Source organism: Faecalibacterium sp. BIOML-A4, from assembly GCF_009679665.1.
GTDB lineage: Bacteria > Bacillota > Clostridia > Oscillospirales > Ruminococcaceae > Faecalibacterium > Faecalibacterium taiwanense.
This window is the reverse complement of record NZ_WKZG01000001.1, coordinates 56,344-171,686: the sequence shown is the minus strand read 5'-3', so window position 1 is coordinate 171,686 and position 115,343 is coordinate 56,344. Positions and strand designations below refer to the sequence as shown.

General features: G+C 58.8%; 101 protein-coding genes, 1 tRNA gene and 1 other RNA gene (2 of these 103 only partly in view). 29 read left to right on the top strand and 74 right to left on the bottom strand.

Annotation, left to right across the window (positions count from 1 at the left end; translation table 11 throughout):
- The 20 genes from GKG34_RS00820 to GKG34_RS00725 form a co-directional block, all read right to left on the bottom strand.
- Positions 1-160, bottom strand: partial view of a septum formation initiator family protein gene (locus GKG34_RS00820; protein ID WP_005940137.1) — the 5' portion only. Its footprint begins 146 nt before the window's first position; only the first 160 of its 306 coding nucleotides appear in the window; it begins with the start codon at positions 158-160; the stop codon falls past the left edge of the window.
- A 30-nt stretch (positions 161-190) separates the two neighbouring features.
- Positions 191-631, bottom strand: coding sequence for a hypothetical protein (locus GKG34_RS00815; protein WP_005940134.1), 441 nt, complete (start codon positions 629-631; stop codon positions 191-193).
- A complete protein-coding gene (locus GKG34_RS00810) occupies positions 628-912 on the bottom strand; it encodes a YabP/YqfC family sporulation protein (RefSeq protein WP_005940132.1) in 285 nt (94 codons plus the stop codon). The genes GKG34_RS00815 and GKG34_RS00810 overlap by 4 nt, the downstream gene beginning before the upstream one ends.
- Positions 913-960: 48 nt before the next feature.
- Positions 961-1,218, bottom strand: coding sequence for an RNA-binding S4 domain-containing protein (locus tag GKG34_RS00805; RefSeq protein ID WP_005940129.1), 258 nt, complete (start codon positions 1,216-1,218; stop codon positions 961-963).
- 70 nt (positions 1,219-1,288) lie between these two features.
- Entirely contained in the window at positions 1,289-1,558 is a 270-nt protein-coding gene (locus GKG34_RS00800) for an HU family DNA-binding protein (protein WP_005940126.1), read from the bottom strand.
- A gap of 54 nt (positions 1,559-1,612) precedes the next feature.
- A complete protein-coding gene (locus GKG34_RS00795; protein WP_044953479.1) occupies positions 1,613-2,323 on the bottom strand; it encodes a MazG family protein in 711 nt (236 codons plus the stop codon).
- Positions 2,324-2,484: 161 nt separating this feature from the next.
- Positions 2,485-2,892: a zinc ribbon domain-containing protein gene (locus tag GKG34_RS00790; protein ID WP_097774820.1), complete on the bottom strand. Its 408-nt coding sequence runs from the start codon at positions 2,890-2,892 to the stop codon at positions 2,485-2,487.
- A 169-nt stretch (positions 2,893-3,061) separates the two neighbouring features.
- Positions 3,062-4,024, bottom strand: coding sequence for a nucleoside kinase (locus tag GKG34_RS00785; RefSeq protein ID WP_154255379.1), 963 nt, complete (start codon positions 4,022-4,024; stop codon positions 3,062-3,064).
- Positions 3,990-5,459, bottom strand: a complete 1,470-nt coding sequence (gene hemZ, locus GKG34_RS00780) for a coproporphyrinogen dehydrogenase HemZ (protein ID WP_154255378.1) — start codon at positions 5,457-5,459, stop codon at positions 3,990-3,992. Before hemZ ends, GKG34_RS00785 begins: the two co-directional genes overlap by 35 nt.
- Positions 5,460-5,471: 12 nt before the next feature.
- Positions 5,472-6,089 carry an MBL fold metallo-hydrolase gene (locus tag GKG34_RS00775; protein WP_154255377.1) on the bottom strand — a complete coding sequence of 206 codons (618 nt, stop codon included), beginning with the start codon at positions 6,087-6,089 and terminating at the stop codon, positions 5,472-5,474.
- A 5-nt stretch (positions 6,090-6,094) separates the two neighbouring features.
- Entirely contained in the window at positions 6,095-6,556 is a 462-nt protein-coding gene (gene dtd, locus GKG34_RS00770; protein ID WP_005940113.1) for a D-aminoacyl-tRNA deacylase, read from the bottom strand.
- 3 nt (positions 6,557-6,559) lie between these two features.
- A complete protein-coding gene (locus GKG34_RS00765; protein WP_154255376.1) occupies positions 6,560-8,899 on the bottom strand; it encodes a bifunctional (p)ppGpp synthetase/guanosine-3',5'-bis(diphosphate) 3'-pyrophosphohydrolase in 2,340 nt (779 codons plus the stop codon).
- Position 8,900: 1 nt separating this feature from the next.
- Positions 8,901-11,033: a single-stranded-DNA-specific exonuclease RecJ gene (recJ, locus tag GKG34_RS00760; protein WP_154255375.1), complete on the bottom strand. Its 2,133-nt coding sequence runs from the start codon at positions 11,031-11,033 to the stop codon at positions 8,901-8,903.
- On the bottom strand, positions 11,030-12,382 hold the full coding sequence (locus tag GKG34_RS00755) for a 5-bromo-4-chloroindolyl phosphate hydrolysis family protein (RefSeq protein WP_243139182.1): 1,353 nt from the start codon (positions 12,380-12,382) through the stop codon (positions 11,030-11,032). Before GKG34_RS00755 ends, recJ begins: the two co-directional genes overlap by 4 nt.
- Positions 12,383-12,392: 10 nt before the next feature.
- Complete coding sequence (locus tag GKG34_RS00750; RefSeq protein ID WP_154255373.1) at positions 12,393-13,988, bottom strand: FAD-dependent oxidoreductase; 1,596 nt, start codon at positions 13,986-13,988, stop codon at positions 12,393-12,395.
- Between the two features lie 23 nt (positions 13,989-14,011).
- Entirely contained in the window at positions 14,012-15,316 is a 1,305-nt protein-coding gene (locus tag GKG34_RS00745) for a CdaR family protein (protein ID WP_154255372.1), read from the bottom strand.
- A complete protein-coding gene (gene cdaA, locus GKG34_RS00740; RefSeq protein WP_005940107.1) occupies positions 15,313-16,212 on the bottom strand; it encodes a diadenylate cyclase CdaA in 900 nt (299 codons plus the stop codon). The genes GKG34_RS00745 and cdaA overlap by 4 nt, the downstream gene beginning before the upstream one ends.
- Positions 16,213-16,228: 16 nt before the next feature.
- Positions 16,229-17,395, bottom strand: a complete 1,167-nt coding sequence (gene ispF / locus GKG34_RS00735; RefSeq protein ID WP_154255371.1) for a 2-C-methyl-D-erythritol 2,4-cyclodiphosphate synthase — start codon at positions 17,393-17,395, stop codon at positions 16,229-16,231.
- A gap of 136 nt (positions 17,396-17,531) precedes the next feature.
- Complete coding sequence (locus GKG34_RS00730) at positions 17,532-19,214, bottom strand: phospho-sugar mutase (RefSeq protein ID WP_154255370.1); 1,683 nt, start codon at positions 19,212-19,214, stop codon at positions 17,532-17,534.
- 122 nt (positions 19,215-19,336) lie between these two features.
- The gene (locus GKG34_RS00725; protein ID WP_179859701.1) at positions 19,337-19,693 is read right to left on the bottom strand and encodes a hypothetical protein; all 357 of its coding nucleotides are present in this window, start codon (positions 19,691-19,693) and stop codon (positions 19,337-19,339) included.
- A gap of 160 nt (positions 19,694-19,853) precedes the next feature.
- Between GKG34_RS00725 and GKG34_RS00720 the strand changes: the two genes are divergently transcribed.
- Positions 19,854-21,392, top strand: coding sequence for a YifB family Mg chelatase-like AAA ATPase (locus GKG34_RS00720; protein WP_154255369.1), 1,539 nt, complete (start codon positions 19,854-19,856; stop codon positions 21,390-21,392).
- A 148-nt stretch (positions 21,393-21,540) separates the two neighbouring features.
- Here GKG34_RS00720 and GKG34_RS00715 read toward each other — a convergent pair whose 3' ends face one another.
- The 11 genes from GKG34_RS00715 to GKG34_RS00665 all read right to left on the bottom strand — a co-directional run bounded on the left by GKG34_RS00715 (position 21,541) and on the right by GKG34_RS00665 (position 35,693).
- Positions 21,541-22,980 (bottom strand): TrkH family potassium uptake protein, encoded by a 1,440-nt coding sequence (locus GKG34_RS00715; RefSeq protein ID WP_154255368.1) that lies wholly within the window; start codon positions 22,978-22,980, stop codon positions 21,541-21,543.
- Positions 22,981-22,992: 12 nt separating this feature from the next.
- Positions 22,993-24,363 (bottom strand): Trk system potassium transporter TrkA, encoded by a 1,371-nt coding sequence (gene trkA, locus GKG34_RS00710; RefSeq protein WP_005940088.1) that lies wholly within the window; start codon positions 24,361-24,363, stop codon positions 22,993-22,995.
- A 168-nt stretch (positions 24,364-24,531) separates the two neighbouring features.
- Positions 24,532-25,851 (bottom strand): thymidine phosphorylase, encoded by a 1,320-nt coding sequence (locus tag GKG34_RS00705; protein WP_154255367.1) that lies wholly within the window; start codon positions 25,849-25,851, stop codon positions 24,532-24,534.
- Between the two features lie 171 nt (positions 25,852-26,022).
- Positions 26,023-26,940 (bottom strand): ABC transporter permease, encoded by a 918-nt coding sequence (locus GKG34_RS00700; RefSeq protein WP_154255366.1) that lies wholly within the window; start codon positions 26,938-26,940, stop codon positions 26,023-26,025.
- A gap of 1 nt (position 26,941) precedes the next feature.
- Positions 26,942-28,111 (bottom strand): ABC transporter permease, encoded by a 1,170-nt coding sequence (locus tag GKG34_RS00695; RefSeq protein WP_005940077.1) that lies wholly within the window; start codon positions 28,109-28,111, stop codon positions 26,942-26,944.
- Between the two features lie 3 nt (positions 28,112-28,114).
- The gene (locus GKG34_RS00690; protein ID WP_097782087.1) at positions 28,115-29,629 is read right to left on the bottom strand and encodes an ABC transporter ATP-binding protein; all 1,515 of its coding nucleotides are present in this window, start codon (positions 29,627-29,629) and stop codon (positions 28,115-28,117) included.
- 295 nt (positions 29,630-29,924) lie between these two features.
- Positions 29,925-31,100: a BMP family ABC transporter substrate-binding protein gene (locus GKG34_RS00685; protein ID WP_005940071.1), complete on the bottom strand. Its 1,176-nt coding sequence runs from the start codon at positions 31,098-31,100 to the stop codon at positions 29,925-29,927.
- Positions 31,101-31,373: 273 nt separating this feature from the next.
- Positions 31,374-31,820 carry a cytidine deaminase gene (locus tag GKG34_RS00680; protein ID WP_005940064.1) on the bottom strand — a complete coding sequence of 149 codons (447 nt, stop codon included), beginning with the start codon at positions 31,818-31,820 and terminating at the stop codon, positions 31,374-31,376.
- 90 nt (positions 31,821-31,910) lie between these two features.
- A complete protein-coding gene (gene deoD, locus GKG34_RS00675) occupies positions 31,911-32,630 on the bottom strand; it encodes a purine-nucleoside phosphorylase (RefSeq protein ID WP_005940061.1) in 720 nt (239 codons plus the stop codon).
- A 78-nt stretch (positions 32,631-32,708) separates the two neighbouring features.
- Positions 32,709-34,592 (bottom strand): M23 family metallopeptidase, encoded by a 1,884-nt coding sequence (locus GKG34_RS00670; RefSeq protein WP_243139181.1) that lies wholly within the window; start codon positions 34,590-34,592, stop codon positions 32,709-32,711.
- 174 nt (positions 34,593-34,766) lie between these two features.
- Positions 34,767-35,693, bottom strand: a complete 927-nt coding sequence (locus tag GKG34_RS00665; RefSeq protein ID WP_154255365.1) for an RluA family pseudouridine synthase — start codon at positions 35,691-35,693, stop codon at positions 34,767-34,769.
- A gap of 109 nt (positions 35,694-35,802) precedes the next feature.
- Here GKG34_RS00665 and rnpB point away from each other — a divergent pair.
- The 4 genes from rnpB to GKG34_RS00645 all read left to right on the top strand — a co-directional run bounded on the left by rnpB (position 35,803) and on the right by GKG34_RS00645 (position 40,371).
- Positions 35,803-36,140: RNase P RNA component class A (gene rnpB, locus GKG34_RS00660), an RNA gene on the top strand.
- A gap of 216 nt (positions 36,141-36,356) precedes the next feature.
- Complete coding sequence (locus tag GKG34_RS00655; RefSeq protein WP_154255364.1) at positions 36,357-38,282, top strand: NAD(+) synthase; 1,926 nt, start codon at positions 36,357-36,359, stop codon at positions 38,280-38,282.
- A 3-nt stretch (positions 38,283-38,285) separates the two neighbouring features.
- Positions 38,286-38,639 carry a NusG domain II-containing protein gene (locus GKG34_RS00650; RefSeq protein ID WP_154255363.1) on the top strand — a complete coding sequence of 118 codons (354 nt, stop codon included), beginning with the start codon at positions 38,286-38,288 and terminating at the stop codon, positions 38,637-38,639.
- Between the two features lie 19 nt (positions 38,640-38,658).
- Positions 38,659-40,371 carry an LCP family protein gene (locus GKG34_RS00645; protein ID WP_005940045.1) on the top strand — a complete coding sequence of 571 codons (1,713 nt, stop codon included), beginning with the start codon at positions 38,659-38,661 and terminating at the stop codon, positions 40,369-40,371.
- Between the two features lie 189 nt (positions 40,372-40,560).
- On the opposite strand, the gene GKG34_RS00640 is transcribed toward GKG34_RS00645, so the two are convergent.
- The gene (locus GKG34_RS00640; RefSeq protein WP_005940039.1) at positions 40,561-41,739 is read right to left on the bottom strand and encodes a phosphopentomutase; all 1,179 of its coding nucleotides are present in this window, start codon (positions 41,737-41,739) and stop codon (positions 40,561-40,563) included.
- Positions 41,740-42,176: 437 nt separating this feature from the next.
- Between GKG34_RS00640 and pyk the strand changes: the two genes are divergently transcribed.
- Positions 42,177-43,931, top strand: a complete 1,755-nt coding sequence (gene pyk / locus GKG34_RS00635; RefSeq protein WP_154255362.1) for a pyruvate kinase — start codon at positions 42,177-42,179, stop codon at positions 43,929-43,931.
- A gap of 16 nt (positions 43,932-43,947) precedes the next feature.
- Positions 43,948-44,400: an S-ribosylhomocysteine lyase gene (locus GKG34_RS00630; protein WP_154255361.1), complete on the top strand. Its 453-nt coding sequence runs from the start codon at positions 43,948-43,950 to the stop codon at positions 44,398-44,400.
- A 77-nt stretch (positions 44,401-44,477) separates the two neighbouring features.
- Here the strand turns inward: GKG34_RS00630 and GKG34_RS00625 are convergent, their stop codons facing one another.
- From GKG34_RS00625 to GKG34_RS00565, 13 genes are all read right to left on the bottom strand, one after another.
- Positions 44,478-45,254 (bottom strand): copper homeostasis protein CutC, encoded by a 777-nt coding sequence (locus GKG34_RS00625; protein WP_097778172.1) that lies wholly within the window; start codon positions 45,252-45,254, stop codon positions 44,478-44,480.
- Between the two features lie 138 nt (positions 45,255-45,392).
- The gene (locus GKG34_RS00620; RefSeq protein ID WP_223387859.1) at positions 45,393-46,259 is read right to left on the bottom strand and encodes an HAD family hydrolase; all 867 of its coding nucleotides are present in this window, start codon (positions 46,257-46,259) and stop codon (positions 45,393-45,395) included.
- Positions 46,259-47,248 carry a LacI family DNA-binding transcriptional regulator gene (locus GKG34_RS00615; RefSeq protein ID WP_097781943.1) on the bottom strand — a complete coding sequence of 330 codons (990 nt, stop codon included), beginning with the start codon at positions 47,246-47,248 and terminating at the stop codon, positions 46,259-46,261. The genes GKG34_RS00620 and GKG34_RS00615 overlap by 1 nt, the downstream gene beginning before the upstream one ends.
- A gap of 182 nt (positions 47,249-47,430) precedes the next feature.
- A complete protein-coding gene (locus tag GKG34_RS00610) occupies positions 47,431-48,231 on the bottom strand; it encodes a hypothetical protein (protein ID WP_165852546.1) in 801 nt (266 codons plus the stop codon).
- A gap of 70 nt (positions 48,232-48,301) precedes the next feature.
- The gene (locus GKG34_RS00605; RefSeq protein WP_243139180.1) at positions 48,302-49,336 is read right to left on the bottom strand and encodes a hypothetical protein; all 1,035 of its coding nucleotides are present in this window, start codon (positions 49,334-49,336) and stop codon (positions 48,302-48,304) included.
- Between the two features lie 29 nt (positions 49,337-49,365).
- Positions 49,366-51,537, bottom strand: coding sequence for an ATP-dependent zinc metalloprotease FtsH (gene ftsH / locus GKG34_RS00600; protein WP_154255360.1), 2,172 nt, complete (start codon positions 51,535-51,537; stop codon positions 49,366-49,368).
- A 33-nt stretch (positions 51,538-51,570) separates the two neighbouring features.
- A complete protein-coding gene (gene hpt, locus GKG34_RS00595) occupies positions 51,571-52,119 on the bottom strand; it encodes a hypoxanthine phosphoribosyltransferase (RefSeq protein WP_005940003.1) in 549 nt (182 codons plus the stop codon).
- Entirely contained in the window at positions 52,116-53,573 is a 1,458-nt protein-coding gene (gene tilS / locus GKG34_RS00590) for a tRNA lysidine(34) synthetase TilS (RefSeq protein WP_154255359.1), read from the bottom strand. Before tilS ends, hpt begins: the two co-directional genes overlap by 4 nt.
- Positions 53,573-54,973, bottom strand: a complete 1,401-nt coding sequence (dnaB, locus tag GKG34_RS00585; RefSeq protein ID WP_005939997.1) for a replicative DNA helicase — start codon at positions 54,971-54,973, stop codon at positions 53,573-53,575. Before dnaB ends, tilS begins: the two co-directional genes overlap by 1 nt.
- A gap of 80 nt (positions 54,974-55,053) precedes the next feature.
- A complete protein-coding gene (rplI, locus tag GKG34_RS00580; protein WP_005939994.1) occupies positions 55,054-55,509 on the bottom strand; it encodes a 50S ribosomal protein L9 in 456 nt (151 codons plus the stop codon).
- A gap of 296 nt (positions 55,510-55,805) precedes the next feature.
- On the bottom strand, positions 55,806-56,909 hold the full coding sequence (gene glf, locus GKG34_RS00575; protein WP_120079471.1) for a UDP-galactopyranose mutase: 1,104 nt from the start codon (positions 56,907-56,909) through the stop codon (positions 55,806-55,808).
- 23 nt (positions 56,910-56,932) lie between these two features.
- Positions 56,933-58,912: a DHH family phosphoesterase gene (locus GKG34_RS00570; RefSeq protein ID WP_242959357.1), complete on the bottom strand. Its 1,980-nt coding sequence runs from the start codon at positions 58,910-58,912 to the stop codon at positions 56,933-56,935.
- A 46-nt stretch (positions 58,913-58,958) separates the two neighbouring features.
- Positions 58,959-60,785 carry a ribonuclease J gene (locus tag GKG34_RS00565; RefSeq protein WP_154255358.1) on the bottom strand — a complete coding sequence of 609 codons (1,827 nt, stop codon included), beginning with the start codon at positions 60,783-60,785 and terminating at the stop codon, positions 58,959-58,961.
- A gap of 399 nt (positions 60,786-61,184) precedes the next feature.
- Between GKG34_RS00565 and rnhA the strand changes: the two genes are divergently transcribed.
- Positions 61,185-61,649: a ribonuclease HI gene (gene rnhA / locus GKG34_RS00560; RefSeq protein WP_005939979.1), complete on the top strand. Its 465-nt coding sequence runs from the start codon at positions 61,185-61,187 to the stop codon at positions 61,647-61,649.
- On the top strand, positions 61,646-62,176 hold the full coding sequence (locus tag GKG34_RS00555) for a hypothetical protein (protein ID WP_154255357.1): 531 nt from the start codon (positions 61,646-61,648) through the stop codon (positions 62,174-62,176). Before rnhA ends, GKG34_RS00555 begins: the two co-directional genes overlap by 4 nt.
- A 318-nt stretch (positions 62,177-62,494) precedes the next feature.
- Here the strand turns inward: GKG34_RS00555 and mgsA are convergent, their stop codons facing one another.
- The 9 genes from mgsA to GKG34_RS00510 form a co-directional block, all read right to left on the bottom strand.
- Entirely contained in the window at positions 62,495-62,899 is a 405-nt protein-coding gene (mgsA, locus tag GKG34_RS00550) for a methylglyoxal synthase (protein WP_005939970.1), read from the bottom strand.
- A 193-nt stretch (positions 62,900-63,092) separates the two neighbouring features.
- Entirely contained in the window at positions 63,093-65,396 is a 2,304-nt protein-coding gene (locus tag GKG34_RS00545; RefSeq protein ID WP_154255356.1) for a penicillin-binding transpeptidase domain-containing protein, read from the bottom strand.
- Positions 65,397-65,415: 19 nt separating this feature from the next.
- Positions 65,416-65,949 (bottom strand): rod shape-determining protein MreD, encoded by a 534-nt coding sequence (gene mreD / locus GKG34_RS00540; protein ID WP_097781950.1) that lies wholly within the window; start codon positions 65,947-65,949, stop codon positions 65,416-65,418.
- Positions 65,950-65,963: 14 nt separating this feature from the next.
- Entirely contained in the window at positions 65,964-66,794 is an 831-nt protein-coding gene (gene mreC / locus GKG34_RS00535; protein WP_101956484.1) for a rod shape-determining protein MreC, read from the bottom strand.
- Positions 66,795-66,943: 149 nt separating this feature from the next.
- A complete protein-coding gene (locus GKG34_RS00530; RefSeq protein ID WP_005939954.1) occupies positions 66,944-67,966 on the bottom strand; it encodes a rod shape-determining protein in 1,023 nt (340 codons plus the stop codon).
- A gap of 160 nt (positions 67,967-68,126) precedes the next feature.
- Complete coding sequence (locus GKG34_RS00525) at positions 68,127-68,681, bottom strand: Maf family protein (RefSeq protein ID WP_154255355.1); 555 nt, start codon at positions 68,679-68,681, stop codon at positions 68,127-68,129.
- Positions 68,682-68,690: 9 nt separating this feature from the next.
- Complete coding sequence (dut, locus tag GKG34_RS00520; protein WP_005939948.1) at positions 68,691-69,137, bottom strand: dUTP diphosphatase; 447 nt, start codon at positions 69,135-69,137, stop codon at positions 68,691-68,693.
- 101 nt (positions 69,138-69,238) lie between these two features.
- Positions 69,239-71,314: a U32 family peptidase gene (locus GKG34_RS00515; protein WP_154255354.1), complete on the bottom strand. Its 2,076-nt coding sequence runs from the start codon at positions 71,312-71,314 to the stop codon at positions 69,239-69,241.
- A gap of 25 nt (positions 71,315-71,339) precedes the next feature.
- Positions 71,340-71,771, bottom strand: a complete 432-nt coding sequence (locus GKG34_RS00510) for a cell division protein ZapA (protein WP_120079461.1) — start codon at positions 71,769-71,771, stop codon at positions 71,340-71,342.
- Between the two features lie 426 nt (positions 71,772-72,197).
- Here GKG34_RS00510 and GKG34_RS00505 point away from each other — a divergent pair, with 426 nt between their 5' ends.
- The 6 genes from GKG34_RS00505 to GKG34_RS00480 all read left to right on the top strand — a co-directional run bounded on the left by GKG34_RS00505 (position 72,198) and on the right by GKG34_RS00480 (position 79,013).
- Complete coding sequence (locus GKG34_RS00505; RefSeq protein ID WP_154255353.1) at positions 72,198-74,603, top strand: glycogen/starch/alpha-glucan phosphorylase; 2,406 nt, start codon at positions 72,198-72,200, stop codon at positions 74,601-74,603.
- Between the two features lie 75 nt (positions 74,604-74,678).
- Entirely contained in the window at positions 74,679-76,535 is a 1,857-nt protein-coding gene (locus tag GKG34_RS00500) for a glycoside hydrolase family 13 protein (RefSeq protein ID WP_154255352.1), read from the top strand.
- 257 nt (positions 76,536-76,792) lie between these two features.
- Positions 76,793-77,242, top strand: coding sequence for an NfeD family protein (locus GKG34_RS00495; RefSeq protein ID WP_154255351.1), 450 nt, complete (start codon positions 76,793-76,795; stop codon positions 77,240-77,242).
- A 50-nt stretch (positions 77,243-77,292) separates the two neighbouring features.
- Complete coding sequence (locus GKG34_RS00490) at positions 77,293-78,198, top strand: SPFH domain-containing protein (protein ID WP_005939926.1); 906 nt, start codon at positions 77,293-77,295, stop codon at positions 78,196-78,198.
- A 76-nt stretch (positions 78,199-78,274) separates the two neighbouring features.
- Complete coding sequence (locus tag GKG34_RS00485; RefSeq protein ID WP_005939922.1) at positions 78,275-78,754, top strand: YhcH/YjgK/YiaL family protein; 480 nt, start codon at positions 78,275-78,277, stop codon at positions 78,752-78,754.
- Between the two features lie 19 nt (positions 78,755-78,773).
- Positions 78,774-79,013 carry a hypothetical protein gene (locus GKG34_RS00480; RefSeq protein WP_154255350.1) on the top strand — a complete coding sequence of 80 codons (240 nt, stop codon included), beginning with the start codon at positions 78,774-78,776 and terminating at the stop codon, positions 79,011-79,013.
- A 59-nt stretch (positions 79,014-79,072) separates the two neighbouring features.
- Here the strand turns inward: GKG34_RS00480 and GKG34_RS15600 are convergent, their stop codons facing one another.
- The 6 genes from GKG34_RS15600 to dapF form a co-directional block, all read right to left on the bottom strand.
- The gene (locus GKG34_RS15600; RefSeq protein WP_005939916.1) at positions 79,073-79,231 is read right to left on the bottom strand and encodes a hypothetical protein; all 159 of its coding nucleotides are present in this window, start codon (positions 79,229-79,231) and stop codon (positions 79,073-79,075) included.
- A 1-nt stretch (position 79,232) separates the two neighbouring features.
- Positions 79,233-79,877 (bottom strand): ABC-2 transporter permease, encoded by a 645-nt coding sequence (locus tag GKG34_RS00475; RefSeq protein WP_154255349.1) that lies wholly within the window; start codon positions 79,875-79,877, stop codon positions 79,233-79,235.
- The gene (locus tag GKG34_RS00470) at positions 79,874-80,719 is read right to left on the bottom strand and encodes an ABC transporter ATP-binding protein (protein WP_154255348.1); all 846 of its coding nucleotides are present in this window, start codon (positions 80,717-80,719) and stop codon (positions 79,874-79,876) included. The genes GKG34_RS00475 and GKG34_RS00470 overlap by 4 nt, the downstream gene beginning before the upstream one ends.
- A gap of 2 nt (positions 80,720-80,721) precedes the next feature.
- Complete coding sequence (locus tag GKG34_RS00465; protein WP_343214684.1) at positions 80,722-81,141, bottom strand: GntR family transcriptional regulator; 420 nt, start codon at positions 81,139-81,141, stop codon at positions 80,722-80,724.
- Between the two features lie 83 nt (positions 81,142-81,224).
- Positions 81,225-82,412, bottom strand: a complete 1,188-nt coding sequence (locus GKG34_RS00460) for an LL-diaminopimelate aminotransferase (protein ID WP_154255347.1) — start codon at positions 82,410-82,412, stop codon at positions 81,225-81,227.
- 182 nt (positions 82,413-82,594) lie between these two features.
- On the bottom strand, positions 82,595-83,434 hold the full coding sequence (dapF, locus tag GKG34_RS00455) for a diaminopimelate epimerase (protein WP_097781960.1): 840 nt from the start codon (positions 83,432-83,434) through the stop codon (positions 82,595-82,597).
- Between the two features lie 299 nt (positions 83,435-83,733).
- Here dapF and acpP point away from each other — a divergent pair, with 299 nt between their 5' ends.
- Positions 83,734-83,970 (top strand): acyl carrier protein, encoded by a 237-nt coding sequence (gene acpP, locus GKG34_RS00450; RefSeq protein WP_044953468.1) that lies wholly within the window; start codon positions 83,734-83,736, stop codon positions 83,968-83,970.
- Between the two features lie 122 nt (positions 83,971-84,092).
- The gene (gene proS, locus GKG34_RS00445; RefSeq protein ID WP_005939895.1) at positions 84,093-85,532 is read left to right on the top strand and encodes a proline--tRNA ligase; all 1,440 of its coding nucleotides are present in this window, start codon (positions 84,093-84,095) and stop codon (positions 85,530-85,532) included.
- A 186-nt stretch (positions 85,533-85,718) separates the two neighbouring features.
- Here the strand turns inward: proS and GKG34_RS00440 are convergent, their stop codons facing one another.
- From GKG34_RS00440 to GKG34_RS00430, 3 genes are all read right to left on the bottom strand, one after another.
- Entirely contained in the window at positions 85,719-86,600 is an 882-nt protein-coding gene (locus GKG34_RS00440) for an aldose 1-epimerase family protein (protein ID WP_154255346.1), read from the bottom strand.
- 90 nt (positions 86,601-86,690) lie between these two features.
- A complete protein-coding gene (locus GKG34_RS00435) occupies positions 86,691-87,839 on the bottom strand; it encodes a HAMP domain-containing sensor histidine kinase (RefSeq protein ID WP_005939889.1) in 1,149 nt (382 codons plus the stop codon).
- Positions 87,836-88,513 carry a response regulator transcription factor gene (locus tag GKG34_RS00430; RefSeq protein WP_044953424.1) on the bottom strand — a complete coding sequence of 226 codons (678 nt, stop codon included), beginning with the start codon at positions 88,511-88,513 and terminating at the stop codon, positions 87,836-87,838. The genes GKG34_RS00435 and GKG34_RS00430 overlap by 4 nt, the downstream gene beginning before the upstream one ends.
- Before the next feature lie 151 nt (positions 88,514-88,664).
- Here GKG34_RS00430 and GKG34_RS00425 point away from each other — a divergent pair, with 151 nt between their 5' ends.
- From GKG34_RS00425 to GKG34_RS00400, 6 genes are all read left to right on the top strand, one after another.
- Positions 88,665-88,808: a CD1871A family CXXC motif-containing protein gene (locus tag GKG34_RS00425; protein WP_337678835.1), complete on the top strand. Its 144-nt coding sequence runs from the start codon at positions 88,665-88,667 to the stop codon at positions 88,806-88,808.
- Positions 88,801-89,691 (top strand): 4Fe-4S binding protein, encoded by an 891-nt coding sequence (locus tag GKG34_RS00420; RefSeq protein WP_005939881.1) that lies wholly within the window; start codon positions 88,801-88,803, stop codon positions 89,689-89,691. The genes GKG34_RS00425 and GKG34_RS00420 overlap by 8 nt, the downstream gene beginning before the upstream one ends.
- A 4-nt stretch (positions 89,692-89,695) precedes the next feature.
- The gene (locus tag GKG34_RS00415; protein WP_005939879.1) at positions 89,696-90,577 is read left to right on the top strand and encodes a TlpA disulfide reductase family protein; all 882 of its coding nucleotides are present in this window, start codon (positions 89,696-89,698) and stop codon (positions 90,575-90,577) included.
- 129 nt (positions 90,578-90,706) lie between these two features.
- Complete coding sequence (locus GKG34_RS00410) at positions 90,707-93,310, top strand: peptidoglycan-binding protein (protein WP_005939876.1); 2,604 nt, start codon at positions 90,707-90,709, stop codon at positions 93,308-93,310.
- Positions 93,311-93,313: 3 nt separating this feature from the next.
- Positions 93,314-94,006, top strand: coding sequence for a peptidoglycan-binding domain-containing protein (locus GKG34_RS00405; RefSeq protein ID WP_118528088.1), 693 nt, complete (start codon positions 93,314-93,316; stop codon positions 94,004-94,006).
- 289 nt (positions 94,007-94,295) lie between these two features.
- Positions 94,296-95,459, top strand: a complete 1,164-nt coding sequence (locus GKG34_RS00400) for an aminotransferase class I/II-fold pyridoxal phosphate-dependent enzyme (RefSeq protein ID WP_120079431.1) — start codon at positions 94,296-94,298, stop codon at positions 95,457-95,459.
- 37 nt (positions 95,460-95,496) lie between these two features.
- On the opposite strand, the gene GKG34_RS00395 is transcribed toward GKG34_RS00400, so the two are convergent.
- From GKG34_RS00395 to GKG34_RS00385, 3 genes are all read right to left on the bottom strand, one after another.
- Positions 95,497-96,459, bottom strand: coding sequence for a D-2-hydroxyacid dehydrogenase (locus GKG34_RS00395; protein WP_154255345.1), 963 nt, complete (start codon positions 96,457-96,459; stop codon positions 95,497-95,499).
- Between the two features lie 21 nt (positions 96,460-96,480).
- Positions 96,481-97,119, bottom strand: a complete 639-nt coding sequence (locus tag GKG34_RS00390; RefSeq protein ID WP_154255344.1) for a hypothetical protein — start codon at positions 97,117-97,119, stop codon at positions 96,481-96,483.
- A gap of 87 nt (positions 97,120-97,206) precedes the next feature.
- Entirely contained in the window at positions 97,207-97,932 is a 726-nt protein-coding gene (locus GKG34_RS00385; protein ID WP_097774769.1) for an NAD-dependent protein deacylase, read from the bottom strand.
- Positions 97,933-98,019: 87 nt separating this feature from the next.
- On the opposite strand from GKG34_RS00385, the gene GKG34_RS00380 reads away from it, so the two are divergent.
- On the top strand, positions 98,020-98,493 hold the full coding sequence (locus GKG34_RS00380; RefSeq protein WP_097781971.1) for a methylated-DNA--[protein]-cysteine S-methyltransferase: 474 nt from the start codon (positions 98,020-98,022) through the stop codon (positions 98,491-98,493).
- 198 nt (positions 98,494-98,691) lie between these two features.
- On the opposite strand, the gene GKG34_RS00375 is transcribed toward GKG34_RS00380, so the two are convergent.
- Entirely contained in the window at positions 98,692-99,699 is a 1,008-nt protein-coding gene (locus GKG34_RS00375) for a GDSL-type esterase/lipase family protein (RefSeq protein WP_154255343.1), read from the bottom strand.
- Between the two features lie 345 nt (positions 99,700-100,044).
- On the opposite strand from GKG34_RS00375, the gene GKG34_RS00370 reads away from it, so the two are divergent.
- Positions 100,045-101,268: a 6-phosphofructokinase gene (locus GKG34_RS00370; RefSeq protein WP_005939849.1), complete on the top strand. Its 1,224-nt coding sequence runs from the start codon at positions 100,045-100,047 to the stop codon at positions 101,266-101,268.
- Positions 101,269-101,351: 83 nt separating this feature from the next.
- Positions 101,352-102,584 (top strand): 6-phosphofructokinase, encoded by a 1,233-nt coding sequence (locus GKG34_RS00365; RefSeq protein ID WP_097781973.1) that lies wholly within the window; start codon positions 101,352-101,354, stop codon positions 102,582-102,584.
- Between the two features lie 99 nt (positions 102,585-102,683).
- Here the strand turns inward: GKG34_RS00365 and GKG34_RS16010 are convergent, their stop codons facing one another.
- From GKG34_RS16010 to GKG34_RS00335, 6 genes are all read right to left on the bottom strand, one after another.
- On the bottom strand, positions 102,684-104,000 hold the full coding sequence (locus GKG34_RS16010; protein WP_154255342.1) for a 2-hydroxyacyl-CoA dehydratase: 1,317 nt from the start codon (positions 103,998-104,000) through the stop codon (positions 102,684-102,686).
- A gap of 50 nt (positions 104,001-104,050) precedes the next feature.
- Positions 104,051-106,990, bottom strand: a complete 2,940-nt coding sequence (locus tag GKG34_RS00355; RefSeq protein WP_347563406.1) for an acyl-CoA dehydratase activase — start codon at positions 106,988-106,990, stop codon at positions 104,051-104,053.
- 353 nt (positions 106,991-107,343) lie between these two features.
- Positions 107,344-108,189 (bottom strand): HAMP domain-containing sensor histidine kinase, encoded by an 846-nt coding sequence (locus GKG34_RS00350; protein WP_097774765.1) that lies wholly within the window; start codon positions 108,187-108,189, stop codon positions 107,344-107,346.
- Between the two features lie 26 nt (positions 108,190-108,215).
- Complete coding sequence (locus tag GKG34_RS00345; protein ID WP_005939839.1) at positions 108,216-108,953, bottom strand: response regulator; 738 nt, start codon at positions 108,951-108,953, stop codon at positions 108,216-108,218.
- A complete protein-coding gene (locus tag GKG34_RS00340; protein ID WP_101956483.1) occupies positions 108,943-109,248 on the bottom strand; it encodes a hypothetical protein in 306 nt (101 codons plus the stop codon). The genes GKG34_RS00345 and GKG34_RS00340 overlap by 11 nt, the downstream gene beginning before the upstream one ends.
- A gap of 68 nt (positions 109,249-109,316) precedes the next feature.
- Positions 109,317-109,544, bottom strand: coding sequence for a hypothetical protein (locus tag GKG34_RS00335; protein WP_154255340.1), 228 nt, complete (start codon positions 109,542-109,544; stop codon positions 109,317-109,319).
- A 223-nt stretch (positions 109,545-109,767) separates the two neighbouring features.
- Between GKG34_RS00335 and GKG34_RS00330 the strand changes: the two genes are divergently transcribed.
- A complete protein-coding gene (locus tag GKG34_RS00330; RefSeq protein WP_005939823.1) occupies positions 109,768-113,070 on the top strand; it encodes an ATP-binding cassette domain-containing protein in 3,303 nt (1,100 codons plus the stop codon).
- 68 nt (positions 113,071-113,138) lie between these two features.
- Here the strand turns inward: GKG34_RS00330 and GKG34_RS00325 are convergent, their stop codons facing one another.
- The gene (locus tag GKG34_RS00325) at positions 113,139-113,939 is read right to left on the bottom strand and encodes a YoaK family protein (protein ID WP_005939821.1); all 801 of its coding nucleotides are present in this window, start codon (positions 113,937-113,939) and stop codon (positions 113,139-113,141) included.
- Positions 113,940-114,139: 200 nt separating this feature from the next.
- On the opposite strand from GKG34_RS00325, the gene GKG34_RS00320 reads away from it, so the two are divergent.
- Positions 114,140-114,967, top strand: coding sequence for an RNA methyltransferase (locus GKG34_RS00320; protein WP_005939817.1), 828 nt, complete (start codon positions 114,140-114,142; stop codon positions 114,965-114,967).
- 306 nt (positions 114,968-115,273) lie between these two features.
- Positions 115,274-115,343: transfer RNA gene (locus GKG34_RS00315), tRNA-Ala, on the top strand (it continues 6 nt past the right edge of the window).

Genomic DNA, 115,343 nt, shown 5'->3' with positions numbered 1-115,343 from the left:
GCTCGTTCAGCGTGTCCAGCTCCGCACGTTTGGAGCTGATGGTGACCTGATTGGAAATGTATGCTGCCAGCATACTCAGCAGCAGCAGGACAAAAAACACCCGTACAAGCGTTTTAACGACCACTTTCTTCTTGCGTTTTCTGCGGTCCGGTGCTGCCATGATCTCTTCTGCCCCCGTTGCATTTGACTCTTACTTTAACACATATGAATTATACATCATGCGGCGCTGGTTTGGCAAGTTCTTTTTGCGCTTTTTTGCAGTTCTTTTTGCGCTGCGGCGTAGTTTGTGCACCTTTCTCCGCCGGGCGCGCCGCCGCTCTGCCGGCCGGAGCACCCGGCGCTGTAAAACGCCTCCCGCTGCACGCAGCGGTGCACCCAGCACAAAGGCTGCTGCACCGGCACCGGCAAAGGCTGCCGCAGCCATGTACCAGCGCAGAACACCGGCACTGCTCTGCCCTGCTGCGTAGCTCTGCACAGCAGCCAGCACAGCACCCATCCACACCAGATCCGGCACAAAAGCTGCACGCCCTCTGGCCGGGAATACAGCCCGCAGTGCGCCGATACTGGCTCCCAGCACCGTGCAGGCAGCGATCTCCTGCCCAAGGGCTGCAGGCGGCAGTACCGGGATCATCGCAGCAGGCGGCGCAGGAAACCGCCCGCCGGTGCGCTGGCCGTATATTCCAGCGTGTCGATGCGGCCGGTGAACTTCGCCTCCCCGGTCTCCAGATCCAGCGCCGCCATGTTCAGCTGCGCCCCGGTCAGGTGCAGCGTGCCCTTGCCCGTTTCCATGGCAGCGCTGTCGGCATTGCAGTGCAGTACCTTCTGCACACCGGTCACCGTCAGGCGGGCGCGGCTTTCCAAGATCAGATCGTGCGGCGCGGGCTGCGGATCTCTGGGTGTTTTTTCCGGCATGGTTCGTCTCCCCTTTTCTGGTGCATCCTATGCACCGGACCGGGGCTTTTATGCCTGCTCGCCCTCTGCAATGATCTCGTACATCTCGCGGGCCACATCCTTGGTGCGCGGCTCCACATCCGAGAGCACCTTTACCTTGATGGGCCGGTTGCCGAAGGTCACCTCGATGATGTCGCCCGCCTTGACGGCCTGACTGGCCTTGGCGATCTTGCCGTTGATGAGGATGCGGCCTGCATCGGCCACCTCGTTTGCCACGGTGCGGCGCTTGATCAGACGCGAAACTTTCAAATATTTATCCAGACGCATGGTTCTTCCTCCTGTCACAAAAAAAGCCGCCGCACCCTCTTGCAGGCAGCGGCGGCAAAGCAGATACAGCTTACAGGGTGTCCTTCAGGGACTTGCCGGGCTTGAACACGATGCTGCGGGAAGCGGCAATGGTGATCGGCTCACGGGTGCGGGGGTTGATGCCCTGACGCTCGGCGCGCTCACGCATCTCAAAGGTGCCAAAACCGGAAATGGTGATCTTTTCGCCCTCAGACATGGCCTTGCTCAGTGCTTCAAACACAGCATTGACAGCCTGCTCAGCGCTCTTCTTGCTCATCTCAGTGTTCGCAGCAACCTGTGCGATCAGATCGGTCTTCGTCATAAAAATACCCTCCAGATTTGTTACTTGGTGTTCTTTTTTCTCTATCGGAGCAGGTCACTCGACCTGAGTACCGCTTTGTTCTTTCTGCGCCAGCAGTTCTGCACAATAGCGCTTGGATGCAAAGGTCAGCGCTTCCTCCGCGTCCACACCAGCCAGCCGCATGGCATTGGCCGCAGCAAACAGCAGTTCTCCCGCCGCCTGTGCGTCCTGTTCCCGGTTCCAGCCGTCCAGCGCTGCCTGCAAAGCCTGCCGTGCCGTTTCCGGCGCAGACTGCTCTGCCCCGCAGCGGTCGGCACGCTTCTGCAGCTTCTGGGCACGCATCAAAGCAGGCAGCGTAACCGGCACTGTGCCCAGCTCATCAGCCAGAGTGGTGCGGCCCTTTTCCTTATTTTTGAGCGCATCCCAGCCGTTTATACCCGCATTTTGTGCCGCCGAGGACGCAAAGATGTTCGGATGCCGGAACACCAGCTTCTCGCACACCTCACGGCAGACATCCTCAAAAGTAAAGCGCCCGCGCTCTTCTTCGATCACCGCGTGGAACGCCACCTGCATCAGCACATCGCCCAGCTCTTCCTGCATCAACTGCGGATCGTCAGCATCAATGGCCTCCAGCGCTTCGCAGGTCTCTTCCAGAAAGTTCTTCCGGATGGAAGCATGGGTCTGTACCTTATCCCACGGACAGCCGTTCTCCGGGTCCCGCAGGATACGCAGAATTTCCAGCAGCTGCTCTGCCGTATAGGGTGCCTTTGGCTGCCAGTCCAGCACAGCGCTCACCTGCCTTGTAAAAGATACTGTATATTGTATCGCATCTCATGCAGTTTTGCAAGACAAAGTGCGCAAATTTCCCGCATTTCGCCTGCATTTTCCGCTCGCAAAAACAGGACGGTGCCCTGTGGGGAGCGCCGCCCTGTTGCTGAACCGTTTTATTACAGCTGTGCACCGCACTTGTTGCAGAACAGTGCATCGTCCGAGACGGGAGCACCGCACTGCGGGCAGGCTTTGTGCTCTTCCGGTTGGTCAGCAGGAACTTCCTCGTGCACCACATATTCCGCCTCGGCAGCTTCCGCCGGGGTCAGGGATGCTTTCAGGCGGGCGATCTCCTGCTCGATGTTATCGATCATCTCGATATACTTATCCACCAGCGGCTGGTTTTCTTCCTTGCCCTTGGCCAGACTGTACACCAGTGCGCCCAACTGGCGCTGTGCCTTGAGCAGCTTGCCCTGCTCATTTACGATCAAAGCCTGAGTCTTGCCCTTTTCGGCCAGGTCCAGCGCAGCGTTCTTGCCTTTTTCGGCATATTCCAGACCCATTTCCTTGATCTTGTTGAAATCCATAAAAGACACCTCTCTTACTATCGGCCTGTTTATCGTGGGCCATGTGCGGATGTTATCTCCATTATAGCGCACAGGCCGCTCGTTTGCAATGAACGGACCGCATTTTTTACAGTTTGGTGCCGGTTTGGAAACAATTTTTTCGCATTCGGCCTAAATTCACACGATAATTTCACACATCGGCATTCTGTGCCCTGCGGTCGGCTGCACCGCCGTAGAATTCCCGCAGCATGCTGTCCTCCGGCAGCAGCTCCAGCTCCAGCGGTGCCACATGCTCAAAGCGGCGGGCTGTCTCGTCCCACAGCTCCGCATTGTGGCCTTCCAGCGTGAACTGACGGCGCACCACGCCCAGCAGTTTGGAGATCAGGCCCAGCTCGTAGGTAAAGGAGGTATCCAGCAAAAAGTCTGCCGTGGTTTTGAAGCCCTTGATATACCGCGTCTCGCCGTCCAGCACGCGGTCCCACATGGCAAGGGTCTTTTCCGGGCTGCGGCCGCGCGCTGCAGCGTCCCGCAAGGTGCGGCGGCACAGGCGGATATCCTGCGTGTTGATGACGCGGCGGCCATCGATGCAGTATTCCTCCCGCAGGCCTGCATAGATGCGGTAGATGTCGTCGCCCTTTACAAGGCCGGTCAGCTCCGGGTTCAGCGCATGGATGCCCTCCACGATGCATACACCGCCCTGCAGGTCGATGGGCTCCACCTCTGCCGAGCGCTTTTCGGCAGAGAAATCGTAGATGGGCAGCACGGTCTTGCCCGTCTCGCTCAGCTCCCGCAGGCACTGCTTGATGAGAGGCAGATCCAGCGTATCGGGGTTCTCGTAGTCCAGCGTGCCGTCCGGCAGGCGCGGATAGAACTCTGCGCCTTTGAAGAAATTATCCAGACTGACCACCTGCGCCGGGGTCCCGCGCTTTTGCAGAGCTTTTGCCAGACAGTGGGCGCTGGTGGTCTTGCCGCTGGCCGACGGGCCGGTGAGCATGACGATCTTTGCGCCGGAAAGCTGCACTTTCTGGGCGGCGTAATCTATCCTTTGGGCATAGCTCTGCTCACTCAGGTCGGCAAGTGCCTGTGGGCTGCGGGCTGCCACATTGTACAGATCGATCTCAACCAGACGTTTGGGTACCCAAATCGTGATCATAAAAATCAGCCACTCCTTTTTTGCGTTCCAGCACCTCCGCAAAACGCTGGATATATTCGTTCGGATACTTAAAATTGAAAATGCGCTGCATCCGTTTTCCGCCGTCGGCCACCAGCTTGGTGCTGCCGCCTGCACCGGCGGAGAGGATGGTCTGGACTTCCTCCATGATATAGATGTTGTAATATCCCTCGTGGCCCGGCTTGCACCAGCCCACGTTTTCCAGGTTCTGCAGAGTATTCTTCTGGCGGTAGAGGTAGTAGGGCCGGTAACCCGCCTCGGCCAGCAGGTTGCACTTTTCCAGCATGGCGGCGACATCGGCGTAGTCGTTCTCCTTCTGGTCCTCAATGACGATGCGGGAAGCGCGCTTGAGGGTGAGGGTGTGCACGGTGATGTTCTCCGGGTCCAGCGCGATGGCCTGCCGCAGGCTGCGCTCAAAACTTTCCACCGTGTCGCCGGGCAGGCCGGCGATCAGGTCCATGTTGATATCATCATGACCGGCCTTGCGCGCTTCGGCATAGCAGTCCAGAATGTCCTGCGCCGAGTGCTTGCGCCCAATGCCCGCCAGCACCTCGTCCGAGAAGGTCTGCGGATTGATGGAGATGCGGGTAGCGCCGTATTCCTTGATGACCGCCAGCTTTTCGGCATCCGTGCAGTCCGGACGGCCTGCCTCCACCGTATATTCCACGACCTTCGAGAGGTCAAAATTCGCCCGGACCGTGCCCATCAGCTGCCGCAGCTGGTCGGCAGACAGGCTGGTGGGCGTGCCGCCGCCGATGTAGATGCTGCAAAGGGTAAGCCCCGCCTTGTCAGCCTGAATGCGGATCTCTTCCACCTCTTTGCACAGGCAGTCCACATAAGGCTGCACCATCTTGCGGTCGCGGTCCAGATTGCAGCTGACAAAGCTGCAGTAGCTGCACCGGGACGGGCAGAACGGGATGCCGATGTACAGGCTGTAGGTCCCGGGTTCATTGCCCACTTTCAAAATTGGCTCCTGCAGGTCGGCAATGGCCTTGGCCATCTGGTATTTCTGCTGGGAGCAGTCGAACCGGTCCAGGAAAAAGTGGTCGATCTCCGCTTCCGTCCAGCCTGCGGCGCGCTTGTCGTGGATGAGCCGCACCGGGCGCACACCGGTCATTTTGCCCCATGGCGGGCGGATGCCGGTCCAATCCCGCAGCAGATCATAGGTCAGGCTGGCAAGGCTGAATTCCGGGGTCTCGCCGCCCTGTTCCACAGGCGCGGGCAGCGGTGCGTGTCGTTCAGCACTTCTGCCGTCCTGACGCACCAGTGCATGCAGGCCGTCCGGCGTTTTTTCTGCCCAGACGCAGTCCTCGGCGTTCTCCGGTGGGGTGAGGGTGAGCGGTGCCATGGGGTAAAACAAACGCACCAGATGCTCCACTTCGTAGCCGGAAGGCAGGCCGGTAATATAAATCTTCATGTTGTTCACTCTTTAAAATAAATCATTGTTGCCGCGCACAGCGCTGCGGATGAAGTAATTGTTGTCCAGTTCATCGCCAAAGGTGGAGAACTCGCCATGGCCGGGCAGCACCTGCGTGCCGCGCGGGATGGGCAGCTTTGCCAGTTTACGCAGACTCTCGGCCATCTGTGCACTGCTACCGCCCTCCAGATCGGTACGGCCGATGCTGCCTGCAAACAGGGTATCGCCGCAGAAGAGATACTCGCCGCACAGCAGCACCACGCCGCCGGGCGTATGGCCGGGCGTGTGCCAGACTGTGAACTGCAGCTCGTCTACCGAGACAGTCTCCCCTTCTGCGTAGCCGCAGTCCGCTGCGCTCAGCGGATACATGCGGTCGCCTGCAAGGTCGGCAGCCTCACAGTAGAGCTTTGCGTTCCACTCGGTGCGCAAGGCTTCGGCGCTGCCCACATGGTCGTAGTGGCCGTGGGTGCACAGGATGGTGGTGAGCTGCACATTGTTTTCCTTTAAAATTTTATCGTAGGTCTGCGCATCTGCCGCCGGATCAATGACCACGGCATGGCCTGCGTCGGAAATGAGCAGGAAGGTATTGGTATACAGCGGCGCAGCGCCCGGAATATGAAAAGCCTGCATGGCGGTCACTCCTTTTTCTTCCACTCGTCGGTATCGATGATAATGGTGCAGGGTCCTTCGTTCACAAGAGCCACCTGCATGTCCGCGCCAAACTCGCCGTGCTGAACATCCTTCAGGCCCTGTTTGTTCATCTCTGCAAGGAACAGCTCGTAAGCATCCACGGAGAGCGGCGGCTTTGCGGCCTTGATAAAGCTGGGCCGGTAGCCTTTTTTCGTGTCGCCGTAAAGGGTGAACTGGCTCACCACCAGAGCCGAATAGCCAAGGTCCTTTGCGCTGAGATTCAGCTTGCCCTCTGCGTCCGGAAAGATGCGCAGGCCCGCGCATTTATCGGCAAGCTTGGGCACGATGTCCAGACTGTCGGTATCCCTGACACCCAGCAGGATCATAAGGCCCGGCCCGATGGCCCGCGGCTCACCGCCGTTTACCCGCACACTGGCGGAAGACACCGCCTGAATGACTGCACGCATGTTTTAGCTCCTTGTCACCTTGAGCACGTCCTTCACCTTGGAAAGTCTTGCGACCACACGGTTGAGGTGCTCGGTATTGTTGATGCCGATGGTCAGACTGACCATGGCGCAGTTGTTTTCCACCTGACGGGCGTTCACCGCATAGATGGGCACCCGGATATCCGCCAGCGCAGCCAGCACATCCTGCAGCAGCTCGTTGCGGTTCAGCGCGATGATCTCAATGCCGGCCTTATAGCTGTCCTTGACGCTGTCGGCCCAGTACGCCTTGACCCAGCGGGGGGCGTTGGTGGGATCCTTCATGCTGGAAATGGCGTTCACGCAGCTCTGCTTGTGGATGGAAACGCCAAAGCCGCGGGTGATAAAGCCCACGATGGGGTCGCCCGGCAGCGGGCTGCAGCACTTGGCAAACTTGATGGGGGTGTTATCGAAGCCTTCCACCACCACGCCGTCGGTAGCGTGCACACGGCTCAGGTCCACCTTGGGCAGGTCTTCCCCGGCCTTTTCCTCCGAAGCTTTCAGCTTCTGCCACTCCTCCTTGAGCTTGGGCAGGCAGTTGGCAATGGTCATGCCGCCGTAGCCGATGGCGGCATAAAGCTCCTCGGCATTGTTCTGGCGCAGGCGGCGGGAACAGCTGTTGATAAAATCGTCCAGCTGGTCGTCCGGAAGGATGATCATTTCCCTGCGCAGCTCACGGGCCAGTGCATCACGTCCCTGCGTGATATTTTCCTCGCGGCGCATCTTTTTGAACCAGTTTCGGATCTTACTCTTCGCTTCGCTGGTGCGCACGATCTTGAGCCAGTCGCGGCTGGGGCCTTTGTCCGCCGGGCCAAGGATCACTTCGATGATCTCGCCGGTGGAAACGATGTGGTCGATGGGCACCATGCGGTTGTTCACCTTGCAGCCCACCATGCGGTTGCCCACCGCCGAATGGATCGCATAGGCAAAATCGATGCAGGTAGCGCCGGTAGGCAGGTTGATGACATCGCCCTTGGGGGTAAAGGCAAACACTTCCTCCGGCAGCAGGTCGCTCTTGAGGTCGTGCAGCAGATTGCCGGAATCCTCGCTGACGCGCTGGTTTTCCAACAGCTGGCTCACCCATGCCAGACGTTCGTCCAGCTTGTCGTGGCCATCCAGACCTTCTTTATACTTCCAGTGGGCCGCAACGCCGTACTCGGCCTGCTCGTCCATCTTGCGGGTGCGGATCTGCACCTCAAAGGGGATGCCCTCGTGGCCGATGACGGTGGTGTGCAGGCTCTGGTAGCCATTGGGCTTGGGAGTGGAGATATAGTCCTTGAAGCGGTTGGGCAGCGGATGGTACATATCGTGGATGAGGCCCAGAGTGCTGTAGCACTCGGCCAGCGTATCCAGAATGACACGCACCGCATAGATATCGTAGATCTCATCAAAGGACTTGTTCTGCATGATGGTCTTGCGATAGATGCCGTAAATGCTCTTGACGCGGCGCTTGATGGTAGCGCCCTCAATGCCGCTTTCGGCCAGCCTCCGCTCGATCACACCGGACACCTTTGCAAGGAACTCCTCGCCTGCACGCTCACTGAGCATCCGGCTGATCTCCTCGTAGCCCACAGGGTCAAGGTAATGCAGGCTGCGGTCTTCCAGCTCTTCCTTCACGTTCAGGATGCCCAGACGGTTGGCGATGGGGGCATACACCTCCATGGTCTCGCGGGCTTTATCGCGGCGCTTCTGTTCCGGCCATGCATCACCGGTGCGCATGTTGTGCAGCCGGTCGCACAGCTTAATGATCATCACGCGCACATCGCGGCTCATGGCCAGCAGCATCTTGCGCAGGTTTTCAGCCTGCAGTTCCTCAATGTTAGAGAACTGGATCTTGGTCAGCTTGGTCACGCCGTCCACCAGCAGGGCAACTTCCTCGCCAAAGGCGGCTTTCAGGTCGTCCAGTGTAGTGGGAGTGTCCTCCACCACATCGTGCAGCAGGGCCGCAGCAATGCTCTCGGAGTCCATACCAAGATCCAGCACCAGCCGTGCCACAGCCAGCGGATGGCAGATATACGGCTCGCCGCTGCGGCGGCACACCCCCTTGTGGGCAGTGTTGGCAAGGTCATATGCCTTTTTGATCATCTCCATATTGTAGGAGCGGCCACTGGCCTTGATGGCCTCACACAGCTTTTCCCAGGTAACGATCTCCGGCCGCACCTCCGAAGGCAGCGCGCCTTCCGGGGCATCGGCCAGCTGTGCTGTTGCAGAAACGGTAGCCGTTTCCTGCACCGGTACCGGCTGATGCAGGTGGGTCTTTGCGGAGTAGAGATCTTCTTCCCGCACCGGCTTGGGTGCCGGGACCGCAGCTTTCTTTCCCTCTGGCATTTTACATTCCCTCCAAACATTTCAGGATCGGGGCATCCGCAAGGTTCTTTTTGCCCTGCGCAGGCACAAGCTCCAGATATTTTGCCCCACCCTTTTCCACAGCGGCGATCAGGCCCACCTGTTCCAAAGCCGTCACTGCCACCAGTGTTTTGCCTGTATTTTCCTCGCCCAGTTTTGCGCACAGCGGCTGCAGATCTTCTGCGTGCCAGCGGCGCGCCTGCAGCTCACGGTACACTGTGACGATATCACTGCGCTCAGGCGTAATAAGCTTTTTCTGTTCCTCAGTCAGGGGCGTGCCGCGGCGCAGCGCCACCACAAAAGCAGCCTGCTCCGCAAGCGTTGTGCCCAGCCCTGCCGGATGCAGGTCCAGAATGCGGCCCGAAAGCTGTGCGCCCCGGGGCGAATCGTAGACCGAAAGGTTCAGCGCAGCATCCACCACATCGCCCATGGCATAGGGCAGCCGTTCCGGCGGCATACCGAACCACACGGCATACACGCTGGCATTGCCCTGCCGCAGGCGCAGGCGGCTGTGCCTGCCCTCCGATACCGGGTATACCCCATCCAGCACGGCGTTCTGCAAAAGGAACACCGGGGTCGGGTTCTCGGCCCCATAGGGAGCCAGCTGGTCGAGCTTCCGCACACTTTCCACGGTCACACGGTCCAGATGGATGGGCAGGTCGCACTCCAGCGGGGTGGTATGCAGCACCGGGCATTCCCGTGCTGCCCAGTCGTTCAGGCGGCGGCGCAGAGCGGGCAGATTTTCTTCCCGCACCGAAAGGCCCGCAGCCATGGCATGGCCGCCGTAGCGGATGAGCAGATCTGCGCAGGCACCAATGCAAGCATGCAAATTGAAGCCCTGCACGCTGCGTCCGCTGCCCTTGCATTCGCCGTGCTCGTCGATCGTCACCACGATCACAGGCCGGCCGGTGCGTTCCACCAGCCGGGATGCCACGATGCCAATGACACCGGGGTGCCAATCGCGGCCCCACAGCAGCATCACGCGGTCTTCCAGCCGCTCCGGTTCCTGTTCCAGCAGTTCCTGCGCGGCCTTGAAGATCTGCAGCTCTGTCTCCTGACGCTTTGTATTGATCTCGTTCAGTTTATGGGCCAGCTCTGCGGCGCGGTCCGGGTCCTCACACATCACCAGCTGCAAAGCCGTAACAGCGTTGTCCATGCGGCCAGCCGCATTGATGCGGGGCGCAATGGCGTAGCTGACATTTTCTGCGGTGACCGGTTTGCCCGCAAGGCCCACCTCTTCCAGCAATGCTTCCAGACCCGGACGGTCCGTGTTCTGCAGCTGGCGCAGGCCCGCCTTGACAAGGGTGCGGTTTTCGCCGGTAAGCGGCATCACGTCCGCCACAGTACCCACAGCGGCAAGGTCGCCGCAGTAGTCCAGCATTTCTTCCGGCGGGCAGCCATCCAGTGCGGCACACAGCTTGAACGCCACGCCCGCACCGCACAGGCCCTTGAAGGGACTGGTGTCGTCCTCACGACGGGGGTCTACCACGGCAATGGCCTTGGGCAGAGTTTCCGGCGGCAGATGATGGTCGGTAATGATCAGGTCAATGCCCAGTTCAGCGGCATAATCGGCTTCTTCCACAGCAGAAATGCCGTTATCCACCGTCACGATCAGCTTGCAGCCCTTATCGTGGATGGAACGGATGGCATTGCGCGAAAGGCCGTAGCCGTCGCCCTCGCGGCTGGGCAGCATACATTTTACGGTAGCCCCCATGCCCTTGAGATGCTGGTACAGCAGGGCCGTGGCCGTCACGCCGTCCACGTCATAATCGCCGAACACCACAATGGTCTCGCCCTCGTCAATGGCCCGCCAGATGCGCTCGCAGGCCTTGTCCATATCGGTGAGCAGCGAAGGGTCGCTCAATTCTTCCTCACCGGCAAGCAGGGTCAGTGCTTCGGTAGGGTCGGTGATGCCGCGTGCCGTCAGCACGCCCGCCAACAGGGCATTTTCCTTCTGCTGGGCGGCAAGGGCGGCCGCATATTTTTGCTCGCTCCACGGCTCGTCGTTCTGTGCGTTATATTCCAGTTCTTCGGTGGCCTGCTCCGCAATCGCCTGCGTCAGCTCCCGCAGCGCGGCACGGTCCAGCGGCTTCAGATTCCATGCACGGTAGGTCATTCAAAATTTCCTCCCGTCAGGCCGTCGTTGGCCAGCATTCCCTGCAGGGCGGCGATCTCAGAAGAGACATCCATCGCTACATCCGAGAGCAGCGTATCATACAGGGTGTCGTAGGCCTGATTCAGCGTGTGAAGGATGCCCGCGATATCGCGGCGGATGGTCTCGGCGTTTTCGCCCTGCTGGCCCTGCACATCGTTGTAGGTGTGCAGCAGCTTGAGGGTGGTGGGAATATAGTATTCCGCAAAGCGGCGGGCCTTGGGCAGGCTTTCCGGGTGTGCTTCCAGCCAGTCACAGATGGCAGTGGTGGTGGTCTGCATATGGTCCAGCTCTTCGCGGCCCTGCGCATCCTGCATCAGCTGTTTTTCCTGCTGCAGCACGGCGGCAAAGCGGCGCGCTGTCTCAAGATTGAGCGGCACATCGTCTGTTTTTTCTGTCGCCGGTTCCGGCTGCGGCGGTGCCTTGGAGGCTGCGGCAGCTTCCTGCGCGGCACGGTAATCCTCAGCAGTCAGGTAAAGCTTTTCCGCTTTTTCGTCCACCCATGCACTCAGCCAGCCATTGCGGATGAATCTGCGCACCCGCTTGAGGGCACGGGCCTTTTTCTCGTCCACGGCTTCCAGCGGCAGGCCCTTTTTGCAGTCAAAGCCTTCTGCTGCCTCGGCCAGACGGAGCAGCGTCTTGCTGGCCTTCAGGCGGGACGCACCGGCAGTGATCATCCACACGAACACGGCGGTGACAGCCGCAAAGCACCAGCCGGTGATCCGCACCGCCCCCAGCGCAAAGCTGCCCATGGCTGCAGCATTTTCAGCCATAAAGCTGTCCTGCAGAAGGGCCTGCAGAACCGCCGCATTGGGCGTAAACAGGCCCGCCGCACCCAGACAGGAAACCGCCGTGATGCCAAAGATCACCGTAAACGTGATGCCGACTGCCAGCAATGCGCAGCCTGCGCTGTACCGCTTTTTGGCACTGGCACGGATCTCGTCTGCCGGGGTCGTCTCCGCCTTGCCGAACATCTGCCGGAACCAGCCGGAAACACCTGCGGCCTGCGCGTTGATATTGTCCTCATTCAAGCCCTGTTTTTTCGTATTCTGCGCATTCTGGCGGCTGCGGTAGTATTCCTCCCGGCTGCTGCGGAACGCCTTTGCCGCTTCGCCAAGGCCAAAGTTTGCAGCATTCACCGCCGCACGGCCCACACCATAGGCGCGGTCGCCAATGTCCTCCCCTTTGCCCTCAAAGCCATGGGCAAAGGCATCCGACACGGTATCGCCAAAGGCGCGCAGCTGGTTTTCCAGCTCCTGCTGCACCTGACGGCCCTCATTTTCTCTCATTGTATCGTTTTCACGATCGTTCATCAAATTCTTCTCACCCTTCTGCCGGTGCATACCGGCTGATGATGGCGCGGGCCACCCGCAGGCCATCCACGGCGGCGCTCATGATGCCGCCCGCATATCCGGCACCCTCGCCGCAGGGATACAGACCTGCCAGCTGGGTGCATTCAAAATTTTCTTCCCGCTTCAGCCGCACCGGGCTGCTGGTGCGGGTCTCAAGACCCGTAAGGATCGCTTCCGGCGCGGTATAACCCGCAATTTTGCGCTCGTAGGCGCGCAGGCCCGCCCGCAGCGTTTCGGCCAGCTCCTGCGGCAGCAGTGTGCCGAGGTCTGCCGCAGCAACGCCGCGGTCATAGGTAGGTTGCACGCGTCCAATGTTCAGCTGGCCGCGCCCTTCCAGAAAGCTCTGGATGTTCTCTGCCGGAGCGGCATACTCCCCTGCACTGCGCCCAGCGGCGTAGGCTCTGGCTTCCAGCTCCCGCTGGAACGCGATGGCCCGGCGCGGATCGTCTGCAAAGTCCTTGCCTCCCACGCTCACCACCACGGCCGCGTTGGCATTTTTGCCATTGCGGGCGTGGAAACTCATGCCGTTGGTCACTACACGGCCTTCCTCGCTGGCCGATGCCACCACCTGCCCGCCGGGGCACATGCAGAAGGTGTAAACGCACCGCTCCCCCACATGCTGGGAGAGTTGATACTCGCCCCGCGGCAGAGCCGGATGCCCGGCAGCCTCGTGATATAAGCTCTTTTCGATCTCACTCTGCAGATGCTCGGCGCGGAAGCCCACGCTGAACGGCTTGCATTCCAGCTGCAGGCCGCCGTCCATCAGCATCCCGAAGGTATCGCGGGCCGAGTGGCCCACCGCGAACACCAAAGCTTCGCAGGCAAAGGTGCCATTTGTGGTAAAAATGCCGGTGAGCTGACCATTTTTCTGTTCAAAGCCGGTCAGGGCCGTGTTGAAATGCACCTCACCGCCCAGAGCTTCGATCTCCTTGCGGATAGAGGTGATCACACCGCGCAGCAGGTCGGTGCCCACATGGGGCTTCTGCTTCCAGGCGATCTCCTCCGGCGCACCGTGCTGCAGGAACACCTCGGTAACAAAGCCGCACAGCTCATCGCCGATGCGGGTGGTCAGCTTGCCATCCGAAAAGGTACCGGCACCGCCCTCGCCAAATTGAATGTTCGCATTCACATCCAGTTCGCCGGTAGCAGAAAAATGTTCCACCGCCTTTACGCGCTCGTCCAGCGCCGGGCCGCGCTCCAGCACAATGGGCTGATAGCCCTGCCGGGCCAGCAGCAGCGCTGCAAACAGGCCCGCCGGGCCAAGGCCGCACACCACAGGCCGATGTGCCAGTGGCTGGATGCCATTCTGCACCGAAAAATCCACCTTCTGCTGCAGAGAAGCATCACCACAGCGGGCTGCAAAAGCCGCTTCCTCGGCAGGTTCTTTCAGGGTGACAGCCACGGTATACACCAGCTTGGGCTGGCCGTGGCGGGCATCCACCGAGAGCTTTGCCACGCCCAGATGCTGCACCTTTCCGCGCGGGATGCGGGCGGCGTGCAGGGCTTTTTCAAATGCCTGCGGCTCTCCGGCAGAGAGCGGCAGACGGATGTTGCGAACCAGAATCATGTTATCGTGTGTTCCTTTTTGTTTCAGTTGCTTTCGATGCGGCACTGCAGCACATAGCTGCCCAGTGCAAAGATCTTGCCGTTGGAGGGCACATACAGGCGGCAGGCGATGTTCTGCTCGCCGGTCGCCACCGAGAAATCCTCGGCATCGATCTCAATGACCACCTGCTCCGGGGTCAGCGTTTCGATCGCGCCCTTGGGGCCGCAGAGCGTTACATTCATCAGGCGTTCGGTCTGCACCGTCAGCTGGTAGGTAGAGGGCAGGTTGACCACCTGCACGCAGGTATTGGGCAGGTTCATGGTCTTGGTTCCCAGATTGGAGCAGTCAAAGCTGACCGTTATGGTGGAAATGTTATCCAGCAGATAGATGTCTGCGGGCAGGTCGATGGGCAGCTCATAGCTCTTGTTCAGTGCAAAGGTGGAAAGGTCGATATTGCCGATGGGCAGCGTGGACAGCATATCGATCTTATCTGCCGGACCTGCCACCTTGAGCTGCTTGCGGCTGAGTGCATATACCAGCATCGAATCATCAAAATCACGCGGTGCATTGATGAAATTCACGTCCACCGGCAGCGTTGCCATCTTGTACACCTGCAAGGTCACATCCACGCTGTTCTCTTCCAGCTCCGTGTACTCAAACTTGACTTCCTTGCCGCCGGAGGTATAGAAGCGCAGCGGCGTGTTCAGCGTGATGGACTCGGTCAGTTCGCCGCTGTAGGTCACCTCTGCAGTGCAGGTAGCAACTTTATTCAGCTCACTGCTGGGGCCGGAAAGGGTGATATTCTCCTTGGAAACATCCGTACTATAAAGGATATAACCGTCCGCGATGGTCAGGTAGTTGGTGGTAATGGTCACAGGCAGGGTCTTTTCCTCCACCACGTCAAACACCACATCCACCGTGTTGTCATTGCCTTCCATGGTCACGGTCACACCGTTCAGCAGGCCGTTGGCACCGCGTACCAGCAGGCGCAGGGTCTTTTCGCCGCTGTCGCGTACGCTGGAAAAATCCGGGTAGACCACAAAGTCGGAAGCCGTCAGCCCGCCGATGGTGTATCCGTCGCCGGAGATTTTCAGGTTCACGGTCTTATCCTCGGCGCTGACGATGCTCAAGCCCCGAGAGGTGTAAGCAGCGGAATCGTAGGTATAATCCACCGGCACATTGTAGATGGTGTTGCTGGTGCCGGGCTGGACGATGATGGTGACCACCATCCATGCAACGATGGCACCCAGCACCGAAAGTGCCAGCCGGATGCGGCGGTCGTCCAGAATGTTTTTCTTATGGGCGACCGCAGGCTTTGCGCCATTTTTCTTGTTGGGTTCGTTGTTCATTGCGCATCGTCCTCCTTCTGGCTGACCCATTTCCACAGACGGTCCAGCTGACCGCGCCAGCCGCTGACCGTCGTCTTTTCGGTGGTGGTCTCCTTAGGGATCATCTCATCCACCAGACGGGTATACAGGGTCTGGCGGTCAAAATGGCGGATCAGCACGCCGTTCTTTGCCATGGAGATGATGCCGGTCTCCTCGCTGACCACGATGGCGATGGCATCGGAATTTTCGGCAATGCCAAGGCAGGCGCGGTGACGGGTGCCCATATCCTTGCCAAGATCCAGATTGTTGGAAAGCGGCAGCACACAGCCCGCGGCTTTGATGCGGCCATTCTCAATGATGGCAGCACCATCGTGCAGGGGCGTGCCCTCGTAGAAAATGGTGCCCAGCACTTCCAGATTGACCGCACTGTTCACCGGCGTGCCGGTGCGCACGATCTCCGAAAGGTTCGTGTGGCGTTCCAGCACAATCAGTGCACCGGTCTTAGTCTCAGAAAAGCGCTCTGCCGCATCGCAGATGGCAATGATGGCGCTGCGCCATGCACCCTTCAGGCTGGGATCGTTGTAGCGGCCTTTGACATTGAACAGCTTGGCGGCCCACTGGTCGGTCTGGCCCATGCGCTCCAGCGCACGGCGGATCTCCGGCTGGAACAGCACCACCAGCGTCAGCAGGCCCACCTGCAGCAGTGAGTTCAGCAGCCATGTGACGGTACGCATGTTCAGCGTTTCTGCCACCAGATAGACGGCCATCACCAGCAGCGCACCCTTGAACAGCTGGCCGGCGCGGGTGCGGTTGACAATGCCCAGCAGCTGGTAAATCAGGAAGGAAATGATGATGATATCCAGCAAATCGACCAGTTTGAAGGTCTGGAAATTTGCAATGATCGCGTTCAGAGTCATTGGTACACGCTCCCGTTTACAGTGTTTCGATCAGGGCAACAGCGTGGGCGGCAATGCCCAGCCCCTCACCGGTAAAGCCCAGATGTTCCTCGGTGGTGGCCTTTACGCTCACGGCATCCACCGGCAGGCCGAAGGCATCGGCCAGATTCTGGCGCATGGCCGGAATGTACGGCGCAAGCTTGGGCCGCTGACACAACAGCGTCGCGTCGATATTTTCAATGCGGAAGCCGTGCTCCTTTAAAATTTCGGCCACACGGCGGGCCAGCTTCAGGCTGTCGGCACCGGAGTAGGCCGGGTCATTGTCCGGGAAATGCTGGCCGATATCCCCCAGCGCAGCGGCACCCAGCACAGCATCCATCACCGCATGGGCCAGCACATCTGCATCCGAGTGGCCCAGCAGGCCTTTTTCAAAAGGCACTTCCACGCCGCCCAGGATCAGCTTGCGGCCTTCCACCAGACGGTGCACGTCATAACCATGTCCAATGCGCATTTTGTGTTCCTCTTTCTGTTCCGGGCGGGGCAAGTCCTCGCGGGTCGTGATCTTATAATTGGCGTAATCGCCCTGCGTCAGCTGCACGGCGCGGCCGGTCAGCTCGAACAGGCTGCAGTCGTCGGTGACAAGGCGGGCTTTTTCGGCATCCAGCTCTTCCAGCGCAGCAAGGTACTCTGCGCGGTCAAAGCACTGAGGGGTCTGCACCGCATACAGGGTGCTGCGGTCGGGCGTTGTGTACACAAGGCAGGCATCCGGCACGGTCTTTCCGTCGCCGCGCGCTGCAGCCTTGATGGTATCCTTTACCGGTACGGCAGGTGCAGCTGCGCCGCACCGGGCCGCTGCTTCCAGCGCTGCTGTGATGACGGCCTGACTGACGAAGGGTCTTGCCGCGTCGTGCACTGCCACAAGCTCCCCTGCTGCCGCCAGCACGCCGTTTTTTGCGCTCTCGGCGCGGGTGGTGCCGCCCGTTACGATCTGCACAGGCTTTGTGCAGTCTGCTGCCTGCTGCTCCACAAAGGCGCGGTTCTTACCGGCCACCAGCACGATCTCCGTGACAAGCGGATCCTGTTCAAACGCGCGGATGCTGCGGTGCAGCACGGTCTCGCCGCCCAGATCAAAGCTGAGCTTGTCAAAGCCCATGCGTGTGGAAGACCCCGCCGCCACCAGTACTGCGGATACTCTCTTTTCCAATTTCTTCACCTGCCCGATTCCTATAGTAAGCCATATTTTATTATAGCGTATAACTTCCCAAACTGCAACCAATATTCTACAGCAAAAATGCCCCTCTGCACACAGCAGAGGGGCACAAACTTGTTCTTGATGGAGTTTACTTCAGGATCGGCTCGATGGCAGCAGCCAGAGCATCCTTCTGTGCCTGTGCTTCAGCCAGATCCTTGCCCAGAGTGGTGAAATAGGTCTTGATCTTCGGCTCAGTGCCGGAGGGACGCACCACAACGGTCGCACCGTTTTCCAGACTGTAGATCAACACGTTTGCTGCAGGCAGGCCGGTCTCCTCGGGCTTCTTGTAGTCGGTCACCTTGACCACCTTGTGGCCAGCCAGCTCGGCGGGCGGGTTATCACGCAGCTTCTGCATGATGGAAGCCATCTTCTCCATGCCGGTCAGGCCGGGGAACTCGAAGCTGTCCACCTTGTTCAGGTAGCGGCCATACTGTTTATAGATCTCTTCCAGACGCTGCTTGATGGAGGAACCGATGCTGCGGTAGTAAGCGGCCATTTCACAGATCAGCATGGAACCGATGACGGCATCCTTATCGCGCACATAGGGGCCGGCCAGATAGCCGTAGCTCTCCTCGAAGCCAAAGATGAAGCGGTCCACCTCACCGGCAGCTTCCAGATTTGCGATCTGGTCGCCGATCCACTTGAAGCCGGTCAGCACGCTGCGCATTTCCACGCCGTAGTGTGCGGCAATGGCATCGGCCAGAGGAGTGGATACGATGGACTTGACGGCCACCGGGTTTTTGGGCATGGTGCCCTTCTCGATGCGGCCTGCGCAGATGTAATCCAGCAGCAGAGCGCCCATCTCGTTGCCGGATACCAGCTCATAGCTGCCATCCGGACACTTCATGGCAATGCCCACGCGGTCGGCATCGGGGTCGGTGGCCAGCATCAGATCGGCACCAGTCTTGGTTGCCAGCTCCAGACCCAGCTTCAGAGCCTCGAAAATTTCGGGGTTCGGGTAGGAGCAGGTGGTAAAGTAGCCGTTGGGGTACTCCTGCTCGGGCACGATGGTGATATCGGTGATGCCCATATCGTTCAGCACATGAGTGACAGGCACCAGACCGGAACCATTCAGCGGGCTGTACACCAGCTTCAGGCCGGCAGTCTTGCACAGGCCCGGGCGCACCTGACGGGCCTCGATGGCATCATACAGTGCCTTCTTGCAGTCGTCGCCCACAAAGCGGATCAGGCCCTGCTCCACGCCCTCGGCAAAGGAGATGTACTTTGCACCGGTCAGCACATCCGTCTTCTGGATCTCATCGTACACGATGGCAGCAGCAGCATCGGTCATCTGGCAGCCATCCGGGCCGTAGGCCTTGTAGCCGTTGTACTTGGCCGGGTTGTGAGAAGCCGTGACCATGATACCAGCATTGCACTGGTAGTAACGGGTAGCAAAGCTCAGTGCAGGCACAGGCATCAGAGCATCGTAAATGCGCACCTTGATACCGTTTGCCGCCAGAACGCCTGCGGCGGTCTTGGCAAAGATATCGCTCTTCAGGCGGCTGTCGTAGCTGATCGCCACAGTCTGGCTGCCGCCCTGAGTCTTGACCCAGTTTGCCAGACCCTGCGTGGCCTGACGCACAACATAGATATTCATACGGTTGGTGCCAGCGCCCAGAACGCCGCGCAGACCAGCGGTGCCAAACTTCAAAGCCACAGCAAAGCGGTCCTTGATCTCGTCATCATTTCCCTCGATCTTGGCCAGCTCCGGCTTCAGATCAGCGTCTTCCAGCTCTGCAGCCATCCAGCGCTTATATTCATCCAAATACATCTTGCACACCTTACCTTTTGTAAATTTTTCCGCAAAAAAGAACAGGTTTGGTTAAACCTACTTATAATATAAACTCTCCGCGTTCATGTGTCAATTGCGTAATCTGCAACAAGATTTGCAGTTCAAAACCGGCATATGGCACAAAATTCCAAGTTTTTCCCGGTAAAGTCGGGAACCATCCCGGCCTCGCCTGCATTTTCCAGCAGTTCATAACTCTGGCCTGCATCGTCCAGAACGTCCAGCCACTGCTCCAAACCGACGCTGTTTTCACACAGGTAGCGCAGCAGCTGCATTGCCCGGGCAAAACTGTCCTGCAGCAGCACCGCGCTGCGGCGCACCCGGCCATCCTGCTCCTGCCGCAGCTCCATTACAACGCCCTGCGCAGCGGCGGCACCGCAATATACAAGGGTGTGGGCATGCTGCAGCCCTTCCAGTTCTGAATATGTACGGATATAGCGGCAGTATTCTTTGCTCATCATGGAAAACTCTCTCCTCTCTATCGCATTGACATCTTTCCTGCCCTTTACTATAATGAATTCAGAAGTATTTTTGTGTCGAAGTATGACATAATCATCCAATATTTTCCACTTTTGCCAATTCTTTTCCGTCATATCATCCGCTGGGATAAGGGAGAACAACATGTATTCTGTTACCAGAAGCTTTGGTCTGAACGGCCTGAGCGGCTTTGCCGTGGCAGTGGAGGCCGACATTTCCGGCGGTCTGCCTGCCTTTTCCATCGTGGGCCTGCCGGATTCCGCTGTGCGTGAAAGCGCCGACCGTGTGCGCGCCGCCATCAAAAATCTGGGCTTCAAGTTCCCGGACCGGCGCATTACCATCAATCTTGCCCCGGCGGATGTGCGCAAGACCGGCCCGGTGTACGACCTGCCGCTTCTGCTGGCAGTGCTCACTGCCAGCGGCCAGCTGGAGGATGTGCCTGCCGACGCGGCATTTCTGGGCGAACTGGCACTGGACGGCACCTTGCGGCCGGTTTCCGGCGTGCTGCCCATGGCGCTGGCTGCAGCAGAAAATGGCATCCACGCCCTGTATGTACCTGCCGAGAATGCCGCCGAAGCAGCCGAGGCCTGTGCCGACAGCATGGCCGTCTACCCCGCCCACACGGCACGCGAAGTTGTAGATGCCCTGCGCGGCATCTCCCCGCTTGCCCCGGCGGCTGTTGTTCCCTTTGACCCTGCAGACGCATGGGCACAGGTGCCGGATTTTGCGGACGTGATGGGCCAGTCGCTGGCGCGGCGGGCTATGGTCATTGCTGCCGCAGGCGGACACAATGTATTGCTCATTGGCGCACCCGGCACCGGCAAATCCATGCTGGCAAAGCGTCTGCCCGGCATCCTGCCGCCGCTCACCCGCGAGGAAGCCGTGGAGACCACTAAAATTTATTCTATTGCAGGGCAGCTGCCGCAGGGTCGGGGCCTGATCTCTGCACGGCCTTTCCGCAGCCCGCACCACTCGGCCAGTGCCGCAGCTCTGGCTGGCGGCGGCGCACAGTTCCGGCCCGGCGAGTGCAGCCTTGCCAACTGCGGTGTGCTGTTTTTAGACGAATTGCCGGAGTTCTCCCGCGAGAGTCTGGAAGTGCTGCGCCAGCCGCTGGAGGACGGCCAGATCACCGTGAGCCGAGCGGCAGGCAGTGCCACCTATCCCAGCCGCTTCCAGCTGGTAGCCGCCATGAACCCCTGCAAATGCGGCTACTACGGCCACCCCACCCGGCAGTGCACCTGTTCGCCCAGTGCTGTGCGGCAGTACCGCAGCCGTGTGTCCGGCCCGCTGCTGGACCGCATCGACCTGTGCGTGGAGATGGACCCCATCGCCTTTGACGAGCTGCACGCCGTCGTCCCTTCCGAGAGCAGCGCCGATCTGCGCAAACAGGTGCTTGCCGCCCGGGCCATTCAGGCAAAGCGCTATGCCGCCCCGGGTTTTGAGGGTGTACTCTGCAACGCCCAGCTCACCGCCGGGCAGGTGCGGCGCGTCTGCCGCATGACCCCCGCCGCCGAGCGGCTGCTGCGTGCCTCCTACGACGCTTTGGGCCTTTCCGCCCGCGCTCATGACCGCATCCTTCGGGTGGCCCGCACGGTGGCCGATCTGGCAGGCAAACAGCTGCTGGATGAGGACTGTGTGCTGGAAGCCCTGCAGTACCGGGCACAGGAAAAAGTGGAAGTATAAAAGCTTCTTCGTCTTTGCTTCGCAGATCCGCCTTCCCCGAAAAGAGAAGGGTTTGTGCAGCTTACCGTTACGCGCAAAAAAGCCATCTGTATCTCTCCAAATGCTCAATACGAGCAGGAGATCACAGATGGCTTTTTATAATTGCTTTTTAGAATCTGCGCCATGTATCCGGCACGAACAGCACCAGCATCGGGAAGATCTCCAGACGGCCGGCCAGCATGTCGAAGATCATCACCAGCTTTGCGGGGTTCGTAAAGCTGCCAAAGTTCATCATGGGGCCTACCTGCGCAAGGCCCGGGCCGATGTTGTTCAAAGTAGCTGCAATGGCTGTGAAGTTCGTCACCATATCAAAGCCATCCAGACTGATGAGCAGGAAGGATACCACGAAGATGAAGAAATACGCGCCCATAAACACATTGGTGGTGCGAATGGTCTCGTGGTTGAGCAGCTTGCCGTCCATGCGGACGGGGGCCACCACCTGTGGGTGCAGCGCCTGCTTGAGCTCCTTGCCAAGGGTCTTGCCCAGAATGAGGAGGCGGCTCACCTTGATGCCGCCGCCGGTGCTGCCTGCGCAGGCACCAATGAACATGAGCACCACCAGAATTTCTTTGGAGAGAGTGGGCCACAGGTCAAAATCGCAGCTGGAAAAGCCAGTGGTCGTGATGATGGAGCCCACCTGAAAGGCTGCCTGACGCACCGCTTCGCCAAAGCTGTTATAAAGGCTGTAGATATTGGCCGTGATAATGCCAATTGCCACCAGAATAATGGCGAAGTAGCCGCGCACTTCCTCGCTGATGGCGCGGTTGAATTTGCGCAGCAGCAGCAGGAAGTAGGCATTGAAGTTGACACCAAACAGGATCATGAAGATGGTCACGACCCACTGGATGTAGGGAGAAAAGCTGGTAAAGCTGTCGTTCTTGAAGCCGAAGCCGCCGGTGCCCGCCGTACCGAAGGCCGTGAGCATGGACTCAAACAGCGGCATGCCGCCCAGCAGCAGGAATACCACCTCCAGCACGGTGAGTGCAAAGTAGATGCCGTACAGGATCTTTGCGGTAGACTGCACCTTGGGCACCAGCTTATCCACCTGAGGGCCGGGGCTTTCTGCCTTCATCAGGTTGACGTGGGAGCCACCGGTCAGGGGCAGCAGCGAGAGCAGGAACACCAGAACGCCCATGCCGCCGATCCAGTGGGTGAAGCTGCGCCAGAACAGGATGCCCTTGGGCAGATCCTCTACCCCGGGCAGGATGCTGGCACCAGTGGTGGTAAAGCCGGACACCGTCTCAAACAGGGCATCCACCGGGTTCGGGATGCAGCCCGTCACCACAAACGGAACGGCGCCCACGATGGAAATGACGATCCAGCTCAGCGAGGTAGCAGCAAAGCCCTCCCGCATATAGAACATCTTGCTTTTAGGCTTGATGCCGCGCAGGGCGTAGCCGATGGCGGCGCTGACTGCCGCCGTGATCAGAAACACGCCCAGCACGAACCATTCGCCGTAGATCCAGCTGGCCGCTGCGGGCAGCAGCAGCAGCGCACCCTCGATCAGCATGACATAGCCCAGCAGACGGAAAACGATCGCATAATTCATAGTCTGCCTCCGTCAACCCTCTGCGCCCTTGTCCAGAATATCGCGCAGGTCATGCAGACCATGCTCCAGCGTGACCACGATCACGTTGTCGCCCACCTGGATCTGGTCGCCGCCGCGCGGGATCAGGATCTGATGGCCGCGGGTGATGCAGCACAGCAGCAGATTCTTTTTCAGGTGCAGCTGGCTCAGGGGGACACCGGTGGCAGCGCTCTTCTCGTGGACGGTAAATTCCAGCGCTTCCACGCGGTCGTCCAGAATGCGGTACAGCGTCTTGATGTTGCTGCCCGCTTCGTTCTGCAGTGCACGCACATACTGCACGATGTAATCGCAGGTCATGTACTTGGGGTAGACCACGCTGCCCAGATCCAGACCGGCCAGAATATCATCGAACTCCAGACGGTTGACTTTGGTGACCAGCTTGCCCTTGGAGTGCTTTTTGGCAAACAGAGTCAGCAGCACATTCTCCTCGTCGATGTTGGTCAGGGCCACAAAAGCCTCGGTGGACTCCATGCCCTCCGAGAGTAGGAATTCGCGGTTGGAGCCGTCCTCGTTCAGGATCTGTGCGCCGGGCAGCTGCTCGGCCAGCTCCATGCAGCGGGCAGGGTCGCGCTCCACGATGCGCACACGCACGTGGTTTTCCAGCAGCTCCTGGCTCAGATAGAAGGCGATGGCACCGCCGCCCACGATGAAGGCATTGCGCACCGGGCGCACCGGCAGGTGGATGCGCTGGAAGAACTCGTGGGCCTTATCCTGTGTTGCAAGGAAGGTGACCTGATCGCCGTTCTGCAGTACAAAGTTACCGTTCGGGATGATCACGCCGCCGCTGCGCTCCACTGCACACACCAGAATGTCGCTCTTCAGGCGGGTGGGGATCTCGCGGATGGCCACGCCATCCAGCCCCTGCTCTGCAGTGAGTGCAAACTTGATCAGCCGCACACGGCCGTCTGCAAAGGTGTCGATCTTGCTTGCACCCGGGAAGCGCAGCAGATGGGAGATCTCCTTTGCTGCAGCCATTTCCGGATTGATGATGGCCGAAATGCCGATCTGCTTTTTGATAAAGTCCAGCTCATGACTGTAGGACGGGTTGCGCACACGGGCAATTGCATGACAGTGGCCCGCCTTTTTGGCAAACATGCAGCACAGCAGGTTTAGCTCATCCGAACCGGTCACGGCAATGAACACATCCGCGTCTTCAATGCCGGCCTCTGCCAGCGTGGTGATCGAGGAACCGTTGCCCACGATGCCCAGCACATCGTAGCTTTCAGTCAGGTGCTCTACACGCGCTTTGTTGGTATCCACAATGGTCACATTATGGTCTTCCTCACTGAGCTGCCGCGCCAGCGCAGTACCAACCTTGCCGCCGCCCACCAGAATGATCTTCATAACAAGTCCTTTCTCTTTCCGCGTCCCTTCTGCCGGGACAGCACAAATCCATCATAGTATACCATATCTCCTGCCAAAGTTCCACTGTTTTCCACATTATGCAACAAAAACCTGCCAAATGACGCAAAAAAGCCCCGGGAGATACCGTCCCGGAAGCTTTTATTTCATTTAATAGCGCGCCACGCCGTCCTTCGTTACAAGGGCATACACCAGCGGGGCTTCCTCCGGCTTCTCAGGGCCGTATCCAAGGCCGCTGCGGTACTCGGCGGCGGCAGCTTCAAACTTATCGGCTGCGCCGTAGAAGGTAGCCAGACTCTCGCCCTTCTTTACGTAGTCGCCGCGCTTTTTATGCAGGGTGATGCCGGCGGCAAAATCCAGTGGGTCGCCCTTTTTCTGTCGGCCCGCACCCAGCAGCACGCTGGCAGAGCCGATCTTCTCGGCATCGTTCGCCACAATGTAACCGTCTTGCTCTGCCAGCAGCTCAAAGCTTGCCGCGGGCTGCTCAAACAGGCTGTAATCGTCCAGCACGCGGGTATCGCCGCCCTGCGCCGCAAACATCTCCTTGCACTTAGCAAAGGCAGAGCCATCGGCGATCGCCGTCTCGGCCATGGCGCGGCACTCGGCAGGAGTGCCCTTATCGGCCAGCACCAGCATGTTCGCCGCCAGCTGCAGGCAGACCTCGGTCAGGTCGGCGGGGCCATGGCCCTTGAGCACATCCATGCTTTCCATGACTTCCAGACTGTTGCCAATGTTATGGCCCAGCGGGGTATCCATATCGGTGATCATGGCAGCCACCCGGCGGCCGTGATGGGTGCCAATGGATACCATCAGCTTGGCCAGCTCAATGCTCTGGTCTACCGTTTTCATAAAAGCTCCGGTGCCGGTGGTCACATCCAGCAGGATGGCATCCGAGCCGGAAGCCAGTTTCTTGGACATGATGCTGGATGCGATGAGTGGGATGCAGCTGACGGTCGCGGTCACATCCCGCAGGGCGTACATCTTTTTGTCGGCAATGGCAATGCCCTCGCTCTGGCCAATGACCGACAGGCCGATCCTGTTCACCTGCGCAAAGAACTCCTCCTGTGAGAGGGCGGTTCTGGTGCCGGGCACGCTCTCCATCTTATCGATGGTGCCGCCGGTATGGCCAAGGCCCCGGCCGCTCATCTTGGCGATCTTCACGCCGCAGGCCGCCACGATGGGGGCAATGACCAGCGTGGTCTTGTCACCTACGCCGCCGGTGGAGTGCTTGTCCACCTTGATGCCCGGAATGGGCGAAAGATCCACCATCACACCGCTGTGAGCCATCACATCGGTCAGCTCTGCGGTCTCCTCATCGGTCATGCCGCGCAGATAGACAGCCATCATCCATGCAGCCATCTGGTAATCAGTCACTTCTCCGCTGACATAGCCATTGACGATCTGCTCCAGCTCCTCACGGCTGTGCGTACCGCCATCACGCTTTTTTGCGATCAGATCATAAACGCGCATCGTATCACGCTCCTCGTTTTTTCAATAGTACGACATTGTAAGATATAGTATAGCAAAATTCCAAACAAAAGCAAGTATCATTCTGTAAACTTTGCCCAATTTTAAGCCAAAAAGGGCGCAGCCGCCCGAAAAAGCAGCTGCGCCCTTGTTTTGGGAACACAAATCGTCGTTTTAGCGGGATCCCTTGTCGTAGGGGATGCCCTCTGCCTTGGGTGCCATGCTGTTCTTGGAGGTAAACGCAAGAATGATCATGGACGCCACGAACGGCATCATGTTGTAGATGTTGCTGGACCAGTGCAGCTGTGCCAGGAAGGTGGAGTCTGCAATGTTTGCCAGACTCTTGAACACAGCAAAGAACATGGCTGCGCCAAAGATGTTGAAGGGCTTCCACTGGCCAAAGATCATAACAGCCATGGCAAGGAAGCCTGCGCCGGCCACGCCCACCTCAAAGTTCCAGGTCTGCACCGGGGGCACAATGTAGGCCATACCGCCGATCGCGCCCAGTGCACCGGAAATGACAACACCGGCATAGCGCATCTTGTAGACATTGATGCCCACAGAGTCCGCTGCCTGCGGATGCTCGCCGCAGGCACGCAGGCGCAGGCCAAAGCGGGTCTTGTACAGCACTACATAGCTGATGATCAGCAGAATGATGCCCAGCGGCACAAAAATGCTCAGCTCCAGCCCGCCGATGCTGAACAGGAAGGGCCTGTTGGTGTAGTTCAGCTTTGCACTGCCGCTCTCGCTGAAATTCTTGGCAAGGACCACCGCGATGGCCGTGGCCAGCAGGTTCAGGGCCGTGCCGCCGATAGTCTGATCCGCCTTCAGGTTGATGGAGGCAAAGGCCAGCAGCAGACTGTACACCATACCGGCCAGTGCCGCCACCAGAACAGAGATCAGCACCACGAGGAAGACCGGCATTTCGGCAGGCAACATGGTCAGGGTGAGAACACCCGCCACACCGCCAATGACCATGATGCCTTCCAGTGCAATGTTGATGATGCCGGAGTGCTCACTGAACATACCGCCCAGTGCCACCAGCATCAGAACGATGCCATACAGCAGCGTATATTTGATCAGAAGCAGCATATCACTTGCCCTCCTTTTCGGTTGCAGATTTTGCAGGAGCAGCAGGCTCTGCGTTCACATTGGTTTTATCGGCATTCTTGAACAGCAGTGCGTGGATCTTGCCGCGGAACAGCATGGAGAATGCACACAGGTAGATGATGATACCGCTGATCAGGTCCGAGATCTCAGTGGGGTAATACTTGGTGGAAAGGAAGGAGCCGCCCACCGAGATATGGGAAATGAAGATTGCCGAGAAAATGGTGCCAATGGGGTTGGAGCTTGCCAGCAGTGCAACGGAAATGCCGTTGAAGCCCATTGTCGGCAGGCTGGTGGAGTTCAGCGGGTTCCACTGGGACACATTGGACAGATAGTACAGGCCCGCACCAAAACCGGCCAGCGCACCGGCAATGGCCATGGAGAGGATGATGTTCTTCTTCTCGTTGATGCCGGCGTAGCGGGCAGCGCTCTTGTTCAGGCCCACAGCCTTGAGCTCGTAGCCGAAGGTGGTCTTGTTCAGCACCACCCAGATCAGAACTGCCACTGCTGCCGCCAGGAAGATGGCAATGGTGGTGCTGTTGGTCTGGAACAGCTTGTTCAGGCCGAAATCCGGGATGATGGACTGAGCGTAATCGGCGTTCTTGCTGATGTTGATGGTACGGGTGTTGCGCACATCGTACATGGGACCGGTGCCGTTCTGGTAAATGAGCTCATTGACCAGATACAGGCCGATCCAGTTGAACATGATGGAGGTAATGACTTCGTTGATGTTGAAGTAGGCCTTGAAGAAGCCGGGGATCGCACCCCAGATGCCGCCCAGAATGGTGGCTGCGATCAGACAGACGAACCACGGCAGCTTGAGCATGATGGCGCAGTACAGAGCGCCGTAAGCGCCCAGCGTGTACTGACCCGCCGCACCGATGTTGAACAGGCCGGTCTTGAAGGCAAAGGCCACGGACAGACCGGTCATAATGAGGGGAGCCGCATTTGCCAACTCCTTGCCGACACCGTAGGGTGCGTCATGGAAGCCGCCCTTCAGGATGCGCACAAAGCCGTCGCCCCATGCGTGGGCCGGGTTGATGGCCAGCAGCACCAGAAAACCGACCACAAGGCCGATCAGGATGCACAGCAGAGCAGCCAGCACACTGGTGATGGAGCTGTTCAGACTGCTGTGGGAAAGTTTTTTCTTGTTCATGTGTTATTTGCTCTCCTTTCCCTGCTTGCGTGCGCCTGCCATATACAGGCCCAGCTCCTGCACGGTGGTGGTCTTGGGGTCAAATTCGCCCACAACCTCGCCCTCGTACATCACAAGGATGCGGTCGGACAGGTTCATCACCTCGTCCAGCTCCAGACTGACCAGCAGCACGGCCGTACCCTTATCGCGCTCGGCCACGATCTGACGGTGGATGTATTCAATTGCACCAACGTCCAGACCGCGGGTTGGCTGGACTGCCACCAAGAGCTTCGGGTCCTTATCGATCTCACGGGCAATGATGGCCTTCTGCTGGTTGCCGCCGGACATGCTGCGCACGGTGGTCAGGCTGCCCTGACCGCTGCGCACATCGTACTGGGCAATGAGCTTATCGGAGTATTCGCGCACCTTATCGCTGCGGATAAAGCCGCCCTTCTGGAACTCGGGCTGCCAGTAGCGCTGCAGCACCATGTTGTTTTCCAGGCTGTAATCCAGCACAAGGCCGTGCTTGTGGCGGTCCTCCGGGATATGGCTCATGCCGTCCTTGGAGCGCTGACGGATGGACTCGTTGGTGATGTCCTTGCCGTCCAGTGTGATCTTGCCGCTGCTGATCTTTTCCAGACCGGTCAGGCCGTAGACGAACTCGGTCTGACCGTTGCCCTCGATACCGGCAAGACAGACGATCTCACCGGCGTGCACCTGAAAAGAGACATCCCGGACTGCGTCCTTCTTGTGCTGGGCGCTGTGCATGGTAACGTTTTCCACATCCAGCACCACCCTGCCGGGGTCTGCGGGCTTTTTGTCCACCTGCAGCTGCACATCACGGCCAACCATCATGCGGGAAAGCTCTTCCTTGGTGGTGTCCTTGATGTCCACGGTGCCCATATACTTGCCCTTGCGCAGAACGGTGCAGCGGTCTGCCACCGCCATGATCTCGTTGAGCTTGTGGGTGATGAACAGGATGGACTTGCCTTCCTTCTTGAACCCGCGCATGATCTCCATCAGTTCGTCGATCTCCTGCGGGGTCAGCACTGCGGTAGGCTCGTCGAAGATCAGGATCTCGTTGTCGCGGTACAGCATCTTCAGGATCTCAACGCGCTGCTGCATACCAACAGAGATATCGCTGATCAGTGCATCCGGGTCCACGCGCAGGCCGTACTTTTCGCTCAGGGCCATCACCTTTTTGCGTGCCTCGGCCTTCTGCAAAAAGCCCATCTTGTTGGGTTCCACCCCCAGAATGATGTTGTCCAGCACGCTGAAGCATTCCACCAGCTTGAAGTGCTGGTGCACCATGCCGATGCCCAGTGCGTTTGCATCATTGGGGTTGCGGATGACAACCTCCTTGCCGTTTTTGCGGATCTGACCAGCTTCCGGCTGGTACAGGCCAAACAGCACGCTCATCAGCGTACTTTTGCCGGCGCCGTTCTCGCCCAGCAGGGCATGTACCTCGCCTTTGCGCAGCTGCAGGGTGATATCGTCGTTTGCCTTGATTCCAGGGAACTCCTTGGTAATGTGGAGCATTTCGATCACAAAATCCTCTGCCAATCTGCTCACTCTCCTTTCGTGTCGTTTCGACACCGATACTTCTTTAAGTTCCATTATACCTGATTTGCGGCAATTTGCACATGTCTTTTTTGCTTTTTGGCAGAAAGCACAGATAATAGTATTACTTTTGTACTCTTTTCACGAAGAGTACGCTGCATTTTTCCCGCATTACGCCAATAGAAGACAGAAAAAAGCGGGACACCCCGTTACAGGATGCCCCGCTTTGAAAAGAACTATCGATCGTCCGCAGGCAGGCCTGCCGGACAACAGCTTACTGGATGTAGTTGACAGTGGTGAACTCGCTGACGGTGGGCTTGGTAGCGTCGTCGGAGCTGTTATCAACAGTGATCTCGCCGCTCTTGATCTTGCCCTTGACTTCCTCGTACTCGTCGGTGGTGAAGGACTCGAAGTTCCAGCTGTCTGCATCGGTGGGCAGGCCGATATAATCGCCGTCCTCCAGACCGAAGTTGCCATTGGAACCTGCGATGTCGTCCCAGCTGCCGGCATCGATATCAGCCAGAGCAGTGTTGACAGCCTCGGACAGGCCCTTCATAGCAGAGGTGATGAACGGGTTATAAGCGTAGGTGCCATCTGCAACGCCGTTTGCACCGATGTAGTTCTGGTCAACGTCAACGCCGATGACGTAGCCGTTGTTCTTCAGAGCAGCCTCAACAGCGGAGGTGTAGATGCCGCCGCCGCAGGCAAAGACGACCTGAGTGCCGTTGGAGTACCAGCCCTCCATACGGGAGGTGATGTTTGCATCGCCGTAGAACTGGCCGCCATAGAAGTAGTTGATCTCGATGTTCTGACCCAGCTCAGCAGCAGCAGCGTCAGCGCCCTGCACGAAGCCGTAGCCGTAACGGATAACAGCGGGAACAGCCATGCCGCCCAGGAAGCCCAGCTTGGTCTTGCCGTCCTTTGCGATGGCGTAGCCTGCCAGATAGCCTGCCTGCTCCTCCTTGAAGGTGATGCAGTAGCAGTTAGCAGGGATAGCGTCGGTGCCGATATCGCCCTGAGTCACATCGATGGCGATGAACTTGACATCGGGATACTGGTCAGCAGCCCATGCCAGAGAAGCGCCGTACAGGTAGCCGACACAGACGATCACATCAGCGCCGTCGTTGACAGCCTGACGGATCATGGTCTCGCGGTCCTCATCGGAAGCGTCAGCCTCGGGAATGTAGTACTGGCAGTCATCGCCCATGTAGCCGGAAACAGCAGTCCAGCATGCCTGGTTGAAGCTCTCATCATCGATCGTGCCGGTATCGCAGGTCAGAGCGACCTTGACGATCTTCTCACCGCCCTCAGCAGCAGAGGAAGCAGTAGAAGCAGCAGCGGAAGAAGCGGTGCTGGTAGAAGAAGCGGAAGAACCGCCGCAAGCGGTCAGAGCAGCGGCAGCGGCAGCGGCACCAGCCACAGCCAGGAAATTACGACGAGAAATCATCATAATCAAACTCTCCTTTTATTTTTAATAAAATTGCGTCAAACAAATAAAATGCGCAGAACTGCACATTTACTGGCTCAAGTATAACGGCAAGCCGTGTCAGATGCAAGCGAATTCCGATTACAAAATCTTTACAATAATTTTGTAAGTTTTTATCAAAAGTAGTATTTATGCACAAATTTGCCGTAGTTCCGTGCGTTCTCTGTGCTTTGGCACACAATGCACGTATTGCCGTCACTTTATTGTCCTGCAGTGCACCTCTGCGTTTTTATCCCGTCACTTCACGGCACGGTTGCCCGCCACATTGGAGGGGCCAAAACCGAAGGGCAGCAGTTCGTCCATGCTGCGCTCGATAAAGTCTTCCGGTGTCTTTGCCATGATAACGTTCAGTTCCGGCCCGCCGAATTCAAACAGAGCCTGGCGGCACACCCCGCAGGGAGAAGTGATCTGCTCGTTCACCTCGCCGCGGCGGCTGCCCACCACAGCAATGTCTGTGAACTCGGTCACACCCTCGGCCACCGCCTTGAACAGAGCCGTGCGCTCTGCACAGCTGGTGGGGGTAAAGGCAGCGTTCTCCACGTTGCAGCCGGTAAAAATGCGGCCATCCTTGGCGCGCAGGGCAGCGCCCACCATAAAATCGCTGTAGGGCACATAGGCTTTTTCCCGTGCAGCCAGTGCCATGCGGATGAGCTCCTTCTTTTCTTCCAGGGTCAGGTTTGTCATATCCGTCACTCCTTTTTTGGTTTTCAGGGGTCGAAAACAGCGCGGCAAGCCCTTTTGCAGGCAAACCGCGCTGAAATGCGTTTTTAACGCTTAGTATTCTGCACCCAGTGCTACCTTCATCATATCGGTAAAGCTCTTCTGGCGCTGTTCTGCCGTGGTGATTTCCGGCGAAACAAAGCTGTCGGAAATGGTCAGCAGGCAGGCAGCGTTCTTGCCCAGCACCTGTGCATTGGCAAACAGGGCAAAGCTCTCCATCTCCACGCACAGGCAGCCGCGCTCGTCGCGCAGCTTTTCCCAGTAGGTGGGCTTTGCATCGGAGGGCTGACGGTAGAACACATCCGAAGAGTGGATGTTTCCCTCGATGAGGGGGATGCCCTGCTTTGCGGCAGAAGCGCGCAGCTTGTCGTTCAGGCTCTGGCTGGGCAGCGTGATGTCCCCTTCAAAGCCGCTCTGCACGCGGGCATAGTTGCTTTCACTCACAGCACCGGCGGCCAGCACCACGTCAAACAGCTTGGCCTTGTCGGTATAGCTGCCGGCAGAGCCGATGCGGATGATGTTCTCTACATCGTAGAACTTGAACAGCTCATAGGAATAAATGCCAATGGACGGCATGCCCATGCCGCTGCCCATCACGCTGATGGGACGGCCCTCGTAAGTGCCGGTAAAGCCCAGCATGCCGCGCACGCCGGTCACCTGACGGACATCCTTGAGGAAGGTGTCCGCAATGAATTTTGCACGCAGAGGATCGCCCGGCATCAGGACGGTCTTTGCAAAGTCGCCTTTTTCAGCACTGATGTGAGGGGTAGACATAAGATCATCTCTCCTTTTCTGTTACATAATACAGCAGATGGGCCTTCTCCGGAGAAAAAGCCCTCTGCAAACTTACCTTTACCTATACTTTCTGCGGTTGAACACATTCTGCGGCGCGATGTAGCTGCCGTTGCGGCGGATCTCAAAGTGGCAGTGGTTGCCGCTGGAGCGTCCGGTGCTGCCCACATAGCCGATCAGCTGGCCCTGCTTGACCGTCTGACCAGAGTGCACCGCCAGCGACAGACAGTGCGCATACACCGTGGTGTAGCCGCTGCCGTGGCTGATGATGATGGAGTAGCCATAACCCGTACCGGCACCGGCCTTGTTGTAGCCGGCCTTGGTCACGGTGCCGCCCGCCGATGCGTAGATGGGCGTACCGGCAGCCGCACAGATATCCACACCCTTGTGGCTGCCGCCGTACCAGCGCGAGCAGTTCCGGTAGCCGGGCACCGGCCAAATGAACTGACCGCTGCCGGTGATGTAGCTGGTGCTGCTGGTCACCTTTTTGGTGCCCTTCACGATCTTTTCCGTGACAGGCTCCTGCACCACTTCCGTGCTCAGGATCTTCTGAGAAAGCTGGATGCCATCGGTGTTATAAACACGCTGCGCCGTGATCTGACGCAGGCCGTTCACACCGTTCTGCACCGTTTTCTTGGTACCCACCGTGTACTCGTTGGAGGTGGTGGTCTCGGTGGTATAGGGAATCTCCTCCTGCCAGGTTTCCACCTTGGTGATGCGCACTTCCAGCGTAGCTTCCTGCTTGGTCACGATCAGCTCATCACCGGCCTGAATGTTAGATTTCTCGTTCAGGGGCGCGCCCTTGAAATTGGTATTCAGTTCGCACAGCTCACGGAAGGTGAGGTCGTTTTTCTGGGCGATGCTCCATAGCGTGTCGCCTGCGCCCACTGTGTAGATCTTTTCCTGCTGCTGCACACCGGAAAGTTCCTTTTCCACATCCGCTTCGTCCTGAAAGCTGTCGTTGAAGTAGATGCCGTTTTCCAGCGTGACTTCCTTGTTGAAGCCCACGGTCACGTTGGAGTTCTCAGGGTCCTCATAGGGTTCCAGCAGGCTGCTCAGGTAGCTCTGCAGGCTGACACCATCGCTGCACACTGCGGTCAGCTCGCCATCCAGATACAGGGCCGTGCCCTCGCTGATCTCGTCGCTGGCGCTCTTCAGGATCGCGTCCGCCATCTCGTTTTCATCCATGGTCTTGTGGGCCACGGTAACGGTGTAGGTAGGCTCCACGGTCCACTTTGCATGGTCGGTGTCTGCGTAGTTGATACGCTCCTGCACCGCCTCACGGGCCGAGTTGAACACATCCTCATTGGCTACATAGCCGACGGTCTGGCCGTTCACCTGCACCTCCAGCGCATAAGGCTGGCGGACGGTATGGTTGAACACGGTCACCATAACGGCCAGTGCGCACACCGGCAGCACATACATGGCCATGCGCGGCAGTGTTTTCAGGTTGCGGCGCACGCCGCTGGCCAGATAATGTACGCTGGCTTTGCAGGCTGCGGCAAAGCCTTTTTCTTTCCGCACCCGTTGGGCGTGCACCAGCAGCGAACCGCAGCCCCGGAAGAACAGCCAGATCGGGCCGAACAGGTCCCGGAACATCTGCGCTGCCCCCGGGAACGCCATTGCCGCAGCATTTGCCAGCAGTGTCGTAAATGCCTGCCACAGCCACAGCCAGCCGCTGCGCAGGCCGCGCCCAACGCGGACGAATCCATACTCTGTAGAATAGCCCAGTGCATACAGCGTCTCCCCGATGACTGGCACGGCAGAATTCTGGGCAAGCTTTCTGCCAAAATCATTCACATGATTCTGGGTTTTACGGCGCAGCCGGTGCCGGTGCAAAAGCCCCATGCATTGCAGCTGTGCCCAAAGGGAGCGCAGCCTCTGGCCGCGTTTCGGTTTTACCGGTGAAGCGGGCTGCTGCTCCTTTGTCTTGTCTTCGATCAAAAGGTTTTTCTCCTTCCTTGCCGCCAATGCACACACGGTGCCGGGATAAGACGGCGGCGGTCTTGGGCGCACATGCCCTTTCCAGCAGGCTCATGCACACAACATTCTTATTTTATTATACACCCTGCCGTCTTTGAAACAAGCATTGTCACAAAATTTGGGCGGTTCTTTCACTTACTTTTCACCAAAAAGCTGTTTCATATCCTGCGGCAGCGGGCTTTCCGCCGCAGCAGTCTTCCAGTTATTTCCATTTGCCGGGCATTCCACCCGGATCCCGCCCTCCACCGGGGTGTACACCGGCACCCGGAAGCTCTGCCTTGCACAGTGCAGCGCCTGCCGCCCAATGCGCTCCCGGCTCCCGCCGTAAAGGTCATCCCCAGCCAGCGGGTGGCCGATGGACGCAAAATGCACCCGGATCTGATGGGTGCGGCCCGTTACCGGCACACAGGCGGCAAGGCTCAGGCCGTTTTCTGCTTTTAATATGGTATACTCGGTGCGGCTGGGCTTGCCGTCCGGGGTCACGCAGCGGCCAATGATGCTCTCCGCCTGGCGGCCAATGGGCGCGTCGATCACGCCCGGACCCAGCGGCAGCTCTCCCTCCACAACGGCATAGTAGAGTTTTTCCACATTCCGGGCCAGCAGCGGCGCAGCATAGGCGTGCTTTGCAGCCAGAACAAGGCCGCTGGTGTCCTTATCGATGCGGTTCACCGGGCGGAACACCGGGCTGATGCCCTGCTGCGCAGCCCATGCCGCATACCCGTTGGCAAGGGTATCGTAGGGGTAGTTCAGGGTGGGGTGCACGGCCAGATGCGGCGGCTTTTCCAGCACCACTGCAAAGGCATCCTCATAGACCACGTTTACCGGGATCTCCGGCTGCGGGGCCACGCCTTCCCCTTCCGGCGGCAGCTCAAAGCTGACCGTCTGCCCCGGGTACACCCTGCGGTTGGCAAGGACAGGCTCTCCATCCGCAAAAAAGCCGCTGCCCCGGAACTTGACTGCACGGGCAAGGTCGGTAGAAACGGCACACTGGCGCAGAAAATTGCGCAGAAGCACTCCGTTTTGGGTCTGCGGCGTATCGGGCACCGTAAAAAACAGCCGCATATGCACCCACCTCCTGCGCAAAAAAACATAAAAATATATAAGATATTATATCAAAAAAGGCTTCTACTTGCAAATCCTGCTTTTTTATGGTATCATGAGGAGCGGAAAACGAGTGGAACATACGGCGGCGGGGCGGCTTTGACCGCTCTGAGGAAAGTCCGGGCCTCACAGAGCACGGTAACTGCTAACGGCAGCCGAGGGTGACCTTAGGGAAAGTGCAACAGAAAACAAACCGCCGCAGCAATGCGGTAAGGATGAAACGGCGAGGTAAGAGCTCACCAGCGCATGGGTGACCATGCGGCTTTGTAAACCCTACCGGAAGCAACGCCTATATGGGACGTACAGCGCTGCTCGCGTGTCCCGAAGGCGGCACGAACCTGTCAGCAATGGCAGGTCTAGACAGATCGTCGTTTAATACAGAACCCGGCTTACGGTCTATCTCGTTTTCCATTTTTCAGTCTTTGATTCCCGCACATTTTTGTGTGGGATTTTTTATTTTTTGTCTTGCCCGCTTTCTCCGTCGGGCAGTGCGAGATGGAGAGAGCGCGGCTGTTTTGTTTTTGTCATTGTTCTTTTACTTCCCGTTTGGGTCTGTTTGTGGTATACTATGTGCACTGCAGGAAATTGCAGTCAACTAAGAAAGACAGGATGTGAAATCCTCCGATGAAAGATGGTTTTTTGAAAGCAGCCGCCCTTTCTCCCGCACTGCGGGTGGCCGACTGCGCCTATAATGTCCGGCAGATCACGGATGCTTTGCGCAAAGCTGCAGCCCGCGGCGTAAAGCTGGCCGTGTTCCCCGAGTTCTGCCTGACCGGCTATACCTGCGGCGATCTGTTTCTGCAGCGCACGCTGCAGACCGGTGCACTGGATGCCCTGAGCACCCTGCTTGATGAAACAAAAGCACTGGACGTTGTCACGCTGGTGGGCCTGCCGCTGCTGGTGCACGGCAAGCTGTACAACTGCGCCGCCGTGCTATGCCATGGCCGCATTCTGGGTCTTGTGCCCAAGACCTATCTGCCCAACTACGGCGAGTTCTACGAGAAGCGCCAGTTCACCCCGGGCAGCACCGAGGTGGAGCTGGTGGAGGTGTGTGGTCAGCAGGTGCCCTTTGGCACCTCCCTGCTGTTCCGCTGCCGCCAGATGCCCAGCTTTGTGCTGGGTGTGGAGATCTGCGAGGATCTGTGGAGCGCCCTGCCGCCCTCCACCTTCCACGCGCTGGCCGGTGCGACCGTGATCGCAAATCTTTCCGCCAGCGATGAGACCGTCGGCAAGGCCGAGTACCGCCGGGCGCTGGTGTCCAACCAGTCTGCCCGCCTGCTGTGCGGCTACCTGTATGCTTCCGCCGGGCACGGTGAGAGCACGCAGGACATGGTGTTCGCCGGCCACGACCTGATCGCCGAGAACGGCACCATCCTCTCTGAGAACGCTCCCTTTGACGGCGGCTGTGCCGAGACCGAGATCGACTGCCAGCGCATGGAAGCCGAGCGTGCCCGCAACACCAGTTTTGAGCTGAGCGGCGAGGGCTACCAGACCGTGGAGTTCGATCTGGAACCGACAGAGACCACGCTGACCCGCTGGATCGACCCCGCACCCTTTGTGCCCGGCGACCCCAAGCGCCGCGCCGAGCGCTGTGAGCTGATTCTGAAAATGCAGGCGGACGGCCTTGCAAAGCGGCTGGAACACGCCCACGCAAAGACCGCCGTTATCGGCATTTCCGGCGGCTTGGACAGCTGTCTTGCACTGCTGGTGGCTGTGCGTGCCATGAAGCAGCTGGGCCGCCCCGCCCGGGATGTGCTGGCTGTGACCATGCCCTGCTTTGGCACCACGAAGCGCACCCGCAGCAACGCAGAGATCCTGTGCGATGAGCTGCAGGTCTCCTTTAAAGAGATCGATATCGCCAACACCGTGCACAGCCATTTTGCGGACATCGGTCAGGACGAGAGCGTGCTGGATGTCACCTTTGAAAACGGTCAGGCCCGCGTGCGCACGCTGGAGCTGATGGATACCGCCAACCGCACCGGCGGTCTCGTGGTGGGCACCGGCGACCTTTCGGAGCTGGCGTTGGGCTGGGCCACCTACAACGGCGACCACATGAGCATGTACGGTGTGAACGCCGGTGTGCCCAAAACGCTGGTGCGCCACCTTGTGCGCTACGAAGCCGACATTGCCGCCACCGATGCTCTGCGCACGGTGCTGCTGGATATTCTGGATACGCCTTTCTCCCCGGAGCTGCTGCCCGCCAAGGACGGCGAGATCGCGCAGAAGACCGAGGACCTTGTGGGACCCTACGAGCTGCACGATTTCTACCTGTATCAGGTGCTGCGCTTCGGCTTTGGCCCGGCCAAGATCTTCCGGCTGGCAAAGGCTGCATTCGCAGGCCGGCCGGAGTACCCGGACAGCGTGCTGTACAAGTGGCTGCGCAACTTCTACTGGCGGTTCTTTGCCCAACAGTTCAAGCGCAGCTGCCTGCCCGACGGCCCCAAGGTGGGCAGCGTGACCCTTTCGCCCCGCGGCGACTGGCGGATGCCCAGCGATGCCTGTGCCGCACTGTGGCTGGCTGAGCTGGAACAATTACAGATCAAGGATTAACGCATGAAAAACAAAAAGCTGCTTACCGATCTTCTCTTTGCCGTGGTCATTCTGGCCATTGCCGCTGTACTGCTGGTGGTGCGCCGCGTGCACGCTTCCGGCTCCGGGCTGCGGGCCGAGCTGATCTACGGCGACAACAACACCACCATGAACCTGCCGCTGGACGTGGATGAGACCTATGATGTGGACACCGGTTACTATACCGTCCACATCCAGATCAAGGACGGTGCAGCCCGGTTCGTGGATTCGCCCTGCCCGGATCACATCTGTGAAGGCTTTGGCTGGCTTTCCAACGAAGATCAGACCGCCACCTGCCTTCCGGCCCGTGCAGTGCTGACCATTGTACCTGTTTCCTGACAAAAAGGAGTGGTTTTGAATGATGGATGAAAACGATCGTTCCCACGAAGATTACCGTTCTCTGCGGCACATCAGCCGCAAGGAAGGCTCTGAGGATACTGCGCCCATCGAGGTAGACAGCTCGGCGTTTTTTTCCGAGCTGCCGCCGGAACAGCCCAGCACACCGCCTCCGGCCCAGCCTCCCCAGAAGCCGCCGCGCAGCGGCCACAACACACCCGTACCGCCCAAGGCCCATCCGCCCGTGGATGGAGCCGTGGCAGTACCTTCCAAGTGGGGGAAAATTTTGCTGATCTTACAAGGTATTTTAAGCATTCTGACACTGGTGCAGCTGTGGCGCACCCAGATGCTGCCGGTGCTGTATCTGGTCATTCTGGCCGCGCTGCTGGCGCTTTTGTGGCTGCTGGTAAAGCGCTGTCAGGAGTACAATGTTCCCGGCAAGGTGGCCCGGGTATTTTCGGTGTTCCTGTGCGCTGCCATGGCGCTGGGCTGCTTCTGGGCCCAGCAGGGCCTTTCTGCCTTGGGCAGCATGACCTCTGGCCTGCTCACCGGTGCCGAGGCCAACAAGATCACCAAGGAGCCGTTTGTGATCTACCTCAGCGGCGTGGACACCCGCGGCGAGTTGACCGAAAATGCCCGCAGCGACGTGAATATCCTTGCTGCCGTGAACCCTGTCACCAAGAGGGTGGCCCTGATCAACACCCCGCGCGACTACTACGTAGACCTTGCCGGCACTGACAGCAAGGATAAACTGACTCACGCCGGTCTGTACGGCGTGGAAACCAGCATGGCCACACTGGGCAATCTGTACGGCGTCAATGTGGACCATTACATCCGCATCAACTTTGCGGGCTTCATCAGCATCATCGATGCGCTGGGCGGCGTGGATGTCTACTCCGATCAGGCGTTCACTTCTGTTGGCAGCCCCGGCTACTATGACCCCACCACCTTTGTGGAGGGCTGGAACCATCTGGACGGCAAGGCCGCTCTGGCCTTTGCCCGTGAGCGTCACGCCTTTGCATCCGGCGATATCCAGCGCGGCATCAACCAGATGAAGGTGATCGATGCCATGCTGAACAAGATCAAGTCCCCTGCCCTGCTGATGGGCTTTTCCAAGATCATGGATGCCGCAGCCGACTGCTTCGTCACCAGCTTTTCACAGGATCAGATCAGTGCGCTGGTGCGGATGCAGCTGAGCGACTTTGCCGAGTGGGATATTGAAAGCTATACCGTCACCGGCACAAGCTCCAGCAGCACCAAGTGCTACTCTGCCAAGGGACAGAAGCTCTACGTCATGAAACCGGATGATGCTTCTGTGAGCAAGGCCAGGGAAATGATCGCGTCCGTGCTGGGCGGTGAGGGCACCGTTGCCGACACCACCCAGAAGCCGGAAAAGACCGATGTGTTCACCCCTACCACCGACCCGAACGCTGCCGTTTCGGAGGTGCCTGCGGAGAGCGTTCCCGAAGAAGTGCCCGCCGACAGCCTGCCGGAAGAGACCGTCCCGGCTGACCAGCCTGCAGATGCAGAGCAGCCTGCCGACACCCAGCCGCAGGAGCCGGAGGTCCCCGCCGAGGGCGAGACCGGCAGCGGTGATACGGCCGGAGAAGCACCGTCCATCTCCCTGCCCACACAGGAAGAGGTGGAACAGGCTGCATCGTCCATCTACAATGCGGCTTCCTCCATCTGGGGTGCCATTCAGGATGCTGCTTCGCAGCAGAACGACGCGGCCTGACGATTTAAAATGTCCTCCGCGCAAGCTCCGGACTCTATCGCGGAAATATTATTTTATTTGCAAAACAGGAAACAACTGCGGTCGTTTCCTGTTTTGCTTTTTCACCAGAAAATCCGTGCCGATAAACTGCATAAAAATGCCGCCTGCATCTTGAACCAATGCAGGCGGCTTTCTCATTCTATAAAATCATTATGCCTTGATCTCGTTCCAGACGCTCTTGCCGTCCAGAGAGGAAGCATCCACATCAAGATACTCGCAGATGGTCTGGGCGATGGTGCCAAAGCACAGACGGGTGCCAAGGTCAACGCCAGGCTTCACGCCCTTGCCGCAGATCAGGTACGGCACATACTCGCGGGTGTGGTCGGTGGTCTTGGTATAGGACGGGTCGCAGCCGTGGTCAGCGGTGACCATGAGGAGATCGCTCTCCCGCATTCCGGGGATGAAGTCGGCCACGAACTTGTCAAACTCGGTGGCAGCGGCGGCATAGCCTGCTACATCGCGGCGGTGGCCGTAGAGCATATCGAAGTCCACCAGATTCACAAAGGCAAGGCCCTCAAAGTCGCGGGTCTGCAGTGCCTTGGTGAAGGCGATGCCATTGGTGTTGCCAGTGGTCTTGATCTTTTCGGTCACGCCCTCACCGTCGAAGATGTCAAAGATCTTACCCACAGCGATCACATCCCTGCCAGCATCTTTCAGCAGATCCAGCATGGTAGCGCGGGGCGGCTTGAGGCTCAGGTCGTGGCGGTTGGTGGTGCGGTAGAAGGTATCCGCAGTGTGGCCCAGGAAGGGGCGTGCGATCACGCGGCCCACGCCGTACTCGCCCTTGAGCATCTCGCGGGCGATCTCGCAGTAGCGGTACAGCTCATGCACCGGCACCAGCTCTTCGTTGGCGGCCACCTGAAATACACTGTCGGCACTGGTGTAAACGATAAGGGCGTTTTCTTTCATGGCCTGCTCGCCGTAATCCTTCAGTACCTGCGTGCCGGAGTAAGGCTTGTTGCACAGCACCTTGTGGCCGGTCTTTTCCTCAAACTCGTGGATCAGCTCATCCGGGAAGCCGTTCGGGAAGGTGGGCAGCGGCTTGGGGCTTACCACACCGGCGATCTCCCAGTGACCAATGGTGGTATCCTTGCCCATGCTCTGCTCCTGCAGGCGGGCAAAGGAGCCGATGGGCGCTGCGGTCTTTTCGCCTGCGGTCACACCATCAATGTTGAACATGCCCATCTTTTGCAGGTTGGGGCAGTTGAAGTTGGGATGTTTTGCAATGGCACCCAGGGTGTTGGTGCCCTCGTCGCCAAAGGCGGCGGCATCCGGCTCTGCACCGATTCCAAAGCTGTCGAGGACGATCAGAAAAACACGCTTTTCCATATCGTTTTTTCTCCATTTCTTCCGGGGACCTGCCCCGGATAAGTGACACTATCTTTACTTATCATTATAAGCAAATCCTGTGCCGGATGCAAGCTTTTTCGCCTTCCCGCAAATATCCGTCATTTTCACCAAAATGTTCGTCATTTTGTTCACGAATTGACCGGGCGTTTTTTCATTTTTAAACGTAAATGCGTCATTCCGTGGCAAAGATTTCTTGACCGCCTAAAAAATTCAGCCACAGCGCAAAGTTTTCCTTGCCCTATTGTATCCCAGCGGATATAATAATAGGTGGAAAAGTTTTGAACCACAGGATTTTTCCGCTTTTGTACCACAGCACGGGATTTTTCCCGTTGGCCACGTGCAGCTGTCTGTATGACAGCGGACAGCCTGCCGCAAAATAGAGAATGTGAAGTTGTAGTTGGAGGTAGTAAAAGTATATGAGAAAAACAAAGATCATCTGCACTCTGGGCCCGTCCACCGATCAGGAAGGCGTTCTGCGCGAGCTGGTCGCCAACGGCATGAATGTTGCCCGTTTTAATTTTTCCCACGGCTCTCACGAAGAGCATCTGGGCCGCTTTGAAAAGCTGAAAGCCATTCGTGAAGAGCTGGGCAAGCCGGTCGCCGCCCTGCTGGACACCAAAGGCCCCGAGATCCGCCTGAAGGACTTCAAGAACGGCACTGAAATGCTGGAAGCCGGCCAGACCTTCACCCTGACCACCCGCGAGGTGGAAGGCACCAAGGAGATCTGCTCCATCACCTATAAGGACCTGCCGCAGGATGTGCAGCCCGGCGGCACCATCATGCTGGACGACGGCCTGATCAAGCTGCAGATCATCACCGTGAACGATACGGACATCGTCTGCAAGGTGCTGAACAACGGCAAGATCAAGAACAAGAAGGGTGTCAATGTGCCCGGCGTGCATCTGTCCATGCCGTATATGAGCCAGCGCGACCGCGACGATATCATCTTTGGCGCACAGCAGGGCTTTGACTTCATCGCTGCTTCCTTCGTGCGCACCGCACAGGATGTGTACGATATCCGCAACCTGCTCAACGAGTATGATTCCGATATCCGCATCATCGCCAAGATCGAGAACCGTGAGGGCGTGAACAACATCGACAGCATTCTGGCTGCAGCCGATGCTGTCATGGTGGCCCGCGGCGATCTGGGCGTTGAGATCGACTTTACCGAGCTGCCCGGCATTCAGAAGAACATCATCGAGCGCTCCTTCTCCTTTGGCAAGCCCATCGTCACCGCTACCCAGATGCTGGACAGCATGATCGTGAACCCCCGTCCCACCCGCGCCGAGATCTCTGACGTGGCAAATGCCATCTACGACGGCACCTCTGCCATCATGCTCTCCGGCGAGACTGCTGCCGGTGCTTACCCCGTGGAGGCCCTCAAGACCATGTCTGCCATTGCTGAGCGCACCGAGCAGGAGAACCACGCCCGCTTTGCGCCCCTCGCCGAGAACACCGGCAAGATCAGCGTGAGCGATGCAACTGCACACGCTGCCTGCCTGACCGCCAAGGACGTGAACGCTGCCGCCATCGTCACCGTGTCCGAGTCCGGCAACACCGCCCGTCTGCTGAGCAAGTACCGCCCGGAGCAGCCCATCATCGCCTGCGTGATGAAGGAGCAGGTGCAGCGTCAGCTGGCCCTGAGCTGGGGCATCACCCCGCTGATGATGCCTCTGGCACACAGCACTGATGAGCTGATCGAAATGTCCACCTCTCTGGCCAAGGAGAACGGCTACCTGCACAACGGTGAGCTGGCCGTTGTGACCGCAGGCGTGCCTGTGGGCGTGTCCGGCACCACCAACATGATCAAGATCCACATGGTAGGCAACTGTCTGGCTACCGGTGTGGGCGTTGGCCGCGAGAATGCCGACGTGACCAGCGCCACCGGCAAGGCCTGCGTCTGCCGCACTCTGGAAGAGGTGCGTGCAAAGTTCAAGCCCGGCATGGTTCTGGTGGTGCCCTCCACCAGCAACGAAATGCTGAGCTATGTGCGTGATGCCGCCGCTCTGGTGGTGGAAGAGCCGGGCCTGAACAGCCACGCTGCCATTGCCGGCAAGGCCCTGCTCAAGCCTACCGTTGTGGGTGCCGCCGGTGCTACCAGCCACATCCGTGACGGTCTGATGATCGCTGTGGACTGCGCTCACGGCAGCGTGCAGCGCCTGCAGGCATAAGCCAAAGGAGAAGATCATGGAACGCATTGCAAGCTTCTGTGTTGACCATACCAAACTGGACCGCGGCATGTATCTGAGCCGTCAGGACGGCGATGTTCTCACATGGGACATCCGCATGAAAAGGCCCAATCACGGCGATTACCTGTCCACCGGTGCCGCCCACACGCTGGAGCATCTGTTTGCCACCTATGCGCGCAACAGCGCCTTTAAAGACAGCGTGATCTACGTTGGCCCCATGGGCTGCCGCACCGGCTTCTATCTGCTCACCCGCGGCCTGACTCCCGCCGAGGCACTGGAGCTGACGGTGGAATCCTTCCGCTTCATGGCTGGCTTTGAGGGCGCTGTGCCCGGGGCCAGCGAAGTGGAGTGCGGCAACTACCGCGATATGGATCTGCCCGCCGCCAAGGCCGAAGCCGCTGCCATGCTGCCGGTGCTGGAAGCACTGACCGGCGACGAGCTGCATTACTAAGCTATCTTCACCCTTCAAATTCATCATCATAAAAAAGCGCTCTCCCACCGGGTTTCCGTTGGGAGAGCGCTTTCGTTTTAGTTGTTCTTGATCGCATCCAGTGCCTGCCGTGCAGCACGGATGTTTTCTTCGCCCGTCTGCCATACCTCAAACTCTGAAAAGCCCGGCAGCCCCATGGGCACACCCTCGCGGCGGAAGGTCATGCGGCTTTGCAGCACCTGCTTGCCGGAAAGGTGGAACGCATGTGCCCCGGTCTGTGCGGCCAGTGCCGGGATGTTTTGTGCCGTGACACCGGCACCTACCAGAATTTCCACGCTGTCCCCTGCCCGCTCCACCAGTCGGCCGAGAAGCTCCGCTCCCTCTGGGGCACTCGCCGCCTGCCCGCTGGTGAGGATGGTACAAAGGCCCATGCTCCGGACCGTTTCCAGTGCCGCAAAGGGGTCGGCGCTGACATCAAAGGCACGGTGCAGGGTACACGCCACCGGACGGCCTGCCTTTTCCGCTGCCCTGCGCGCCGCCGCATAAATGGGCCGCATGGCCTCCGCATCCAGCTGCCCTTCCGGGGTCAGCACACCGGTCACGATACCATCCGCCCCGGCCTCCACCAGCTCTGCGGCCAGCTGTTCCATCTGGGCAAGCTCGTAGCTGTCGTAACAGAAATCTCCGAACCGGGGCCGCAGCAGAGCGCGCACCGGCAGGCCGGTCTCCGCCTTGACCTGACGCACCAGCGCAAGGCTGGGCGTTGTACCGCCCACGATCAGGTCGGCACACAGTTCCAGCCTGCTGGCACCGCCGCGCTTTGCTGCCAGTGCACTGGCAGTGCTGTCCACACATACTTCCAGAACAGAACGCATTTCAATTCCTCCCTTTTTGCCGGGCTTTGAACCCGGCATTCTGGTTTATTCTACCACGTTTTTCCGTTTTATAAAACCCTGTGGCAGCAAAAAAGCTGCGGCCCGGGTCTTATCCCTGCCGCAGCCTTTGTTGTTTTTTCAGATCAGACCCAGCGCCTTGAACTCCTTTGCAATGCCGTCCTCGTATACCGAGGGAGCAATGCGGTCGCACCGCTTTTTCAGGTTTTCGGAGCCATTGGCCATACACACACTGATGCCCGCCACATCGGTCATCTGCAGGTCATTATCGCTGTCACCAAAGCCGATGGTATCCGCCAGCGTGCAGCCCAGATGATCACAGATGGCCTTGATTCCGGTGCCCTTATCAAATTTGCGGTTGATGAGCTCACCATTCACAAAGCCATCGGTCAGGCTGTCCAGCTTGCTCTCGCAGAACACGAACTGGTCGGCATAGAGCTGCTTTGCCTCGGCAAGGTCGCTCTCGTGGTCGGCAATGAACACGATCTTATACAGCGGTTCCCCTTTGTAATCGGAAAGCGGCAGGATGGACATGCCCTCTTCCATGGCTTTGCGCCAGCGCTCCGCTTCGCTGTTCAGCGGTGCATCGTTCTTTTTGTGGATAAATTTCCACCTCTCAGCCATTTTGCTTCCGCCAAAGGTGGCATCCCGGGCTTCCAGCGTGCACTCCACGCCATTGCGTTCCAGCGCCGCGCGCACGCCTTCAGCCTGCTGCGGCTCCATGGGGATATCCACCAGAGTCTTGCCATCGCACAGCACATAGCCGCCGGCGCTGCACACTGCGCCCGCAAAGCAGTCGTGCCGCAGCAGCGGTTCGGTCATGCGGTGGTTGCGGCCGGTGCACAAAAACAGTTTGTGTCCGTTTGCTCTGGCGCGATCCAGTGCAGCCAGAGTGCTTTCCGGGATGAGCATATCACCCGGCGGCAGCAGCGTGCCGTCAATATCCAGAAAAATCAGCTTACGACCCATACTTTTATCCTTTATCATCAAAGGGAGCCTCGCTCCACGATCTGATAGCCCAGCGTCACCTGACGCACAGGCCCGCTGCTCCCATTCTCTTCCAGCATCTGCAGCAGGATCCGGGCAGCCTCCTGCCCCACCTGCTTCTGGTAAAAGCGCACCGTTGCCAGCCCCGGTTCCATCATGCTGCCAGCCCAGCTGTCGCCAACGCCTGCAAGACCCACATCCTGCCCCACATGCCGTCCTGCTTCCCGCAGGGCACGCATGGCGCCAAAGGCCACCGTGTCAGTCACGCAGACCACACCGTCCAGATCCGGGCAGCGCACCAGCAGTTCCTGCATACAGCGCTGGCCCTCCTCCATGGTAAAGGCGTTGCAGCAGATGCGGGGCATCTGTTCGCCGTTCAGTCCGGCAGCGTTCAACGCATCCTGCACGCCCTCACGGCGCTGCACGCCGGTGGCATCGTCCCGCTCTGTACCGCCAATATAAACGATCCTTTTGCGGCCATGGTCCAGCATCCGCTGGGCAAGTTCCCGGGCTGCAGTGCGGTCGTCGTTGTACACGCAGGCCACATCCTGAAAACGCTGGCCTGTTACCACCACCGGCACACGGCAGTTTTTCAGCGCCTGCGCCAGCTGAGGAGTATAATAGCTGCCCAGCAGGATGATGCCCGCCACGTGGTTGCGCTGCATGGCAGTCAGATAGCCCAATTCCCGCTGGGCGTCCAGCTCGGTGTTTCCCAGCAGCATCAGATAGCTCTTTGCATCCAGCTCACTGGCAATGCCTGCCGTGATCTGCCCCACCGACTGGGAGCCGATGCTGGGAGCGATCACCCCCACCTGATTCACTTTTCCGGTGCGCAGAGTCTGGGCGGCGGTATCCGGGCGGTAGCCGGTCTTTTCCACTACCTCGTGGATAACAGCCCTCTTCTGTTCGCTCAGGGGGCCTCCGTTCAGGTAGCGGCTGACTGCCGCACTGGATACACCCGCCATTTTTGCAATATCACTGATGGTCATTTGCAGTACTTCTCTCTTTTGGGATGCATTGTTATGTGTAAACGTTTTCATGCTTATTATAAACCGCTTTCACCCATCCCGCAAGATGCGCTTTTCCCGGTTTATTCCGAACGCATTTTTGTTTTTCTGGCAACTGTGTACAAAAGACGGCTTTTTTCTGAGAAGCAGGGCATTACAGGCGGTCAGGCTGCGCCCATGCTCCATGCACGCACGGCAAGCCCCAGCAGCAGGACCACCAGCAGAACGATAAACACGGTTTTATTGCCAGTTCTTCTCTGTTTCTTTTTGCGGCCTGCCGTGCTGCGGCTTTTGGCCGAGCTGCTGCGCGCTGTGGTGCTTCTGCTGCCGGAGGAACGGCTGCCGGCCGTTTTGCGGCTCTGGGCGCTGCGGTTCTGGCCCTGCTTTGTGCTCTGGCGGGCTGGCTCGTGCGCAGCCGTTTTTTCTTCCGGCGCACGGCTGGATGCGATCGGCTCCTTTGCGCCGCAGCGTGCCAGATAATTTTCTGCATCGCGGTAATAGCGGGCAAGCTCATTCTCGCGGAAAGCCGTGCCCACATAGCCGTCTTCCAAGCTCTCCACCGCCTCGTTGAACAGGATCGCCGCCTGAGCGGCATCGGTGTGATCGGTGGCGTGGGCGGCTTCGTTGCGGGCGGTGCGCACAGCATTGCAGGCGCGGCGGGCCGCACCCGGATTGCTGGTATTGCCCAGCAGGTCCAGCGGTTTGGCGGCATCCTTTTCCGGGTCCAGCAGAACCCGCATACAAATGGTGGTATCCAGCTGCTGCCAGCTGTTTTTGCCGGAAAGATCCGGCATACGGTCGTAATAGTCCGGGCTTTCCTGCTGGCGCTGTGCAACGTGATCCAGCAATGCACCCAAGCTGTGCGCACCGGGTTTGTGCTCCCAGTGCCAGCGCAGCAGGCGGCGGCTGATCTCATCGCAGGCAGTCTTGATCTCAAAGGCAGCCTGTAAGGCTTCTTCCGGCATAATGGTTCTCCCCTCTTCTGGCATACAAAAAAGCGGAGAAGGCACACCGCCCTCTCCGCTGCTGTTTGTGTTACAGCACGAACTGGTAATACACGAAGCCGCACAGTGCCACTGCTGCACAGACAATGGCAGTGATGGGCGGCACCCAGCGGATCAGCGCTTCGGCCACGCTGTCGCGCTCGTCCTCGTATTCTTCCTCGTCGTCATAGGCAGGCTCCGGCTGCTGAGATATCGGCTGTGCACGGCGGGCTGCAGCAGGCATCACACGGGTGCCTTCGTCCGCAGCTGCATGAGATGCCCTGCCCGGGAACTTTGTCCGCATTCCGGCATCCAGCACACGGGTCTGCTCTGCAGCAGGTTCTTCCGGCTGTGGTTCTGCTTCACGGCACGGTGCACCCATGATCCGGGTCGGCTCCTCCTGCACGGGCGCTGCGCCCATAATGCGGGTAGGCTCTTCAGCCTGCGGGGCAAGAGGCGTTTCCAGTTCCGGCTCGGTCTGGGCAGGCTGTTCCGGCTGCAGCAGGGTGTTCAGCGCGTTCTGCAGCAGGATGCGGTCGCAGCCGCACTCCGAGCAGTACACGGTATCCTCCTCCTTCGGGTGGAAGGCACCGCAGGCGCAGTACCAGCCATTTTCAAACACCTGCGGCTGATACTTCAGCTCCGGGCGGTTCATGCGGGTCTCCAGCGCCTTTTCCAGCTCAGCAGACAGGCGCTTGGGGGCAGGCAGGCGCACGCGCTTGATGCCGTCCAGATGCACCACCCGCTTGCCGTTGTACACGTTGCACAGCGAAACATCCACGCTGGTGATGGCCTTTGCGGTAACGAACACCGCATCGTCCATGCCAAACAGTTCGCCGGGCTTTACTTCCAAGTCACGGTACTCGAACCGGTCCTCGCACAGGATCACGCCGTCCACGCCCTTGCACTTGAAGTGGATCTCCAGCGCGGTCAGGGTCACCTTGGAAATATTCTTGAAGGTCAGGCAGACCGCGTGCTCCCCGCTGACATCACCCTTGAGCAGCTCCACGCAGACGAACTGCACCGGGCTGCCGGGGGTGTAATAGTTTGCGCGGGTCCGTGCGACCGGGTTAAAATTTTCCTCCACGACACTCGCTCCTTTCCATTGGGATCAAATCAGTTCTGCGGATCCTGTGCATCCGGCGTTTCCGGTGCAGCGGTCTCCGGCAGCGGCTGGGCCGTTTCGGCCTGTTCGGCAGGCTCAGCGGTCTCTGCAGGTTCAGCAGTTTCGGCCTGCTGAGCGGTCTCTGCAGGGGCAGCCTGCACGGTCTGAGCAGGCTGTTCCGGCTTCGGCTCATCGCCTTCACGCGGGGGCAGTGTGCCGCCCGCCATAATGGTGTTGAACTCCTGCTCGTTGAGCTTCTCGCGTTCCATCAGGGCCTGTGCCAGCGCGTGCAGCTGATCGATGTGCTCGGTCAGGGTGCGGCGGCAGGTCTCGTAGGCTTCATCAATGATATCCCGCATCTCGCCGTCGATCTCGGCAGCGGTGGTCTCGCTGTAGCCCTTGCCCTGACCCAGATCGCGGCCCAGGAAGGTTTCCTCCTGCGAGGTACCGTACACCACAGGGCCAAGCCGCTCCGAGAAGCCGTACTTGGTGATCATCTGGCGGGCAATGTTGGTGGCCTGCTGCAGATCATTGGAAGCACCGGTGGAGATATCCTCCAGGATCAGCTGTTCGGCCACGCGGCCGCCCAGACTGGAAACGATATCCTCGAACATTTCGCCCTTTGTCACGTAGCTGCGGTCTTTCTCGGGCAGGTACATGGTGTAGCCGCCAGCCTGACCACGCGGGATAATGGTGATCTCGTGCACACGGGGGTGATGCTTGCAGTAGAAGCCCGCCACAGCGTGGCCTGCCTCGTGGTAAGCAGTCAGCTTCTTTTCCTCCGGGGTCACAACGCGGCTCTTCTTCTCCGGGCCAGCCATCACCTTCATGGAAGCTTCCTCGATATCCTCCATGGTAATGGCCTTGCGGTTGCGGCGTGCAGCCAGCAGGGCCGCTTCGTTGACAAGGTTCTCAAGGTCTGCGCCCGCAAAGCCTGCGGTGCGCTGTGCAATGACCCTGAGAGAGACATCCGGGGCCAGCGGCTTCTTTTTGGTGTGGACCTTGAGGATCTCCTCACGGCCCTTGACATCCGGCAGGCCCACATAGACCTGACGGTCAAAGCGGCCCGGCCGCAGCAGGGCCTTATCCAGAATGTCGGCACGGTTGGTGGCCGCCATGACGATGATGCCGTCGTTGGCCTCAAAGCCGTCCATTTCCACCAGCAGCTGGTTCAGGGTCTGCTCGCGTTCATCGTGGCCGCCGCCCAGACCGGCACCGCGCTGACGGCCCACAGCATCGATCTCGTCAATGAAGATGATGCAGGGCATGGACTTCTTGGCCTTATCGAACAGGTCACGCACGCGGGATGCACCCACGCCGACGTACATTTCCACAAAGTCAGAGCCGGAAATGGAATAGAAGGGCACACCGGCCTCGCCTGCGCAGGCGCGGGCCAGCAGGGTCTTGCCGGTGCCCGGAGGGCCTACCAGCAGCACGCCGTGGGGGATGCGTGCGCCCAGAGTGTTGAACTTCTCCGGGCTTTTCAGGAACTCCACGACCTCTTTCAGCTCTTCCTTTTCCTCGTCCTCACCGGCAACATCGGCAAAGGTGGCTGTCTTTTGGTTCTCGTGCTCGTCCTTCACCTTGGCTTTGCCAACGTTCATGATCCCGCCGCCGCCAGCACCGCCGCGCATCATGGAGAACAGCAGGAAGCCGGTGCAGCCCAGCATTGCCAGATAGAACAAGATCTCCATCCATGGGATGTTTTCCTTGACAGGGGTATAATCGTACACCATGGGAGCATCCGGGTTTGCTTCGTCATAGGCGGCAATGTAGTCGCCCACATACTTGACGAACATAGATGCATAGGGCAGCTTGTAGCGCACAGTCACAGTGCCGTCGCTGTTCTTCTGCGCAGCAGTATCCTCATCCGAGGAGGACAGCATACCGCTCAGCAGTCCGCCGGTGGCCTGCGTGGTGCTCTGGGACGTGGTATCGGGCAAGGGCAGGTTGTTCTTGCCGCCTTCCTTGAGGTTCATGGTGATGACACCGGTGTTCAGGTCCAGCGAGAACTGCGTGACCTGCAGGCTTTCAAAATAATGCACCACCGTGGAATATTCCATGGAAGAGCTGTTGGCAGAGCCGGTGCCGCCCAGCACCGACCAGACCATCAGCACCGCCGCCAGCGCCAGAGCAAGGATCAGCGGATTGAAACGGGGTCTTTTGGATTGCAAAAAAATCAACTCCAGTTCTTGGATGAATTATAGTGTGAGAAATCACTTCTCGTAGACTTCAGGCTTGAGCACACCCACATAAGGCAGGTTGCGGTATTTTTCATCGTAGTCCAGACCGTAGCCCACCACGAACTCGTCCGGCACCTGGAAGCCCTCGTAGTCGGGCTGGATATCGGCCTTGCGGCGGCTGGGCTTGTCCAGAATGGTGCAGATCTTTACCGAGTTGGGGTTGCGCATCTTGAGCATGGGCACCAGATTCGAGAGGGTGACGCCGGTATCCAGAATATCCTCCACGATCAGCACATCCTTGCCGGACAGATCACCGTCCAGATCCTTGATGATCTTTACAAGGCCGCTGGTAACAGTGTTGCTGCCACCGTAGCTGGACACCACCATAAAATCGATGCTGCAGGGAATGCTCACCGCACGCATCAGGTCGGCCATAAACACCACCGAGCCCTTGAGGATGGACACCAGAACAAGGTTCTTGCCCTCGTAATCCTTGCTGATCTGGGCACCCAGCTCAGCAACCTTTGCCTTTAACTCTTCTTCACTGACCAGAACAGTCTTGATATCATCATGCATACTCATGTTATTTCCTCCCTATGTTCCATTTCCATCTGCAGCACCTGCGCAGTGTCTGCATCCGGGGCAAGGCCCTCGGCAAAGCCCGCACCGCAGACCCACAGTACTTCGCTGCCCGCCGCCAGCAGCGGCAGCTGATCGCGCTGGCTGGCCGGGATGCCCGTTTCGTTCATCCACTTGCGCAGCCGGTTGTGTACACTTCGCCCCGCCGGGCGGTAGACATCTCCCGGCTGGCGGGTGCGCAGGACAAGACCAGCATACAACGTAGTTATTCTAGCATAATCCGCCTGATTTTTTAAGTCTTTTTTATGAACGACTTGTATTTTTTCTTCAAAATCAGCCGTAAAAAGCCCTGCAGTCACCTTCCAGCCGCCCGCAAGGCAGTATTCTGCCTGTTTTTCCGGCTGAAAGGGCTGGCTTTCCGGCCGTTTGTCTTCCTGCTGCCGGGACCGTTCCGGCACAATCTCCTGCCAGAAGCATCCGTCTCCGGCACAAAAGCGCACCCGGTCAGTCAGCTGTACCGCACCGCTGCCGCGCCGCACAAGGCCGCACAGCAGCTGCACATATTTTTCCTCTGCGTCACGCACGGGAGCCGTCAGCGAATGCATGGCTGCTTCCAAAATAAGCGCATCCGCAGCGGAAAGTGGGTCCAGCCGCCACACCGTGCAGGCTTCCGGGCTTTTGATGGCAGCCTGTGCCGCATCCAGACGTGCAGCAGAAAGCAGCTCTTCGGCCTTCCGGGCAAAATAGGCATCCGCGCGGGCTGCCTTCTCGCAGAAGCGGGCAAGGTTTTCCACCGCTGCGCCGTTGGTGCTCTGCAGTGCAGGCAGTGCCGCACGGCGCACCCGGTTGCGGGCATAGGCATCGGTCGCGTTCGTCTCATCTGTGACCCATGCCTGCCCGGCTGCACGGCAGAAGCTTTCGGTATCCTGCCGGGTAAGGGCCAGCAATGGCCGCAGGTAGCACCCGCGCTTTGGCCGGATGCCTGCCGCACCGTGCAGCCCCGTGCCCCGGGCCAGCCGCAGCAGCAGGGTCTCAGCCTGATCATTTGCAGTATGGGCCGTTGCAACGTCATCTATCCCCTCCCCGCACAAACGCGCAAAGCAGGCATAGCGCAGGCGGCGCGCCCAGTCCTCCCCGGCATGTTCCGACGGCAGGCCCACTTCGTCGGCCATCTCTGCAGCATGGAACACCCGCAGCGGCACACCCAGCCGGGCGCATTCCGCCCGCACAAAGGCTTCGTCCCGGTCGGCGCTCTCACCGCGCAGGCCGTGGTTCACATGGCAGGCCGAAAGCACAAACCCGAATTCCGGCTGCAGGGCCAGCAGGATGCGCAGCAGTGCCATGCTGTCCGCCCCGCCGGACACTGCCGCAGCCAAGTGCAGCGGCTCACCCGGACAAAGCAGCTTTTCTCGCAGAGCAAACATGCGCACATGCGCCAGAATTTTTTCATTGTTCATCAGCGTTTAAAGTCCACATCCATAAAGCGGGTGTGGGCACCATCCCAGCCCAGCGGCACCGTGCTGGTCTCGCCGTGACGGTTCTTCGCCACGATGCACTCTGCCGTATCGGCATCCACCTCAGCGCCGTCCGGGTTCTGGCTGGCATAGTAGGAATCGCGGTACAGGAACAGAACGCAGTCGGCATCCTGCTCGATAGAACCAGAATCGCGCAGGTCGGAAAGCTGGGGCCGGTGGCTGGAATTGTTGCCCTGCTTTTCCACCGCACGGGACAGCTGAGAAAGTGCGATGATGGGCACATTCATTTCCTTTGCCATGATCTTAAGGTTTCGGGTGATGGAGCTGATCTCCTGCACGCGGTTTTCGCTGCGCTGGCCGGTGGTCATCAGCTGCAGATAGTCGATGACGATGAGGCCCACATTCGGGCGGGTGGGGTCCTGATTGACCCGGCGAATCTTCGCCTTCATCTCGGTGATGGTGATGCCGGAGGTATCGTCCATATAGATGGGTGCATCGTGCAGTTTTTCGGTGGCAAGGGCCAGATATTCCCAGTCCTCGGCGCGCAGGGCACCGGTGCGGAATGCCTGACTGTCGATGCCGGCCTCAGCAGAAAGGATGCGGTTGGTAAGCTGTTCCTTGGTCATTTCCAAGCTGAAAATGGCCACCGGCACCTTCTGTTGCATGGCCACGCGGGTGGCGATGTTCAGTGCAAAGCTGGTCTTGCCCATACCGGGGCGGGCCGCAAGGATGATGAGATCGCCGCGGCCAAGGCCGGTGAGCACCGTATCCAGCAGGCGGAAGCCTGTGGGGATGCCCTTGTATTTGTCCGCATCCGGGCCGCTGATCTTCTGCAGGTTGGTCAGGGTCTCCACCATGCTGGAGGAAAGCGGTGTCAGTGCGCTGGAATCGCGGCCGGAGCGGATCTCATAAATGCGCTGCTCCGCGTTTTCCAGCAGCAGGTCGGCATCCGGCTCATCTCCGGCATCCTGCAGGATGTCCTTTGCAACGCCCATCAGCTGGCGCACCAGATACTTTTCCTGCACGATCTGGGCATAGGCCTTCACGTTGGAAATGCTGGGCACCGTCTCGGCAAGGCCGGTCAGGTACACCTTTGCTTCGTCGGCACTGGGGAACACGCCGTCCGAGATAACAGCGTCCAGCAACGTCACAAAGTCGATGGTCTGGTCGGCGGTGAACAGGCGCAGCATTTCGGAGTAGATCTGCGCATTCTGCCGGGTGTAGAACATCTCCGGCCGGATGATCTCCACCAAGTCGGTGAGCGTTTCCGGTTTGAGCAGCACCGCACCCAGCACGCTCTGCTCTGCCTGCATGTTGTAGGGCAGGTTGATGCCCACGCTTTCCAGATTCAGTTCATTGGAATAATGTCGTTCGTTCGGCATGGTAGTTTATCCTTTTGCATCATTTCGCTGAAAAGCCAAAAAGCGCCCCCTGCTGTGAGGGGGCGCAGATGGCAGAAAAATCAGGCCTGTTCCACTTCCACCATGATCTTGAAAGAAGCGACCACACCAACGTGCAGACGGACCTTGCCGTTGAACACACCGGCATCCTTGATGTCCTTGGTCTCCAGCTCGATCTTCTTCTTATCGATGGGTGCGCCTGCCAGCTGAGCCAAAGCATCGGCAACTTCCTTGCCGGTGACTTTGCCGTGCAGACGGCCGGATGCACCGCCCTTGGCCTTGATGGTCACGGTCTTGCCCTCGATCTTTGCGGCCAGATCCTTGGCAGCAGCTACGGTCTCAGCCTCGTGGAAATCGGCAGCAGCTTCCTTGCTGCGGGCAACGTTCACAGCGCTGGCATCTGCCACAGCGGCCAGCTTGCGCGGGAACAGATAGTTGCGGGCGTAGCCGTCGGAGACCTCGTGGATCTCGTCCTTCTTGCCAATGCCCTTGATATCCTGCTTGAGAATCACTTTCATGATGTTATCCCTCACTTCTCACCGGAAAACCGGTGCAGTTGTTGTATTTATAGTATAGCGCATTTGTCGCTTTTGAGCAAGAGGAAGCGCGCATTGCAGCATTATCCTCAAGTGAACTCCCCCAGTCTGCTTCGCAGACAGCCCCCTCTGAGATGGGGCCTTTGGCAAAACCGAAGGCTTGTCCTTTTCGCCAGAGGCTCCTTCTTTGAGACAGACTCCCCCGGCCGGGGGAGGTGGCACAAAGTGCCAGAAGGGGAACAGCTGGCATCACGCAGGTGATGACGGAAGGAGTTTTCTTATTTCAGTTCCTTTGCGGCCACGTCCAGAGCTACCTCAATGACCTTGTCCATGTCGTAATACTTGTACTCACCCAGACGGCCGCCAAAGATCACGTCCGGCTCCGCATCGGCCAGCTTCTTGTACTCGGCATACAGGGCACCGTTCTTCTCGTCATTGACGGGGTAGTACGGCTCGTCGCCCTTCTTCCACTCAGCGCTGTACTCGCGGCTGATGACCGTTTTGGGCTGGGTGCCGAACTCAAAGTGCTTGTGCTCGATGATGCGGGTGTAGGGAGTTTCCGCATCGGTATAGTTGACCACCGCGTTGCCCTGATAGTTGTCGGTGTCCAGCACCTCGGTCTCAAAGCGGACGCTGCGGTACTGCAGAGCACCCAGCTTGTAGCCAAAGTAGGCATCCACCGGGCCGGTGTAGACCACCTTCTCGGCCAGAGCGTTCAGATTTTCGCGGTCGGCCAGATAGTCCACATTCAGCCGCACCTCGGTGCCGTCCAGCATCTTTTCCACCATGGCGGTGTAGCCGCCATTGGGAATGCCCTGATACAGTGCGTTGAAATAGTTGTCGTCGTAGGTGAAGCGCACCGGCAGACGCTTGATGATGAAGGCCGGCAGTTCGGTGCAGGGGCGGCCCCACTGCTTGCCAGTGTAGCCCTTGATGAGCTTTTCGTAGATATCGGTGCCCACAAGGCTGATGGCCTGCTCTTCCAGATTCTGCGGGTCGGTGATGCCTGCTTCCTTCTTCTGCTCCTCGATCTTGGCCTTGGCTTCGGCAGGGGTAACAACGCCCCACATCTTATTAAAGGTGTTCATATTGAAGGGCAGGTTGTAGATCTCGCCGTGGTAGTTTGCCACCGGGCTGTTGGTGTAGCGGTTGAACTCTGCAAACTGGTTCACATACTGCCACACAGCCTTGTTGTTGGTGTGGAAGATATGTGCACCGTAGCGGTGGACGTTGATTCCCTCCACCGGCTCCGTGTAGATATTGCCTGCAATGTGGCTGCGCTTATCGATCACAAGGCACTTCTTGCCTGCCTTTTTTGCTTCCTGTGCAAAGACCGCGCCATAAAGGCCGGCACCAACGATCAGGTAATCGTACTGTTTCATGGGTGTGATCCTCTCTGTTCCGTTTATTTTCCTTCTACATCGCCCTTTTTCTGCGATGCATAGTATTTGTCGATGGCACCTTCGATGCGGGCACGGGCTGCTTCCGGCGTGATATGCTTGAGCTGTGCTGCTGCCATGGTCTGGTGGCCGCCGCCGCCCAAAGATTCCATGATCACCTGCACGTTCACGGCACCCAGACTGCGGGCCGAGATGTTCACGCCTGTGCCCACCTGCACTGCCACAAAGCTGGCATCCACGCCCTGAATGGTCAGCAGATCGTTTGCCGCCTGTGCAATGGCCACGCGGGCTTCCGGTGCCACCTCGCCGCTGACGGAGATCGCGCAATTTTTGTACATGCGTGCTTTTTCCACCAGATCTGCCTTGGCATTGTACTCCACCATGGTCACATCGAACAGTTGGCGCACCCGCTCCGTCTCCGCGCCATAGCGGCGCAGCGCAGCGGCGGCTTCAAAGGTACGCACACCGGTGTGCAGGGTAAAATCGCGGGTATCCAGCATGATGCCGGACAAAAGGCCCTCGGCCTCCACACGGTTGGGCTTGTCGTCGCGCTCGCCCACGTACTGCAAAAGCTCCGTGACCAGCTCACTGGCCGAGGAAGAATACGGCTCATGGCAGACCAACGCCGGGTTCTCGATGTAGCCCACGCCCTTGCGGTGGTGGTCGATCACAGCTACCTTGCCGCATTTTTCCAGAATATCCTTGCTTTCCACAAGGCCCACCTGATATGTATCCACCACAATGCACAAGGTGCGCTTGGAGATGATGGGCAGTGCGTCCTTCGGGTCGATAAAGTCGTCCTTCTGGCCTGCACGGCACAATGCATCGATCAGGCTGCCCGCAAGGGTAGCGTCACGCCGCACCGCGATCACCGCCGGGACATCGCATATTTTGCAGATGCGCAGCACGCCCTCGGCGGAGCCGATGGCATCCAGATCGCTCATGCGGTGGCCCATGATGACCACATGGTCGGCTTCCTTGATCAGCTTTACCAGCTGATCGGCCACGATGCGGCTGCGCACCTTGCTGCGCTTTTCCACGCCGTGGCTCACGCCGCCGTAGAACGTAAAGCCGTCCGGTGTCATTTCAGCGGCCTGATCGCCGCCGCGGCCCTGCGCCATATCCAGCGCCTGCACGGCCATATCCTGGGCTTCCCGCAGGGTCTTGGCCCCGCGGCCAATGCCGATGGACAGCGAAAGGTTCACGCTGGGATCCAGCGCACGGATCTTGTCCAGCACATCGTAGCCGCGGTTGGCGAACTGCTCCATCTGGCGCTCTTCCACCACAGCGATATAGCGGCCGCTGGCCACACGGCGCAAAAAGCCGCTGCCCCGGCCGATCATATCCTCCAGCGTGCGGTTGATGCCTTCCAGCAGGCGGGCACGCTCGCTGTCCAGCATGTCACCGAACACATCGTCGTAGCCGTCCACCAGAAACACCAGATAGCCCGGACGGCTGGCTTTGTATTCCGCCTCCACCTTGCGCAGGGCGGTTTCCTCGTTCAGCACCAGCAGGGTCATGCTCTCCGCATCGCCGGGCACCGTGGAGCTGTGTACGCTCCACATGCCGTCCGCGAGGGTCAGCAGCTGGCCCTCCTGCTTGCGGCACTGCTGCAGATCAAGGCCGGGCAGCACCTTCTGCACGCGGCTCACCAGCGCATCCTGCCCGTTCAACAGGCGGGTGCGGAACTGTGCATTGTACCACAGCACCGTCTCACCGGAAAGCAGCGCGGCCGGCTGAGAGAGCGGCTCCAGACTGAACTGCAGCTTGGAGCCTTCAAAGCTGCCACCGCACATCCACCGGGCCACCCACTTGCGCAGCTGGCAGCGGAACAGCACCACCACAACGCCCCACAGCACCACCAGTGCCAGCAGCGCCGGCCATGCCGTGGGCCGCTGGATCAGCAGCACCAGCACCAGCAGGCCGCACAGCACGGCCAGACTGGCGGTGAGCATCTCCAATGTCCATCTTGGTTTTTGTTTCATCAAATCTCCTGCCTTCCGCCGCATTGTTTGCGGCAGCGTGCCCGGATCAGACCTCCATCAGGATGGGAAGGATCATCGGGCTGCGCTTGGTGCGCCGATAGATATAGCTGCTCAGTGCCTCGCGCACGCGGGTCTTGACGCTGTTCCAGTCGCGCACATGTTCATCCACGCAGCGGTCCAGCGCATTTTCCACGATGCTCTGTGCACCGTCCATCAGGCTCTCATTCTCGCGCACATACACAAAGCCGCGGCTCACAAGGTCCGGGCCGGCCAGCACCTTGCCGGTCTTGCTGTCCACGGTGGCCACAATGATCACCAGACCGTCCTCGGACAGGTGCTTGCGGTCGCGCAGGACCACATTTCCCACATCGCCCACGCCCAGACCGTCCACCATGACGGCACCGGCAGTCACCGGCTCGCCCAGCTTCATCTCATCCTGACTGAGGACGACATTGGAGCCATTCTCCGCAATGAGGATGTTGCTGGTGGGGATGCCGAGGCTTGCAGCGGTGAGGGCATGCTTTTTGAGCTGCTTGTACTCGCCGTGCACCGGCAGGAAATACTTGGGCTTCGTCAGGGTGAGCATGAGCTTCTGTTCTTCCTGACAGGCGTGGCCGGAAACATGCACATCGTACATGCTCTCGTAAATGACCTCTGCACCCAGCAGCAGCAGACCGTTGACGATCTTGGTCACGCTCTTCTCGTTGCCGGGAATGGGATTTGCCGAAATGATAATGAAGTCGCCGGGGCCCACGCGCACCTGACGGTGGCTGCAGGATGCCATACGGGAAAGGGCACTCAAGGGTTCGCCCTGGCTGCCGGTGGTAATGAGCACTACCTGCTCCGGAGGATACTGGTTCAGCTCATCCACGCTGATGAGGGTGCCCTCCGGGATGTGCATATAGCCCAGCTCCTGCGCCATGGCGGTGTTGTTCACCATGCTGCGGCCGCTGAATGCCACCTTGCGGCCATCCTCCACGGCCAGATCGATGATCTGCTGCACGCGGTAGATGTTGGAAGCAAAGGTGGCAATGATGATCCGCTTGTTGCGGGCACGGGCGAACAGATTGCGCACGCCTGCAGCCACCTTCTGCTCGGTGGCGGTAAAGCCCGGACGCTCGGAGTTGGTGGAATCGCTCAGCAGGGCCAGCACGCCGCGCTGACCGTACTCGGCCAGCGTGGACAGGTCGGTGACGCCGCAGGCCAGCGGAGTGTAATCGATCTTGAAGTCGCCGGTCTGGATGATGGTGCCAGCCGGGCTGTCGATGGCAAAGGCCACCGCATCCGGGATAGAGTGGTTCACATGGATGGGCTCAATGGTAAAGCAGCCCAGCTTGATCTTCTGTCTGGGGGTGATCTCCACGAACTTGGTCTTGCCTGCCAGACCGAACTCCTCCAGCTTGTTGCGGATCAGGCCGCAGGTCAGGCGGGTGCCATAGATGGGCAGGTCAAGTTTCTGCAGCAGATACGGGATGCTGCCGATGTGGTCTTCGTGGCCGTGGGTGATGAGCAGGCCCTTGATCTTATCCTTGTTCTGCACCACAAAGGTGAAGTCCGGGATGACCATGTCCACGCCGTACATGTCGCTGTCCGGGAACACAAGGCCGCAGTCCACGATGATCATGTCGCCGTTGCACTCGTACACGGTCATGTTCTTGCCCACTTCGCCCAGACCGCCCAGCGGGTAGATGTGGATAGGCACAGCGGCCTCTCTGGGCTGCTGCGGGCGGCGGGGCCGACGGTTATAATAAGGGCGGCGGGTGGTGCGGGGGCGCTTTTCGCCCGTCTGCGCGGCGGGTGCGCCGGTGCTCTGAGCAGCAGCTGTTGCCTTGCTGCGTGCGGAATTATTGGTATTTTCTTTCGACTGTGCCATTCTGACCTCCAAAATAATTACAGCGCAGGCCGTCCCCGCTTGTGGGAACAGCCGCGCTGTGCATGGGAAGCACCTTGAAAAATCGCATCGGCTTCCGTTGGATGCACCGTATAGAATTTATTTCTCAGCGTGTTTTTTGCAAACCGCTGCCTGTTCCGTAAGAGGTTTTGTGCCAGATAGGTCCATCTGCTCGATGCGACCGTGGCTTTTCTGTTGGAACGCCCGGGCACACGCCTGCGGTGCGCCCCTATACGCATTTTGTTAGGATAAGTATAGTATTTCCCGGCGTTTTTGTCAATTCCAAGGTTTGGCAGCTCCGGCACGGAATATACATTCGCACTTGACAGAAGCCGGAAAATAGCGCTAAATAGAAGCAACTCATTTTAGAAGGAGAACCGCATGAAGCAGGTCGAAGTGTACACCGACGGCGCATGCAGCGGCAATCCCGGCCCGGGCGGCTGGGGTGCCGTGCTGCGCTACCGTTTTAACGGCAAAGTTTACGAGAAAGAGCTGAGCGGCGGCGACGACAGCACCACCAACAACCGCATGGAGCTGACAGCCTTTATCGAAGCACTGCGCCAGCTCAAGGAGCCGTGCGAGGTACGGCTGTGCTCCGACAGCCAGTATGTCATCAACGGGCTTCAGAAGGGCTGGGCCAAAAACTGGCAGCGCCGGGGCTGGAAAAAAGCAGATGGCTCCCCTGCCCTGAACCCGGACCTCTGGGCACAGGCACTGGAGCAGGAAGCCCGGCACAAGATCACCTATGTCTGGGTCAAGGGCCACGCAGGCCACCCGGAGAACGAACGCTGCGACCAGCTGGCCGTGGCCCAAAGCAAAGCACATGGCGGGAGGCAGGGAACATGAGCGACACATTTTTGCCCGGCAGTGGGTTCGACACCTACGAGAGTCAGGATAAGGTTCTGGTGCAGATGGACGGCAGCAGAGAATGCGCCGTAGCTGTGCGCATTTTACAGCAGCAGGGCTTTGCCGTGGCGGGCGCTGCCGTGCGGCTGGCAGCAGAACAGACCGCCGATGCGGAAAACTCCAAAAAGGCAGCAGAGGCCCTTGGCATCGAGTGCATCGTGCTGAACGCCGAAGCACTGGCCGGGCAGGACGCAGACGTTCTGGGCGAAGGCGGCACGCCGCTGTTTGCCGCCCTGCTGACGGCTGCAGACAAGCTTGGGATGCAATATGTGGCAACCACTCACCGTGCCCGGGTGGAGACCGGTGCAGACGGCGTGCACACCGTCTGCCCGCCCGCAGGCACCGGCAGTGATGACAGCACGATTCTTGCAGCTCTGCCGCAGGAAACGCTGGCACGGCTGATCTTGCCGCTGGGCGATTTTGCCCCGGAAGATGTGGCGGAGATGGCCGAGGATTTTAAAGTTTAACCGTACGTTTCAAATGGCCTCCGTTGCACTCTGGCCATATTCAGCGGAAACATTATTTTTATATTAGAATTCCGGAAAATCCGCAGATTTTCCGGAATTCTTTTTTTACAGGCAAGGCCGCTGCGGCACACGGCATCTGCTGTTTTTGCTTCCTGCGGAAACAGCCGCACGGCGGCAGAAATGCATTCTGCGGTTCGGACCCCATTCCCGTGAAAATGAAAATCGGGAACATCCGCAGATGTTCCCGATTTTCGCATTATCAATATAATTTCCGCTGAATATGGCGCAGCACACGCGGAGCCATTCCAAATCGTTTTGTCAGTTCTGGGGATGCACGATATCGCGCCAATCCAGATCGCCGCGCTCCAAGCCGTGGATCAGTACCTCGGCAGTGGCAATGTTGGTGGCCATGGGGATGTTGTGCACATCGCACAGGCGCAGCAGCGTCATTTCGTTGGGTTCGCTGGGCTTTGCGTTGATGGGATCACGGAAGAACAGCAACAGGTCGATCTCATTGCAGGCGATGCGGGATGCGATCTGCTGGTCGCCGCCCTGCACACCGGCCAGAAAGCGTTGCACCTGTAAGCCGGTAGCTTCTGCGATCAGTTTACCGGTGGTGCCGGTGGCCACCAATTTATGCTGGCTCAGGATACGGCAGTAAGCCGTACAAAACTGAACCATCAGCTCCTTTTTGGAGTCATGTGCAATGAGTGCGATCGTCATCCGTTACCCTCTCCTCTTTCTTCACGATGCGGACCCACTTGTAAAAAGTCCTTCGGTTGAAATGATATCACAAAATCCAATCTTTTACAACCGGTTTTTATACAAAACATTCAATTTTGTTTTCTTTTCAGGGATGTTTCCATTCAAAACCCCGCTGCAGTGCCCTTTCCCGTGTCGGTTTTGTCTCCCGTTTTCAGTTCTCCGGCGCAATGGCATCAGGGTTCTGCTCGGTGTCTGCGGCGGGCTGTTGCTCGTCCTGCACGGCAGGCTGGGCTTCCCCTTCTGCTGCCGTTTCCGGCGCAGCGGTGTCTGCGGCGGGTGTCATCTGTGCAGGCTGGGCTGCGGCATTGCCGGTGGTCTGGCCTGCAGCGGCCTGCGCTGGGTCAGTGGTCTGCGCCTGATCTTCCTGCTGGGCCTGCTCGGCTTCCTTTTCCGCTTCGGCCTGCTGGGCAAGGCTGCCATCCTTCAGGGCAAAATAGGCATTTGCAATATCCACCACCAGATCACCGGTACGGGCACCATAGCCTCCGTACTCAATGCTAATGCCAATGGCGATCTGCGGATCATCCGCCGGGAGGTAAGCCACCATCATGGCGTTCAGATAGTGCTTGCCGGGCGCATAGGTCTCGCTGCGCTGAGGTGTACCGGTCTTGCAGGCGATCGGCACCGGATAGCTGGAAATTTTGCCGCTGATGGTGCTGGGCACCTGCTTCATGCCCTGCCGCACCAGCTCAAAGGTGTTACCGGTGCCTTCGATCACATCCATGACCTCGGGCTTGGTCTCGCTGAGCACCTCGCCGGTGTTGGTGTCCAGAATGGCCTTGACGAAATGGGTGCGGTAACGGGTGCCGTTGTTGGCCAGCGTTGCCGCGTAGGTAGCCAGCTGGATGGGCGAGACCACCGTGTTGCCCTGACCGATGGCGGCCTGCACATCCAGCGATGCCGTATAGTTGGAGTCGCTCTTGGTGGTCAGACGGCCCACGGCCTCGCTCACCTCCACACCGGTGCGCTGGCCAAGACCCAGCTTGTAGGCATAGGCATCGTACACATCGCTGGTCAGGCGGCGGCCAACATCATAGAAGAAGATGTTGCAGCTCCACTTGATGGCCGTTACCACATCGATGTTGCCGCTGTGGCCATGGCGGGTACAGCGGGGGTGGTAATCCTTGAAGTAGTTGTACACGCCGTTGCAGTAAACGGTAGAATACTGGTTGATGAGGCCGCTGTCCAGTGCGGCCACCGCCACGGCGGGCTTGAAGGTAGAACCCGGCGTATACAGGCCCTGCAATGCGCGGTTGAACAGCGGCAGGCTCGGGTCGGAGCTGTACTCGCTGTAGTTAGCAGCATACAGGTTCTGGTCATAGCTGGGATAGTTGGAAGCAGCCAGCACACTGCCGTCCTTCACGTCCAGCACCACCACCGCACCGGCGGCAGCTTTCATGGTGCCGGTATTGTACACGCGGTTGATCATATCAATGTTGTCCGCCAGTGCCTTGTCCACGGCACGCTGGAAGTTGCTGTCAATGGTCAGCTGCACGGTATGGCCCGGCTCCGGCACAGTGGTGAGCTTTGTATCCACGATCACGCCGTCCGAATTGCGGGTGATGGTCTCCACGCCGTCCTTGCCGCGCAGCTCGTCCTCATAAACGGATTCCAGACCAGAAATGCCCAGAACATCGTTCATGTTATAGCCTTTTTCCCGCAGCGGATAGGTCACCTGACCGTTGGAATCGGTCACCTTCCACTTTTCCGCCGTGATCTTGCCCACACGGCCCAGCACCGCCGGGATGATATCGCTCTGGTCGTAGCTGCGGGCGCTGGTCTCCACGATCTCCACACCCGGCAGCTGCAGGCTGTGCTCCTTGATGGTGGCCACCGCGAGGGTGCTCACGTTCTCCGCCATGACAAAATTGTTCACATTGGAGAACGCCTGCCGGTCCATCTCGTAGTGGATGCCGGCCAGCACACGCTGCCATTCCGGCGAAAAATCCTGCAGATCGTTCTTTTCCACCAGCATTTCCATTACATCGTTGGCGGTGGCGTACTGCTGCAGACCAAGCGTTTCCTTCATGTCTGCCAGCTGCTTCTGGTCGCTGGTGGACGTGTCATCGTCCGTAAAGGCGTAATTGCCTGCTGCGTCCGCCTGACCGATCAGCAGCGTATCATTCCAGCTCTCGCCATTCGCACGCAGCAGCTCCACGATCTGCTGCAGCATGGTGTCCAGATCCCGGTCGCCCATCAGCAGTTTGTTGAGGACCACATTGTAGCTGGTGGTTGTGGTGGCAATGCGCCGCCCGGCGCTGTCCACGATATCGCCGCGGGCCGCCGTGACCGTAAAGTTATAGTCGGTGGTATTGGTGGCCTTGGCCTTGAAGTCGTCGCCGTTGACCAGCTGCAGAAAGATCAGCCGCATCACGTACAGGCCCATGATAACACATGCCACTGCAATGAGCAGGATCATCCGGCGCGCAACGGTTTTTCGTTCGTTTTGGTTCATCCGCGTTTCCTCCGGCGGTTCAGACTACGCCGTTGTCGATTTTGAATGCGCTGTAAATGTGCCGCACCAGACTGAACAGCACCAGCGACGGCACCAGCGTCATCATGGCCGAAGGCAGCACAAAGGTCAGCCAGCGGCTCAGCGCCCAGCTGTAGCCGGGCATGTAGTAGAAGAACAGCCAGTCCAGCGAGAGTACCACAAGGGCCGTGCCGGTGCTGATGAGCGCAAAGTTCCATGTGCTGCCCTGCAGATACACCTGAACCAGCACCGAAAGCGCAAAGCAGAGCAACAGCAGTTCCAGCGCCAGCATACCCACGGTGCGCCCGGCGGTGTAGTCCCACAAAAGGCCGCTCACGGCACCAAACAGCGCACCTGCAAACTCGCCTTCATACACGGCCACAGCCAGACACAGCGGCAGAATGAACAGCGGCTTTGCCTGCCCCAGCTGGAGCAGGCCGGGGGTCGTCTGCAGTGCCGCGCACACAAACAGTGCCACCGCGTAGCAGACCCATTTCAGGATCTGGCTGCAGCTGCGCATGCGGCGTGATTCCATACAAATGCGCCCCCTTAATAGTCGGTAATAACGAATACGTGCTTGACCGTGCGCGGGTCTGCACCCGGGCGCACCACTGCAATGGAAGATTTGCCGCTGACTTCCGGCTCCACCTTCTGCACGGTTCCCACCAGCAGATCCGGCGGGAACACTCCTCCAAGACCGGTGGTGATCACCTGATCGCCCATCTTCGTCTCAGTGGCGCGTTCCAAATTGGTCAGCACGCACAGGCCGTCACCGGCATAATCGGTGCTGCCATTGATAATGCCGTTTTCCCGCGTGCGGGATACCACGCCCGCAGCGCTGAAGCTGGGGTGCAGAATGGTCATCACCTTGCAGCTGGTGGTGTCGGCTTCCACCACCATGCCGATCAGATAGCCCTTATCGCTGATCACGGCATCGTTCACGGCTGCGCCGTTCACCGTGCCGCAGTCCAGCGTAAAGCCTCCGAACTCATCCAGCGGGTCGCGGCCGATCACAAAGGCAGAAATATAGCTTGCTTCGGTGTTGGAATCCTGAATGCGGGCCAGTGCCTTGTAGGCTTCGTTCTCCGCCTTGATGCGGTCATAGTCCACTATCTGCTGGCGCAGCTCAGCATTCTCCGCTTCCAGCTGTTCGTTCTGTTCCATGACCTCATCGATGCTGGTGTATTTTTCCCACACCGAGCCAATGCCGCCGCTCAGTGCCGATGTGACCTTCTGGAGCGGCATCAGCACCACGCCCAGCAGTTCCTGCGGGGCAGCAGTCAGTCGTCCGTTGGCACCGGCATAGGCCATGATGCCCACCAGAAACACCGCCACGGCTACCAGTATCTTAAATTTCCATGTGTCAAAAAAATCCTTCAAGGGAGTACCCTCCTGTTTCGGGTGGATGCCATGCCATAAGAAAAGCGCGGACAGCCCTGCCATCCGCGCAAGAGACATTGTTTGCAGCGGAAATCAGCGCAGACGCTGCGCAAAAGAGCCTTTTTCCGCAAGTGTGGGCCTTGCCCGTGTTACATGTGGCCGCCGTCGGTGTCCAGCACGTCATGCAGGACATCCACATGATCCAGCACCGCACCGGCACCCTTAGCCACGCAGTCCAGCGGGTCTTCCGCAATGTGTACGTCGATGCCGGTCTCGCTTTGGATCAGCTGATCCAGACCGCGCAGCAGTGCGCCGCCGCCGGTCAGGGTGATGCCGCGGTCGATGATATCCGCACTCAGCTCCGGCGGGGTGCGCTCCAGCGTTTCCTTGATGGCGCTGGTGATCTTGACCAGGCATTCCAGCAGAGCTTCGCGCACATCCTCAGAGTGGACGACGATGTTCTTGGGCAGGCCGTCCACGAGGTTACGGCCCTTGATCTCCATGGTCATTTCGGGGTCCAGCGCATAGGCGGAGCCGATCTCGATCTTGATCTGCTCTGCGGTGCGCTCACCGATCAGCAGGTTGTACTTGCGCTTGATGAAGGCGATGATGGCCTGATCGAACATATCACCTGCCATGCGCACGCTGCGGGAGGCCACGATGCCGCCCAGAGAGATCACAGCGATCTCAGCCGTGCCGCCGCCGATATCCACGATCATGCTGCCGGTAGGCTCGCTGATGGGCAGGCCCGCACCGATGGCTGCTGCCATGGGTTCCTCAATGACGGACACCTGACGGGCACCGGCCTTCAGGGTAGCTTCGCGCACAGCGCGGCGCTCCACCTCGGTAACGCCGGACGGGATGCAGATGACCACGCGGGGGCGGGAGAACATGCTGTTGCCGCATGCCTTCTTGAGGAAATTTTCCAGCATGTTGGTGGTGATGTCAAAGTCAGCGATCACGCCATCCTTCAGCGGACGCACAGCCACGATGCTGCCGGGGGTACGGCCAATGACAGCCTTTGCCTCGGCACCCACACAGCGCACCTCGTCGGTCTTGGTATCCACAGCCACGACCGAAGGCTCCCGCATGATGATGCCCTTGCCCTTCATATATACCAGAGTATTTGCGGTACCCAGATCGATACCTACATCTTTAGAAAACAGGCCCATTGTAAAAATTCTCCTTATGCTTCCCATTTTATCTATAGCGCCAGAACATCCGGCAGCCCTTTTGTGCCGCCTTTGCGCAGAATAACACGGTTCTATTATAGCCGCAAGGCAATGATTTCTCAAGCGTTTGCGCAAGTTTTCTTCGTTTTTTCCAGTTTTATCACACAAAATGTGCCAGCAGCTGTACGGTGCGGCTCACCGGCAGACCCATGATGGTGTAGTAGTCGCCCTCAATACGGTCCAGCCAGAGGGCCGCCCGTCCCTGAATGGCATAGGCACCAGCTTTATCGTAGGGTTCGGCGGTGGAAGCGTAGAAGTCGATCTCCTCTTCACCCAGCGGGAAGAAGGTAACGCGGCAGCTGTCCACAAAGCTTTCAGTGCGCGCACCGTCCGAGATGCACACGCCGGTGTGCACCTCGTGGGTGGCACCGGAAAGGGCGCGCAGCATCCGCTTTGCGTCCTCTTCGCTGTGGGGCTTGCCGAACACCTCGCCGTTCACATCCACCACCGTATCACAGCCGATGACCACAGCGCCCGGGTGCTGGGCCGAAACAGTAAGGCACTTGCCTCGGGCCAGCTGTTCCACCAGATGGGCAGGCGTAGCGGCCTGCACCGCACTTTCGTCAAAGTCACTGACGCAGACGGTGAAATTGGTGGTATATAAGGAGAGCAGCTCCCGCCTGCGCGGGCTGCCGGAAGCTAAGATCAGGTTCATGATTCCATCTCACTTTCCGGTAGAGCCAAAGCCGCCCTCGCCGCGCTGGGTATCGCCCAGCTCTTCGGCAGGCACAAAGGCAGCGGTGTACACCGGTGCGATGCACAGCTGGGCCACACGCTCACCGGGCTGAATGGTGTAGGCTTCCCTGCCCAGATTGACCATGGGCACCTTCAGCTCGCCGCGGTAATCGCTGTCCACCACGCCCACGCCGTTGGCCATGCACAGGCCGTGCTTGATGGAAAGGCCGCTGCGGGCGTACACCAGTGCCACGCTGTGGGGGCCGGGCAGCTCGATGGCAAGGCCGGTGGGCACCAGTGCCCGCTCCATGGGGGCAAGGGTGAGCGGCGCGTCCAGTACGGCGCACAGGTCGGCGGCAGCAGAGCCGGGGGTTGCGTAAGAGGGCACCTTGGCACGGGTGTCCAATACCTTATATTTTACTGTGATGGGTTCCATAGTATACCTCGTTTTGATTTTATAGCAGCTCCTTCAGTCTCGCATACGCTCGACAGCTCCCTCAGGGAGGCGGCATTGCGTCAGCAATGACGGAAGGAGTTTCAGTTTGTACCTTTAAAATACAACCCACGGGTAAAATCACCTTCAAAGGGTGCATGGGTGCGGATCATCTCCAGAATTTTGGCCGCTTCCTCCCGGCTTTCCAGCGTGAAGTAAGCCACACCGTAGTCCACCGTCAAAGCGCCCGGCTTATCCCCCATATAAATAGGTACAGGGTTATAGATGGTGCGCACACCAAGGCCGCACCGCACTGGGAACTTCTTGGCCTTGCGGTCGGTCAGCACGCCGGTCTTGTCGCAGTGGGCGCAGTCGTGGACGTTCTGCAGCGGGCAGGCACGGGTGATCATCAGCGGCATATGGCCGTACACCAGCACGCCGGTGGGCACCGGCCTGCCGTTATGGGTGGGCGCAATGGTGCTGATGTCGCTGTCCTTCACCTCGGGCAGGATGAGCATGGAGCCAAGGCCGTTGTCCGCGTAGAACTGCGCGGCCAGCTGGTTCGTGATGTTCAGGCCAAAGCTTCCGCTCATGGGCAGGCCCCTGCACAGGCGCAGGTGGGCGATATTGCTCACCTCATAGCCTGCAAAACCGGCATCCTGAGTGGCCGCGATGCGGCGGGCGGTATCCTCTTCCAGCTTGCCAAACATGACCCGGGGCAGTTCCAAAAGGGTCTTTGCCCGCCATTCCCGGGGCACGCGGTCGGCCTGCGCAATGGGCAGGATGAGATACTCGATGCCGTCAAGCGCCCGCTCCGGCACCTGCTCCCAGCTCTCAAACCGGGCACGCAGGGTACGGTGGGGCGGCAGGGTGCGCAGCGGCAGGGCAGGCACATGCTCCTCGGTGGTGGGCCACGGGCGCAACACTTCCCGCTTTTTGAGCAGGGCATCCAGCGCTTCGCGGCGCAGCTCGTTCACCGCACCGCCCGGGATAAACCACGGCCCACCGTCCATTTCCACGGTAATATCCTGATCTTCCACCGCAAAAGGCGTGCCGCCGGTCTTGGCAAGGCTGCGGTGCAGGCTTGCGGTGGGATCAGTACGGGCAGGCTGCGGCTCTGCATCCCCATAGGCAAAGGCCTTGCTGCCGTCTGCATCGGTGACAGTGAGCTTTTCGCCACCCTCTTCAATTTCCAGCTTCATCTTTACCGGCACGCGGCTGCGCTCACGGCGGTAAAGCTCCCGCAGCATGGGCAGGGTCTTTTTGGTCTGCTCTGCGTCTGCTTCGCTGCGCACGCCGAACATGGTGCCGTCGATTTTTCCATCCAGATAGCCGGAGGTGAAGCCGGAACGGCTGAAAGCATTCTTCAACAGGTCGCGGTCGTAGGCGCGGCCCTCGCGGCCTGCAAGACAGGCGCTGACTGCCGCCGCCACATACTCCGGCGTGCGCAGACGGCCCTCGATTTTTGCCGATGCCACGCCAAGCGCCTGCAGTTTGTCCAGCTTATCAATGACCGAATTATCCTTTAAGGACAGGTGGTGCAGGCGGCCCGGCTTGCCCTCCGGCAGGGCATTTGCCTCAAACGGCAGGCGGCACGGGCCGGCACAGGAACCGCGGTTGCCGCTGCGTCCGCCCAGAAAGGCCGACATGTAGCACTGGCCGCTGACGCACATGCACAGCGCGCCGTGCACGAAGCACTCGGTCTCGATGCCGCAGTGCTTTGTGATATGCTCCACCTCGGGCATGCTCAGCTCACGGGCCAGCACCACGCGGGTGAAGCCCAGCTCCTTGAGCTCCAGCGCACCCTGCAGGCTGTGCACGCTCATCTGGGTGGAGCCGTGGCGCGGCAGCTGCGGTGCAATTTTACCGATCAGCGTTGCCACTGCCAGATCCTGACAGATGACCGCATCGGCACCGCTGGCTGCAACGGCACGGATGGCCTGTTCCAGCGCGGGCAGCTCGCCGCCATAGACGGTGGTGTTCAGCGCCACATGCACAGCCACGCCCCGCGCATGGCAGAAGGCGACCGCATCTTTCAGCGTATCCGCGTTAAAATTGTTGGCACTGGTGCGGGCATTGAAACCCGAAAAACCCAGATACACTGCGTCGGCACCGCTGAATACAGCGGCACGCAGCATTTCTTCGTTGCCCACCGGGGCAAGGATCTCGATCTTTGACATACTTCTCCTTTATCCTGTAAACGGCTTATTCCGCCTTGTCCGCTTCGCCCTCGGCAGCAGACTGCTGTACCGCCTGCTGGGCGCGCTCCTCGCGCCGGGCTTCCTTATTGCGCATTTTTTCTAGCTGTTCGCGCAGGGCGGCAGCTTCCCGCCGCAGCACCTCATTCTCTGCTTTGACCTTATCTTCCGCCAGCTTTGCGCGGGTAGCATCCGCAATGTAATCCTGGATCTGGCTGCGCATATTCTCAGCACTGCCGGTGCTCTTGCGGTATTCGTCCAGATAATCCATGGCGCAGAACACCGCCGCCTTCGTCACCGAAAGATTCGCATTATCGTCCAAAAGCTTGGTGATGTCTTCATCCAGCTTTTTCGCCAGCGACAAAATATATTTTTCCGGGTCCGTCGTAGCAATGGCATACGGCGTACCTGCAATGTTCACCCGTACCTTGTTGACCATATCTGTTTCCCCTTTTTATCCTTTTCTGCCCGCAGCGGGCAGTGATCTTCTGATTTTTGCCGGGAAACGGTACCGTTCCCGGTACCGTTTTTGTGTCTTGTCACCCGCCGGGCGAGTTACCCGGCACATTTCTCCCGGAGTTTGTCCCCGAAAATGTTTCGGAACACAGCTTTCTCTCCCTATTATAATATAAATAAGCATCAAGAAAAAGTGTATTTTTTGAAATTTTGGCATATTTATCAGAAAGTTCAATAAAAAAATGTCAGTTACGGAAAAAATCCCCTGATTCCTTGCATTTGTCATTCTGCCATATTATAATATCTTTGTTATGTTGGCGGCAGAGCAAGTGAGGGAAAGTGCCTGCAGGCGCCAATTATTTCAATTATTTTAGCAAAGCTGAAAACTTATGCGGATAGGAGTACCTTTATGACATCGAAAGAATTCGGTAAACTTCTTCAGGACAAGCTCACCAGCGAGTACGGCGTGGAGCTGAGCGTTGCTTCCAACCAGCAGATCTACCGCTCTCTGGCTCTGATCTGCCGCCAGATGATGAGTGAGAACCACAAGAAGTTCCAGTCCAAGGCCATTGGCACCGGCACCAAGCAGGTGTATTACCTGTGCATGGAGTTCCTGATGGGCCGCAGCCTGAAGACCAGCCTGCTGAACCTGGGTCTGGACGAGGTGGCAAAAAAGGCCCTGTCCGACGCTGATATCAACATTGACAGCATCTTTGAGGAAGAGCCGGATGCAGGTCTGGGCAACGGCGGTCTGGGCCGTCTGGCTGCCTGCTATCTGGACGGCATGGCCACCACCGGCATCTGCGGCACCGGCTACTCCATCCTGTACGAGTACGGCATCTTCAAGCAGAAGATCGTGGACGGCTGGCAGCAGGAGCGTGCCGACAACTGGCTGCCCGGCGGTCAGGTCTGGCTGAAGAGCCACCCCGATCAGGCTGTGGAAGTGCGCTTTGACGGCGAGATCCACGAGAACTGGGACAACGGCTTCCACTATATCCAGCACACCAACTACAACAGCGTCATGGCTGTTCCCTCTGATATGTATGTGCAGGGCTACGACGGCAAGGGCGTTGCAAAGCTGCGCCTGTGGCAGGCAAAGGCCCCGGACTTTGATATGTCCAGCTTCTCTCTGGGCAACTACAACACTGCAATGAGCAAGAACGCCAATGCAGAGCTGATCTCCAAGGTGCTGTACCCCAACGATAACCATGTTGAGGGCAAGATCCTGCGCCTGCGCCAGCAGTACTTCCTGTCTGCCGCATCCATCGGCGATATCGTCCAGAACCACCTGTCCAGCTATGCGACCCTCGAGAACCTGCCCGACAAGGTGGCCATCCAGCTGAACGACACCCACCCCACCCTCGCCATCCCCGAGATGATGCGCATTCTGCTGGATGAGTGCGGCTTTGGCTGGGACAAGGCATTCGACATCTGCCAGAAGGTCTTCTCCTACACCAACCACACCGTCATGGCTGAGGCTCTGGAAAAGTGGAACGTGGATATCTTCAAGATGACCCTGCCCCGCATCTACCAGATCGTGGTGGAGATGGACCGCCGCGCCCGCGCAGAGCTGGAGAAGGTCTTCCCCGGCGACAAGGGCAAGATCGACTATATGGCACTGATCGGCGACAATCAGGTGCGCATGGCAAACATCTGCGCCTACACCGCCAACAGCATCAACGGCGTGTCCAAGCTGCACAGCCAGATCATCAAGGACAGCGTCTTCCACGATTACTACCTGTTCAAGCCGCAGGCCTTCAAGAACGTGACCAACGGCATCGCTTACCGCCGCTGGCTGCTGGCCTCTAACCCCGGCCTGTGCAAGCTGCTGGACGAGACCATCGGCGACGGCTACAAGCATGATGCTTCCGATCTGTCCAAGCTGAACAAGTTTGAGAACGACAAGACCGTTCTCAAGCAGCTGAACGCCATCAAGCTGGAAAACAAGAAGAACTTTGCCAACTATCTGTCCAAGAGCACCGGTCAGGTCATCGACCCGAACTCCATCTTTGACTGTCAGGTCAAGCGTATGCACGAGTATAAGCGCCAGCACCTGAACGCGCTGAACATCGCTGCTCAGTACCTGTACCTGAAGGAGAACCCCAACGCCGACTTCATCCCCAAAACCTATATCTTCGGTGCAAAGGCTGCTCCCGGCTACTACATGGCAAAGCAGATGATCCGCATGATCTGCAAGCTGGGCGACCTCATCAACAATGACCCCGCTGTGCGCGACAAGCTGCGCGTGGTCTATCTGGAAGAGTACTGCGTCTCTCTGAGCGAGCACCTGATGCCCGCTGCCGAGGTCTCTGAGCAGATCTCTCTGGCAGGCACCGAGGCTTCCGGTACCGGCAACATGAAGTTCATGCTGAACGGCGCTATCACTCTGGGCACTCTGGACGGCGCAAACGTGGAGATCGCAGACGCTGCCGGCAAGGAGAACGAGCTGATCTTCGGTATGCTGACCCCCGAGGTGAACAACCTCAAGCAGGTGGGCTACCACCCCAACGCCTTTATCACGGGCGACGACGTGGCCAACTACACCCTGAACTTCCTGGAGCGCGGCTGGAACGGCGAGAACTTCCACGAAGTGACCGAGAACCTGCGCACCAGCGACCCGTACATGGTCATGGCCGACTTCAAGGATTACCGCCGTGCACAGGCCGACCTGCAGAAGCTGTATGGCGACCGTGAGAAGTGGGCACAGATGAGCCTGAAGAACACCGCCAACAGCGGCATCTTCAGCGCCGACCGCGCCGTGCTGGACTACGCACGCGACATCTGGTACGCTTCCCCGGTGCCCATGGGCAAGTAATTTTCCCTTAAAAAATCCATCTGCCCCGGCGGCGTTTGGCCCGCCGGGGCTTTTTTGAGAAAGGACGACCCTGCTTTGTCTTGTCTGTTCAATAGCTACGACCCCTATTTCAAGCAGCCCTTTGGCGCACTGCGGGCCGGTCAGACCGTACGCCTGACCCTTTGCATCCCGGAAGAGCTGGGCTATGTCGATCCTCATCTGGTGCTCCAGAAGGAGGGAAAATATGACGTGCCGGTGCACTACCGCATGAAGTTCGACGGCCAGACCCCCCAGCAGAACCACTTTTCCGTGGAGCTGCCGCTGAACGACCCGGGCCTGTACTTCTACTACTTCGACCTCTACACCGACTTCCGCCGCATCTACCGCGGGCCGGACAACTGCGGCGTTGTCAGCTGGCAGGAAGGCGAAAAGTGGCAAATCACCGTCTACGATGCCGGTTTCCAGACCCCGGAGTGCATCAAGGGCAAGGTGTTCTATCAGATCTTCCCGGACCGGTTCTGCGAGGGCATTGAGAACAAGCCCATGCCTTTCCCGGACCGGCTGTATCAGGCCGACAAACACGCCGAACCCTTCTGGCAGCCCAACGAGACCGGCGGCCATCTGAACGAGGACTATTTCGGCGGCGACTTGGAAGGCATCCGCATCAAGCTGCCCTATCTGCGGGAGATGGGGGTGGATTACCTTTACCTCAACCCCATCTTTGAGGCGCACTCCAACCACCGCTACAACACCGCCGACTATCTCAACGTAGACCCGCTGCTGGGCACCAACGAGGAGTTCGAGGTGCTCTGCCGCGAGGCCGCTAAGTACGGCATTGGCATCGTGCTGGACGGTGTGTTCAGCCACACCGGTTCCGACAGCCGCTATTTCAACCGCGAAGGCCGCTATGGTGACGGCGGTGCTTACCGCGACCCCAACTCCCCCTACCGCAGCTGGTACGATTTTGACCCCAAGTATAAGGGCGGCTACCGCAGCTGGTGGGGCTTCGAGACCCTGCCCGAGGTGAACGAAGAGACCCCCTCCTATGTGGAGTTCATCACCGGCGAGGGCGGTGTCATTGACACATGGCTGCGGCGCGGTGCCGCAGGCTTCCGTCTGGATGTGGCCGACGAGCTGCCGGACGACTTTATTGAAAAGATTCGCGCCGCTGTCAAGCGGGTCAGCCCGGAGAAATTCCTGCTGGGCGAGGTGTGGGAGGATGCCACCACCAAATACGGCTTTGGCCAGCGCCGCACCTATCTGCTGGGCAAGGGGCTGGACAGCGTGATGAATTACCCCTTCAAGAACGCTGTGCTGGACTTTGTAAAGGGTAAGCCCGCCGAGCAGGCCATGGGCGAAATTCTGTCCATCTGTGAGCACTACCCCGCCCCTGCCATGGACACTGCGCTGAACTTTCTCTCCACCCACGACACCGAACGCGCCCTCACCGTGATCGCGGACGAGCCCGCCAACGGCCGTGGCCGCGAGTGGCAGAGCGGCCGCTGTGTGACCGGCGAAGCCTACGAGGAGGGGATGCTGCGCCTGCGCATGGCCTATGCCATCATCTACACACTGCCCGGCGTGCCCTGCCTGTACTACGGTGACGAGATCGGGATGCAGGGCTACCGCGACCCCTTCAACCGTGCCTTCTTCTGCTGGGACAGCCACGAAAAGCGCCTGAAGCCGGTGCTTGCTCAGCTGGCGCAGCTGCGCCACACCTGCGAGGCCTTCCGCACCGGTGAGCTGCGGGTGCTCCGGGCGCAGGACGGCATCCTGCACTACCAGCGCGTAGGCGAAGCGGAAACCGCCGAGGTCATCGTGAACCGCTCGGAGCACATCATCGTGGAGCCGCTGGCTTCCGGCAAGCACACGGAGGTGAACCCCATGGGCTTTACCATCGTGGTGGAGGAGAACGGGCATAACCCGAACCACAGCTATTACGATATCCAGTAAAAACGATTTGAATGCCCGCCGCGTTCGCTCTGGGCACATTCAGAGGAATTTTTATCTTTTATTTTCGCAACAACGGGCAGCCTGCGGGCCGCCCGTTGTTGCATTTTCACACAAAGGGCCGTATCCGCAAACTACATCTTGCACTGCTTTTCATTTATTTTGTTCTTTATTTCGTTTTCTGCGCAACGTTCCAGCAAAAAACGCTTGACCTTCCACCCGGGGGATACTCTATAATAGGGGCATAAGGAGGGAGAACCATGAATTCTGTTCCATTTCTCTGGCTGGCTGCCGTGGTGGGCTTTTTGCTGTTGGAGGCTTCCACCTTCAGCATGACCTCCGTCTGGTTCGCCGTCGGCGCAGCTGCCGCCCTGCTCACCTGCCTGTTCACGGATTCGTTCCGGGCGCAGGCCCTGGTGTTCATCGTGGTAAGCATTCTGTGCCTGCTGGCGTTCCGGCCGCTGGCTGCAAAACTGCGCCAGAAAATCACCCCCACCAATGGCGACCGAAACCTTGGCCGGGAGGCCACCGTGCTGACCACCGTCACCGCCGACCTGCCGGGCCGTGTGCGACTGGACGGCGTGGACTGGAATGCCCGCTGCGCCACTCCCGGCGACATTCTCACCCCCGGGCAGCGCTGCCGTGTGACCGAACTGCACAGCACCCTGCTCATCGTGGAGCCCGTATTGACCGAAAGCCGCAGAGCGTGATCTGCGTTCTGCGCTGAAACGTTGCACCCATCTGAAAAAGGAGAACCACTATGGTCATGTTTTTTCTGATCCTCGCGCTGGTCTTTGTCGTCCTGCTGGTGATCATCACCAATATCGTCATCGTGCCCCAGTCCAAGGTGTATGTCGTTGAGCGGCTGGGCAGCTACTCCGACACATGGTCGGCAGGCCTGCACATTAAGATTCCCTTCATCGAGCGCATCGCCAAAAAGGTGAGCCTGAAGGAGCAGGTGGCAGACTTTCCCCCTCAGCCGGTCATCACCCGCGATAACGTTACCATGCAAATCGATACCGTGGTGTTCTTTCAGGTGATGGATGCCAAGCTCTACACCTACGGTGTCAACCAGCCCATTGCGGCAATCGAAAGCCTGTCCGCCACCACCCTGCGCAACATCATCGGCGAAATGGAGCTGGACCACACCCTGACCAGCCGCGATGTCATCAACGGCAAGATCACCGCCATCCTGGACGAAGCCACCGACAAGTGGGGCATCAAGGTGAACCGCGTGGAGGTGAAGAACATCATCCCGCCGCGTGAAATTCAGGAAGCCATGGAGAAACAGATGAAGGCTGAGCGCGAGAAGCGCGCCGTCATCCTGAAAGCCGACGGTGAAAAGCAGGCCGCCATTACCGCCGCTGAGGGCGAAAAGGAAGCCGCCATCCTGCGCGCGGATGCTGTGAAGCAGCAGCGCATTCTGGAAGCCGAGGGCGAAGCACAGGCCATTCTGGCCGTGCAGAAGGCCAACGCCGACGCCATCCGCCTGTTGAACGAGGCCATGCCCAGCGATAAGGTTCTGGCCATCCGCAGTCTGGAAGCTCTGGCCAAGGTGGCCAACGGCAAGGCAACCAAGATCATCATTCCTTCGGAGCTTCAGAATCTGGGCGGCGTGGTGCCCAGCATCAAAGAGCTGATGACCGACCCGAAGGACGCAGAATAAAATTTAAAATTCCGGTTCACCGTCTGTGCTATATGCAGGCGGTGAACCTTGTTTTGCACGATAAAGGAGTTCTTCTATGATCTATGATACCCTGAACAACCTGCCCAACTATCTGGGCGTGAGCGACAACCTCGACACCGTCATTGAGTATATCATGGCGCGGGACATCACCACCCTGCCCGCCGGACGCACCCGCATCGACGGCGAAAAGGCTGTGGTCACTGTGAGCACCGTCACACCGCTGACTTCCGATAAAGCGCTGTTCCAGCGCCACGACAACCACATCACGCTGGAGACCGATCTGGACGGCAGCGAGCTGTTTGAGGTGAGCCTTGCAGAGCTGACTCCGACAAAGCCCACCGACGAAGCCACCGACACCACCGTGGGTACCGCAGGCACCAGCATTGCCGGAATGCTGTGCGAGGGGCGGTTTGCCCTGTATCTGGCCGGAGAGCCCTATAAATCCGGCCTGAAGGCGCAGGGCTGCGGCAAACTGAAGAAAGCCGTGTTCAGCATCGAGCTGGACCCGGACGAAGAGGACGAGACCGAGGAATAAGCCGAGAGAGGGCATTTATATGGGATTTTTTGCTGTACTGGCTGCAAGCCTGTTTGCCGTGTTCCTCTTTACCGTGTTCGGCGGCTATTCGCTTCTGCTCTGGTGTCAGCAGTCTCTGTGGATGGTGGTTCCGCCTGCGGTGGTGCTGGCTGTTCTGGTGTGGACGTTCCTGAAAATGGACGACAAGATCACCGCTCTGCAAAAGCGGGTGGAGGAGCTGGAAGCCGCACAGAAAAACGCCGAAAAGCCCGAAAAATAAATACAGCGCCGCCCTTGCCGGAGAAGATTTCCCGGCAGGGGCGGCGCATTTTTTACAACTTACTTTTTATCCTGTGGGTCATCCAATCCTTTGAACATCACCATGCCCAGAATTGCAAAGCTGGCGCCCAGCACAAAACCGACCGTTCCAAGTGTCACGCTGAACAAAACGCCCATGGCAACGCCGAACAGGATACCCGCGATTTGACTTTTCTTCATTTTACTGCTCCGCCTTTCCGTACCATGCAACGGACAGCCGCCAAGAGAGGGAGTACAGCCCCAGAACGATCAGTACAATGCCCAGCAGAGCCAGTGGCGGAACGCCCTGCGGCAGAAGGTTCCGGGCCAGGCCGTCCTCATTGGCGTACATGCCAAACCCCATCAGAGCCGCAACCAGGCCGACCATAAGATAAAACGCATATTTTGCCTTTTCGTAGCCAAAACGGTAATTCAACGGCAGCAGAACGGCACTGTTCAGCAGCGTTGTCATGCCTACCTGCACCAGCGTGGAAACCACAAGCGCATGGTCCACAGCTGTCCAGTGCAGGCTTGCCACGCCAAGGGCTGCGGCGGCGAAGAGTTCCGCCAGCACCAGCCCGCACAGACCAACGATGTATTTGCTGCCCACCAGCTGCTCTTTTGTGACCGGAAGCGCGGCACTGTATTCGCTGAATTTGCTGGCCTGATCATAGGCCAGCAGGGTCATGGGCATCATGCCCATCAGAAAGCCCGCATATACAATAAAGAAATTGGCCCCATTCATGATGGTAACCACGCCTGCGCCCATCATGACCACGGCGGCCACAATGACACCTTTGGCATAGTGCCATATCTGATAAGCATCCTTTAGCAGCAAGCCTTTCATTCTGCACACTCCCCTTTCACCATCAGTACAAACAATTCCTCAATGCTCACCGGGGTAAGCTCTGCCCCGGCAGGCAGGGCGTCCCGGCGCACAAGCGCCTCTGCCCCGTAGGGGGTGACCCGCTTGCCGTACACCCGTACATCCAGTGCCGCCAGCTGCGCCACCGTGCCGTGCCACAAGGCATATTCTTCCCGCAGAGCATCTTTTTCTTCGCACAGCAGCAGTCTGCCCTTGTGCAGGAAGGCGATGGTATCGCACAGCTTTTCCAAGTCGCTGACGATGTGGGAGGAGATAAGGATGGAGTGTTCCTCATCCCGGGCAAAATCCAGCAGCATGTCTGTCACCTCGTCCCGCACCACCGGGTCCAGCCCATTGGTGGCTTCATCCAGCAGCAGCAGCTTCGGGTGGTGGGAAAGCGCCACCGCAATGCACAGCTTCCTCTGCATTCCAGCGGAGTAATCCTTATACTTTTTGTCCGGCGGCAGGTCAAATTTCCGGCAAAACGCCGTGTAGTCACCAGCGTCCCAGTTGCGGTAGATGCCCGCCATCACCTTGCCCACCTCCACAGCGTTCAGGCACAGGGGAATGCCATCACTGCCCAGCACCACACCGATTTCTTCCTTGGTGTGTACAAGGTCGGTGCGGCTGTCCCTGCCAAGAATCGTCACGGTGCCGCCGTCCCGCTGCACCATGTCCAGAATCAATTTGATGGTGGTGCTTTTGCCTGCGCCGTTTTCACCGATCAGGCCGCAGATGGTGCCGCCGGGCAGTGTCAGATCCAGCGGTCCGAGGGTAAAGTCCTTATAGTGCTTTGTAAGTCCCCGCAGTTCCAGTGCGTTCATGTTCAGCCCTCCCACAGCAGTTCCAGCATCTCCCGCAGCTCTTCCCTGCTCAGCCCGCAGGATGCGGACAGCTTCACAGCTTCGGTAAGGTGCGCTTCAATTTTTTTCAGGTTCTCTTCCCGCAGCAGCTCGGTGTTTTTAGGGGCTACAAAAAAGCCCTTTGCCGGTACTGCGTAAAGGAAGCCCTCTTTTTCCAGTTCATCGTAGGCACGCTTTGTGGTAATGACGCTGATGCGCAGATCCCGTGCCAGCCCCCGGATGGAGGGCATGGCCTCGTCCGGCTGCAAAGCCCCGCTGATGATCTGCTGCTTGATCTGGTTGTAGATCTGGTCATAGATAGGCGCGCCGCTTTTGTTGTTGATAAACAGTTCCATCGGCTGCTCCTTTGGCTCTTGTGTTTTGTCTGTATATGCACAGTATATACAGCAAATACGGATTTGTCAAGAGAATGCGCAAAAAAATACACCCGCCGTCCAAACCGGACAGCAGGTGCATTTTTTAGGTTTTACAGTGCCTTGATGGCGGTCTTGATGCGCTCGGCGGCCATCTTGGTCTTTTCGGCGTCACCGAAAGCGGTCAGGCGGAAGTAGCCCTCGCCGCACTCGCCGAAGCCCACGCCCGGGGTACCGACCACGCCGCAGTTTTCCAGCAGCCAGTCGAAGAACTCCCAACTCTTCATGTTACCGGGGCAGCGCAGCCAGATGTAGGGGCTGTTCTTGCCGCCGCAGTACCACACGCCGCACTCATCCAGTGCGTCCGCGATGACCTTGGCATTCTTGCGGTAGTAGTCCAAATTCTGCTGGATCTCGGCCATGCCGCTCTCGGTGAACACCGCAGCTGCAGCGCGCTGCACCACGTAAGGCACACCGTTGAACTTGGTGGTCTGGCGGCGCAGCCACAGCTTATTGATGTTCATTCCCTCGCGCTCCAGCTCCTTGGGCACCACAGTGTAGCCGCAGCGGGTGCCGGTGAAGCCTGCGATCTTGGAGAAAGAGCAGATCTCAATGGCACACTCCCGTGCACCCTCGATCTCGAAGATGCTGCGGGCGAGGTTCTCGTCGGAGATGAAGCACTCGTATGCAGCATCGTACAGGATGATGGCATTGTTCTTCTTGGCGTAGTCCACCCATGCCTTGAGCTGGTCGCGGGTGTAGGCGGCACCGGTGGGGTTATTGGGGCTGCAGATATAGATGATGTCAGCCTTCACATTCTCATCCGGCATTCCCAGGAAGCCGTTCTCCTGACTGGTGCGGCTGTAGATGATCTTGCGGCCATCGGTCACGTTATCGTCCACGTAGGTGGGATAAACGGGGTCCGGCACCAGCACGGTGTTGTCCACATCGAACAGGCCCAGTACGTTGGCCAGATCGCTCTTTGCACCATCAGAGATGAAAATTTCATCCTCTGCCAGCTGGGTGCCGCGGCCTGCGTAGTAGCCCTGAATGGCCTGCTTGAGGAAGGGGTAGCCCTGCTCCGGGCCATAGCCGTGGAAGCCTTCCTTGGTGCCCATCTCATCGGCTGCATCGTGCATGGCCTTGACCACACACTTTGCCAGCGGCTGGGTCACATCGCCAATGCCCAGACGGATGATCTCCTTCTCCGGGTGTGCCTCCTGATAAGCGGCCACCTTGTGGGCAATGTCCACAAACAGGTAGCTTGCCTTCAGCTCGTTATAGTGTTTGTTCATCTTCATAGTACTTTCCCTCGCTTCTGTTTTGGTATGACCCTCTCAGTCATCTCGCGTCCGCTCGATGCCAGCTCCCCCGAGTGGGGGAGCTTTTTTGTTGTGAAGAAAAACTTTTCCTCTTGATGTGGAAAAGCTCGCCCTTCGGGAGAGCTGTCGCCGTCAGGCGACTGAGAGGGTTTTCGTTTTCCTTACACTTCTGTCGTGCCCTCGCACACGGTCTCGGCGGCGCCGGTCATCAGCAGCTGTCTGCCGGGCAACACCCGGATGGTCAGCACACCGCCGCGCAGCTGCACATGGATGTCCTCGCCTGCCGGGCAGATGCCAAGCTCGGTCAGAGCCGCCACGGTGGCGCAGGTGCCGGTGCCGCAGGCCCATGTCTCGCCGCTGCCGCGCTCCCACACCCGCATCTTCAGGTGGGTGGCATCCACCACCTGCACGAACTCGGTGTTGATGCGCTCCGGGAAGTTTGCGTGGTGCTCAAAGGCCGGACCGATCTCTTCCAGCTTCAGGCTGTCCACATCCTCCACCACGGTCACACAGTGGGGGTTGCCCACACTGATGCAGGTCACATGCCACGTTTTGCCGTCCGCGGTCAGTTCTTTGTCCACAAGCGGTTCTTCGCCCATGTTCACAGCAGGCAGGCTGGCAGGCATGGCACTGTAAGCGCCCATCTCCACCTGCCACAGGCCAGCACCCTTGTGGGTGACGGTCTTCAGGCCGCTGAGGGTATCAATGGCAAGGGTCTCTTTGGCAATGCCGTGGGTGTACAGCCATTCAGCCACGCAGCGGATGCCGTTGCCGCACATCCTGCCCTCACTGCCGTCGGCGTTGAAAATGCGCATCATGCCGTCCGCACCCGCTGTCTGCGCAGCGCAGATGCAGATGATGCCGTCCGCACCAATGGAAAAATGCCGCCGGGACAATTTTTCGGAAAGGGCTGCAATGTTCTCCGGCACACCGCTTTTGCGGCAGTCCAGATAGATATAATCGTTAGCGCAGCCCTGCATTTTGGTAAATGAAAGCTTCATGCTCAAAACTCCTTCATGGGACTTGTGGTCAGTCCCTATAAACTCGCTACTCTATAATGATAAGAAACCGGGGCGCTCCTGTCAAGCGAAAATGCACCTTTCCGGCAATTTTTCGCAAAGGAATCTGTCAGAATGGAAAACAGGGCTTGACAATACGCATGGCATGGGATATAAAAAAAGAGAGAGTTTTGTACAGTCCGGGGCCGCGCAGCATCTGCGGGTGCATCCGTCACGGCAGCCGCACGCACGGCACCGGTGTACAGGACAGGCAAAACAACTGCAAAAAGGAGACCACAGGAATGGATACTTTTGAAAAAATCCGTGCATTGCTGGCGGAGCAGCTGGATGTTGACCCGGCAAAGATCACGATGGACAGTGACATCATGAGCGATTTTGAGGCCGACAGTCTGGATATCGTGGATATGGTGATGACGCTGGAGGATGAGTTTGGCATTGAGGTGCCGGACGATGCCATCGAGTCCCTGCGCACCGTGGGCGATGTGGTAAACTTTGTGGACAGCCACGCGCAGAACTGATTCAGTCAAAAAGCCCTGCCTTCTGGTGCGGCACCCGGCCGCACTGCATGGACGGGGCTTTTAATATGGTTCGTGCGGAACGCAAGCCGTTTGGCGCACGGCCTTAGGAGGAAAAAGCAAAAATGGCAAAAGATTCAAAGAAGCTCGTACAGGCGATCACCAGCCAGGAAGAGAACTTCGCACAGTGGTACACCGATATCTGCGTGAAGGCAGAGCTGGTGGAGTACTCCAGCGTGAAGGGTTTCATCATCCTGCGCCCCTACGGTCAGGCCATCTGGGAGCTGATCCAGAAGGACATGGATGCCCGCTTCAAGGCCACCGGCCATGAGAACGTGGCAATGCCCGTGCTGATCCCGGAAAGCCTGCTGCAGAAGGAAGGCGAACTGGTCAATGGCTTCGCGCCGGAGGTGGCGTGGGTCACGATGGGCGGTTCCGACAAGCTGGAAGAGCGTCTGGCCGTGCGTCCCACCAGCGAGACCATGTTCTGCGACCACTGGTCCCGCGTGCTGCACAGCTACCGTGAGCTTCCCATGAAGTACAACCAGTGGTGCAGCGTTGTCCGCTGGGAAAAGACCACCCGCCCCTTCCTGCGCAGCCGCGAGTTCTGGTGGCAGGAAGGCCACACCATCCACGAGACTGCCGCCGAGGCTGAGGCTGAGACCCAGCAGCAGCTGAACTGCTACGCAGATGTCTGCGAGCAGGATCTGGCCATCCCCGTGGTGAAAGGCCGCAAGACCGACAAGGAAAAGTTTGCCGGTGCCGAGGCTACCTATACCATCGAGGCCATGATGAAGGACGGCAAGGCCCTGCAGAGCGGCACCAGCCACTACTTTGGCGATAAGTTCAGCAAGGCTTATGACGTGACCTTTACCGGCCGCGACAACCAGCTGCATCATCCGTTCCAGACCAGCTGGGGCGTTTCCACCCGTCTGGTGGGCGCTATCATCATGACCCACGGCGACGACGACGGCCTGATCCTGCCCCCGGCAGTGGCCCCCATTCAGGTGGTCGTAGTGCCCATCGCAGCCCACAAGCCCGGTGTTTCCGAGAAGGCTGCCGAGCTGGCCGAGAAGATCAGCAAGTATGCCCGCGTGAAGCTGGATGACAGCGACAATGCACCGGGCTGGAAGTTCTCCCAGTGGGAGATGAAGGGCGTGCCTCTGCGTCTGGAGATCGGCCCCAAGGATCTGGAAAAGAATCAGTGCGTGCTGGTGCGCCGCGATACCCGCGAAAAAGTCTTCGTCTCTCTGGACGAGCTGGAGACTGCGATCCCCGCACAGCTGGAGGCCCTGCGCAAGGACCTGTACGAGCGTGCTCTTGCCAACCGCGAGAAGCGCACCTGGGCTGCCACCACCATGGACGAGGTGAAGGAGCTGGCCAAGGCAAACACCGGCTACATCAAGACCATGTGGTGCGGCGACCTTGCCTGCGAAATGAAGATGAAGGAAGAAGTCGGCCTGTCCAGCCGCTGCATGCCGTTTGAGCAGGAACACCTGAGCGATGTATGCCCCTGCTGCGGCAAGCCCGCCAAGACCATGGTCTACTGGGGCGTGGCGTACTAAGTATTCCTTTTGATAACAGCATAAAAGCTCCCGGAGCATTTCGATGTTCCGGGAGCTTTTTCTTGTTTGCAGAACTCCTTCCGTCATCGCTGGCGCGATGCCATCTTCCTCGACGAGGAAGGCTTGACCGCGCAGACAGGCTCCCTCTCTGAGGGAGCTGGCGAGCGAAACGAGACTGAGGGAGTTTTACCGCTCAAATGTGGTGCTCAACGTGGTCTCCCAGCTTTCACCCGGGGCAAGGCAGGCGGCAGCGGCACGCTGGCTCCACTGCTGCGGGTCAGTCTCGGCGGCGGGCAGGCTGTGCCACGGCTCAATGCACACAAACCGCACCGGCTTTGCAGGGGCCGACCAGATGAGCGCGTAGGGGTAGCCTTCCACATTGCAGGTGATCTTGCGGCCGGTGCCCTTCTCATAGATGCCAATGGTCTTGGTGCGCAGGCCCGCCATGCAGAAGCTGTCGTTTGCGAACAGATCATCCGTCAGCTGGATGGCCTGCTGGTTCTTCCACTGATAATAGCACTTGCCAGACAGCAGGCCGTTCGGACGGGCATCCAGAATGACCGGGCTTTCCGGCTGGTCGAACCGGAACTCGTAATCCGTGGTGGTGTGCTGTGCATCAAAGGGGATGTTGAACGCCGGGTGATAGCCGATGCCAAAGCGCAGCTCTTCGGTGCCGGGGTTGCGCACCGTCAGTGTATGGTGCACGGTCTTGCCGTCCAGACGGAAGGTGCTGGTGAGCACAAAGTCGAAGGGGAAGCGTTCGGCTTTGATGGCATCATCCGAGCGCAGCTCCAACTGGATGGTATCGCCCTCGGCCTTGAGCAGGGTGTGCTCCATGTCGCGGGCAAAACCGTGCTGACCGCCCTTGTACGTTTTGCCGTCCACCTCAAAGGTACCGCCGGGCAGCTTGCCCGTCCACGGGAACAGAATGGGAGCGTGGCGCTTCCACACAGCCGGGTCGGCCTGCCAGAGCAACTCTTCCCCCGCCGCATTTTTCAGGCTGACTGCTTCGGCACCGTGGGTGTCCACGGTCAAGATCAAAAATTCGTTGTGAATGGTTGCCTGCATTTTCAGTATCTCCTTTGTCCTTCTTATTTTCCGGGGTCTTCTGCTTCCAGTATACTCCCCCGTGTGCCAAAAATAAAGTCCCGCCCAGTTTCAGCAGAGCTGTGCCAGCGGCAGGGTGACTGCAAAGGTAGTGCCGTTTTCGCTGCTGCGTTCCACGGTCACACTGCCGCCATGCAGCACGGCGATCTCCCGCACAAGGGCAAGGCCAAGCCCAACGCCGCCCATCTCCCGGCTGCGGGACTTATCCACCCGGAAAAAGGGCTGGAAGATGCTCTCCCGGCAGTCTGCGGGGATACCCGGGCCGGTATCTGCAACGCGCAGTACAGCGGTCTGCTTTTCCTGTTGCAGGGTGACGCGCACCGCACCGCCGGGGCGGTTATACTTGATGCCGTTTTCCACCAGATTGAACACCAGCCGGTAGATCAGCGCATCGCTGCCCACCATGCCAAGTTCCTCGCAGTCCTGCTGCAAAGAGATATTGTTTTTCTGGGCAAGGGGGGTCAGGTCGGTCAGGATCTCCTCCACCAGCGGCGCAAGGGCGATCTGGTCGGTGCGGGAGACTGATTGCAGATTGCTCATCTCTAATAAAGTGCGCACAAGAGCGGTCAGGCGGTCCAGCTGCTCCCGCAGAGAGCGGATCAGCCCGGCAGTTTCGGCGTCCATGGCCGGGTGCTCCTCTGCAAACAGTTCCAGCTTCGTCTGCAAAATAGCCAGCGGGGTGCGCAGCTCGTGGGCGGCATTGCCCGCAAACTGCCGCTGCAACTCAAAGGACTGCGCCAGACCATCCAGCATCCGGTTCACCGACCGGCTCAACTGCCCGAATTCCTGCACAGTGTTTTCGTCCAGACGGGTGGTGGCGATGCTGTCCTGATCGACCTGCTGCGCCTGCTGCGCAAGCTGCTGTAACGGTTTCAGCGCTCTGCCGCTGACAAAATAAGCAATGGCAGCGCTGACGATGGTGACCACGACGGTGATGCACCAGCCCTTGCGGCCAAAGACCACCTTTGCATCGTAGACTTCCTGCGAAAAATGCGCCAGCAGACTGGACATTTCCTCCTGCGGGATCTCGATGGTCAACGGATCCGCACTGCCGGGCTGGTACTGCATCATAAAGCCGTTGAGGGCATCCATGCCGGTAACGCCGGTGCGGTATAAAAGCAGGTTCATGCACACGCAGGCGCAGGCGATGAGCAGCGCGGTCAGCAGGGTGATGCGCCATTGCAGGGACAAATGTTTCATTGTACCTCGCCTCCGATCTCGTAGCCTTCCCCGATGCGGTTGCGGATGGGGTCGTAGCCCAGCGCCGCCCGCAGCTTTTTGCGCAGGGCAGAGATATGCACCCGGATGGAGTTGCTGAAGCTGTCTACACTGCCATCCCAGACGTGCTCGATGAGTTCTTCCTGACTGACCGGGCGTCCCTGATGCAGCAGCAGATATTCCAGTACGCCGCTCTCCTTCCGCGTCAAAGCAAGGGTCTGACCGTCCACAGCAGCAACGCGGCTGCGGGTGTTGAAGCTCAGCCGTCCGCAGCACAGACAGACGTCTTGCTGAATAAATTTGCGCCGGGTCAGGCTGCGCACCCGGGCTTCCAGCTCTGCAAGGTGAAAGGGCTTGGAAAGGTAATCGTTCGCCCCGGCATCCAGCCCCTCCACTTTATCTGCGATTTCACTGCGTGCCGACAAGATCAGCACACAGGTCTCAAGGTCGTGCCGGCGCAGGGTGCGCAGCACCTGCATTCCGTCCACCTTGGGCAGGTTGAGGTCCAGCAGTACAAGGTCGTACCGCTCTGCTGCCAGTGCCTCCAGCGCGGCCTCGCCGTCTGCACAGGCATCCACCTCGTATCCGGACAGCCGCAGCTTTCGGGCAATATCCTCCCGCAGGGAGTGCTCGTCCTCTACCACCAAAAGGCGCATCTTTGTTTTCCACCTTTCCCATAAAAATTGCGTTTTTTCTTCATTATAACAGATTATAGCAGACGGTGTTAAGATTCGTGTTAAGATTTTCTTAGCAGAGATTTTATCACGCATGGTGTATACTGATGCCATCAAACAACAGGAGGCTATGATGTTCATGACAAAAAAACAGGCGCAGCTGCTTTTGCTTGCCGCCGGGGTTCTGATGCTGCTGTTCGGCTTATGGCGGGGCGAGGCAGACACCGTATTTTCAAAAGCCATCCGGCTGTGTATGGAGTGTGTGGGCATTGGATAAGAAAAAGAAAAAGCTTTCTCCCCTTGCCCGCTTCCGGGGCTTTATACAAGCCGGGGCTACCCTGCTGACCAATCTCCACCTACCCAATTTTGCAAAAGGAGCGCTGTATCAGGGCGGCGGAAAATACGTCTGCGTGCCGGGGCTGAACTGCTATTCCTGCCCGGGCGCGGCCGGTGCCTGTCCGGTGGGAGCATTCCAGGCGGTGGTGGGCTCTTCCAAGTTCCGCTTTTCCTACTACATTACCGGCATCCTCATCCTCTTTGGGGTGCTGCTGGGGCGGTTCATCTGCGGTTTCCTCTGCCCATTCGGGTGGTTTCAGGAGCTTTTGCACAAGATCCCATCCCCCAAGCTTTCCACCAAAAAGCTGAAGCCGCTGCGCTATTTAAAGTATGCGGTGCTGCTGGTCATGGTGGTGTTGCTGCCTTTGCTGGCGGTCAATGAGCTGGGCATGGGCGACCCCTTCTTCTGCAAGTATCTCTGCCCGCAGGGCGTGCTGGAGGGTGCCATTCCCCTCTCCCTGACCAATGCGGGCATCCGCGCTGCGCTGGGCAAGCTGTTCACATGGAAGGCCTGCATCCTGCTGGCGGTCATCGTGGGCAGCGTGGTATTCTACCGCCCCTTCTGCAAGTGGCTGTGCCCGCTGGGCGCGTTCTATGCGCTGCTGAACAAGGTCTCGCTGTTCCAGATGCGCGTAGACACCCACAAATGCGTCTCCTGCGGAGCCTGTGCAAAGGCTTGCAAGATGGACGTAGACATTACCAAGACCCCCAACCACGCCGAATGCATCCGCTGCGGGATGTGCATGAAAGCCTGCCCCACGGACGCCATTCAATACAAGTTCGGGCTGGGGGACCAATCAAATACCGAAACAACAAAGGAGTAAAACCATGAAGATCCATCGTATCGCCGCACTTTTTCTCAGCCTTGTGCTGGCTTTCAGCCTTGCCGCCTGCGGGCAGGGCGCATCTTCTGCATCTTCTGCATCCTCTTCTGCCGCTTCCTCTGCGGCAGCAGAAAGCAAAACCGAGGAGCAGCTGCTGGCCGAGGAAAACGAGATCCTTTCTGCAAACGATGCTCTGTGGGAGAAAGTGTTCTCATCCATGGACAAAAACGTGACCGAAACCACGATCAGCGCCAACTACGGCGATTTTCTGCTCAGCGCTGTGGAAAAGGCCAAAGATCAGTTCTCGGACGAGGAGTACAAGACCCTGACCGCAGATGCCGAAAAGATTCGTGCCATCGAGGAGCAGATCGCCGCTCTTGCCCCCGCAGAGGATGCCGCTTCCAGTGCCGCCGCACAGGGCACCGCCTTCCCCAAGTTTGAGGGCAGCGATTTAGAGGGCAACCCGGTGGACAACAGCCTGTTTGCGGGCAACGCCTTTACGGTGGTGAATTTCTGGTTCAACGGCTGCAAGCCCTGCGTGGAGGAGTTGGACGACCTGAACGCCCTGAACGAGAAGGTCAAGGCACAGGGCGGTGAGGTCATCGGCATCAACACCGAGACGCTGGACGGCAACCAGCAGGGCATTGATGCCGCCAAAAAACTGCTGGAGACAACGGGCGCAAGCTACCGCAACATCTACTTTGCCTCCGGCAGTGAGGCCGGCAAGTTTGCACTGAACATCATGGCCTTCCCCACCACTTACGTTTTTGACCGGGACGGCAACGTTGTGGGGCAGCCCCTGCTTGGCGGCATCGACAAGGAAGAAAACCTTGCCGCTCTACAAAAAAATATCGACGCCGCCCTTGCCAAGGACAGCGCCAAATAAACTTTTCTCCCCTGCCGCCTTCGGGCGGCTTTTTTATTTGCGGTGTGCATTGCCATGCACGCCCGGGTGCCGGACGGAATACGCTGTGAGAGAAGCGATACCACTTTTACAGCAAAGGAGCATCCGCCTATGAAAAACACCGGCATTCTACGCATTCAGGCTTTCGGTGCCCGTCAGTCCTCGCCCATCGAGGGTGTTCTCGTCACCGTGTCCGGCAACGGCTTTACCGCTCAGCGTATCACCGACGAGACCGGCACCGCTGCCGACCTTTCCATTGAAGCCCCCTCCTGTGCGCTGTCCCTGCAGGAGGACAACACCATCCGACCCTATGCCGTTGTGGACCTGACTGCCGCAAAGGCAGGCTTCCGCACCGTGCGCATTCAGGGTGTGCAGATCTTTGCCGGGCAGGTCACACTGGCCCAGCCGGAGATGATCCCCGAGACCGAAGAGGATCGCGACGTGGTAAACCCGCCCATAGTCATCCCGGAGCATTCACTGTTCACCGGCGATGGCGGCAGCGGCCCGGACCCCATGGAGAACTGCGTGCCCCGGGTGCTGGACAGAGTCATCATTCCCAAAAACATCACGGTGCATCTGGGCAAGCCTGCGGCATCCGCCCGCAATGTGACTGTCTCCTTCCGGGATTATATCGCCAATGTTGCATCCAGCGAAGTCTACCCTACCTGGCCGGAGCAGGCCCTGCGGGCCAACATCCACTGTCAGATCTCGCTGGCACTCAACCGCATCTACACCGAGTGGTACCCCAGCAAGGGCTACACCTTCAACATTACCAACTCCACCAGCTACGACCAGTATTACGTTCACGGACGCACCGTGTTCGATGTGATGGTGCGCATCACCGACGACATCTTCAACACCTATATCCGCAAGACCGGCACCGTAAACCCCTACTACTCTGAATACTGCGACGGTAAATCGGTCACCTGCCCGGGTCTCAAGCAGTGGGGCACCGTGACGCTGGCCAATCAGGGCCGTAACGCCTTGCAGATCCTGAAGTATTACTACGGCAACGACATCGAGATCATCCGCACCTCGAACATCCAGTCCATCCCCCAGAGCTACCCCGGTTCGCCCATCCGGCAGGGCGACAGCGGCACAGCGGTGTTCACCCTGCAGCGCCAGCTGAACCGCATCACCAAGGACTATCCCTTCCTCGGCCTGCTGACTGTGGACGGCGTGTTCGGGGCCAAGATGGCCGCCACGGTCAGGGCGTTCCAGAAGCAGTTCAACCTGACCGCCGACGGCGTAGTCGGACGACAGGCATGGTACAAGATCAGCTATATCTATGTGTCGGTCAAGGATCTTGCGGAGCTGACCAGCGAGGGCGAGGTGTCCAGCGGCACTCTCTCGGACGGCACATGGGGCGGCACCGTACTGCGCACCGGCTCCACCGGCAGCGCCGTGGAACAGCTGCAGTTCTGGCTGAATACGCTGGCACAGTATGAGTCTTCCATCCCATCGTTAACAGTGGACGGCGTTTACGGCACTGGAACGGCCAACACGGTGCGGGCCTTCCAGCGCAAATACGGCCTGACCGTGGACGGCGTGGTGGGCCGTGACACATGGACCGAGCTGTACGACCAGTTCCGCAGCATCCAGTCCGACAACGGCACCCCCAATGCCTACCCCGGCACCGCCCTGCGGGAGGGTGCAAGCGGACAGAATGTGCGGCTGGTGCAGTTCTGGCTCAAGATCGCGCGCACGGTGTACTCGAACCTGAACAACATCACGGTGGACGGCAAGTTCGGCAGTGCCACCACAGCGGCAGTCAAGCGGTTCCAGACCTACTTTGGCCTGACCAGCGACGGTGTGGTGGGCCGCACGACATGGAACAAGCTATACGAGGTGTACAACGACATCGCCAATAAGCTGCTGTCGTCCAGCCTGCGCCCCGGCGAGTACCCGGGCGTGCTGCGCAAAGGCTCTTCCGGCACAGCGGTGCGGGAGCTGCAGTTCTACCTCTACCTCATGAGCGCCTACGAGAGCAGCATCCCGGCCATTGGCATCGACGGACAGTTCGGTGCTTCCACCGAAGCTGCCGTGCGGGCCTACCAGCGCTTTGCGGGGCTGACTGTAGATGGCATCGTGGGACGTACCACATGGAACAGCCTGTACGACAAGGCGTCCACTCTGCGGACATCCGGGCCGGTGGTCACCCTGAAACGCCTGCCCTACCCCGGTGCCCCGCTCACAGTGGGGTCTTCCGGCAGTGCAGTGCTGTACTACAGCCTGCTTTTGCAGCGCATTGCCTACTACTTTACCAGTGTGGAGAAGCCGCCCCTCTCCGACCAGTACACCGACGAGACTGCCGTCGCCACCCGCAGCGCACAGGAGCTGCTGGGCCTGCCCGAGACCGGCATTGCGGATGCCGACACATGGACAGCTGTGGAAGCGCTGAGCCTGCAGCTCGCCGCCGAAATGCCCAACCCCGACCGCAGCATCGGGCATGGCCCGGTCTACCCGGGCCGGGCCATCGGCGCGGGCAGCGTGGGGCCGGACGTGGCGCAGGTGGAGACATGGCTGAACGGACGTTCCTGCCTGTACTGCACCGAGGGCTATGTGACCGAGAACCGCTGCTTCGGCCCGGAAGAGACTGCCGCCGTCCGGCTGGCACAACAGCGGGCTGGGCTGCTGGTGACCGGCACCGTGGACCGTGGAACATGGGCCGCGCTGCAGGCCCAGAGCTGCCCACACTGCAGCAAGGAGGAATGAGCGATGGCACGACTTCTGATCTACGATGCCTACGAGAACAAGGTATACACCTATGCAAACCTGAACGAGAACGACCCCATGCCCTACAGCACCGGCACCACCCTGCGGGTGCGGGAATTCCGTGGAAAATCCGCCAGCCCCACCCTGTGGACCACCATTGCGGCCATGGAAGCGTGGAACCTGACCCGCCGCAAGTACGGCAAGGGCATCCCGGTGGGGTATGCCTTCCGCCGCATCTGGGAGGGCGGCCACGGCACCCGCAGCCAGCACTACGCGGGCGTATCCTTTGACGTGGGCCAAAGCCTGACCCAGACCGCCCGCACGGCCATCTACAACGCAGCCCGGGGCACCGGGGCATGGGGCTATGTGGAGCCGCTGAGCCAGACCCCCACATGGGTGCACATGGACCGCCGCTACGGCACGCCCGCCTGCAGCGGCACCACAGCAGGCTACCCCACCCTGCGGCGCGGAAGCCGCGGCTGCTATGTGATGATTCTGCAGGACGCGCTTTCCACGCTGGGCTACCAGACCGGGAGCCGCATCGACGGCATCTTTGGTGCCCGGACGGAGGAAGCGCTGAAAGGCTTCCAGCGGCGCACGAGCCTGCGTGTGGACGGTGTGTGCGGCTGCAACAGCTGGAAAAAGATCAGCACCGCCGTCATCGGCGTGGGACGGACAAAAACGACGATCGATTGATAAACCCTCTCAGTCTCGCTTCGCTCGCCAGCTCCCCCGAAAGGGGGAGCTCTTTTGCATCTGATGGTTTGCACTCATAAAGCTCGCCCTTCGGGAGAGCTGGCACGGCGTCAGCCGTGACTGAGAGGGTTTTCTTCCCGTGAAACATCCTTCGCTTCCCATCACCGAAAGTTGAAACTTTCTCCCGCATCTGCCCTTTTCGTTGCGCGGTTTGGAAAAACGTGCTAAAATAGCTCTATTATTAAAATGGTTCATGTTGAAAACAAGAGGATTTGAGGGGTATTGTATCATGGAATTTTCCAAACGACTGGACTTGTTCGGCGACGAGATCTTCGCCGCACTGAACGAACGCAAGGTAGCTCTGGAAGCACAGGGCCGTACCATTTATAATCTGAGCGTCGGCACGCCGGACTTCGCGCCTGCCGAGCACATCCGCAAGGCCATGATGGATGCCGCTGCCGACCCGCAGAACTGGAAGTACAGCCTGCGCGACCTGCCTGAGCTGCTGGATGCCGTGTGCGGCTACTACAAGCGCCGCTTCGGCGTAGAGATCGCGCCGGATCAGGTGGCCAGCTGTGCGGGCAGTCAGGAGGGCGTGGGCCACATTGGTATGGTGCTGTGCGACGAGGGCGACACCGTGCTGCTGCCCACTCCCTGCTACCCGGTGTTCATCGCGGGCAGTCTGCTGGGCGGCGCAAAGCCGTGGTATTACCCGCTGACCAAGGAGCACGGCTTCCTGCCTTATGTGAAGGACATCCCGGAGGATGTGGCCCGCAAGGCAAAGTATATGATCGTCTCCCTGCCCGCAAACCCGGTGGGCAGCGTCGGCTCCCCGGAGCTGTACGCCGAACTGGTGGCCTTTGCCAAAAAGTATGACATTCTCATCATCCACGACAACGCCTACAGCGACATTATCTTTGACGGGGCCGTGGGCAACAGCTTCTTCAATACGCCGGGTGCCATGGATGTGGGCGTGGAGTTCTTCAGCCTTTCCAAAAGCTTCAACGTCACCGGTGCCCGCATCAGCTTTCTTGTAGGCCGGAGGGACGTGGTAGCTGCCTTCAAGAAACTGCGCGGCCAGATCGATTTCGGCATGTTCCTGCCGGTGCAGAAAGCGGCCATCGCCGCCCTGACCGGCCCGCTGGACATGGTAAAAACGCAGTGCGGCCTGTACCAGCAGCGCCGCGACGCTCTGTGCGGCGGCCTGCGTTCCATTGGCTGGAATGTGCCGGACAGTCACGGCAGCATGTTCGTGTGGGCACCCATCCCGGCAAAGTACGCAAAGAGCATGGACTTCTGTCTTGACCTTGTGGAAAAGAGCGGTGTGCTGTGCACGCCGGGTTCCAGCTTTGGCCCGCTGGGCGAAGGCTACGTGCGCTTTGCCCTCACCCTGCCGCCGGAGCGCATTGCCGAGGCGGTGCAGTCCATCAAGGCAAGCGGTATCCTGAACTAAAAAAAACGGGAACGTCCATGCGGCGTTCCCGTTATTTTTATGCGTTCACAATATTCTCTCCCGCGCCATCCAGCCATGTGCGCAGGTTGTTGGCAGTAATATCCATCAGCCGCTGCAGGGCTTCGTTGGTGGCCCACGCGATGTGCGGTGTCAGCAGGGCATTCGGCAGGCCGCGCAAAGGGCTTGCCTGCGGCAGCGGTTCAGTGCCAAAGGCATCGGCACCGTAAAAGCCAAGCTTCCCGTTTTTCAGCGCATCGGCCACGGCCTGCTCGTCCACCAGTGCACCGCGGGCGGTGTTCAGCAAGATCATGCCAGGCTTTGCCTTTACAAGGGTGGCCGCGTTGATCAGCCCCCGTGTTGCAGGTGTTGCCGGGCAGTGCAGGCTGAGCACATCGCTGCGGGCAAGCAGGGTGTCAAGATCCACGAACTCCACACCGTCGGCTTCGTACTCCGGCCGAACGGTGCGGGTGCACACCAACACCTCCATGCCAAAGGCCTTGGCAATGCGGGCGGTCTGCCGGCCAATGCTGCCGTAGCCATAGATGCCAAAGGTCTTGCCCAGCAGTTCCACCTGCGGCAGCAGACCGTAGGCCGCAGGCTCCTCGGTGCGCCATTGGCCGTCCTGCACAAGGCGATGGTAACGGTCGGCGCACTGGCAGATGGCCAGCAGCAGGCTGAAGGTCATCTGTGCCACACTGTAAGTAGAATAGCCCGGCACGTTGGCTACCGGCACGCCATGGCTGCGGCAGGCCTTCAGATCAAGGTTATCCGTGCCGGTGGCAATGATGCCCACCCACCTGAGCTTCGGGCACTGGGCCAGAACGGCTTCGTCGATGCGGCACTTATTCAGGAACACGATCTCCGCATCCCCGATGCGCGGCACCACCTCTTCCTGCGCGGTGCGCCCATAGCGGGTGATGTCCGGCACAAGCGCCTTCACACCCGACCAGTCCAGATCTCCCTGCTGTATGGCATAATCTTCCAGAACAACTGCTTTCATTTCAACTTCCTCACTTTCACATCATACGGGATACAGTGCCAGCACGGTGCCCTGCGGGCTTTCGCGGCTTTCCAGCGCGGCATAGCCTCGAGCCAGCAGGATGGCAATGTGCACCCGGTCGGCCAGCGGGAGCCATACCGGCGGCACATTCTGCGCAAGGCACCCGGCCTGCAGCAGGAAACACGGTGCCAGACTGTCCAGCGGACGGATAGCCCGCAAAGCAAACCCCTGACGCAGATACAGCGGGATCAGCTCTTCTGCCGCACATTCCACCACGGCCCACCGTGCCCGCTGCCGGGCAAGAAACTCCTGCCGGGCAGCAGCCGCAGCCAGCAGCGGTGCAAGGGTCTCGGCGGCATGGCCGTCCGGCCCGGCTGCCGGGGTCAAAAAATATCCACCTGACGTGCGGTTCCAGCCCAGAAAGCGGCGCAGCGCAGCCGCCGCTGCCACATCGGCATCCATGGGCAGCAGGATGCACCCGGCTCCCGGCACACCGTGTGTACTGTACACGCCCCACACCTCGCCTACCGTCAGCATCCGCAGCACCTCGCTGCGCGGACGGTACACACTGCTCACTTCGCTCTGCGCCAGCCGGCAGAATTCCTCCGCCGAAAGCCGCCTTACCTGCCGCGTGCGCGGCGGCTCACAAACCTGGATCATTTGGTTTCCCCCATTCTTTTTCAGTATGCATCCAGCATACCGGACCGGGGGCGAGAATCGGCGCGAAACAGGGCCGCTCTTTTTGTTTTACAGATCCAGCGTTACATCCTCGCTCAGCACCTGACCAATGGGCTTTGCAATGCACAGGTCGGCTTCCGCATCTGCCCCGGTGGGCTGCATGTTGATGACCACCAGATGGTCGCCCCGGAAGTACCGGATCAGTCCTGCCGCCGGGTACACCACAAGGCTTGTGCCGCCGATGATCAGGGTATCCGCATGGCGGATGGCGTTCACCGCGCCGGACAGCACCTCCTCGTCCAGCCCTTCTTCATACAGCACCACATCCGGCTTGACGATGCCGCCGCACTCGGTGCAGCGGGGCACACCGGTGCTGTTGGCAATGAAATCCACATCGTAGAACTTACCGCAGCGGGTGCAGTAGTTGCGCAGGGTGCTGCCGTGCAGCTCGTACACTGTGCGGCTGCCCGCCGCCTGATGCAGGCCGTCGATGTTCTGGGTGACGACCGCTTTCAGCCTGCCCTCCCGTTCCAGCTTTGCCAGCCGCAGGTGGGCCGCGTTGGGCTTTGCCCCCTTCACGATGAGCTTATCGCGGTAAAAACGGTAAAACTCCTCCGGGTTCTCCTCCCAGAAGGTATGGCTCAGGATCGTTTCCGGCGGGTAGGCGTACTTCTGATGATAAAGTCCGTCCACACTGCGGAAGTCCGGGATGCCGCTCTCGGTGGAAACGCCCGCCCCGCCAAAGAACACGATGCTGCTGCTTTTGGCAATGATTTCTTCCAATGCCTGTACCATAACAAAAAACGCCCCTTTCGCCGGATGTACATTTGTGTTAAGATAGCTTCAGTATAACACAAACTCACAGGAAAGGAAGCGCAACTTTTGAACGTCTGGTATGTGAACAGCATTCTGGGAACCTTCCGGCTGGAAGAGGAAAACGATGCCATCTGCGGGCTGACCCTCTGCCCGGACGGCGTACCGGAACTGGAACCGCTGCCCCGCAAGGTGTGCGAGACACCGCTTTTACAGGAAGCCGAGGAGCAGCTGAACGAATATTTTGCCGGGGCGCGCAGGGAATTCGATCTGCCGCTGGCCCCCAAGGGCACCCCCTTCCAGAAGGCCGTCTGGGCCGAGATGAACAAGATCCCCTACGGTGAGACCCGCACCTACGGCCAGCTGGCCGCCGCTGTTGGCAAACCCAAGGCCAGCCGTGCCGTGGGCGGTGCCTGCCACTGCAACCCCATCGCCATCCTTCAGCCCTGCCACCGGGTGGTGGGCAGCACCGGCAAGCTCACCGGCTACGCCTATGGCGTGGAGATGAAGCAGTATCTTCTGGAGTTGGAACAGCAGGAGTAATTTTATGATCGGAATGCCCTCCGCGTTCGCTCTGGGCATTTTCAGCGGAAAATTTATTTTATATTTGTGTTTCAGAAAAGCCTGCGGGCTTTTCTGAAACACTTTTTCACCGTAGGGTCGCTGTGGGAAACTGCATCATACACAAAAGAGCCATTGCACACCCGTTTTGTGCAATGGCTCTTTATTTTTCACTCCGTTTTACTGTGCGCTGTACACGCTGCCCATCGTCCAGGAATTATCCGCGCTGTACTTGGCGTGGTTTCGCAGGTAGGTGACCCATGCGCCGTAGCCGTTGCCGGCAGAGAGATGCACGCCATCCGGCGCTGCAAGCATCTCCTTCAGGTTGCCCTCGCCGTCGGCAAGGGTCTCCCACAGGTCAAGGTAAACGCATCCCTTGCTGGCGGCCAGCTGAGCCAGCTGCTCGTTCACACCGCGCAGCACATCCGATGCAAGGCCGGGCTTTTCAGCAGCTGCCGAGGGTCGCACCGGCGGGATAGACTGCACGTAGATCACGCAGTCCTCGCCCAAAGCCTCGCGCAGCATATCCAGCATCTGGCCATAGTAGGCAAGGAAGCGATCCGAAGCGCCCAGCGTGGTGAGGGTGTTAGTGCCCAGCAGGATATACAGCTTCTTGGGCCGGGCAGCGGCCAGCACATCCAGCGCTACCTCCTGCCCGCGGGTGGGGCTTTTGACTGCGCTGTGGTTCACAATGGCATCCGGGCCAACGCCTGTATAGCCGCAGATGAGTGCCCCGTCCAGATTGATCTGGTAATCCGAGAAGCCCACCGTCAGACTGTCGCCCAGAAAGGCTGCGTCCGCAAAGTAGCTCAGGTCCACCTGCCCGCAGCTGGGCTGGCGGATGACGCTGGCATCATAGGCTTTGACGGTGTAGGCCCCAGCGCTCTGCTTTGCAGGGCCAAAGTTCTCCAGTGTGACGGCCTGCCCACCGGTGCTGCCATCCTGTGCAGCACTGCTGCTATCCGCTTCGCCCTGCATGGGCAGCGGTGCCAGAATGTTCTCGGCAATGCCGCTGGCGTTGGTAGACGGGGTATCGTCCGCGCCCTCTGCGCCCTTTTCCAGAATGGCCGTGATGGCGTAGGATACCAGCAAAATGGCGACCACTGCGCCCAGAAAGCGCAGCTTGCCGCTGACTGTACCGCGCCGTGCCCGGCGCGGCGCAGAATGATACTCGTGTGAAATGCCCATGGTTTTTCCAGCTTTCTCCATTTTTCCCGCACAGAAGGGGGTTTTATCCGCCCGGGGCTGTGCGTTTTTTATTTTATCATAATTTTTTTGCCTGTGCAACCAATTAGGTCTTGCATACAACAGGCAAAACAGGTACAATAAGGATGTGGTAATTTTGCACATTTTACAAAAAGGGTGTGCACATGCCGCAAACTTTTTTGTATCACTTGCAGCATCCGGTTTGTTTGCCGCACGGTCTGCGGGCAGTGCAGGGCCTTTAGACCAAACCCCACTCTGGCGGCGCGGAAGCCGGAACCTGCAGCGATGTACAAATGATAAGAATGAAATTTGCAAAAGGAGGTACTCATGGCCAAGAATGTGATCATTGGTCAGAGCGGCGGCCCTACCGCCGTGATCAACTCCAGTCTGGCAGGCGTGTACAAAGCCGCCTGCAGCCTGGGTGCAGACAAGGTGTACGGCATGAAATACGGCATCGAAGGTCTGCTCAAGGAAGAAATGCTGGAGCTGAACGTCCTGCTGGACGACCGCATGAGCATTGAACTGCTCAAGCGCACGCCTTCCAGCTACCTTGGCAGCTGCCGTTACAAGCTGCCGGACCCGGATGTGGACTCCACACCCTTCATCAAACTGTTCACCCTGTTTGACAAGTACGACATCTGCGCGGTGTTCTACATTGGCGGTAACGACTCCATGGACACCATCGCAAAGCTTTCCCGCTACGGTGAGCGCGTGGGCAGCAGCGTGCGGTTCATCGGTGTGCCCAAAACCATCGACAACGACCTGTGCCTGACCGACCACACCCCCGGCTACGGCTCTGCCGCCAAGTACATTGCCACTATTTTAAAGGAAGTCATCCGGGATTCCTCCGTGTATGACATCCGCAGCGTGACCGTGGCCGAGATCATGGGCCGACATGCGGGCTGGCTTGCCGGTGCGGCCTGCCTTGCGGGCGGCGACGACTGCGAAGGCCCGGATCTGATCCTGCTGCCGGAGGTGCCCTTCGATCAGGACAAGTTCCTTGCCAAGGTGGACGAGCTGCAGCGCCGCAAGTCCAATGTGATCATTGCGGCCAGCGAGGGCGTAAAGACCGCCGACGGCACCTATCTGTGCGATCTGGTGTCCACCGCAGGCCAGCTGGATGCCTTTGGCCACAAGGCCGTGCTCAGCGGCACCAGCCGTTATCTTTCCGACCTCATCCACGACAAGCTGAACTGCAAGAGCCGTGCCATCGAGTTTTCCACCCTGCAGCGCTGCGCCAGCCATCTGGCCAGCCGCACGGATGTGAACGAAGCCTACGCTGTGGGCGGTGCCGCAGCCGCCGCCGCCTTTGCGGGCGAGACCGGCCGCATGATCGCGCTCAAGCGCATTTCCGCTTATCCTTACCAGTGCATCACCGAGTCGGTGGATGTGCAGCAGGTGGCAAACCTTGAAAAGAAGGTGCCGCTGGACTGGATCAGCCCCGACGGGATGCAGGTGACTGCTGCCTTTGAGGAGTACGCCCGCCCGCTGATCCTGGACGAGGTAACGCCCGTCTATGTCAACGGCACCCCGCGTCATATCCGTCTGTAACCCCTTTTCCCGCGTCTGTTTTCGTGCATCCTGCACGTAATATTATATTGCCGAAACAGAAAAACAAAAAAGGAGAAATCATCATGGGTAAAAATGCAATCGTTGGTCAGTCTGGCGGTCCTACTTCCGTCATCAATGCAAGCCTTGCAGGCGTATTTGAAAGCTGCAAGAACCGCGGCGCAGAGATCGTTTACGGTATGTGCAATGGCGTTGCCGGTTTGCTGGAGGAGCGGGTGGTGGATCTTTCCACCGTGCTGACGGACGATCTGGACATCGAGCTGCTCAAGCGCACCCCGTCCAGCTTCCTCGGCAGCTGCCGCTACAAGCTGCCGGACTGGCATGAGGACGAGACCGTCTACAAAAAGCTGTTCGCCATTCTGGAAAAGCTGAACATCGGCTACTTCTTCTACATCGGCGGCAACGACTCCATGGACACCATCGGCAAGCTGGCCGAGTACGGCGAGCGCATCCAGAGCGACATCCGCTTTATGGGTGTGCCCAAGACCATCGACAACGACCTGATGGTCACCGACCACACCCCCGGCTACGGCTCTGCTGCCAAGTACATCGGCGTGGTGATGAAGGAGATTATCCGCGATGCCACCGTGTACGGCACCAAGTACGTTACCGTGGTGGAGATCATGGGCCGCAACGCCGGCTGGCTGACCGCTGCCGCTGCTCTGGCAAAGAGTGACGACTGCGAGGGTGTGGACATGATCTGCCTGCCCGAAGTGCCCTTCAATGTGGAACACTTCATTGAAAAGGTGCGCGTGATGCAGGAGAAGAAGCCCAGCATCGTGATTGCCGTTTCCGAAGGCGTGAAGCTGGAAGATGGCCGCTACGTCTGTGAGCTGGCCGACGATGTGCACGCAGTGGATGCCTTTGGCCATAAGGCCCTGACCGGTACCGCACGGTATCTGGCAAATGTGGTGGCCCGCAATCTGGACACAAAGACCCGCTGCATCGAACTTTCCACCCTGCAGCGCTGCGCAGGCCATCTGACCAGCCGCACCGACATCACCGAAGCCTATCAGGTGGGCGGTGCTGCCGCCAAGGCGGCCTTTGAGGGCGTTACCGGCCAGATGGTGGCCCTGAAGCGCATCTCCAACAGCCCGTACCAGTGCACCACCGAGCTGCACCCCATCAGCGAGGTTGCAAATCTCGAAAAGAAGGTACCGCTGAGCTGGATGAACGCCAACCACACCCAGATGACCGATGAGTTTCTGGCTTATGCCCGCCCGCTGATCCAGGCCGAGCTGACCCCGCTGTACATTGCCGGTCTGCCCCACCACATCTACATGAAGAATCAGAAGTGATCTCTCCTGCATTGATTTTTCTCAAGGCATGATGAAAGCCCGTCCGAGTTTTACGCCCGGACGGGCTTTTTGCATTTCGGTATTTTCCGCTTTAGAACATCAGACCGCTGCTCCGACTTTGGGTGCGCCGCCTGCGATCTCCTCTGCCGTCAGAGGCTTTGCCTCCACCGGGGCATTCAGGCGCTCCTTGGCCACTGCCAGCATCAGCTTGATGCGGTTCTCCTGATTGACCTTGGTGGCGCTGGGGTCGTAATCGATGGGGGTGATGTTGGCACTGGGGTACAGGGCGCGAATCTTGTTCACCATGCCCTTGCCCACGATGTGGTTGGGCAGGCAGCCGAAGGGCTGGGCACACACGATGTTGCCGTAGCCGCCCTGCACCAGCTCGATCATCTCGGCAGTCAGCAGCCAGCCCTCGCCCATCTTGGCACCCAGCGAAATGATGCCCTTGGGCTTTTCCACCAGCTCCTTGAAGGGGCCGGGGGCGTAGAAGCCTGCGTCGGCCTCAGCCTTGAGCATGGCGCGCTCGATGCCGTCCAGCCAGTTCAGGAACTGGTCAATGCCGATCTTCACCGCCAGCTTGCCGCCGTACAGGACGTGGTCCTCGCCCATGTTGAAGGCGCAGTACTGCACAAAGCCCATCAGGCCCGGGAAGTTCACCTCGCATTCCTGACTTTCGAGGAACTTCTGCAGGTCGTTGTTGCCCAGCGGGCTGTACTTGACGTAAATTTCGCCAACCACGCCCACCTTGACCTTGGGCACCCGGGTAACGGGGATGGCAGCAAAGTCCTTTGCGATGAGGGGGAAGGTGTGCTTCATCTCCTTGGAGGTGTAGCCCTTGCCTGCCAGCAGCACACGGCCCAAGCGTTCCACCCACAGGTCTACCATCTTATCGGCAGCCCCCTTCTCGTTCTCGTAAGGTGCCACCTGATTGCGCAAAGCGCACAGCATATCGCCGTAGAAGATGCAGGCCAGCGCACGGCGGGCCAGCGGCAGGGTCATCTGGAAGCCGCTGTCCTTTTCCAGACCCGAGAAGTTCAGGCTGGCCACCGGGATCTGTGGATAGCCCGCCTTGACCAGTGCCTTGCGCAGCAGATGAATGTAGTTGGAAGCACGGCAGCCACCGCCGGTCTGGGTGATGAGCAGCGCGGTGTGGTCCAGATCATACTTGCCGCTGTTCAGCGCGTCCAGGAACTGACCGATGACCAGCAGAGCCGGGTAGCAGGTGTCGTTGTGGACGTATTTCAGACCCAGCTGTGCCACGGCACTGCCGCAGTTGCCCAGAATTTCGCACTTGTAGCCGTCGTAACGCAGAGCGTACTCCAGCAAGCGGAACTGGGTAATGGCCATGTTGGGGATGAGGATGGTGTGGGTCTTCTTCATCTCCGGAGTAAATTTGGGATAATTGTATTCCATAGGTTCCTCCTATGTTGCTTTCTTAAAAAGCTTTTTGCTCTATCTCTATTTTATTCTGCCTTTTCTGCGGCCACCTCGTCGCGCTCATCCAGAGCGGCGAACAGACTGCGCAGGCGGATATTCACGGCACCCAGATTGGTGATCTCGTCGATCTTGAGCTGGGTGTAGAGCTTGCCGCCCTCCTGCAGAATTTCGCGGGTCTCGTCGGTGGTGATGGCATCCACGCCGCAGCCGAAGGACACCAGCTGCACCAGATCCATATCCTTCTGGGTGGTGCAGTACTTGGCGGCGGCATACAGGCGGCTGTGGTAGGTCCACTGGTTCAGCACACTGGTGGGGAACTTCTGCACCCGGTTGGAAATGCTGTCCTCGGTAACAACGGCAGCACCGTGGCGGGTGATGAGGCGGTCGATGCCGTGGTTCACCTCGGGGTCCACATGGTAGGGGCGGCCTGCCAGCACGATGATGCGCTTGCCCTGACGGCGGGCTTCGTCGATGATCTCGCTGCCCTTCACCCGGATCTTTGCCATGTGGGACTCGTATTCCGCATAGGCGGCATCCGCTGCGGCCTGCACCTCTTTTTCCGAGATGCCGCCGAAGTACTTGGGCAGGATGTTCTTTGCCATCTTGTGCACAAAGTCCTTAGGGCGGTGGATGCCCACATAGTCATAGATGAACTTGGTGCCTTCCAGCTCCGGGCAGTTGCCTGCCAGAACCTCGGGGTAGTAGGCCACCACCGGGCAGTTATAGTGGTTGTCGCCCAGTCCCTCGTCCACATTGTAGGTCAGGCAGGGGTAGAAAATAGCGTCCAGCTGCATCTGGCTCAGGGCCTTGATGTGGCCGTGGCTCAGCTTTGCCGGGAAGCAGGCGGTATCGCTGGGGATGGTAGCCTGACCGGCGAGGTACAGGCCGCGGCTGGACACCGGGCTGGTGTGCACGGCAAAGCCAAGCTTTGTCCAGAAGGCCCACCAGAAGGGCAGCAGCTCGTAGAAGCCCAGACACAGCGGGATGCCGATGGAGCCGCGCTTGCCGGCCACCGGCTTATACTCGGCCAGCAGCTGCTGTTTGTAGGCGTAGAGGTTCAGGCTGTCGTCGGCACTCTTGCCGGTCACGGGCTTGTCGCAGCGGTTGCCGGAGATGTACTTGCGGCCATCCGCAAAGGTGTTGACGGTGAGCTGGCAGTGGTTGCCGCAGCCGCCGCACTTGACGCTGACCACCTTCTGCTCAAACTTTTCCAGCTCTTTCTGGCTCATCATGGCAGAAGCAGTCTTGTGGGCCTTCTGGCTCTGGCGCAGGCCGAATAGAGCCGCACCGTAAGCGCCCATCAAGCCGGCAATGTCCGGGCGGATGACCTCCACCCCCATCTCCTTTTCAAAGGCGCGCAGCACGGCTTCATTATAGAAGGTACCGCCTTGCACCACGATCTTGCGGCCCAGCTCTTCCGGGCTGGAAGCGCGGATGACCTTGTACAGTGCGTTCTTGACCACGCTGATGGACAGACCAGCCGAGATGTTCTCGATGCTTGCACCGTCCTTCTGGGCCTGCTTGACCGAGCTGTTCATGAACACGGTGCAGCGGCTGCCCAGATCCACCGGGCGGTCTGCGAACAGGCCAAGGCTTGCAAATTTCTTCACGTCATAGCCCAGTGCCTGTGCAAAGGTCTGCAGAAAGCTGCCACAGCCGGAGGAACATGCTTCGTTCAGGAAGATGTTGCTGATGGCACCATCTTCGATCTTGAAGCACTTCATATCCTGACCGCCGATGTCGATGATGAAATCCACATCCGGCATAAAGTATTTTGCAGCGGTAAAGTGCGCCACCGTTTCCACCAGACCGTAATCGCAGCGGAATGCGTTCTTCACCAGCTCTTCGCCGTAGCCGGTGGTGGTCACGCTGGCCACCTGCAGGCCCGGGTGCTCCTTGTAAATTTTGAGCAGCTGTTCCCGGATGAGGGGCAGCGGGTTGCCGAGGTTCGGTTGATAGTTGGTGTAAAGGATCTGGCTTTTCTCGTCCACCACCACCAGCTTGACGGTGGTGGAGCCGGAGTCGATGCCGATATGCACCGGGCCGCACTGCGCGCTGAACGGCACACGCGGCACACTGTGGGACATATGGCGGGCGTGGAACGCCTCATACTCCTCCTTGCTGGCGAACAGCGGCGGCTCGCTGGCGTAGGTGGCGGTGGCGGCGTACCGATCCAGCGCATCGGCCACCTCAGACAGAACAAAAGCCTTGTCGGCATAGAGGGCAGCGCCCAGTGCCACATACAGCAGGCTGTTCTCCGGGCAGGTGCCGGTCACGTTCAGCGCTTCGTCAAAGCTCTTGCGCAGCACGCTGCTGAAGGTGAGCGGGCCGCCCAGATACAGGATATTGCCCTTGATGGGACGGCCCTGTGCAAGGCCTGCAATGGTCTGGTTGACCACAGCCTTATAAATGCTGGCAGCAATGTCCTCGGTGCGGGCACCCTGATTGATCAGGGGCTGCACGTCGCTCTTGGCAAACACGCCGCAGCGGGACGCAATGGTGTAGGTGCGCTGTGCGTTCTCTGCTGCCTTGTTCATCTCGTCGGCACCCATTTTCAGCAGGGTGGCCATCTGGTCGATAAAGGCACCGGTGCCGCCGGCACAGCTGCCGTTCATGCGCACCTCGGTACCGTTGGTCAGAAACAGGATCTTGGCATCCTCACCGCCCAGCTCGATCACGCAGTCGGTGGCAGGCACAAAGCGCTTGACCGCTACGCGGGTGGAGAACACCTCCTGCACAAAGGGCACGCCGCAGCTGTCGGCCAGACCCATGCCCGCCGAACCGGAAATGCTCAGCAGCGCCTTCTGACCGTGCAGCTGCTCGGCATCGATGCGGCGCAGCAGCTCCTGCGCCTTTTCCAGAATATGGCTGTAATGCCGTTCGTATGTAGAATACAGCAGCGCATCATGTTCATCCAGCACCACACACTTGATGGTGGTACTGCCGATGTCAAGACCTACTCTCACGTTGTTTTTCCTCCTAAGGACAAATGCCGGAGGCAAAGCCCCCGGTGGACGGCAAAATCAATTTCTTTGCCAAAAATTAGTTTGTTAACGAATCATTTTGTCAATTCGCATACAAATGTATTATAATCCAATTTTGCGGCACAATCAATCAGCGTCCCTTATTTTACACAGAAAAAATAGTATTTTCCGCTCAAAAAGTTAAACATTTTGTGAACTTGTCGCTTTTTATGCGGCTGCACCGGTGTCTCGGCAAAGTTTTTTAACCTTTGCCAACAAAAAAAGGACTGCCGCACAGGAGCATCTCCCCCGCAGCAGTCCTTATTCATTATTATAATGCAATCATGCAGCATGCATCACAGCTCGTCCGGGTCGCCGCGCTCCGGCATGGTACGCAGCTCCCGCACCAGCATATTGCGCAGCTGGTACTGATGCTGCTGTGCCTGTGCCGTATCGCCTCCCGTATGCAGCTCTACCGTCGGCTCCGTTATGCGGTCGGTGCACAGCGGAATGGTCACCACTGCCTGTGTGCCCTTTTCCGGTGCGCGCTCCACCCGTAGGCCCCAGCCCATACGGCGGCAGCACTCGCGGCAGAGCAGCAGGCCCAGCTTTGCGCCGCCCAGAAAGCAGCGCCGGTTCTCCAGCCATGCATCCTCGCCTGCTTCCGGCAGGCCGCAGCCATTATCCATCACCGTCAGCTGCCAGAAGCTTTCGCTGCGGCGCAGCATCAGCCGCACTTTGCCGCCCGCACTGCAGGCCCGCAAGGCATTCGAGAGCAGATGCAGGCACAGCAGTTCTGCATCATTGCGGTCCGCCATAACCCGGCAGGCTGTCCAGCCGCCATAGTCCAGCGTCAGTTCCACCCCAAGCTGTGCCTGCACCATATCGGCCTGTGCGGCGACCTGCTGCAGCAGCTGGCACAGGTCCAGCGGATAGAGCCGCGGGTCTTCCTCGGTGCGCAGAAAATCCAGCAGCGACATCACTTCGTTCACAGTGCGGTCCAGCCTTGCCGACGCAGCGCTGATATCGTTCACCGCCTGCCGGGTCTGCTGGTCGGCACCCACATGCGCAAGGTGCTGGTCCAGATATTCGCAATTGCGTCCGATCAGGCCCAGTGCATGGAAGCATGCCTGTTCCACATCCTTCTGCGGGATCGCCTGCGCGGTCAGTGCACCCGCCTCGTTCTGCCGCATCTGCTCCATACCCTTGCGCCTCCTGTGTTTTATGCTCAGTCGTCCTTCTGACGCTGAAGATAATTCTTGACAGTGTAGATCAGTTTACCAGTGGTAGGTTTCTCGTCCGCAAATCCGCTTTCGTCCTTGAAGCGCAGCCACTTGGCCGAGGGCTTTGCTTCCAGCTGGTCGATCATACGCCGGATGCCGCTGTCCACAGCAGAGACCGACACATCGTACTGCTCGCTCACCGCCTGCAGGATTTCCTTGCGGATGGCCAGCTTCTGGCTGGTGCCGTACACCACGCCCACCGCACAGGAAAGATAGTTGCAGTTCACGTCCGGCAGCTGGATGCCCCAGCCCTCGTACAGTTCCTGACACTTGCGTTCCATGCGCTGGCTCTGCCGTCCCGGCAGGCGGTACAGCTCCCACAGCAGGTTCTTCAGTTCGGCATGGCCCACATAGCAGAATCCATCGCCCGATTCCAGACAAATGGCACTCGTATTCTGCCGCCTGCCCTCATCAAACAGAACAACATTCGGTTTGGGATCCATGCTGCGGATATTCATTAAAAACTCCAGCCCGCTCATATCTTCCAGCTGGCTGCAGAGGATCACAACATCAAACTGACGGCCCTGACGCAGCTGTTCCAGCAGACGGCCGCCGTTCTGGAAGCAGGTGCACTCCAACGCAGGGCTTTGCTCCTGCAGGTAGTTCTTTTCCACCCGCAGCTCCTTGCGGTCGTAGCTTCCAAGGGCGATCTGCAGCGTTTTTGCTGTGTGCTCACTCTCCACGCAACGCGCCGCCTTTCTGCCTGAGCTGTTCTGTATCGGTCAGTTCTTCTACCACATCCTGCCAGATCTCCGGCTGGACGCCATTCTCACACAGATAGCGCAGGATCCGGTAGCAGAACTCTGGTGCAGCTGCAATGTAGCAGCTTTGCATGTACTGCCGGTTCCCGGTACGGCAAAGCGTCAGGCAGCAACCGTTTTCGTTGCCTGTATCCATTGAGTATACCAGCGTATATGCTTTCTGCAACCCGTCGATTGCCGAAAACTGACGGATCATAGGTGAAAATGTACGTTCCATAATTTTTCCTCCCTTGCTACAAGGTCCTGCGACGTTTTCAAGGCATTCCTTGTTTTTCTTATCTTATTTTAAAGAGCAGAGAGGGCTGGTTCAATCCTGAAAAAGCGTCTAAAAATGTCAAAATCACATTCGTTGCGTTTTTTTGTCGTGTTTTTCTGTTCTGCGACGCATTTTATTTTGTGCTTACGGTTCATCGCAGATTTTTTGCGTCGTATTGGCAGTGTAATTCTGCTTTCGCGATGCTTTTCTGTTTTATCAGGATCTTCCGCTATTAAAATAGCACGACGGCGACGCAAATTCAACCTCCACGTCAATTTTTCCTTTATTTTCCTGTTTTTCTGCCTCAAAAGCCAAAAATACCGGTCCGGTCAAAATTTACGTTGAAATATACACAGTTTTTTCATATTATTTCGGTAAAATAGAAGTGTATAACGCCTTGCTGCGGGTCCTGTATCCGGGCAGTTTATTATAATGTACAGCGGCAGCGTTCCTGCGAGGATGCGCCGGAAAGGCTCACACATGCTCCAACTCAACCACATCAAGAAAGAATACAAAACCGGCGATCTGGTGCAGAAAGCACTGGATGATGTCAGCCTGAACCTGCGGGACAACGAATTCGTCGCCATTCTCGGCCCCAGCGGTTCCGGTAAGACCACCCTGCTGAACGTCATTGGCGGTCTGGACCGCTACGACAGCGGTGATCTGATCATCAACGGCATCTCCACCAAAAAATATACCGACCGCGACTGGGACTCTTACCGCAACCACACCATTGGCTTTGTGTTCCAGAGCTACAACCTCATCCCACACCAGACAGTGCTTTCCAATGTGGAGCTGGCGCTGACCATCTCCGGCATTTCCGGTGCCGAGCGCCGCAGCCGGGCCACCAAGGCGCTGGAGCAGGTAGGTCTGGGCGACCAGCTGCACAAGCACCCCAGCGAAATGTCCGGCGGCCAGATGCAGCGTGTGGCCATTGCCCGCGCACTGGTCAATAACCCCGACATCCTGCTGGCCGACGAGCCGACCGGCGCACTGGACAGCGACACCAGCATTCAGGTGATGGAGCTGCTGAAGGAGGTGGCCAAAGACCGCCTTGTGGTCATGGTCACCCATAACCCGGAGCTTGCAGAGCAGTATGCTACCCGCATCGTCCGCCTGCGGGACGGCGTGATCCAATCGGACACCGCACCGTTTGCGCCGGATGATTCCGCTCAGGTGCCGCCGGTGCACAAAAATCTGGGCCGTTCTTCCATGTCGCCGCTCACCGCTCTCGCGCTGAGCTTCAACAACCTGCTCACCAAAAAGACCCGCACCCTGCTCACCGCATTTGCGGGTTCCATCGGCATCATCGGCATTGCGCTCATCCTTTCGCTCTCGGCCGGTGTGAGCAATTATATCCAGGAGATGGAACGCTCCACCCTTTCGGAATATCCGCTGCAGATCTCGACCACCGGCGTAGACCTTGCCGCCCTGCTGGACCCGGGAAGCTACACCAGCGCCGTTGCCAACAACACCAATGTGGGCGCCACCAGCGCTTCTTCCACCCCGGAGGGCATGGTCACAGTGCGTGAACTGCTGAGCCAGCTGACCGAGGATAATTCCTCCGTCAATGACCTTGCCTCCCTGAAAAAATATCTGGACAGCGACGAGTGCACCATCTCGGAGGATGCTGCTTCCATCGAGTATTCCTACGGCATCGCACCGCTGATCTATCGCCAGAACAAGGACGGCACCGTGCGCCAGATCTTCCCGGACAGCAGCCTTTCTGCGCTGAACAACACCACCTCTGCCGCCGGCATCGTCTCTTCCATGACCAACCAGAGCGTGTTTACCGAGATGGCCGAAGAGCCTTCGCTGTACGAAGATCAGTACGATGTCAAGGCAGGCCGCTGGCCGGAAAGCTACAACGAGGCCGTTCTTGTGCTGAATTCGGATGGCAGCATCAGCGATTACGCTCTTTATATTCTGGGCATTGAGGACGACAGCGTGATGATGCGTTTTCTGCAGGAGTACGCAAAAAACAAGAACACACAGGCTCCCACCGGCTACGGCACCTACCCCTACGATACCTTTGTGGGCCTGAAATATAAGATCGTTACCAGCTCGGACTATTACGTTTATGACGAAGAACGCCAGATCTGGCGCAACCGCTCCGACGATGAAGCGTATGTGGAGCAGCTTGTGGAAAACAGTCCGGATCTGACCATCGTGGGCGTGGTGCAGCCCCGCGCAGATGCCAGCTCCACCATTCTGCCCATAGGCGTTGCCTATACCCATGCACTCACCTACTACGCCATCGACCATGCAGCCGAAAGTGAAGTGGTAAAGCAGCAGCTTGCCGACCCGGAAGTGAACGTGCTGACCGGCGAGCGCTTTGATGCCGACCAGCGCGAAACCGATCTTGACATTTCTTCCCTGTTCTCGGTGGATACCGATATGCTGAAGGATGCCTTCCAGTTCGATGCAAGCAAGCTGCAGTTCGACCTGAGCGGTGCATTTGATCTGCAGGATGGCAGCTTTGACTTTTCCTCCATCCTTGATCCGTCCGCATTCCAGCTGGATCTGAGCGATCTGGACCTGAGCGACATCGACATGAGTGATGTGGAGCTGCCGGACATGGACGCGCTGGATCTGAGCCAGTTGTTTGCCGATATGGACCTGTCCGTCTCGGAGGATGCGCTGCAGAGCCTGATGAAGAAGATCATGAATGGCTATAAGCGCTATATCATCGGCAACGGCATCTTGAATCTGGATAAGATTGGTTTCTCTTCCTATATGGAGAGCGACCAGTTCAAACAGCTTCTGTCCGAATCCATGGGCGACCTGCTGGACACCACCGGCCTGCAGGAGCAGTTCACCGCTTCGCTGCAGCAGAACCTGCAGGGCATCATGACGAGCTATCTGCAAAGCTACTCGGAACAGCTGAGCCAGAAGCTGGGCGAAGCTCTGCAGACCAAACTCACCGCTGCCATTCAGACCCAGATGAGCACCGTGATGCAGCAGCTGATGACCCAGCTGACCACTCAGTTCAGCCAGCAGATCCAGTCCGCCATCCAGAACAACATCGCTCAGCTCAGCAGTCAGGTGGAAGATGCCCTGAAGATCGACCCCACCGTGTTCCAGAGTGCCGTGCAGGTGAACATGAGCACCGACGACCTTGTGGATCTGGTCAAGATGAACCTGCAGTCCAGCACCACCTCCTACAGCAGTGTTCTTGGTGCACTGGGCTATTCGGATTATGCCAAGCCCGGCAGCATCTGGATCTACCCCAAGAGCTTTGAGGCCAAGAACCGCATCGTGGACAGCCTGAACGCCTACAACGCCGCCATGCGTGCGCAGGGCGAAGAGGACAAGGTGATCGTATTCTCGGATACGGTCGGCACCCTGATGAGCGCCGTGACCAAGATCGTGGATATGGTCAGCAATGTGCTGGTGGCCTTTGTTGCCATCTCGCTGGCGGTTTCTTCCATCATGATCGGTGTCATCACCTATATCAGCGTGCTGGAACGCCGCAAGGAGATCGGTATTCTGCGTGCCATCGGTGCATCCAAGCACAATGTCTCCGAGGTGTTCAATGCCGAAACCTTCATTATCGGAATGTGCTCCGGCGTGATCGGCGTGGGCCTGTGCCTGCTGCTGCTGATCCCCGGCAACATGCTCATCCACTCCATTGCAGGAACCACCAGCGTCACCGCTGTGCTGCCGCCCAAGGCTGCACTGGTCCTGATCGTTCTGGCTACCCTGCTCACGATCCTTGGCGGTCTGATTCCCGCCCGCAGCGCAGCCAAGTGCAACCCCGTCACCGCCCTGCGTTCTGAGTAATTTCCTTTCTCGACAAGCAAAAGGAGTCGCTGCATCACGCAGCGGCTCCTTTTTTGATGTCCGGTGCTTTATCTCAATTTCTCGTGTAATTCCTCATGCAGTTCCTCGCGCTCTTCCTTCAGTTCCTGCTTGAGAGTCCGGTCGATCTCCCGTGTCTCCTGCCGGATCTCAGCCAGATTCTTTTCGATCACAGGGTTTTCTTCGATTTCTTCCCGGATGAACATGAGCGCAAAGCTTACCAGCAGCAGCCCGCAGGAGATCCAGATGGTCTTTCCTGCCAGCCGCGCTGCGCCCATGCTTCCAATACCGGCACCCACCGCGAACAACAGAATGATGCCAAAATAACGCATCATCCGATCCTTAACTTTCGGTTCATGGGTCTTGCACCAGATGCAGAATGCTTCCACACCGCTGCGCAGGTCACCAATGCACATGGTGCTGGCAAATGCATAGCCGTTCACCTTGCGGAACGCCTGCACCTGCATTGCGCAGGAGAAGGAAACGATGGCGTTTGCCAGCAGATTCTGCTCCTGCGGTAAAAGACCTACAATGAACAGCAGAAGCACTTCGCCCAGCACCACCAGCTGCCGCCAGTGAAGCCGCTGCATGTCGCAGAAGCGCTCCCGCATCTTTTCTGCCACCAGTACGCCCAGCGCAAAAGCACACAGAGGAACCAGATAGTGCAGCACCCAATCCCACTGACCATCCATGATGTTGGAACTCAGCAGCACGATGTTGCCGGTCTGTGCATTTGCAAACACCTTACCGCGGAACAGATACGTATAGGCATCCTGCAGCCCGCCCGAAAGCGAAAGGAACACCGCCGTCAGGAAGGACTCTGACATCTGCCCATGATGTTTTGTTTTCATATTACCTTTTCCCCTCTTTTCGTACCCTATTATTATAATATATTTTTACAGCTTGGTCCATATCAGTTTTACATATCCGGCATGTGTATCCCGGCGCTCTGCCAGCGCCGAAAATACGGCCCGTGCCCGGCCCGCACTTTGCATTCCCTCACAGGTTGTGTTAGAATAAGAAAAAAGCTTTTCCAAAGGAGAACTTCCTTATGCCGAATATTGTCGAGATCACAGACCTTTCCGCACCGGAGCTGGATGTCTATGCCCGCCTGACGCAGGCGCAGCTGCGCAATCGTCTGGAACCGGAAAAAGGCATCTTTATTGCCGAAAGCCCCAAGGTGATCGCCCGCGCGCTGGATGCCGGATACACACCGCTCTCCCTGCTCATGGAGCGTAAACAGATCACCGGCCCGGCTGCCGATATCCTGACCCGTTGCGGGGATGCCCCGGTGTACACAGCCGACCGCGAGACCCTTGCCAGCCTGACCGGCTTCGAGCTGACCCGCGGCGTGCTGTGCGCCTTCCGCCGCCCGCTGCCGCGCAGCGTGGAAGAGGTCTGCCGCAATGCCCGCCGGGTGGCCGTTCTGGAGGGCATTGTGGACTCCACCAATGTGGGAGCGATCTTCCGCAGCGCCGCTGCACTGAACATGGATGCCGTGCTCGTTACTCCTTCCTGCTGCGACCCGCTGTGCCGCCGTGCCGTGCGTGTGAGCATGGGCACCGTGTTTCAGGTGCCCTGGGCGCAGATCGGCACCTGCCCTGCCGACTGGCCGGAAAACGGCATTGCTCAGCTGCACAGTCTTGGCTTCAAGACTGCTGCCATGGCTCTGAGCGACCGCTCCGTAAGCATTGACGACAGCGCTCTTTCCGCCGAGCCGAAGCTCGCCATCGTGCTGGGCACAGAGGGTGACGGCCTTGCCCACAGCACCATTGCCGCCTGTGACTACACCGTAAAAATCCCTATGTCCCACGGCGTGGATTCCCTGAACGTTGCCGCTGCCAGCGCTGTTGCTTTCTGGCAGCTAGGCAACCGCTGAGCGATGCTTTTTGGCCCTGCCCAAAATACTTGACAAATTTCCCGAACAGAGTTACACTTACAGGGTCATCACATGGGCCTATAGCTCAGTTGGGAGTGCAAGCGTATCGCTTTTGTGCCCCACGGAGTTGTGGGCATTCAAATGGGGAGTATGTCGGTTGGTCGCCCAACCGAGTCACGCCCCTAAATATGGGCCTATAGCTCAGCTGGGAGTGCAAGCGTATCGCTTTTGTGCCCCACAGAGTTGTGGGCTTTAGAATGGGGAGTATAACGGTTGGTCGCCCAACCGAGTCACGCCCCTAAATATGGGCCTATAGCTCAGCTGGGAGAGCGTTCGGTTCGCATCCGAGAGGTCAAGGGTTCGAATCCCTCTAGGT

Bases quoted from the DNA above. Each gene is read 5' to 3' on its own strand.
- GKG34_RS00790 (WP_097774820.1), bottom strand. From the start codon at position 2,892: ATGGATTTCAACAAGATCAAGGAAATGGGTCTGGAATATGCCGAAAAA.
- GKG34_RS00715 (WP_154255368.1), bottom strand. From the start codon at position 22,980: ATGAATTATGCGATCGTTTTCCGTCTGCTGGGCTATGTCATGCTGATC.
- mgsA (WP_005939970.1), bottom strand. From the start codon at position 62,899: ATGACGATCGCACTCATTGCACATGACTCCAAAAAGGAGCTGATGGTT.
- GKG34_RS00365 (WP_097781973.1), top strand. From the start codon at position 101,352: ATGGGTAAAAATGCAATCGTTGGTCAGTCTGGCGGTCCTACTTCCGTC.
- mreD (WP_097781950.1), bottom strand. From the start codon at position 65,949: ATGGAATCACGCCGCATGCGCAGCTGCAGCCAGATCCTGAAATGGGTC.
- GKG34_RS00725 (WP_179859701.1), bottom strand. From the start codon at position 19,693: ATGATGAGCAAAGAATACTGCCGCTATATCCGTACATATTCAGAACTG.
- GKG34_RS00630 (WP_154255361.1), top strand. From the start codon at position 43,948: ATGGAACGCATTGCAAGCTTCTGTGTTGACCATACCAAACTGGACCGC.
- GKG34_RS00370 (WP_005939849.1), top strand. From the start codon at position 100,045: ATGGCCAAGAATGTGATCATTGGTCAGAGCGGCGGCCCTACCGCCGTG.
- deoD (WP_005940061.1), bottom strand. From the start codon at position 32,630: ATGTCTACCCCTCACATCAGTGCTGAAAAAGGCGACTTTGCAAAGACC.
- GKG34_RS00785 (WP_154255379.1), bottom strand. From the start codon at position 4,024: ATGATCACGATTTGGGTACCCAAACGTCTGGTTGAGATCGATCTGTAC.
- rplI (WP_005939994.1), bottom strand. From the start codon at position 55,509: ATGAAAGTGATTCTCAAGCAGGATATCAAGGGCATTGGCAAGAAGGAC.
- GKG34_RS00685 (WP_005940071.1), bottom strand. From the start codon at position 31,100: ATGATGATTTCTCGTCGTAATTTCCTGGCTGTGGCTGGTGCCGCTGCC.
- GKG34_RS00700 (WP_154255366.1), bottom strand. From the start codon at position 26,940: ATGCTGCTTCTGATCAAATATACGCTGCTGTATGGCATCGTTCTGATG.
- GKG34_RS16010 (WP_154255342.1), bottom strand. From the start codon at position 104,000: ATGGAATACAATTATCCCAAATTTACTCCGGAGATGAAGAAGACCCAC.
- GKG34_RS00495 (WP_154255351.1), top strand. From the start codon at position 76,793: ATGAATTCTGTTCCATTTCTCTGGCTGGCTGCCGTGGTGGGCTTTTTG.
- dtd (WP_005940113.1), bottom strand. From the start codon at position 6,556: ATGCGTGCAGTCATTCAGGCGGTGTCTTCCGCCAGTGTGCGGGTAAAC.
- GKG34_RS00730 (WP_154255370.1), bottom strand. From the start codon at position 19,214: ATGTATTTGGATGAATATAAGCGCTGGATGGCTGCAGAGCTGGAAGAC.
- dnaB (WP_005939997.1), bottom strand. From the start codon at position 54,973: ATGCCGAACGAACGACATTATTCCAATGAACTGAATCTGGAAAGCGTG.
- GKG34_RS00530 (WP_005939954.1), bottom strand. From the start codon at position 67,966: ATGGGCCTGTTTTCTAAAGATGTAGGTATCGATCTGGGTACCGCAAAT.
- GKG34_RS00430 (WP_044953424.1), bottom strand. From the start codon at position 88,513: ATGCGCCTTTTGGTGGTAGAGGACGAGCACTCCCTGCGGGAGGATATT.
- GKG34_RS00565 (WP_154255358.1), bottom strand. From the start codon at position 60,785: ATGGCACAGTCGAAAGAAAATACCAATAATTCCGCACGCAGCAAGGCA.
- GKG34_RS00610 (WP_165852546.1), bottom strand. From the start codon at position 48,231: ATGCCGGAAGAAGCCTTACAGGCTGCCTTTGAGATCAAGACTGCCTGC.
- recJ (WP_154255375.1), bottom strand. From the start codon at position 11,033: ATGACCTACCGTGCATGGAATCTGAAGCCGCTGGACCGTGCCGCGCTG.
- GKG34_RS00800 (WP_005940126.1), bottom strand. From the start codon at position 1,558: ATGACGAAGACCGATCTGATCGCACAGGTTGCTGCGAACACTGAGATG.
- trkA (WP_005940088.1), bottom strand. From the start codon at position 24,363: ATGAAGATCATTCTGGTGGGCGGCGGCAAGGTTGGTACTGCGCTGGCG.
- GKG34_RS00745 (WP_154255372.1), bottom strand. From the start codon at position 15,316: ATGAACAACGAACCCAACAAGAAAAATGGCGCAAAGCCTGCGGTCGCC.
- GKG34_RS00645 (WP_005940045.1), top strand. From the start codon at position 38,659: ATGATGGATGAAAACGATCGTTCCCACGAAGATTACCGTTCTCTGCGG.
- GKG34_RS00680 (WP_005940064.1), bottom strand. From the start codon at position 31,820: ATGACAAACCTGACCCTGGAAGAAAAGAAGGAGCTCATCCGCATGGCA.
- GKG34_RS00390 (WP_154255344.1), bottom strand. From the start codon at position 97,119: ATGATCCAGGTTTGTGAGCCGCCGCGCACGCGGCAGGTAAGGCGGCTT.
- cdaA (WP_005940107.1), bottom strand. From the start codon at position 16,212: ATGACTCTGAACGCGATCATTGCAAATTTCCAGACCTTCAAACTGGTC.
- GKG34_RS00350 (WP_097774765.1), bottom strand. From the start codon at position 108,189: ATGGAGCAGATGCGGCAGAACGAGGCGGGTGCACTGACCGCGCAGGCG.
- hpt (WP_005940003.1), bottom strand. From the start codon at position 52,119: ATGAGTATGCATGATGATATCAAGACTGTTCTGGTCAGTGAAGAAGAG.
- GKG34_RS00485 (WP_005939922.1), top strand. From the start codon at position 78,275: ATGATCTATGATACCCTGAACAACCTGCCCAACTATCTGGGCGTGAGC.
- GKG34_RS00330 (WP_005939823.1), top strand. From the start codon at position 109,768: ATGCTCCAACTCAACCACATCAAGAAAGAATACAAAACCGGCGATCTG.
- GKG34_RS00665 (WP_154255365.1), bottom strand. From the start codon at position 35,693: ATGCGGCTGTTTTTTACGGTGCCCGATACGCCGCAGACCCAAAACGGA.
- GKG34_RS00695 (WP_005940077.1), bottom strand. From the start codon at position 28,111: ATGAACAAGAAAAAACTTTCCCACAGCAGTCTGAACAGCTCCATCACC.
- GKG34_RS00325 (WP_005939821.1), bottom strand. From the start codon at position 113,939: ATGAAAACAAAACATCATGGGCAGATGTCAGAGTCCTTCCTGACGGCG.
- GKG34_RS00425 (WP_337678835.1), top strand. From the start codon at position 88,665: ATGTTCATGACAAAAAAACAGGCGCAGCTGCTTTTGCTTGCCGCCGGG.
- GKG34_RS00620 (WP_223387859.1), bottom strand. From the start codon at position 46,259: ATGATAAAGGATAAAAGTATGGGTCGTAAGCTGATTTTTCTGGATATT.
- dapF (WP_097781960.1), bottom strand. From the start codon at position 83,434: ATGAAGCTTTCATTTACCAAAATGCAGGGCTGCGCTAACGATTATATC.
- GKG34_RS00805 (WP_005940129.1), bottom strand. From the start codon at position 1,218: ATGCGTCTGGATAAATATTTGAAAGTTTCGCGTCTGATCAAGCGCCGC.
- GKG34_RS00460 (WP_154255347.1), bottom strand. From the start codon at position 82,412: ATGAAGATGAACAAACACTATAACGAGCTGAAGGCAAGCTACCTGTTT.
- GKG34_RS00615 (WP_097781943.1), bottom strand. From the start codon at position 47,248: ATGACCATCAGTGATATTGCAAAAATGGCGGGTGTATCCAGTGCGGCA.
- rnhA (WP_005939979.1), top strand. From the start codon at position 61,185: ATGAAGCAGGTCGAAGTGTACACCGACGGCGCATGCAGCGGCAATCCC.
- GKG34_RS00655 (WP_154255364.1), top strand. From the start codon at position 36,357: ATGAAAGATGGTTTTTTGAAAGCAGCCGCCCTTTCTCCCGCACTGCGG.
- GKG34_RS00650 (WP_154255363.1), top strand. From the start codon at position 38,286: ATGAAAAACAAAAAGCTGCTTACCGATCTTCTCTTTGCCGTGGTCATT.
- GKG34_RS00400 (WP_120079431.1), top strand. From the start codon at position 94,296: ATGGAATTTTCCAAACGACTGGACTTGTTCGGCGACGAGATCTTCGCC.
- GKG34_RS00410 (WP_005939876.1), top strand. From the start codon at position 90,707: ATGAAAAACACCGGCATTCTACGCATTCAGGCTTTCGGTGCCCGTCAG.
- acpP (WP_044953468.1), top strand. From the start codon at position 83,734: ATGGATACTTTTGAAAAAATCCGTGCATTGCTGGCGGAGCAGCTGGAT.
- GKG34_RS00545 (WP_154255356.1), bottom strand. From the start codon at position 65,396: ATGAACCAAAACGAACGAAAAACCGTTGCGCGCCGGATGATCCTGCTC.
- GKG34_RS00320 (WP_005939817.1), top strand. From the start codon at position 114,140: ATGCCGAATATTGTCGAGATCACAGACCTTTCCGCACCGGAGCTGGAT.
- GKG34_RS00525 (WP_154255355.1), bottom strand. From the start codon at position 68,681: ATGAACCTGATCTTAGCTTCCGGCAGCCCGCGCAGGCGGGAGCTGCTC.
- GKG34_RS00440 (WP_154255346.1), bottom strand. From the start codon at position 86,600: ATGCAGGCAACCATTCACAACGAATTTTTGATCTTGACCGTGGACACC.
- GKG34_RS00415 (WP_005939879.1), top strand. From the start codon at position 89,696: ATGAAGATCCATCGTATCGCCGCACTTTTTCTCAGCCTTGTGCTGGCT.
- GKG34_RS00405 (WP_118528088.1), top strand. From the start codon at position 93,314: ATGGCACGACTTCTGATCTACGATGCCTACGAGAACAAGGTATACACC.
- GKG34_RS00515 (WP_154255354.1), bottom strand. From the start codon at position 71,314: ATGTCAAAGATCGAGATCCTTGCCCCGGTGGGCAACGAAGAAATGCTG.
- GKG34_RS00510 (WP_120079461.1), bottom strand. From the start codon at position 71,771: ATGGTCAACAAGGTACGGGTGAACATTGCAGGTACGCCGTATGCCATT.
- GKG34_RS00475 (WP_154255349.1), bottom strand. From the start codon at position 79,877: ATGAAAGGCTTGCTGCTAAAGGATGCTTATCAGATATGGCACTATGCC.
- GKG34_RS00765 (WP_154255376.1), bottom strand. From the start codon at position 8,899: ATGCCAGAGGGAAAGAAAGCTGCGGTCCCGGCACCCAAGCCGGTGCGG.
- GKG34_RS00480 (WP_154255350.1), top strand. From the start codon at position 78,774: ATGGGATTTTTTGCTGTACTGGCTGCAAGCCTGTTTGCCGTGTTCCTC.
- GKG34_RS00435 (WP_005939889.1), bottom strand. From the start codon at position 87,839: ATGAAACATTTGTCCCTGCAATGGCGCATCACCCTGCTGACCGCGCTG.
- tilS (WP_154255359.1), bottom strand. From the start codon at position 53,573: ATGAACAATGAAAAAATTCTGGCGCATGTGCGCATGTTTGCTCTGCGA.
- GKG34_RS00690 (WP_097782087.1), bottom strand. From the start codon at position 29,629: ATGCTCCACATTACCAAGGAGTTCCCTGGAATCAAGGCAAACGACGAT.
- GKG34_RS00470 (WP_154255348.1), bottom strand. From the start codon at position 80,719: ATGAACGCACTGGAACTGCGGGGACTTACAAAGCACTATAAGGACTTT.
- GKG34_RS00490 (WP_005939926.1), top strand. From the start codon at position 77,293: ATGGTCATGTTTTTTCTGATCCTCGCGCTGGTCTTTGTCGTCCTGCTG.
- GKG34_RS00720 (WP_154255369.1), top strand. From the start codon at position 19,854: ATGTATTCTGTTACCAGAAGCTTTGGTCTGAACGGCCTGAGCGGCTTT.
- GKG34_RS00555 (WP_154255357.1), top strand. From the start codon at position 61,646: ATGAGCGACACATTTTTGCCCGGCAGTGGGTTCGACACCTACGAGAGT.
- GKG34_RS15600 (WP_005939916.1), bottom strand. From the start codon at position 79,231: ATGAAGAAAAGTCAAATCGCGGGTATCCTGTTCGGCGTTGCCATGGGC.
- GKG34_RS00625 (WP_097778172.1), bottom strand. From the start codon at position 45,254: ATGCGTTCTGTTCTGGAAGTATGTGTGGACAGCACTGCCAGTGCACTG.
- GKG34_RS00395 (WP_154255345.1), bottom strand. From the start codon at position 96,459: ATGAAAGCAGTTGTTCTGGAAGATTATGCCATACAGCAGGGAGATCTG.
- GKG34_RS00570 (WP_242959357.1), bottom strand. From the start codon at position 58,912: ATGAAACAAAAACCAAGATGGACATTGGAGATGCTCACCGCCAGTCTG.
- GKG34_RS00375 (WP_154255343.1), bottom strand. From the start codon at position 99,699: ATGGGCATTTCACACGAGTATCATTCTGCGCCGCGCCGGGCACGGCGC.
- glf (WP_120079471.1), bottom strand. From the start codon at position 56,909: ATGAAACAGTACGATTACCTGATCGTTGGTGCCGGCCTTTATGGCGCG.
- GKG34_RS00775 (WP_154255377.1), bottom strand. From the start codon at position 6,089: ATGCAGGCTTTTCATATTCCGGGCGCTGCGCCGCTGTATACCAATACC.
- GKG34_RS00385 (WP_097774769.1), bottom strand. From the start codon at position 97,932: ATGGTACAGGCATTGGAAGAAATCATTGCCAAAAGCAGCAGCATCGTG.
- GKG34_RS00640 (WP_005940039.1), bottom strand. From the start codon at position 41,739: ATGGAAAAGCGTGTTTTTCTGATCGTCCTCGACAGCTTTGGAATCGGT.
- dut (WP_005939948.1), bottom strand. From the start codon at position 69,137: ATGGAACCCATCACAGTAAAATATAAGGTATTGGACACCCGTGCCAAG.
- GKG34_RS00815 (WP_005940134.1), bottom strand. From the start codon at position 631: ATGATCCCGGTACTGCCGCCTGCAGCCCTTGGGCAGGAGATCGCTGCC.
- GKG34_RS00810 (WP_005940132.1), bottom strand. From the start codon at position 912: ATGCCGGAAAAAACACCCAGAGATCCGCAGCCCGCGCCGCACGATCTG.
- pyk (WP_154255362.1), top strand. From the start codon at position 42,177: ATGAGAAAAACAAAGATCATCTGCACTCTGGGCCCGTCCACCGATCAG.
- hemZ (WP_154255378.1), bottom strand. From the start codon at position 5,459: ATGAAGATTTATATTACCGGCCTGCCTTCCGGCTACGAAGTGGAGCAT.
- GKG34_RS00340 (WP_101956483.1), bottom strand. From the start codon at position 109,248: ATGGAACGTACATTTTCACCTATGATCCGTCAGTTTTCGGCAATCGAC.
- GKG34_RS00750 (WP_154255373.1), bottom strand. From the start codon at position 13,988: ATGATTCTGGTTCGCAACATCCGTCTGCCGCTCTCTGCCGGAGAGCCG.
- GKG34_RS00755 (WP_243139182.1), bottom strand. From the start codon at position 12,382: ATGAACGATCGTGAAAACGATACAATGAGAGAAAATGAGGGCCGTCAG.
- GKG34_RS00705 (WP_154255367.1), bottom strand. From the start codon at position 25,851: ATGCGCGTTTATGATCTGATCGCAAAAAAGCGTGATGGCGGTACGCAC.
- proS (WP_005939895.1), top strand. From the start codon at position 84,093: ATGGCAAAAGATTCAAAGAAGCTCGTACAGGCGATCACCAGCCAGGAA.
- GKG34_RS00505 (WP_154255353.1), top strand. From the start codon at position 72,198: ATGACATCGAAAGAATTCGGTAAACTTCTTCAGGACAAGCTCACCAGC.